The organism is Streptomyces sp. V4I23 (assembly GCF_030817975.1).
GTDB lineage: Bacteria > Actinomycetota > Actinomycetes > Streptomycetales > Streptomycetaceae > Streptomyces.
On sequence record NZ_JAUSZW010000004.1, the window covers coordinates 7,583,216 to 7,692,911 of the forward strand.

The 109,696-nt window shown below is 68.8% G+C and carries 109 protein-coding genes and 18 pseudogenes (2 of these 127 cut by a window edge); 64 read left to right on the forward strand and 63 right to left on the reverse strand.

Annotation, left to right across the window (positions count from 1 at the left end):
* A pseudogene (gene helR / locus QFZ82_RS36780) lies at positions 1-739 on the forward strand (RNA polymerase recycling motor ATPase HelR) (it extends 1,410 nt beyond the left edge of the window).
* Between the two features lie 354 nt (positions 740-1,093).
* Here helR and QFZ82_RS36790 read toward each other — a convergent pair.
* The 4 genes and pseudogenes from QFZ82_RS36790 to QFZ82_RS36805 form a co-directional block, all read right to left on the reverse strand.
* A pseudogene (locus QFZ82_RS36790) lies at positions 1,094-1,217 on the reverse strand (XRE family transcriptional regulator); the annotation flags it as partial.
* A gap of 41 nt (positions 1,218-1,258) precedes the next feature.
* Positions 1,259-1,444, reverse strand: a pseudogene (locus tag QFZ82_RS36795) (transcriptional regulator); the annotation flags it as partial.
* A 40-nt stretch (positions 1,445-1,484) separates the two neighbouring features.
* The gene (locus tag QFZ82_RS36800; RefSeq protein WP_307717257.1) at positions 1,485-1,838 is read right to left on the reverse strand and encodes a DUF6281 family protein; all 354 of its coding nucleotides are present in this window, start codon (positions 1,836-1,838) and stop codon (positions 1,485-1,487) included.
* A 64-nt stretch (positions 1,839-1,902) separates the two neighbouring features.
* Complete coding sequence (locus QFZ82_RS36805; RefSeq protein ID WP_373429462.1) at positions 1,903-2,904, reverse strand: peptidase M10; 1,002 nt, start codon at positions 2,902-2,904, stop codon at positions 1,903-1,905.
* 967 nt (positions 2,905-3,871) lie between these two features.
* On the opposite strand from QFZ82_RS36805, the gene QFZ82_RS36815 reads away from it, so the two are divergent.
* Positions 3,872-4,081 carry a zinc ribbon domain-containing protein gene (locus QFZ82_RS36815; protein ID WP_373429375.1) on the forward strand — a complete coding sequence of 70 codons (210 nt, stop codon included), beginning with the start codon at positions 3,872-3,874 and terminating at the stop codon, positions 4,079-4,081.
* A 74-nt stretch (positions 4,082-4,155) separates the two neighbouring features.
* On the opposite strand, the gene QFZ82_RS36820 is transcribed toward QFZ82_RS36815, so the two are convergent.
* A complete protein-coding gene (locus QFZ82_RS36820; RefSeq protein ID WP_307717259.1) occupies positions 4,156-4,761 on the reverse strand; it encodes a TetR/AcrR family transcriptional regulator in 606 nt (201 codons plus the stop codon).
* Between the two features lie 91 nt (positions 4,762-4,852).
* On the opposite strand from QFZ82_RS36820, the gene QFZ82_RS36825 reads away from it, so the two are divergent.
* The 3 genes from QFZ82_RS36825 (at position 4,853) to argG (ending at position 7,438) form a co-directional block, all read left to right on the forward strand.
* Complete coding sequence (locus QFZ82_RS36825) at positions 4,853-5,473, forward strand: DUF2867 domain-containing protein (RefSeq protein WP_307717260.1); 621 nt, start codon at positions 4,853-4,855, stop codon at positions 5,471-5,473.
* The gene (locus QFZ82_RS36830) at positions 5,470-5,925 is read left to right on the forward strand and encodes a DUF6463 family protein (protein WP_307717261.1); all 456 of its coding nucleotides are present in this window, start codon (positions 5,470-5,472) and stop codon (positions 5,923-5,925) included. The genes QFZ82_RS36825 and QFZ82_RS36830 overlap by 4 nt, the downstream gene beginning before the upstream one ends.
* Positions 5,926-5,992: 67 nt before the next feature.
* Positions 5,993-7,438, forward strand: a complete 1,446-nt coding sequence (gene argG, locus QFZ82_RS36835; RefSeq protein ID WP_307717262.1) for an argininosuccinate synthase — start codon at positions 5,993-5,995, stop codon at positions 7,436-7,438.
* A 151-nt stretch (positions 7,439-7,589) separates the two neighbouring features.
* On the opposite strand, the gene QFZ82_RS36840 is transcribed toward argG, so the two are convergent.
* Positions 7,590-8,243 carry a maleylpyruvate isomerase N-terminal domain-containing protein gene (locus QFZ82_RS36840; protein WP_307717263.1) on the reverse strand — a complete coding sequence of 218 codons (654 nt, stop codon included), beginning with the start codon at positions 8,241-8,243 and terminating at the stop codon, positions 7,590-7,592.
* An 88-nt stretch (positions 8,244-8,331) separates the two neighbouring features.
* Entirely contained in the window at positions 8,332-8,505 is a 174-nt protein-coding gene (locus tag QFZ82_RS36845) for a hypothetical protein (RefSeq protein WP_307717264.1), read from the reverse strand.
* Positions 8,506-8,793: 288 nt separating this feature from the next.
* Here QFZ82_RS36845 and ggt point away from each other — a divergent pair, with 288 nt between their 5' ends.
* Together ggt and QFZ82_RS36855 are read left to right on the forward strand one after the other, a co-directional pair.
* A complete protein-coding gene (gene ggt / locus QFZ82_RS36850) occupies positions 8,794-10,644 on the forward strand; it encodes a gamma-glutamyltransferase (protein ID WP_373429376.1) in 1,851 nt (616 codons plus the stop codon).
* A gap of 140 nt (positions 10,645-10,784) precedes the next feature.
* Entirely contained in the window at positions 10,785-11,120 is a 336-nt protein-coding gene (locus tag QFZ82_RS36855; protein WP_307717265.1) for a hypothetical protein, read from the forward strand.
* A 68-nt stretch (positions 11,121-11,188) separates the two neighbouring features.
* Here the strand turns inward: QFZ82_RS36855 and QFZ82_RS36860 are convergent, their stop codons facing one another.
* The 3 genes from QFZ82_RS36860 to QFZ82_RS36870 all read right to left on the reverse strand — a co-directional run bounded on the left by QFZ82_RS36860 (position 11,189) and on the right by QFZ82_RS36870 (position 14,027).
* On the reverse strand, positions 11,189-12,265 hold the full coding sequence (locus tag QFZ82_RS36860) for a TIGR03571 family LLM class oxidoreductase (RefSeq protein ID WP_307717266.1): 1,077 nt from the start codon (positions 12,263-12,265) through the stop codon (positions 11,189-11,191).
* Positions 12,266-12,353: 88 nt separating this feature from the next.
* A complete protein-coding gene (locus QFZ82_RS36865) occupies positions 12,354-12,785 on the reverse strand; it encodes a heme-binding protein (protein WP_307717267.1) in 432 nt (143 codons plus the stop codon).
* Between the two features lie 33 nt (positions 12,786-12,818).
* Positions 12,819-14,027 carry an MFS transporter gene (locus QFZ82_RS36870; protein ID WP_307717268.1) on the reverse strand — a complete coding sequence of 403 codons (1,209 nt, stop codon included), beginning with the start codon at positions 14,025-14,027 and terminating at the stop codon, positions 12,819-12,821.
* 156 nt (positions 14,028-14,183) lie between these two features.
* On the opposite strand from QFZ82_RS36870, the pseudogene QFZ82_RS36875 reads away from it, so the two are divergent.
* From QFZ82_RS36875 to QFZ82_RS36890, 4 genes and pseudogenes are all read left to right on the forward strand, one after another.
* Positions 14,184-14,409, forward strand: a pseudogene (locus QFZ82_RS36875) (hypothetical protein); the annotation flags it as partial.
* Positions 14,410-14,661: 252 nt separating this feature from the next.
* A complete protein-coding gene (locus QFZ82_RS36880) occupies positions 14,662-15,309 on the forward strand; it encodes a bifunctional 2-polyprenyl-6-hydroxyphenol methylase/3-demethylubiquinol 3-O-methyltransferase UbiG (RefSeq protein ID WP_307717959.1) in 648 nt (215 codons plus the stop codon).
* A gap of 752 nt (positions 15,310-16,061) precedes the next feature.
* A complete protein-coding gene (locus QFZ82_RS36885) occupies positions 16,062-16,664 on the forward strand; it encodes a carbonic anhydrase (RefSeq protein WP_307717269.1) in 603 nt (200 codons plus the stop codon).
* Positions 16,665-16,792: 128 nt separating this feature from the next.
* Positions 16,793-18,247, forward strand: a complete 1,455-nt coding sequence (locus tag QFZ82_RS36890) for a SulP family inorganic anion transporter (protein WP_307717960.1) — start codon at positions 16,793-16,795, stop codon at positions 18,245-18,247.
* 357 nt (positions 18,248-18,604) lie between these two features.
* On the opposite strand, the gene QFZ82_RS36895 is transcribed toward QFZ82_RS36890, so the two are convergent.
* Positions 18,605-19,162 (reverse strand): TetR/AcrR family transcriptional regulator C-terminal domain-containing protein, encoded by a 558-nt coding sequence (locus tag QFZ82_RS36895; protein WP_307717270.1) that lies wholly within the window; start codon positions 19,160-19,162, stop codon positions 18,605-18,607.
* Between the two features lie 88 nt (positions 19,163-19,250).
* On the opposite strand from QFZ82_RS36895, the gene QFZ82_RS36900 reads away from it, so the two are divergent.
* Positions 19,251-19,409, forward strand: coding sequence for a hypothetical protein (locus QFZ82_RS36900; protein WP_307717271.1), 159 nt, complete (start codon positions 19,251-19,253; stop codon positions 19,407-19,409).
* Between the two features lie 77 nt (positions 19,410-19,486).
* Here the strand turns inward: QFZ82_RS36900 and QFZ82_RS36905 are convergent, their stop codons facing one another.
* Complete coding sequence (locus tag QFZ82_RS36905) at positions 19,487-21,256, reverse strand: sensor domain-containing diguanylate cyclase (RefSeq protein ID WP_307717272.1); 1,770 nt, start codon at positions 21,254-21,256, stop codon at positions 19,487-19,489.
* Positions 21,257-21,963: 707 nt separating this feature from the next.
* Between QFZ82_RS36905 and QFZ82_RS36910 the strand changes: the two genes are divergently transcribed.
* Positions 21,964-22,830 (forward strand): trans-aconitate 2-methyltransferase, encoded by an 867-nt coding sequence (locus QFZ82_RS36910; protein ID WP_373429377.1) that lies wholly within the window; start codon positions 21,964-21,966, stop codon positions 22,828-22,830.
* A 240-nt stretch (positions 22,831-23,070) separates the two neighbouring features.
* Here the strand turns inward: QFZ82_RS36910 and QFZ82_RS36915 are convergent, their stop codons facing one another.
* Genes QFZ82_RS36915 through QFZ82_RS36925 form a run of 3 tightly spaced genes read right to left on the reverse strand, consistent with a single transcriptional unit; the run spans position 23,071 to position 25,766 of the window.
* Positions 23,071-24,102, reverse strand: a complete 1,032-nt coding sequence (locus QFZ82_RS36915; RefSeq protein WP_307717274.1) for an NAD(P)/FAD-dependent oxidoreductase — start codon at positions 24,100-24,102, stop codon at positions 23,071-23,073.
* Positions 24,099-24,620, reverse strand: a complete 522-nt coding sequence (locus QFZ82_RS36920) for an isoprenylcysteine carboxyl methyltransferase family protein (protein WP_307717275.1) — start codon at positions 24,618-24,620, stop codon at positions 24,099-24,101. The genes QFZ82_RS36915 and QFZ82_RS36920 overlap by 4 nt, the downstream gene beginning before the upstream one ends.
* 9 nt (positions 24,621-24,629) lie before the next feature.
* Positions 24,630-25,766 (reverse strand): type III polyketide synthase, encoded by a 1,137-nt coding sequence (locus QFZ82_RS36925; protein ID WP_307717276.1) that lies wholly within the window; start codon positions 25,764-25,766, stop codon positions 24,630-24,632.
* 102 nt (positions 25,767-25,868) lie between these two features.
* Between QFZ82_RS36925 and QFZ82_RS36930 the strand changes: the two genes are divergently transcribed.
* A complete protein-coding gene (locus QFZ82_RS36930) occupies positions 25,869-26,672 on the forward strand; it encodes a UbiA family prenyltransferase (protein ID WP_307717277.1) in 804 nt (267 codons plus the stop codon).
* 42 nt (positions 26,673-26,714) lie between these two features.
* Here QFZ82_RS36930 and QFZ82_RS36935 read toward each other — a convergent pair whose 3' ends face one another.
* On the reverse strand, positions 26,715-27,089 hold the full coding sequence (locus QFZ82_RS36935) for a hypothetical protein (protein WP_307717278.1): 375 nt from the start codon (positions 27,087-27,089) through the stop codon (positions 26,715-26,717).
* A 463-nt stretch (positions 27,090-27,552) separates the two neighbouring features.
* Here QFZ82_RS36935 and ctaD point away from each other — a divergent pair, with 463 nt between their 5' ends.
* Both ctaD and QFZ82_RS36945 read left to right on the forward strand, forming a co-directional pair.
* Complete coding sequence (gene ctaD, locus QFZ82_RS36940; RefSeq protein ID WP_307717279.1) at positions 27,553-29,307, forward strand: cytochrome c oxidase subunit I; 1,755 nt, start codon at positions 27,553-27,555, stop codon at positions 29,305-29,307.
* Positions 29,304-29,666 (forward strand): hypothetical protein, encoded by a 363-nt coding sequence (locus QFZ82_RS36945; RefSeq protein WP_307717280.1) that lies wholly within the window; start codon positions 29,304-29,306, stop codon positions 29,664-29,666. The genes ctaD and QFZ82_RS36945 overlap by 4 nt, the downstream gene beginning before the upstream one ends.
* Positions 29,667-29,817: 151 nt before the next feature.
* Here the strand turns inward: QFZ82_RS36945 and katG are convergent, their stop codons facing one another.
* Positions 29,818-32,007, reverse strand: coding sequence for a catalase/peroxidase HPI (gene katG / locus QFZ82_RS36950; protein ID WP_307717961.1), 2,190 nt, complete (start codon positions 32,005-32,007; stop codon positions 29,818-29,820).
* Between the two features lie 537 nt (positions 32,008-32,544).
* Between katG and QFZ82_RS36955 the strand changes: the two genes are divergently transcribed.
* A complete protein-coding gene (locus tag QFZ82_RS36955) occupies positions 32,545-32,973 on the forward strand; it encodes a Fur family transcriptional regulator (protein ID WP_307717281.1) in 429 nt (142 codons plus the stop codon).
* Positions 32,974-33,093: 120 nt separating this feature from the next.
* On the opposite strand, the gene QFZ82_RS36960 is transcribed toward QFZ82_RS36955, so the two are convergent.
* From QFZ82_RS36960 to QFZ82_RS36970, 3 genes are all read right to left on the reverse strand, one after another.
* A complete protein-coding gene (locus QFZ82_RS36960) occupies positions 33,094-33,603 on the reverse strand; it encodes a DinB family protein (RefSeq protein ID WP_307717282.1) in 510 nt (169 codons plus the stop codon).
* 151 nt (positions 33,604-33,754) lie between these two features.
* A complete protein-coding gene (locus QFZ82_RS36965) occupies positions 33,755-34,120 on the reverse strand; it encodes a DUF4440 domain-containing protein (RefSeq protein ID WP_307717283.1) in 366 nt (121 codons plus the stop codon).
* A 30-nt stretch (positions 34,121-34,150) separates the two neighbouring features.
* Positions 34,151-34,276: a hypothetical protein gene (locus tag QFZ82_RS36970; protein WP_307717284.1), complete on the reverse strand. Its 126-nt coding sequence runs from the start codon at positions 34,274-34,276 to the stop codon at positions 34,151-34,153.
* Between the two features lie 35 nt (positions 34,277-34,311).
* On the opposite strand from QFZ82_RS36970, the gene QFZ82_RS36975 reads away from it, so the two are divergent.
* Together QFZ82_RS36975 and QFZ82_RS36980 are read left to right on the forward strand one after the other, a co-directional pair.
* Positions 34,312-34,842, forward strand: a complete 531-nt coding sequence (locus QFZ82_RS36975) for a hypothetical protein (RefSeq protein ID WP_307717285.1) — start codon at positions 34,312-34,314, stop codon at positions 34,840-34,842.
* Between the two features lie 283 nt (positions 34,843-35,125).
* A pseudogene (locus QFZ82_RS36980) lies at positions 35,126-35,334 on the forward strand (VOC family protein); the annotation flags it as partial.
* 538 nt (positions 35,335-35,872) lie between these two features.
* Here the strand turns inward: QFZ82_RS36980 and QFZ82_RS36985 are convergent.
* Positions 35,873-36,409 (reverse strand): hypothetical protein, encoded by a 537-nt coding sequence (locus QFZ82_RS36985; RefSeq protein WP_307717286.1) that lies wholly within the window; start codon positions 36,407-36,409, stop codon positions 35,873-35,875.
* On the opposite strand from QFZ82_RS36985, the gene QFZ82_RS39890 reads away from it, so the two are divergent.
* A complete protein-coding gene (locus QFZ82_RS39890; RefSeq protein WP_373429378.1) occupies positions 36,408-36,935 on the forward strand; it encodes an SDR family oxidoreductase in 528 nt (175 codons plus the stop codon). The genes QFZ82_RS36985 and QFZ82_RS39890 overlap by 2 nt on opposite strands.
* A gap of 108 nt (positions 36,936-37,043) precedes the next feature.
* Here QFZ82_RS39890 and QFZ82_RS36990 read toward each other — a convergent pair.
* Positions 37,044-37,915: pseudogene (locus QFZ82_RS36990) on the reverse strand (SpoIIE family protein phosphatase); the annotation flags it as partial.
* 159 nt (positions 37,916-38,074) lie between these two features.
* Positions 38,075-38,263: a hypothetical protein gene (locus QFZ82_RS36995; protein ID WP_307717287.1), complete on the reverse strand. Its 189-nt coding sequence runs from the start codon at positions 38,261-38,263 to the stop codon at positions 38,075-38,077.
* A gap of 750 nt (positions 38,264-39,013) precedes the next feature.
* Here QFZ82_RS36995 and QFZ82_RS37000 point away from each other — a divergent pair.
* The 4 genes from QFZ82_RS37000 (at position 39,014) to ptsP (ending at position 42,655) form a co-directional block, all read left to right on the forward strand.
* Complete coding sequence (locus tag QFZ82_RS37000; RefSeq protein ID WP_307717288.1) at positions 39,014-39,406, forward strand: J domain-containing protein; 393 nt, start codon at positions 39,014-39,016, stop codon at positions 39,404-39,406.
* A 124-nt stretch (positions 39,407-39,530) separates the two neighbouring features.
* Positions 39,531-40,028: a hypothetical protein gene (locus QFZ82_RS37005; protein ID WP_307717289.1), complete on the forward strand. Its 498-nt coding sequence runs from the start codon at positions 39,531-39,533 to the stop codon at positions 40,026-40,028.
* A 654-nt stretch (positions 40,029-40,682) separates the two neighbouring features.
* Positions 40,683-40,961, forward strand: coding sequence for an HPr family phosphocarrier protein (locus tag QFZ82_RS37010; protein ID WP_307717290.1), 279 nt, complete (start codon positions 40,683-40,685; stop codon positions 40,959-40,961).
* Positions 40,962-40,990: 29 nt separating this feature from the next.
* Positions 40,991-42,655 (forward strand): phosphoenolpyruvate--protein phosphotransferase, encoded by a 1,665-nt coding sequence (ptsP, locus tag QFZ82_RS37015; protein WP_373429463.1) that lies wholly within the window; start codon positions 40,991-40,993, stop codon positions 42,653-42,655.
* Between the two features lie 367 nt (positions 42,656-43,022).
* Here the strand turns inward: ptsP and QFZ82_RS37020 are convergent, their stop codons facing one another.
* Positions 43,023-44,144 (reverse strand): amidinotransferase, encoded by a 1,122-nt coding sequence (locus tag QFZ82_RS37020; RefSeq protein ID WP_307717962.1) that lies wholly within the window; start codon positions 44,142-44,144, stop codon positions 43,023-43,025.
* A gap of 362 nt (positions 44,145-44,506) precedes the next feature.
* Positions 44,507-45,321, reverse strand: a pseudogene (locus QFZ82_RS37025) (phosphotransferase family protein).
* Here QFZ82_RS37025 and QFZ82_RS37030 point away from each other — a divergent pair.
* Positions 45,262-45,909: a TOPRIM nucleotidyl transferase/hydrolase domain-containing protein gene (locus QFZ82_RS37030; RefSeq protein WP_307717963.1), complete on the forward strand. Its 648-nt coding sequence runs from the start codon at positions 45,262-45,264 to the stop codon at positions 45,907-45,909. The pseudogene QFZ82_RS37025 and the gene QFZ82_RS37030 sit on opposite strands and share 60 nt — an antisense overlap.
* 337 nt (positions 45,910-46,246) lie before the next feature.
* Here QFZ82_RS37030 and QFZ82_RS37035 read toward each other — a convergent pair whose 3' ends face one another.
* Positions 46,247-46,432, reverse strand: coding sequence for a hypothetical protein (locus QFZ82_RS37035; RefSeq protein ID WP_307718002.1), 186 nt, complete (start codon positions 46,430-46,432; stop codon positions 46,247-46,249).
* Here QFZ82_RS37035 and QFZ82_RS39895 point away from each other — a divergent pair.
* The 3 genes from QFZ82_RS39895 to QFZ82_RS37050 are packed head-to-tail and all read left to right on the forward strand — an operon-like array spanning position 46,341 to position 47,879.
* Positions 46,341-46,742: a carboxymuconolactone decarboxylase family protein gene (locus QFZ82_RS39895; RefSeq protein ID WP_373429464.1), complete on the forward strand. Its 402-nt coding sequence runs from the start codon at positions 46,341-46,343 to the stop codon at positions 46,740-46,742. The two genes, QFZ82_RS37035 and QFZ82_RS39895, sit on opposite strands and share 92 nt — an antisense overlap.
* Entirely contained in the window at positions 46,624-47,094 is a 471-nt protein-coding gene (locus QFZ82_RS37045) for a hypothetical protein (RefSeq protein WP_307717292.1), read from the forward strand. The genes QFZ82_RS39895 and QFZ82_RS37045 overlap by 119 nt, the downstream gene beginning before the upstream one ends.
* On the forward strand, positions 47,091-47,879 hold the full coding sequence (locus tag QFZ82_RS37050; RefSeq protein WP_307717293.1) for a class I SAM-dependent methyltransferase: 789 nt from the start codon (positions 47,091-47,093) through the stop codon (positions 47,877-47,879). Before QFZ82_RS37045 ends, QFZ82_RS37050 begins: the two co-directional genes overlap by 4 nt.
* An 80-nt stretch (positions 47,880-47,959) precedes the next feature.
* On the opposite strand, the gene QFZ82_RS37055 is transcribed toward QFZ82_RS37050, so the two are convergent.
* Positions 47,960-48,085: a hypothetical protein gene (locus QFZ82_RS37055; protein ID WP_307717294.1), complete on the reverse strand. Its 126-nt coding sequence runs from the start codon at positions 48,083-48,085 to the stop codon at positions 47,960-47,962.
* 29 nt (positions 48,086-48,114) lie between these two features.
* Between QFZ82_RS37055 and QFZ82_RS37060 the strand changes: the two genes are divergently transcribed.
* Positions 48,115-48,252: a hypothetical protein gene (locus tag QFZ82_RS37060; protein WP_307717295.1), complete on the forward strand. Its 138-nt coding sequence runs from the start codon at positions 48,115-48,117 to the stop codon at positions 48,250-48,252.
* An 87-nt stretch (positions 48,253-48,339) separates the two neighbouring features.
* On the opposite strand, the gene QFZ82_RS37065 is transcribed toward QFZ82_RS37060, so the two are convergent.
* From QFZ82_RS37065 to QFZ82_RS37075, 3 genes are all read right to left on the reverse strand, one after another.
* Positions 48,340-48,543: a cold-shock protein gene (locus QFZ82_RS37065; protein ID WP_256356487.1), complete on the reverse strand. Its 204-nt coding sequence runs from the start codon at positions 48,541-48,543 to the stop codon at positions 48,340-48,342.
* A 182-nt stretch (positions 48,544-48,725) separates the two neighbouring features.
* Positions 48,726-50,240: a glycerol kinase GlpK gene (glpK, locus tag QFZ82_RS37070; RefSeq protein ID WP_307717296.1), complete on the reverse strand. Its 1,515-nt coding sequence runs from the start codon at positions 50,238-50,240 to the stop codon at positions 48,726-48,728.
* Positions 50,241-50,281: 41 nt separating this feature from the next.
* A complete protein-coding gene (locus tag QFZ82_RS37075; protein ID WP_307717297.1) occupies positions 50,282-51,049 on the reverse strand; it encodes an IclR family transcriptional regulator in 768 nt (255 codons plus the stop codon).
* Positions 51,050-51,192: 143 nt separating this feature from the next.
* Here QFZ82_RS37075 and QFZ82_RS37080 point away from each other — a divergent pair, with 143 nt between their 5' ends.
* Positions 51,193-51,621, forward strand: a complete 429-nt coding sequence (locus QFZ82_RS37080; RefSeq protein ID WP_307717298.1) for an ATP-binding protein — start codon at positions 51,193-51,195, stop codon at positions 51,619-51,621.
* Between the two features lie 318 nt (positions 51,622-51,939).
* Here QFZ82_RS37080 and QFZ82_RS37085 read toward each other — a convergent pair whose 3' ends face one another.
* The 3 genes from QFZ82_RS37085 to QFZ82_RS37095 form a co-directional block, all read right to left on the reverse strand.
* On the reverse strand, positions 51,940-52,392 hold the full coding sequence (locus tag QFZ82_RS37085; RefSeq protein WP_307717299.1) for a DUF2785 domain-containing protein: 453 nt from the start codon (positions 52,390-52,392) through the stop codon (positions 51,940-51,942).
* On the reverse strand, positions 52,371-52,817 hold the full coding sequence (locus QFZ82_RS37090; RefSeq protein ID WP_307717300.1) for a hypothetical protein: 447 nt from the start codon (positions 52,815-52,817) through the stop codon (positions 52,371-52,373). The genes QFZ82_RS37085 and QFZ82_RS37090 overlap by 22 nt, the downstream gene beginning before the upstream one ends.
* A 63-nt stretch (positions 52,818-52,880) precedes the next feature.
* Entirely contained in the window at positions 52,881-53,501 is a 621-nt protein-coding gene (locus QFZ82_RS37095) for a hypothetical protein (RefSeq protein ID WP_307717301.1), read from the reverse strand.
* Between the two features lie 273 nt (positions 53,502-53,774).
* Between QFZ82_RS37095 and QFZ82_RS37100 the strand changes: the two genes are divergently transcribed.
* From QFZ82_RS37100 to QFZ82_RS37110, 3 genes are all read left to right on the forward strand, one after another.
* On the forward strand, positions 53,775-54,272 hold the full coding sequence (locus tag QFZ82_RS37100) for a hypothetical protein (RefSeq protein ID WP_307717302.1): 498 nt from the start codon (positions 53,775-53,777) through the stop codon (positions 54,270-54,272).
* Positions 54,273-54,945: 673 nt separating this feature from the next.
* Positions 54,946-55,791, forward strand: a complete 846-nt coding sequence (locus tag QFZ82_RS37105; RefSeq protein WP_307717303.1) for a class I SAM-dependent methyltransferase — start codon at positions 54,946-54,948, stop codon at positions 55,789-55,791.
* 31 nt (positions 55,792-55,822) lie between these two features.
* Entirely contained in the window at positions 55,823-55,999 is a 177-nt protein-coding gene (locus QFZ82_RS37110) for a hypothetical protein (protein ID WP_307717304.1), read from the forward strand.
* A gap of 277 nt (positions 56,000-56,276) precedes the next feature.
* On the opposite strand, the gene QFZ82_RS37115 is transcribed toward QFZ82_RS37110, so the two are convergent.
* Positions 56,277-57,296, reverse strand: a complete 1,020-nt coding sequence (locus tag QFZ82_RS37115; protein ID WP_307717305.1) for a hypothetical protein — start codon at positions 57,294-57,296, stop codon at positions 56,277-56,279.
* 247 nt (positions 57,297-57,543) lie between these two features.
* Here QFZ82_RS37115 and QFZ82_RS37120 point away from each other — a divergent pair, with 247 nt between their 5' ends.
* Complete coding sequence (locus tag QFZ82_RS37120; protein WP_307717306.1) at positions 57,544-58,059, forward strand: hypothetical protein; 516 nt, start codon at positions 57,544-57,546, stop codon at positions 58,057-58,059.
* 176 nt (positions 58,060-58,235) lie between these two features.
* Positions 58,236-58,766 carry a GNAT family N-acetyltransferase gene (locus QFZ82_RS37125; RefSeq protein WP_307717307.1) on the forward strand — a complete coding sequence of 177 codons (531 nt, stop codon included), beginning with the start codon at positions 58,236-58,238 and terminating at the stop codon, positions 58,764-58,766.
* 63 nt (positions 58,767-58,829) lie between these two features.
* Here the strand turns inward: QFZ82_RS37125 and QFZ82_RS37130 are convergent.
* The 3 genes and pseudogenes from QFZ82_RS37130 to QFZ82_RS37140 all read right to left on the reverse strand — a co-directional run.
* Positions 58,830-59,334: pseudogene (locus QFZ82_RS37130) on the reverse strand (IS5 family transposase); the annotation flags it as partial.
* A gap of 134 nt (positions 59,335-59,468) precedes the next feature.
* On the reverse strand, positions 59,469-60,389 hold the full coding sequence (locus QFZ82_RS37135; RefSeq protein WP_307717308.1) for a hypothetical protein: 921 nt from the start codon (positions 60,387-60,389) through the stop codon (positions 59,469-59,471).
* A 312-nt stretch (positions 60,390-60,701) separates the two neighbouring features.
* On the reverse strand, positions 60,702-62,435 hold the full coding sequence (locus QFZ82_RS37140) for an Ig-like domain repeat protein (RefSeq protein WP_307717309.1): 1,734 nt from the start codon (positions 62,433-62,435) through the stop codon (positions 60,702-60,704).
* Positions 62,436-62,734: 299 nt separating this feature from the next.
* Between QFZ82_RS37140 and QFZ82_RS37145 the strand changes: the two genes are divergently transcribed.
* Complete coding sequence (locus QFZ82_RS37145) at positions 62,735-63,205, forward strand: hypothetical protein (RefSeq protein ID WP_307717310.1); 471 nt, start codon at positions 62,735-62,737, stop codon at positions 63,203-63,205.
* 36 nt (positions 63,206-63,241) lie between these two features.
* Here the strand turns inward: QFZ82_RS37145 and QFZ82_RS37150 are convergent.
* The 7 genes and pseudogenes from QFZ82_RS37150 to QFZ82_RS37180 form a co-directional block, all read right to left on the reverse strand.
* Positions 63,242-63,492, reverse strand: a pseudogene (locus QFZ82_RS37150) (ATP-binding protein); the annotation flags it as partial.
* Complete coding sequence (locus tag QFZ82_RS37155; RefSeq protein WP_307718003.1) at positions 63,473-63,688, reverse strand: hypothetical protein; 216 nt, start codon at positions 63,686-63,688, stop codon at positions 63,473-63,475. The pseudogene QFZ82_RS37150 and the gene QFZ82_RS37155, both read right to left, overlap by 20 nt.
* Before the next feature lie 425 nt (positions 63,689-64,113).
* Positions 64,114-65,400 (reverse strand): aminotransferase class V-fold PLP-dependent enzyme, encoded by a 1,287-nt coding sequence (locus QFZ82_RS37160; protein WP_307717311.1) that lies wholly within the window; start codon positions 65,398-65,400, stop codon positions 64,114-64,116.
* Positions 65,401-65,635: 235 nt separating this feature from the next.
* Positions 65,636-66,025, reverse strand: coding sequence for a hypothetical protein (locus tag QFZ82_RS37165; RefSeq protein ID WP_307717312.1), 390 nt, complete (start codon positions 66,023-66,025; stop codon positions 65,636-65,638).
* A 289-nt stretch (positions 66,026-66,314) separates the two neighbouring features.
* Positions 66,315-66,548, reverse strand: a complete 234-nt coding sequence (locus QFZ82_RS37170; RefSeq protein ID WP_307717313.1) for a ferredoxin — start codon at positions 66,546-66,548, stop codon at positions 66,315-66,317.
* Positions 66,549-66,871: 323 nt separating this feature from the next.
* Entirely contained in the window at positions 66,872-67,531 is a 660-nt protein-coding gene (locus QFZ82_RS37175) for an NADPH-dependent FMN reductase (RefSeq protein WP_307717314.1), read from the reverse strand.
* A 132-nt stretch (positions 67,532-67,663) separates the two neighbouring features.
* The gene (locus QFZ82_RS37180) at positions 67,664-67,849 is read right to left on the reverse strand and encodes a hypothetical protein (RefSeq protein WP_307717315.1); all 186 of its coding nucleotides are present in this window, start codon (positions 67,847-67,849) and stop codon (positions 67,664-67,666) included.
* Positions 67,850-67,959: 110 nt separating this feature from the next.
* Here QFZ82_RS37180 and QFZ82_RS37185 point away from each other — a divergent pair.
* Positions 67,960-68,148, forward strand: a pseudogene (locus QFZ82_RS37185) (hypothetical protein); the annotation flags it as partial.
* A gap of 138 nt (positions 68,149-68,286) precedes the next feature.
* Here QFZ82_RS37185 and QFZ82_RS37190 read toward each other — a convergent pair.
* On the reverse strand, positions 68,287-68,799 hold the full coding sequence (locus tag QFZ82_RS37190) for a GNAT family N-acetyltransferase (RefSeq protein WP_307717316.1): 513 nt from the start codon (positions 68,797-68,799) through the stop codon (positions 68,287-68,289).
* Positions 68,800-69,817: 1,018 nt separating this feature from the next.
* On the opposite strand from QFZ82_RS37190, the gene QFZ82_RS37195 reads away from it, so the two are divergent.
* Entirely contained in the window at positions 69,818-70,351 is a 534-nt protein-coding gene (locus QFZ82_RS37195) for a GNAT family N-acetyltransferase (protein ID WP_307717317.1), read from the forward strand.
* A 72-nt stretch (positions 70,352-70,423) separates the two neighbouring features.
* On the opposite strand, the gene QFZ82_RS37200 is transcribed toward QFZ82_RS37195, so the two are convergent.
* Entirely contained in the window at positions 70,424-70,921 is a 498-nt protein-coding gene (locus QFZ82_RS37200) for a hypothetical protein (protein ID WP_307717318.1), read from the reverse strand.
* 99 nt (positions 70,922-71,020) lie between these two features.
* On the opposite strand from QFZ82_RS37200, the pseudogene QFZ82_RS37205 reads away from it, so the two are divergent.
* From QFZ82_RS37205 to QFZ82_RS37215, 3 genes and pseudogenes are all read left to right on the forward strand, one after another.
* Positions 71,021-71,542, forward strand: a pseudogene (locus QFZ82_RS37205) (transposase); the annotation flags it as partial.
* 536 nt (positions 71,543-72,078) lie between these two features.
* Entirely contained in the window at positions 72,079-73,860 is a 1,782-nt protein-coding gene (locus QFZ82_RS37210) for a reverse transcriptase/maturase family protein (protein ID WP_307717319.1), read from the forward strand.
* Between the two features lie 110 nt (positions 73,861-73,970).
* Positions 73,971-74,081: pseudogene (locus tag QFZ82_RS37215) on the forward strand (IS5/IS1182 family transposase); the annotation flags it as partial.
* Between the two features lie 18 nt (positions 74,082-74,099).
* Here the strand turns inward: QFZ82_RS37215 and QFZ82_RS37220 are convergent.
* The 4 genes from QFZ82_RS37220 to QFZ82_RS37235 all read right to left on the reverse strand — a co-directional run bounded on the left by QFZ82_RS37220 (position 74,100) and on the right by QFZ82_RS37235 (position 77,545).
* Positions 74,100-74,899 (reverse strand): IS5 family transposase gene (locus QFZ82_RS37220; protein WP_307717964.1). Its coding sequence is split into 2 segments (ribosomal slippage): positions 74,100-74,554 and positions 74,554-74,899, totalling 801 coding nucleotides; the frame shifts between segments, so codons are not numbered across the junction.
* Positions 74,900-75,103: 204 nt separating this feature from the next.
* Positions 75,104-75,664, reverse strand: coding sequence for a hypothetical protein (locus QFZ82_RS37225; RefSeq protein WP_307717320.1), 561 nt, complete (start codon positions 75,662-75,664; stop codon positions 75,104-75,106).
* Between the two features lie 97 nt (positions 75,665-75,761).
* Positions 75,762-76,190, reverse strand: coding sequence for a hypothetical protein (locus tag QFZ82_RS37230; protein ID WP_307717321.1), 429 nt, complete (start codon positions 76,188-76,190; stop codon positions 75,762-75,764).
* A 935-nt stretch (positions 76,191-77,125) separates the two neighbouring features.
* Positions 77,126-77,545, reverse strand: a complete 420-nt coding sequence (locus QFZ82_RS37235; protein ID WP_307717322.1) for a MarR family winged helix-turn-helix transcriptional regulator — start codon at positions 77,543-77,545, stop codon at positions 77,126-77,128.
* 92 nt (positions 77,546-77,637) lie between these two features.
* On the opposite strand from QFZ82_RS37235, the gene QFZ82_RS37240 reads away from it, so the two are divergent.
* Complete coding sequence (locus tag QFZ82_RS37240) at positions 77,638-78,459, forward strand: SDR family NAD(P)-dependent oxidoreductase (RefSeq protein ID WP_307717323.1); 822 nt, start codon at positions 77,638-77,640, stop codon at positions 78,457-78,459.
* A gap of 306 nt (positions 78,460-78,765) precedes the next feature.
* Here the strand turns inward: QFZ82_RS37240 and QFZ82_RS37245 are convergent, their stop codons facing one another.
* Entirely contained in the window at positions 78,766-79,041 is a 276-nt protein-coding gene (locus QFZ82_RS37245; RefSeq protein WP_373429379.1) for a hypothetical protein, read from the reverse strand.
* Positions 79,042-79,440: 399 nt separating this feature from the next.
* Here QFZ82_RS37245 and QFZ82_RS37250 point away from each other — a divergent pair, with 399 nt between their 5' ends.
* The 3 genes from QFZ82_RS37250 to QFZ82_RS37260 are packed head-to-tail and all read left to right on the forward strand — an operon-like array spanning position 79,441 to position 80,992.
* Positions 79,441-80,373, forward strand: coding sequence for an RNA polymerase sigma factor (locus QFZ82_RS37250; protein WP_307717324.1), 933 nt, complete (start codon positions 79,441-79,443; stop codon positions 80,371-80,373).
* The gene (locus tag QFZ82_RS37255) at positions 80,334-80,804 is read left to right on the forward strand and encodes a serine protease (protein ID WP_307717325.1); all 471 of its coding nucleotides are present in this window, start codon (positions 80,334-80,336) and stop codon (positions 80,802-80,804) included. Before QFZ82_RS37250 ends, QFZ82_RS37255 begins: the two co-directional genes overlap by 40 nt.
* Positions 80,801-80,992 (forward strand): hypothetical protein, encoded by a 192-nt coding sequence (locus QFZ82_RS37260; RefSeq protein WP_307717326.1) that lies wholly within the window; start codon positions 80,801-80,803, stop codon positions 80,990-80,992. The genes QFZ82_RS37255 and QFZ82_RS37260 overlap by 4 nt, the downstream gene beginning before the upstream one ends.
* Positions 80,993-81,465: 473 nt before the next feature.
* On the opposite strand, the pseudogene QFZ82_RS37265 reads toward QFZ82_RS37260, so the two are convergent.
* A pseudogene (locus QFZ82_RS37265) lies at positions 81,466-81,789 on the reverse strand (excinuclease ABC subunit UvrA); the annotation flags it as partial.
* An 11-nt stretch (positions 81,790-81,800) separates the two neighbouring features.
* Here QFZ82_RS37265 and QFZ82_RS37270 point away from each other — a divergent pair.
* A pseudogene (locus tag QFZ82_RS37270) lies at positions 81,801-82,064 on the forward strand (SulP family inorganic anion transporter); the annotation flags it as partial.
* 181 nt (positions 82,065-82,245) lie between these two features.
* On the opposite strand, the gene QFZ82_RS37275 reads toward QFZ82_RS37270, so the two are convergent.
* Positions 82,246-82,683: a hypothetical protein gene (locus QFZ82_RS37275; RefSeq protein WP_307717327.1), complete on the reverse strand. Its 438-nt coding sequence runs from the start codon at positions 82,681-82,683 to the stop codon at positions 82,246-82,248.
* A gap of 923 nt (positions 82,684-83,606) precedes the next feature.
* Between QFZ82_RS37275 and QFZ82_RS37280 the strand changes: the two genes are divergently transcribed.
* Entirely contained in the window at positions 83,607-84,062 is a 456-nt protein-coding gene (locus QFZ82_RS37280) for a VOC family protein (RefSeq protein ID WP_307717328.1), read from the forward strand.
* A 21-nt stretch (positions 84,063-84,083) separates the two neighbouring features.
* Here QFZ82_RS37280 and QFZ82_RS37285 read toward each other — a convergent pair.
* Positions 84,084-84,985: pseudogene (locus tag QFZ82_RS37285) on the reverse strand (IS5 family transposase).
* A gap of 214 nt (positions 84,986-85,199) precedes the next feature.
* Here QFZ82_RS37285 and QFZ82_RS37290 point away from each other — a divergent pair.
* Both QFZ82_RS37290 and QFZ82_RS37295 read left to right on the forward strand, forming a co-directional pair.
* Complete coding sequence (locus tag QFZ82_RS37290; protein ID WP_307717329.1) at positions 85,200-85,652, forward strand: hypothetical protein; 453 nt, start codon at positions 85,200-85,202, stop codon at positions 85,650-85,652.
* Between the two features lie 296 nt (positions 85,653-85,948).
* Complete coding sequence (locus QFZ82_RS37295; protein ID WP_307717330.1) at positions 85,949-86,692, forward strand: hypothetical protein; 744 nt, start codon at positions 85,949-85,951, stop codon at positions 86,690-86,692.
* Positions 86,693-86,743: 51 nt separating this feature from the next.
* Here QFZ82_RS37295 and QFZ82_RS37300 read toward each other — a convergent pair whose 3' ends face one another.
* From QFZ82_RS37300 to QFZ82_RS37315, 4 genes are all read right to left on the reverse strand, one after another.
* Positions 86,744-86,866, reverse strand: a complete 123-nt coding sequence (locus tag QFZ82_RS37300) for a hypothetical protein (protein WP_307717331.1) — start codon at positions 86,864-86,866, stop codon at positions 86,744-86,746.
* A gap of 304 nt (positions 86,867-87,170) precedes the next feature.
* Positions 87,171-87,791, reverse strand: a complete 621-nt coding sequence (locus tag QFZ82_RS37305) for an FAD-dependent oxidoreductase (RefSeq protein ID WP_307717332.1) — start codon at positions 87,789-87,791, stop codon at positions 87,171-87,173.
* Positions 87,788-88,585, reverse strand: coding sequence for an MIP/aquaporin family protein (locus tag QFZ82_RS37310; protein ID WP_307717333.1), 798 nt, complete (start codon positions 88,583-88,585; stop codon positions 87,788-87,790). Before QFZ82_RS37310 ends, QFZ82_RS37305 begins: the two co-directional genes overlap by 4 nt.
* Before the next feature lie 40 nt (positions 88,586-88,625).
* Entirely contained in the window at positions 88,626-88,940 is a 315-nt protein-coding gene (locus QFZ82_RS37315) for a helix-turn-helix transcriptional regulator (RefSeq protein ID WP_307717334.1), read from the reverse strand.
* A gap of 74 nt (positions 88,941-89,014) precedes the next feature.
* Between QFZ82_RS37315 and QFZ82_RS37320 the strand changes: the two genes are divergently transcribed.
* From QFZ82_RS37320 to QFZ82_RS37340, 4 genes and pseudogenes are all read left to right on the forward strand, one after another.
* Positions 89,015-89,245 (forward strand): hypothetical protein, encoded by a 231-nt coding sequence (locus QFZ82_RS37320; RefSeq protein WP_307717335.1) that lies wholly within the window; start codon positions 89,015-89,017, stop codon positions 89,243-89,245.
* A gap of 50 nt (positions 89,246-89,295) precedes the next feature.
* Positions 89,296-89,715 carry an arsenate reductase ArsC gene (locus QFZ82_RS37325; RefSeq protein WP_307717336.1) on the forward strand — a complete coding sequence of 140 codons (420 nt, stop codon included), beginning with the start codon at positions 89,296-89,298 and terminating at the stop codon, positions 89,713-89,715.
* 944 nt (positions 89,716-90,659) lie between these two features.
* Positions 90,660-90,989 (forward strand): annotated as a pseudogene (locus QFZ82_RS37335) (MerR family transcriptional regulator); the annotation flags it as partial.
* 61 nt (positions 90,990-91,050) lie between these two features.
* Entirely contained in the window at positions 91,051-92,172 is a 1,122-nt protein-coding gene (locus QFZ82_RS37340) for a hypothetical protein (protein ID WP_307717337.1), read from the forward strand.
* 150 nt (positions 92,173-92,322) lie between these two features.
* Here the strand turns inward: QFZ82_RS37340 and QFZ82_RS37345 are convergent, their stop codons facing one another.
* Positions 92,323-94,764: a polysaccharide lyase 8 family protein gene (locus QFZ82_RS37345; protein ID WP_307717338.1), complete on the reverse strand. Its 2,442-nt coding sequence runs from the start codon at positions 94,762-94,764 to the stop codon at positions 92,323-92,325.
* 458 nt (positions 94,765-95,222) lie between these two features.
* On the opposite strand from QFZ82_RS37345, the gene QFZ82_RS37350 reads away from it, so the two are divergent.
* The 4 genes and pseudogenes from QFZ82_RS37350 to QFZ82_RS37365 all read left to right on the forward strand — a co-directional run.
* Positions 95,223-95,978, forward strand: coding sequence for a heparin lyase I family protein (locus tag QFZ82_RS37350; protein ID WP_307717339.1), 756 nt, complete (start codon positions 95,223-95,225; stop codon positions 95,976-95,978).
* Between the two features lie 271 nt (positions 95,979-96,249).
* Positions 96,250-96,297, forward strand: a pseudogene (locus QFZ82_RS37355) (hypothetical protein); the annotation flags it as partial.
* A gap of 114 nt (positions 96,298-96,411) precedes the next feature.
* On the forward strand, positions 96,412-97,251 hold the full coding sequence (locus QFZ82_RS37360; RefSeq protein WP_307717965.1) for a LacI family DNA-binding transcriptional regulator: 840 nt from the start codon (positions 96,412-96,414) through the stop codon (positions 97,249-97,251).
* 172 nt (positions 97,252-97,423) lie between these two features.
* Positions 97,424-97,570, forward strand: a pseudogene (locus QFZ82_RS37365) (IS701 family transposase); the annotation flags it as partial.
* A 59-nt stretch (positions 97,571-97,629) separates the two neighbouring features.
* Here the strand turns inward: QFZ82_RS37365 and QFZ82_RS37370 are convergent.
* Positions 97,630-98,076: a hypothetical protein gene (locus QFZ82_RS37370; RefSeq protein WP_307717340.1), complete on the reverse strand. Its 447-nt coding sequence runs from the start codon at positions 98,074-98,076 to the stop codon at positions 97,630-97,632.
* Positions 98,077-98,571: 495 nt separating this feature from the next.
* Here QFZ82_RS37370 and QFZ82_RS37375 point away from each other — a divergent pair, with 495 nt between their 5' ends.
* The 5 genes from QFZ82_RS37375 to QFZ82_RS37395 all read left to right on the forward strand — a co-directional run bounded on the left by QFZ82_RS37375 (position 98,572) and on the right by QFZ82_RS37395 (position 103,872).
* On the forward strand, positions 98,572-98,952 hold the full coding sequence (locus QFZ82_RS37375; RefSeq protein ID WP_307717341.1) for a bifunctional 3-phenylpropionate/cinnamic acid dioxygenase ferredoxin subunit: 381 nt from the start codon (positions 98,572-98,574) through the stop codon (positions 98,950-98,952).
* Complete coding sequence (locus QFZ82_RS37380; protein ID WP_373429380.1) at positions 98,949-99,239, forward strand: oxidoreductase C-terminal domain-containing protein; 291 nt, start codon at positions 98,949-98,951, stop codon at positions 99,237-99,239. The genes QFZ82_RS37375 and QFZ82_RS37380 overlap by 4 nt, the downstream gene beginning before the upstream one ends.
* Positions 99,236-100,156, forward strand: coding sequence for a dihydropteroate synthase (gene folP / locus QFZ82_RS37385; RefSeq protein ID WP_307717342.1), 921 nt, complete (start codon positions 99,236-99,238; stop codon positions 100,154-100,156). Before QFZ82_RS37380 ends, folP begins: the two co-directional genes overlap by 4 nt.
* A gap of 192 nt (positions 100,157-100,348) precedes the next feature.
* Positions 100,349-101,470, forward strand: coding sequence for an aromatic ring-hydroxylating dioxygenase subunit alpha (locus tag QFZ82_RS37390; RefSeq protein WP_307717343.1), 1,122 nt, complete (start codon positions 100,349-100,351; stop codon positions 101,468-101,470).
* Between the two features lie 38 nt (positions 101,471-101,508).
* On the forward strand, positions 101,509-103,872 hold the full coding sequence (locus tag QFZ82_RS37395) for an FdhF/YdeP family oxidoreductase (RefSeq protein ID WP_307717344.1): 2,364 nt from the start codon (positions 101,509-101,511) through the stop codon (positions 103,870-103,872).
* Here QFZ82_RS37395 and QFZ82_RS37400 read toward each other — a convergent pair.
* The 3 genes from QFZ82_RS37400 to QFZ82_RS37410 form a co-directional block, all read right to left on the reverse strand.
* A complete protein-coding gene (locus QFZ82_RS37400) occupies positions 103,860-104,657 on the reverse strand; it encodes an IclR family transcriptional regulator (RefSeq protein ID WP_307717345.1) in 798 nt (265 codons plus the stop codon). The two genes, QFZ82_RS37395 and QFZ82_RS37400, sit on opposite strands and share 13 nt — an antisense overlap.
* Before the next feature lie 609 nt (positions 104,658-105,266).
* Complete coding sequence (gene purU / locus QFZ82_RS37405) at positions 105,267-106,139, reverse strand: formyltetrahydrofolate deformylase (protein ID WP_307717346.1); 873 nt, start codon at positions 106,137-106,139, stop codon at positions 105,267-105,269.
* Positions 106,140-106,478: 339 nt separating this feature from the next.
* Entirely contained in the window at positions 106,479-106,841 is a 363-nt protein-coding gene (locus tag QFZ82_RS37410; RefSeq protein WP_307717347.1) for a cupin domain-containing protein, read from the reverse strand.
* 499 nt (positions 106,842-107,340) lie between these two features.
* Between QFZ82_RS37410 and QFZ82_RS37415 the strand changes: the two genes are divergently transcribed.
* Together QFZ82_RS37415 and QFZ82_RS37420 are read left to right on the forward strand one after the other, a co-directional pair.
* Positions 107,341-108,753: an MFS transporter gene (locus QFZ82_RS37415; RefSeq protein ID WP_307717348.1), complete on the forward strand. Its 1,413-nt coding sequence runs from the start codon at positions 107,341-107,343 to the stop codon at positions 108,751-108,753.
* A 540-nt stretch (positions 108,754-109,293) separates the two neighbouring features.
* Positions 109,294-109,696, forward strand: partial view of an S-(hydroxymethyl)mycothiol dehydrogenase gene (locus QFZ82_RS37420; protein WP_307717349.1) — the 5' end (the start) only. The gene runs 686 nt beyond the window's last position; only the first 403 of its 1,089 coding nucleotides appear in the window; its start codon is at positions 109,294-109,296; the stop codon falls past the right edge of the window.

Here is a 109,696-nt window from a genome sequence, read left to right on the forward strand (position 1 = left end):
TGTCGCCGCCGAACGCGCGCGCATGGCCGATGTCATCGACAACGTGCTCGCGGCCGATGACGACGGTGAGGGTGCGGTGACGATGCTGCGCGGACGGGACCTGCAGGACAGCCTGATCGACGAAGGCACGCCGGCCGGCGCTGAACCGGACCTGCTCGCCGGCCCGTTCGCGCACGTCGTCGTGGACGAGGCTCAGGAACTGACCGACGCCGAGTGGCAGATGCTGCTGCTCCGCTGCCCGTCTCGGAGCTTCACCATCGGCGGGGACCGTGCCCAGGCCAGGCACGGGTTCACGGAGTCGTGGCAGGAACGGCTCGAACGGATCGGCCTCGACCGGATCGACGTGGCCTCCCTGAGCATCAACTACCGGACGCCGGAGGAAATCATGGCGCAAGCCGAGCCGGTCATCCGGGCCGTGCTCCCGGACGCCAATGTGCCGACCTCCATCCGCAGCAGCGGCGTCCCCGTCGTACACGGATCTGTTGCGGATCTGGACTCGATCCTCGACAGCTGGCTCGCTGCGCATGCCGACGGGATCGCCTGCGTCATCGGCGATCCCACGTTCCGGGCGACGCCCCGCGTCCAGTCGCTGACTCCGGAGCTGTCGAAGGGCCTCGAGTTCGACCTGGTCGTCCTCATCGACCCGGAGACGTTCGGCAAGGGGATCGAAGGAGCTGTCGACCGCTATGTCGCGATGACGCGGGCGACGCAGCAACTCGTCGTCCTCACGAACTCGTGACACCGGCCGGGACGACGTGACCACTGTCCGACGACCACGAGGACCGCCACTCGGGTCCCGGCATGGACGGACTTGCGCCGTTGACATGGAGCGCGCTCCAAGACCTAGTCTTCTGAGTCAGGAATTTTGTTCAGATGTATAGGCTTGTCTCATGGCTCGGACCGGGCGGCCGAAGGCCGAGTTAAGACTGTCGGATGAGGAACGGGCTGCACTCGAGGGGTGGGTGCGGCGTCGTTCCACGCCGCAGGCGTGGGCCTTGCGGTGCCGGATCATCCTGGCTTGCGCCGAGAGTGCCTCGAACAAGGATGTGGCGGCCCGGCTCGGTTCCACACCTCATGACAGCCCGTGCGCCTAGGCGGCGGCCTCGGTGCCCTTGAGTCGCTTGACCAGGTACTTCATCTGCGCCTGCGGACTTCGGGATCGGGCGGGTGAACGCGCCCTCCACCGCCTTGTCCAGGCTGTCCCCGAGCTTGTCCATCGGCTCCTACTCCCGGTCGTCGGCGGCCTTGCCGTCGTCCTTGTCTGGGTGCCCTCGTGCTTGACCATCCCGGGGCTCACCCCGAGCCGGAATCCGCCGGGCACCTGCTTGCCGTCCGGCGTGCGCGGCAGGAAGTCCAGCGGGCTGGGTCCGTCGGACGGGTAGACGACGCAGTCCGTGCCGATCGCGACCGGGTACAGGTCGGCGGCCGCCGCGACCTTCATCATGGTCATCCACACCACGGCCTGGTTGCATCATGCTAGGTACTCAGCTTGATCGGTCGATCAAGTCCTGTACTTCGTCCGGCAGTTTGCCGTCAGTTCTCACGGCGAGGAGCTTGAGGTCGTCGGGGGCCGAACCGGCTGCGATAGCGATGTCGGTGTCCAACCCCTTGACCTGGTAGGCCGTTATGGTTCCACTGTCGGAAACTGTCCCGCCTGTGTCGGCACACAACTCTAGGCGTGCCGTGCCCACTTTCGAGCCGGCGGTGAAGTCCACGGACCCCGCCTCAAGATAGCTCTGCCCCTTGAACGTCACGGCAAAGACACAGGACCCGCTCCCCTCGCCTTCAGTAGAGGACGAGGAGAGGCAGCCCGTCATGAAAGCGAGCGGGAACGTCATCGCGCAGGCTGTGACGGCACTCCGGATCCGTGTCCTTCGAGTCCTTACCATGGAGATCCCCTCGTCAGTACTTCTTGCGCAGCCCGAGTACATCCCCGTATCCGAGAGTACGCGCCTCTTCGCTGCAGAGGAACGATGAGGGGTACATGGTCAGTTCCGCATGGGTGATGTCGACCGGAACGTGGCCCAGACCGAAGACGTGTCCAGCCTCATGCGTGCCGACCGACCTGACGTCGTACTCGGCGAGGCAACCAACGGTGACGTCGTTGGTGAAGTCGAAATCGGTGGTGTTGAACCGAACGTCAGCCTCGAACAGGTCGTAGGTGACCGCCCAGTAAAAAGAGCAAGCGATTGCCACGGTGGTGCTGGGAAGGTCCCCTGCGTCCCAGGTGCTGCGATCATCGTACGCGGTACAGTTACCGGAACTGTCTATGTCTGCCTCATAGGTCGTAGTGCCCTGGTAGCTGGCCGAGGCGCCTACCTCGTCAGCGAGACCGCAGTCGTTGTAACTCCCCGTGATGTTGTTGATCGCGTCGGCGAACGAGGTGGCCGCTTGGCTCTGCGACATTCCTGCAGGCATGCCACCGTCCCCGACATACCAGTTGTACGTGCCCCACTCCGTCCACGACTCTGTGGAGTTTGCAGTGTCCGTACAGGCGGACAGGGCGGACGCGGACGTACCGGTGGTACCGGATTCGTCCGACGGAGTGCCTGTAGCGCCGGAATCCTTGCCGTAGGTGATGGTGCCGTCGGCTGCAACTGCAACCTGGAGCTCAGGCGTCTCGCCTGTGGTCGAAATGGCCGCCACGGAGACGCCCGTACCGGGCTCCGGGATGGCAACACCGACTCCGTCGGCCCTGAGGATCCGCCCGACAAGGCCGCACTTCGTCGCTGACGTCCCTTCCGGTACGTCGGTGACACTCAACTCCCGCGCCGTGGGGCATTCGGTGGCCATCTTGGTGTCAGCAGCAACCGCGTTTGTCGTGACGAACGCGAGTGCCAGCGCGAGGGTTGAGCTCGCCAGGAGGCGGGTTCTGCGCCGGGAGTGGGACTTCAATCTGGACACTGTCTCACTTGCATGCGTTATTCGCACACAACCCTCCCTTGTCGCCCATTCGTTCGAATGGCGAGGTGAAGGTAACACCCGTTCCTGAGACGCTGGTAGGGGCGAGGGGACGGCAAGTGTCTATGTGATGCTCTCCTTGGGTGCCAACCCCGGCTATCAGGGCTGCTGCAAACCTCAGTTGGTCAGGTGAACATCCCTGCCACGGCGTGAGAACGATGCTCACGAAGGCCGCTACGAAACGCATCGTCGATCCCAGGGCCTGCTCGCACGGAAGGACCCGACAACCACCAAGCGGGCTCGGCCTACGACAGGCTGTATGAGCGCCACCTGGCGTCGGACGATGTGGTCGTGCCCCCGGCGCCCCGCATCGTGGCCTACGTCGAAGCTCTCGTCGAGCAGTACCCGGACGACGTTGACCGCAGTGTCGTATGGGCGTCGTCACCGGTCATCGACGAGGCATCGGTCCGATCGTGTACCTGCCCATGTCCTATGGCAAGGCTGAGGAAGTGTCCGAGTGCGCCGCCTCGCTGGCTCGCGAGCATGGTCTCGTGCCACCAAGGGCCTGACCTGGGTCGCCCAACTCGACGCGGGATCCGGATGGCCGCCATAACGTGATCGAACGCCGGGGCGTCTCCGGCTTCGCCCGGTGTGAGCACGAAGCACAACGGGCGACATCGGCTGACGCCTTCGGCCGCACCGCCACCCAGGCGAGCGGCACCGCGATCGAGTACTTCGCCAACGACATGGTCCGTCGTCAAACTGCCGGTGCCCAGCGTCAGACCTGGGACCTGGACGCCACAGGGCGCCTCGCCTCCTGGACCAGCGACACCGTGCTCCAACTCACCAACACCCACGGCGACGTGAACGTCCAGCTCCCGCTGGACACCACCAAGAGCCCGACCGTCCTTCGCCACGACGAGTACGGCAGCCCGGTGACCGGCACCTGGCCCGCAGGGCCGGCGTGCCCGTGGTCTTCGTCGATCCGGCCTACACCTCGCAGCCATGCTCCGAGTGCGGCCACATCGACAGAAAGAACCGGGCAAGCCAGGCCCTCTTCACCTGCCGGAACTGCGGGGTCGTTGCCCACGCGGACCGGAACGCCTCCCACAACATCGCCCGTAAGGGCGAGGCCGTGTGGACTGCGGGCGTGAGTCACGCGTCCCTGCCACCCAGATAGGGGTGCCTGGACGGAGGAGCCCACCCAGCAGCCAGTTGGGCGCTACCTCCAAGCCCGGTCCTGTGGGGGCCGGGTCATGTTGACACCTCGGTCTGCTCGTCATCGCCCTGGTCCCGGTTCTCCGTGGTCTTCTGCGCGGACGGGCGCAAGAGGTGTTCTCCGGCGAGTTGGACCGCTTCGCGCCTGGTGTACCCGGGGTGGTCCGCGACGATGAAGTGGCGGCCGATGGCGAGCGCGAACGTCAGGATGCTGCGCGCCTCGATCTCGTCGGGGTCGGTGAGGAAGGCGCCGAACATCTTCCGCAGGAACTCCATGCGTTCGTTGTCGATGCGCCGCAGGCGTTTCGCTACGGACGGGTCGTGGCGGGCCCAGACCCGGACCGCGAGATCGATCCGGTGGAGGTCTTCCGAGAAGGTCAGTTGACCGGCGCGCCGGATCCTCTCGGCGGCGTCCCCGCCCTCGGCGTCGACCTGGGCGATGACCTCTCCGGTGCAGCGGCGTTCCCACTCGTCGAGCATCTCCGTGAGCAACGCGGGACGGCCGTCGAAGTACCCGTAGAAGCCGCCCTTCGTCACGCCCAGTTCGGCGGCGAGCGTCTCGACACGGACCGCGTCGGGTCCTCCACGGGCGAGTGCTGCGAGGCCCGCCTCGATCCAGCGGCCTCGTGGTGTGCGGGCCACGGCAGTGGGCCACCTCCATTGATCGCGTCGGAGTTGTACGTTACCGTACACACGGAAACTGTACGGTGCCGTATAAACGAGAGGCCCGCCTGTGCCACGACTCGCAGAGACCGCCTACACCGAGCAGCCGTGGCGCACTCACGAACTCACGGAAGACTTCTCCGTCGAGGACGTGTGGTCGTTCCGCACTCCCGGAGCCGGGCCCGACGACTTCCCGGCGATGCTGGCAGCGATGCGAGCGGCCGGCGGACCCGCGAAGCAGCCCTGGCCGGTGAGGCTCTTGTTCGCCGTTCGGTGGAAGCTCGGCGCTGTCCTCGGCTGGGATCGGCCATCGGCGGGCGTCGGTGAGCGGGTCGCCTCGCTCCGTGACCGCCTGCCCGGCGACCTCCGCGACGCCCCGCGCGGACCGGACGACGAGGGCATGCCCCTCACAGCGGTCTACGAGCTCGGCAGGGAATCCGCTCGGGAGCTGGCGAACAAGACCGTGCACACCGTGATGCATCTCGGCTGGGTCCAAGGAGCGAACGGCGATTACGAACTGCGGATGGCCGTCCTCGTCAAACCCAACGGACGGTTCGGGCGGCTCTACATGGCCGCCATCGCGCCTTTCCGGCACCTCATCGTGTACCCGTCCCTGACGCGGCAATGGGAACGAGCCTGGCGCGATCGCAACGATGTGAAGGCGACGTACGACGACGGGAGGTCGCGGTGAACTCCAGGAAGCGACTGCTCCGCTGGGCGAGCGGGATCATGCTCGTGTTGGGAGCGGGGCACCTGTCCCTGCTGGCGCTCGTCGCCCGGGAGGACGTCACCGGCTGGGCGGATCGGGGGATATGGGCAGCCGTCCCGCTCGACCTCTCGGGCGGGGGCGCCGATCAGACGGTGCAGTCACTCCAGAACGAGGTCGCCTTCTGGGCCGGCCCCGGGAGCTTCGCCGTGCCTCTGATTCTCTTGGGGTGCCTGATATGGCACCTCGCCGGACGCGGTGTGAGGGTGCCGGCCGGAATCGGCTGGGGCCTCGCGACGTGGTGTGCGGTGGGCGGCGTCCTCCTCGTGCCGTCCCCGTACTTCGCAGGGACCGTCGCCGGTGCGCTCATCGTCCTGGCGGCACGGAGGGAAGCCCGGTCGGAGGCGGCCCGGGACCAGGAGGCAGCCCAGGCCTGATCCGTGCGACTCCGCGTCCCGGACTACAGGCTTTGCATGATCATGCGAGATGGTGCATAATCTTCCTATGTCCAAGGTCCTCACCTCCCTGCCCGCCGGCGAGCGCGTCGGCATCGCCTTCTCGGGCGGCCTCGACACCTCGGTCGCGGTCGCGTGGATGCGCGACAAGGGCGCCGTCCCGTGCACCTACACCGCCGACATCGGCCAGTACGACGAGCCCGACATCGCCTCGGTGCCCGGCCGTGCGAAGACCTACGGCGCCGAGATCGCGCGCCTTGTCGACTGCCGCGCCGCGCTGGTCGAGGAGGGCCTGGCCGCACTCACCTGCGGGGCGTTCCACATCCGCTCGGGCGGGCGCGCCTACTTCAACACCACGCCGCTCGGCCGCGCCGTCACGGGCACCCTCCTGGTCCGGGCGATGCTCGAGGACGACGTACAGATCTGGGGCGACGGCTCGACCTTCAAGGGCAACGACATCGAGCGGTTCTACCGCTACGGACTGCTCGCCAATCCGAACCTGCGGATCTACAAGCCCTGGCTCGACGCGGACTTCGTGACCGAGCTCGGCGGCCGCAAGGAAATGTCGGAGTGGCTTCTCGCCCACGACCTGCCCTACCGCGACAGCACGGAGAAGGCGTACTCCACCGACGCCAACATCTGGGGCGCCACCCACGAGGCCAAGACCCTGGAGCACCTGGACACCGGCGTGGAGACCGTGGAGCCCATCATGGGCGTGCGGTTCTGGGACCCCTCGGTCGAGATCGCCACCGAGGACGTGACCATCGGCTTCGAGCAGGGCCGCCCGGTGACGATCAACGGCGAGAGCTTCGCCTCCCCTGTCGACCTGGTGACGGAGGCGAACGCCATCGGCGGCCGGCACGGCATGGGCATGTCGGACCAGATCGAGAACCGGATCATCGAGGCCAAGAGCCGCGGCATCTACGAGGCGCCCGGCATGGCCCTGCTGCACGCGGCGTACGAGCGCCTGGTCAACGCCATCCACAACGAGGACACCCTCGCCCAGTACCACAACGAGGGACGGCGCCTCGGCCGGCTGATGTACGAGGGCCGCTGGCTGGACCCGCAGGCGCTGATGGTCCGCGAGTCGCTGCAGCGCTGGGTCGGCGCTGCGGTCACCGGCGAGGTGACGCTGCGGCTGCGGCGCGGTGAGGACTACTCGATCCTCGACACCACGGGCCCGGCGTTCAGCTACCACCCGGACAAGCTGTCCATGGAGCGCACCGAGGACTCGGCGTTCGGACCGGTGGACCGGATCGGCCAGCTCACCATGCGCAACCTCGACATCGCCGACTCGCGCGCCAAGCTGGAGCAGTACGCCGGGATCGGCCTGATCGGCACCGCCCATCCCGCGATCGGCGCAGCCCAGGCGGCCGCGACCGGGCTGATCGGCACCCTGACGGAGGGCGGCGCGGAGGCCATCGCCTCCCGCGGAGAGGTCTCCGCCGAAGACGAGCTGCTGGACCGCGCCGCGATGGAGTCCGGCACTGACTGACCGAGACGTATGCACCACCCAAAAGGCCGGTTCGACGCCGTTGGCGCCGAACCGGCCTTTTGGGTATCCGGGCCCGAGGCGGCGGCCCCGACCCGAGCTCCGGCTCCGCGGGCTCGGTCAACGGAGCCGGACGGTCACGGCCGTGGCTCGTTCAGCCGAGCACGAGCGGGATCTTCGCGGCCGGCTCGCCCAGCGCGGCTTGCTCGGCGTCCGTCGGAGCGCGGCGTCCGGTCCCGACCAGCAGCGCGTCCTTGTCGGAGAAGGACGCGGGAATCGGTGCCCCGGCGATCTTCTCCAGCGAGGCGCGGGCCGCCGCGAGGGTCTCGGCGGGCGGTTCGGCGGCCGAGGGCAGGTGCGCGATCAGGTCGAGGTGGTGCAGCGTCCATTCCATGACGTACGCGGACAGGTAGTCGCCGGCGGTCAGTACGTCGTCGCGGGTGCTGACGCGGACACCCGGATCGGCGAGTTCGGCGGCGCGACGGGCGGCGGAACCGATGTCGTCGAAATGGAACTTGAGCCACCGCGGCTCGCCGTACGCGGCGGCCAGCCGGGGGATCAGCGCGTCGAGCGGGTCCTCGCCGGTCGGGGGCTCGACGAGCTTCCAGTAAGTGACCGAGTCCACGGTCGGTTCGGTTTCGGCCGGCGTGACCAGCGTGATCAGGACGTCCTGGGCGTCGATGACCAGGTGGCACACCAGGTCCCGCACGAGCCAGCCGGTACAGCCGGACGGTCGTTCCCAGTCCTCATCGGAGAGTTCGTCGACCGCTGTGCGCAACGCCGTCCAGGAGCGCGAGAAGAGATCCACTTCGGCAAGGCAGTGCCGTACCGGAACGCCGGGCAAGCGAATCCTGCCGCCGGCCCGGACGGCTCACTCTGCTGCAGAAGCTGATTCCTCAAGAACTGCTGACGATGAACCAGGCCGCGACCCCCAGCACCGCCAGGACGCCGCCGATCGAGACGATCCGGCCGACGCCCAGGTGCCAGGCGTCGGCGATCACGTTGCCGAGGATGCCGACGAGTGGCGCCCCGAAGACGATCAAAAGAATGCCGATCAGGTGGTTCATCATCCCTCACCCCCCTTGGGATCACCCGCGGTGATCCAGGAGCGTGATCGTAGACCTCTCGGGCCCCCCGCGGAGCCGGGGAGCAGTACGAGTTGTCCCGTACATCCGGCCTGTCCATCAGGCAGTTGTCGGGGGCCTCGGCGTCCAGTGCGGTGCCAGGGGTGTCACCGCACCGGCTACCGGTCGGAAACCTCAGATCTCACGCAAATCTTTCGGTACGTCGTTGCTGACGTGCCCGGACGCTGCCAGGGTTTCGACCATTCCTCTCAACGAAGGTCACCGGAGGCTCCCTTGGCTGTCCGTCGTGCCGTTGTCGCCGCCGCGTCCGCGGCGGCGCTCGTCTTCCCCGTCCTGATCCCCGGCAGTGCGACCGGGGCTCCCGCCGCCGCGCCGGCCACCGGCTCCGAGCCGCGGCCTCCCGCAAAGCAGGCCGTCGCCACCGGCAGCGGCGGTGCGGTCTCCAGCGTGAATCCGTACGCCTCCCAGGCCGGGTTGAACGTCTTGCGGCACGGTGGCAACGCGGTCGATGCCGCGGTGGCCACCGCGGCAGCGCTCGGCGTGGTCGAGCCGTACTCGGCGGGCATCGGAGGCGGCGGCTACTTCGTCTCCTACGACGCCGCGACGCGGAAGGTGCGCACCATCGACGGCCGGGAGACCGCCCCGGCCCGGATGCGCTCCGACTCCTTCGTCGACCCCGCGACCAAAAAGCCCATTCCGTTCCCCGAGGCGGTCAACTCGGGGCTCTCCGTGGGCGTTCCGGGCACGCCCGCCACGTGGGAGAAGGCGCTGAAGGAGTGGGGTACGGTCTCGCTGGCGTCCGCGCTGCGGCCGGCCACCCGCATCGCCGACGAAGGCTTCGTCGTCAACGAGGAGTTCCGCGCCCAGACGGCGATGAACGAGGACCGCTTCCGGGACTTCACCTCCACCGCCGAGCTGTTCCTGCCGAACGGGGAACTCCCCGTGGTCGGCTCCCGCTTCCGCAACCCCGACCTCGCCCGGACCTACCGCGAGCTCGCCCGCGAGGGCGTCGGCGCGCTGTACCACGGGGGCATCGGCCGCGACGTGGTGGCCACGGTCAAGAAGCCGCCGGTCGCCCCCGGCGCCGACCGCACGGTCCGCCCCGGGCTGATGGAGCTGGGCGACCTCGCCGACTACGAGACCGTACGCCGCGACCCGACCCGCACCGCGTACCGGGGGCTGGACGTCTACTCCATGGCGCCGTCCTCCTCCGGCGGGACCACCGTCGGCGAGGCGCTGAACATCCTGGAGAACTTCGACCTGTCGTCGGCCGACAGGGCCCAGGCGCTCCACCACTACGTGGAGGCCGGCCGGATCGCCTTCGCCGACCGCAACCGCTGGGTGGGCGACCCGGCATTCTCGAACGTGCCCACCCAGGAGCTGCTGTCCAAGGAGTTCGCCAAGGACCGCGCCTGCCTCATCCGCCCCGACGCCGTGCTGACCAGCCCGCTGGCGCCGGCCGACCCGCGCAGTCCGGGCTCGGGCTGCACGCGGGGCACCGGCAGCGAGGAGCCTTACGAGGGGCCCTCCACCACCCACCTGGTGACCGCGGACCGCTGGGGCAACGTCGTCTCGTACACCCTGACGATCGAGCAGACCGGTGGGTCGGCCATCACCGTGCCCGACCGGGGATTCCTGCTGAACAACGAGCTGACGGACTTCAACTTCACCCCCCTGGCCGAGGGGGTGCCGGACCCGAACCTTCCGGGCCCCGGCAAGCGCCCGCGCAGCAGCATGTCGCCCACGATCGTCCTGCATGACGGCAAGCCGATGCTCGCCGTCGGCTCACCCGGCGGGGCCACGATCATCACCACGGTGCTGCAGACCCTCGTCAACCGGCTCGACCTGGGCATGGGGCTGCCCCAGGCGGTCGCCGCGCCGCGCATCTCGCAGCGGAACCGGACGGCGACCGATGCCGAACCGGCCTTCCTCGACTCGCCCGAGCGCACGGCGCTGGAACGGCTGGGGCACCGATTCGTCATGGCCCCGAGCACCTTCACGCCCTCTCCGGAGATCGGGGCGGTGGCGGCGTTGGAGTTCCTGCCCGACGGCAGGCTCCAGGCGGTGGCCGAGCCGACGCGCCGCGGTGGCGGCTCGGCGATGGTGCTGCACCAGAACGACTGAGGCGGTGGCGGCGCCCGGTCCCGCCGAGCGCCGCCCATCGCGTGAGCATCAGGTCCGTGATGCCTGCGGCACGAGTGGATCTAGGCTGTCCCTGACCACGCGGGCGACATGCCCGCGTCAATCGAAGGGGAGTATCAGATATGCACGCACGCCGGATCCTGGGCGCGTCCGTAGTGTCCGCCGCCCTGGTCGGGACCACGCTTATCGCCGGCAGCCCCGCCGTGGCACGGACGAACGCGACCGCTGCGAGTTGCACGGCACTGGCCCTCGAGACCGTGGTGATACGTGACCGGACGAGCGTCAACGGCACGGCCCTCGCCCAGCTCAACAAGGGGGAGACCGCGCCGTCGCCCTGCCAGATGTACTACGGCGGCTCGTACACCAAGTGCGGTATCACCAGCTCGCGTTGGGTCAAGGTCACGAAGCACGGCGTCACCGGTTACGTGGTCGGTACCTGCGTGAAGCAGCCCGCCTGATCCGGGCGGCCGACCGGCTGGGCGGGCTCCGGGCACAGCGTCCGGGCCCGCCCTGCGGCGGACCGCCGTCACGTCTCGTTGCCTGCTCCTCCTGTGCGTCCGTTTCCCTGATCGGAACGTGCGCTTGCCGGCTCGTCGCGTGCCGGGGAGGCGGGTGAGGGGAAGTCCGGGAGGATCTGAGCGGCCAGTTCGTGCAGGACGTCCTCGACCGGGCGGTCACCTGGCCGGAGGTTGAACGAGACGTGCGCGACGCCGAGGTCGCCCATCTTCTTCAGGTGGTCGCGCAGGGCGTGGCGGCCCGTGCGCAGGCCGAGGCGGATCGCGGTGGCCGGTGTGTCGGGATCGGCGGTCAGGTCGAGCTGCATCGGGGTCAGGTACGGCTTGGGGGCGTCGGCGGTGAGCGTGCGCCACTCCTGGGTCTTGAGCCGGAGCGCGCCGAGAGGGCGGGGGTAGTTGAGGGAGGCGTCGGCGTTCTCGGCGATCCACTCGGAGGACTGCTGGGCGTGACCGGCGATGGCCAGCGGGATCGTGGCGCCGACCGGCTTGGGCAGTACGTCGAGCCGCCGGTCGTCCCCCGGACCGAGGGCGGGCAGTGCGAGCCCCTGCCCGTCGGGACGGGTCGTCCAGGCGGCGCGCAGGATCTCGACGCTCTCGCGGAACGTGAGTCCGCGCGCCTCGAAGTCCTCGCCGAACAACGGGTACTCGACGGGCCGGTCCCCGCTGGCCAGGCCCAGGACGAAACGGCCCCCGGACAGCACGTCCACGGTGGCGGCTGCCTTGGCGACGAGCAGCGGCTGCCGCAGGGGGAGTACGACGGCGGCGGTGCCGAGCACGGCCCGCTCGGTGACGGCGGCGAGGTGACCGAGGTGGGTGAAGGTCTCGAAGACCGAGCCGGCGTCGCCGAACTGCTCAGGGTCGTAGAGGGGTACGTCGCGCACCCACAGGGCGGCGAAGCCGAGTTCGTCGGCGAGCCGGGCGAGCCGAGTGTGGTCGGTGAGGTCGGGGACCCCGAAAGGGCGGCCGGCCGCGCGGTCGGCACGCAGGCGCGTGGTGCCCCAGTCGTTGTCGAGGGGGAGTTCGAGCCCGAGGGTCGGCCGGACATCGGGGGAGACCAGACGGTCCAGGGCTGTCGGGATCGCAGACATGAGAAGGACCCACCTTTCGGGCGTCGGGGAGGTGGAGGGGCTCACGCGGGCGGGTCGGGGGGAAGCCCCGCCCGCGTGAGGTGACGGGTCAGCCGAGGGCGGCGACGGCCGCGGTGGCGAAGGCGTGGTCCTGCTCGGGAGCGCCGCCGCCGACTCCGACGGCGCCGATGAGCGTGCCGTCGCGGTGGACGGGGATGCCGCCGGCGATGAACAGCAGCGGGCGGTCCAGTGCGGTGGTCAGGCTGTGGAAGGGGCCGTCGGGCTTGACCAGTTCGACGAGGTCGGCGGTGGGGGCGTCGAGCTGGAGGGCGGTGTAGGCCTTGCGCGTGCTGGTCTCACCGGAGATCAGCACCGCACGGTCGTCGCGGCGGAAGGCCAGCAGATGCCCGCCCGCGTCCAGCACGGTGACGCTGACGGTGACCCCGGCGGTCTCGGCGGCCCGGCGGGCCGCAGTGAGCAGGACCTCGGCGTCCTGGGTGGTCAGCGGGGTCACGGCGGTGGCGGTGGCAGTGGTGCTCATGGTCGTTCCTTTGTGCGGTGATGGAGGTGGGGGTCAGCGCGCGGCGGGCGCGGGGGAGGGCACCGCGGTCGGGACAGTGGTCGGCGCCTGTGCGGTGCGGGTGCGCTTGTTGAGGTATGCGGCCAGGAAGGCGAGCAGCAGGGCCGTGCCGGAGAGCAGGGCGCCGACCCAGTTCGGCGAGGTGTAGCCGAGGCCGCCGGCGATCACGATGCCGCCGAGCCAGGCGGCGAGCGCGTTGCCCAGGTTGAAGGCGCCGATGTTGGCGGCCGAGGCAAGCGTCGGAGCGGCAGAGGCCTGGTCGAGCACCCACTTCTGCAGCGGCGGGACGGTCGCGAACCCCAGGGCGCCGATCAGCGTCAGGGTGATCGCCGCGAGGGCCTTGTTGTGCGCGGTCGCGGTGAACACCAGCAGAGCGAGCGAGAGGGCACCCAGCGACACGAACAGCATGGGCATCAGGGCGCGGTCGGCGAACTTTCCGCCCAGCAGGTTGCCCAGGAACATGCCGATGCCGAACAGGACGAGGAGCCAGGTGACGGCGGCCTCGCTGTAGCCGGCGACCTCGGTCATCATCGGCGTGATGTACGTGATGGCCGCGAACACACCGCCGTACCCGAGGACGGTCATCGCCATGGCGAGCCAGACCTGGACGTTCTTGAAGGCGGCGAACTCGGTGCGGACGTTCTCGGTCTCGGGCTTGCCCTGCTCGGGTACGAGCTTGGCGACGCCGAGGAGGCCGATGATGCCGAGGGCGGCGACGAGGGTGAAGGTGACGCGCCAGCCGAGGGCCTGGCCGATGTAGGTGCCGCCCGGGACGCCGACGATGTTGGCGACGGTCAGGCCCATGAACATCAGGGAGATCGCGGAGGCCTTCCGCTCCGGGGCGACGAGGTCGGCGGCGACCACCGATCCGATGCCGAAGAATGCGCCGTGGGCGAGGGAGGCGACGACTCGGCCGATCAGCATGACGCCGAAGCCGGGCGCGAAGGCGGAGAGCGCGTTGCCGAGGATGAACAGGCCCATGAGGAACATGAGCATCTTCTTGCGGGACACCTTGGTCCCGAGCACGGTCAGCAGCGGGGCACCGAAGACGACACCGAGGGCGTAGCCGGTCACCAGCCAGCCGGCGGTGGGGATGGAGACACCGAAGTCGCCGGCGACCTGGGGCAGCACGCCCATGATCACGAATTCGGTGGTGCCGATCCCGAAGGCTCCGATGGCCAGGGCCAGCAGCGCGAGAGGCATGACGACGAACCTTCCAGAGATGGTTGCGCAGAGGTCTTACAGGCCACGACAATACTTGCAGACGCGTGATGAATGCAAGCGCGGGCTATCTCTGTAGGGAGGCTATTACTGTGTGCAAGTCAGGTGTGCCGACGAAGAAGGCCCTCGTGATCGCGACTGCCGCGACGCCCCGCAGCCCTGGCGCAGGGCTGGTGTGCCCTGTCGCTGCTGCACGGAAGGATCGAGACGCTCATCGAGCGGGCGCTGCGGGACGGCACGGCGCGCCGCCGGCCTGACGCTCCTCGAAGAGGCGCGGCCGACCCATGACGCCGCCCTGCGCGAGGCGCTCACCGAAACCGGCCGCGACACGCTGCTGCGGCCTCTCGTCGAGGTGGTGGAGGCGGCCTCTCCGCTGCCGGTACCTGAGCTGATTCCGCAGGGCCCGCTTGCGGGTGGTACCCGGGCCCGGACGGTCCCGGGCTGTCGCTCTTCCGACCGCAGCGCGCCCCATCTGGCCGCAGGGAACCCACAGTTCATCAGGATTACCGAGTCCGCGGTGGTGTCCGGACGGCCCACTTGTGCGAGGCTTTCATCAGCCTGCGCCGGAGGGAGACTCAGCGTGAGCAGTCCGGGCAATGAACCAGTTCGCGAGAGCATGCGTTTCGACCGCACCGGTCAGGCCGAGGCGTTCGACGCCATCGGCAACCGCTACGACGAGGTCTTCCCGCACAAGCAGGGCCAGATCGAGGCCTCCGAGTGGCTCGCCCGATCCCTTCCGGTCGGATCCCGTGTGCTGGATGTGGGGTGCGGCACCGGGATTCCGACCTCGCGACGACTCGCTCAGGCGGGCTTCGAGGTCGTCGGCATCGATCTTTCCGGCGTGATGGTCGACCTTGCCCGCCGAAACGTGCCCGCCGCGGTGTTCCATCAGGCGGACATCGCGGATCTGCGACCCTCGGGGCCCCTCGATCTCGGCCGCTTCGACGCGGTCACCGCCTTCTTCTCCCTGCTCATGCTGCCACGCGCCGAGATACCTCTGGCTCTGCGGACGATCCGTCATCTGCTGGCCCCGGGGGGCCTGTTCCTGCTGTCGATGGTGGAGGCCGACCTCGACGACTGCTCGATCTCCTTCATCGGAAACACGATCCGGGTCTCCGGTTACCCGCGTGTCGACCTGCACGAGGTGGTCGAAGGGGCGGGCTTCGAGATCGCCGAGGAGATCTGCTACGCCTACGCACCGGCGAGTTCGGACGCACCGCCCGAGGAACAGATCTTCCTGCGCTGCCGCGCACGAAGCGCGTAGTGCCCTCGAGTCTTGAACGGCGGGCACGGTAGGGCCTCTCCTGGGAGGGGTCGGCCGCCCTTGCGACACCAGACCCACTCGCCGTCGAGCTGCCCGGCCTTGTTGCGGCCCCTCGCCTTCACCGTGCCGTTCGTGAAAGAGAAGGGCCACGGCCTGTGTCGTTCGCCGTCTCGGTAGTCGCCCTCGGCTGACGCGTTCCGTCCTTGAAGCGTTCCGCCCGCACCGTGGAACCGGACGTGGGATCCGTAACACTCACGGGACGGTCTTTTCTGTGTCGCCGGACTCGAGCGGCGTCTCATCTGGGGTGACCCGCGGTAGCCCCGATGTGTCTCGCCTGTCAAGGAGCGTGACGCTCACAAATGTCTAACGAATCACAGACTTTTGGACCTCTGTGATGTCAGAGTGACTCAAGAGGCTGGAGTTACCGACCAGTTGGACCAATCGTGGGCCGAAACCGGGGAGGGACGTGACGCGGTGATGCGCTGCACCGAGCGCCAGAGAGACCGCCGGAAGGCAGACCCCTTACCGGAGTTGTCCCGAGTCACCCGCGTACCTGAAGTGCCCGAGCTATCGGAGCCACCGGACGACACCTCCGTCCCGGCTCCGGACCGTGCCCCCGGCACGGCCGGCCGTCCTGCCGGTGTTCCGCCTCCGAGTAATCCGTCGACCTCCGCACGGCCTCGACGAGTACCTGCGATCCGACATGACGACTCCCCACCGCGCGCCCAGGGCGCGCTGGAGGAACACCCCCCATGCACTTGCTCACGAACAATGCCCGCACATTCCGGCATAGGGCCGCCGCACGCGCCGAGGAGTTCGGCCGCCTCGCGGACGGCCAGTCCCCCCAAGCGCTCTTCATCACCTGCTCCGACTCCCGGGTGATCCCCTCACTGATCACCGGAGCCCGCCCAGGCGAGCTGTTCGAACTCCGCACGGCGGGCGGCATCATCCCCGAGCACGACCCCCTTCGGCATTCGAGCGAGGCGGCCACCGTCGAGTACGCCGTCGAAGTGCTCGGGGTCACGGACATCGTCGTCTGTGGCCACTCCCACTGCGGTGCCGTCGGGGCCATGGCGCGCCGCGAAGACCTCTCCGCCGTTCCGGCGGTCCGCGGCTGGCTGGAGAGCGCGTCACCGCCGCCCCTCTTCACCGACCCCTCGGCCCCCGCCGACCCGGCCGTCGCCGAAGCCGTCCAGCACCACGTGGTGCGGCAGCTCCGGCGGTTGCGCGACTACCCCTGTGTCGTCCGCCGGGCCGCAGAAGAGCGACTGAGGCTGCACGGCTGGTACTACGAGATAGACACCGGCTCCGTGCTCGTCCGCCGACCGCACGACGACGCGTTCCTTCCGCTGTGAGCACCGCCGACACCCGCGAACGCGGGCACCGTGAACACCGGAACAGCAATCGCGAGAACAGCGAACGCGGGAACCGCGGACGTCACCGACGGGCGCCGCAGCGCGCGGAGAGAACCTCCGCCTCGACGCTGCGGTCCGACCTCACTGCCTCCGTCGTCGTCTTCCTGGTCGCCCTGCCGCTGTGCGTGGGCGTTGCGGTGGCCTCTGGTGTCCCGGCGGAACTCGGCCTGGTCACCGGCATCGTCGGCGGTCTGGTGACCGGACTGCTCCCTGGGAGCAGCCTCCAGGTCAGCGGACCTGCCGCCGGTCTGACCGTGCTGGTCCTCGAAGCCGTCACCGAATTCGGTCTCGGGGCCCTGGGCGTGTTCGTCCTCGTCGCGGGCGTGCTGCAGTTGGTCATGGGAGTGCTGAAGTTCGGCCGCTGGTTCCGTGCCATCTCCATCGCCGTCGTGGAGGGAATGCTGGCGGGGATCGGTCTCGTACTGATCGCCGGCCAGCTCTACGCCATGGCCGACGCGAAGGCTCCCGGCTCAGGCCCGGCCAATCTCGCCGGCCTACCCGAACTGGTCGTCCGTACGGCCCGCTCGCCCGAGGCGCTGGCCGCGTTCGCTCTCGCGGCAGTGACCGTCGCACTGATGGCCCTGTGGAAGCATCTGCCGCCCAAGGTCCGCGTCGTCCCCGCACCGCTGGCTGCCGTCGTTCTGACCACCACTGCCGTGGCGCTGTTCCGGTTGCCCGTGAAGCGGGTGGACGTTCAGGGGCTGCTGGGCGCGATTCGGCCACCGTCCCTCGACGACCTCGGCGGCATCATGGATGCCGGAGTGGTCGGCGCGATCGGCACGGTCGTCGCCATCACGCTCATCGCGTCGGCGGAGAGCCTGTTCAGCGCCGCCGCCGTCGACCGCCTCCACAGCGGCCCGGGCACCCACTACGACAAGGAGCTGATGGCGCAGGGTGCGGGCAACGCCGTGTGCGGCGCCCTCGGGGCGCTGCCGATGACCGCGGTCATCGTGCGCAGCTCGGCCAATGTGCAGGCAGGCGCCCGGACCAAGGCGTCACGGGTGCTGCACGGCGTCTGGCTGCTGCTCTTCGCGGCGCTCCTGCCGGCGGCGCTCGGTCTCATACCCGTCGCCTCGCTCGCGGGCATCCTCGTCTTCTCCGGCTGGAAGCTCATCCCGTTGAAGGAGCTGGGGCCGCTGTGGCGCGAGCACCGCGGAGAGGCCCTGATCCTGGTGGCGACCGCAGTCGCCATCATCGCGACCAGCATGTTCGAGGGCGTGCTCGCCGGGTTGCTGCTCGCCGTCGCCAAGACGGCATGGGAAACGTCGCACGTCCACGTCGACGTGGAGGACGGCGTCGACCGTAACGAGCCCGTGCGGGTGGTCGTCTCCGGCAACGCTACGTTCCTCAGGCTGCCCCGGATCCTCGACACCCTCGAGAAGCTGCCGAAGGACCGGCACATCGAGCTCGACCTGCTCGGCCTGCGGCACTTGGACCACGCGTGCAGTACGGCCCTCTCCAACTGGGCCGACCGGCACAACAAGGAGGAAGGAGCCACCCGCGTGCTGATGCCCGCGGCCTGAGTGCTTCCCGGGCCCGGTCCGTACGGCTGCCGATCACCGGGCGGTCGTACGGACCGGACATACGAGCCCGGGGTCGCATGGAGCGGGCCGGTGCGGACCGCACCTGGAGACCGCCGCCGCGGTGCCTTCACCCCCTCACGCAACTCGCGGCACAGGCGCACGGCACCCGGTCAGTACGCGACGTGGCGGCGCGGTCAGCCTTTGACCGTCGTGCTCTCGACGCCGGGAGCCCTTTCTCCCACCAGTGTCCGTAGCGCTGGCAGACGGCTGGATCGCGGTCGGCCAGCAGCGCTGACAGCTGCTCTGTCTCCCTGATCAGACCTTGCCACGCGGCCTTGCCGAGCGTGTGGAAGGCGGTCAGTTCCAGCCCGTCGCCGACTGCGCGCCACACTCCGGCGACCTGCCCGTCGACGAGCAGGCAGGGCAGCGTGTGGAGCTGTGGTTCGCGCTGCGGCAGGAGTGAGGTCGCAAGGCGTGCACGCATCCGGTGACGGGTCGGACCCAGATCTCGCGCTGGCGTTCCAATCCGTCGAGAATCAGGTCGAGCCCGATGTCGAATTCCGCGGCGTACGCGTAGCCGGGTTTCAGGGCATGGTGGCCGATCATCTCGGTGAGGTGCGGGAACTCGTCGCGAGGCATCTGTTCCAGGATGGAGTCCGCCAGGTCCTCGATGCCGACGGACGACTCGAATGGCAGGCTGATCTCCTGCAGCGTGAATCCGTAGACGTAGCTGTCGAGCACGGAGAACGCGTGCGCCGCACCGGCGATGGTGAAGCCGCCCGACCGCAGGCAGCCGATCACGGCGTCGTGGTGGCGCAGCGTCGCGAGGCCGGGGTTGCTCCGCGAGTCCATCAGGCCGATCGCCCACGGGTGGCGGATCAGTGCGTCGCGTGTCGAAACCGCGCGCCGCCGCATCGCGGCCCGCCAGGGCGAGAGCCAGGGCCTGCCTGTGTGGAGCCGGCATGTCGGTGACCCTGTCCTCGCGAGCAACCTGACCTGTCGCGTGGACTTCGCCCTTTTCATGGTCGACGCGGTGGAGAACGACGCCCTGGTCCGGGAGGCCCCGGCCATCGTCGGCCGGCTGCTCGTCGTCGGCCCTCGCCCACGCCCGCACGGAGGTCGCGGCCTGACCACCTGGGACCGGACCTCAGGCACGGCCTGATCCGCCTGCGTCTCAGCCCTCCAGCATTCCGGGCAGTCGCCCACTGCCCGACACCTGCGAACGGCGCTCCGAACAACTCAGCTCACTGTGTGGGCCGTTGTCATAGCGGTGTCTTTGCAGACACAGGTGTTGGGGGCGGTGGAAGAGATCTCGCAGTTGATGCTGTGCGGCTGCGCGCCGTGCATGCGGATGCGGCCTTTTCCTGCGGCTTTGGCCTCGTACATGACCAGGTCGGCGTTGTGCAGGAGTTCATCCGGTGTGATCCCCGGAGTGGCTACCGCGATGCCGATGGAAGCCGATACCACCGCATCGGTGCTGCCGATGCGGTACGGCTTCGCCAGGGCCGACAAGATCCGCTCCGCTACTTCCCTGGCCCGGGAAGGGCATGCTCCTGCCTTTCCCTCCAACAGCGCGGCGAACTCGTCGCCGCCGAGGCGGGCGACCGTGTCCGCGGCCCGCACAGATGCCTGGAGCCGACGGGCAGCCTGGACGAGCAGACCATCACCTACCGCGTGACCGGCCGAGTCGTTGACGGCCTTGAAGCCGTCCAGGTCCAGGAAGATCACCGCGGGCGGCGTGGCGTCGGCGGCGCGCTTCTGCAGCGCATGTCTGACCCTGTCGGCGAACAACGCGCGGTTGGGCAGGCCCGTCAACACGTCGTGGAATGCGAGGTGCTCGAGCTGTGCCTGCAACATGACTCGCTCGGTGACATCGCGACTGTTGAAGATCAGCCCGTCGGCGTGGTGGCTGATCGTCGACTCGACGTGGCGCCATTGCCCATCCGCTGCCCGAACCCGAGACGACACGCAGCGGCCCGGCCCGCGAGTGCCTGACTCGGCTTCCTGCCGCAGGGTCTCGACAGCTTGCATCAGCAGCGCCACGTCGTCAGGGTGGCTGTACAGAGGCAGGCGGGCGCCTACGAGCTCCTCAGGGCAGTAGCCGAAGACCTCACGGACGGCGGGACTGATGTAGAGCACGCGACCATCCAGGCCGACGATGGTGATCACGTCGCTCGAGCCATCGACCAGCGTGCGGTAATGCGCCTCCCGGGCTGCGGCCTCTCGAGTGAGCTGCAGGTGGTCGGCGTGAGCAACGCCTTGCCGGGCGCTGAGCCCGAGAAGCACAGAACCTGCAAGGAGGAGCATCACAACATCGGGGCGGCCACCGGCCAGTGCGTGCGCAGCCATGGCGAGAGCGCAGACGACCACGGGTATGAAGGCCACGACCACCCCGGCGACAGGCATCTCCCGCCGGTCGGTTCCCACAATGCTGGCGCCGCCGGGCAGCCAGGGCGCGAGGGCCACGAGGAACAACCCGGCCATCGAGCAGGTCGCTGCGAGAGGAATCCCGAACCAGGCGCCTGGAGCGGGCCACAGAATGGGCAGCATGTCGCTCACGGCCAGAACGGCGAGGGCCACGGCCGCCAGAGTGACCGCTGCGCGCTCCCCGGGTTTCCGGCAGAAGCGCAAGGCGATCAGTAGCCCCAGGACGAGAATGTCTGTCGCCACGCGGGTGAAAGCCATCAGCGATCCCGGTACGTCACCGCCTTTGTCGACGCGATGCAACAGAAGCACCCAGCTCAGCGTGAACAGCGAGCCCGCGGTCATCCAGCCGTCCAGGAGCCGCCGTAACCAGATCAGGGTCGTGCCGCTGTCGGCGGCAGCCACGACCAGGCCGGCGACACCCAACCCCAGAGAAGCGGCGAGACCGGCGACTGCCAGCAGTTCGACCACGGATTGGAGAACGCCGGCAAACCGTCCCTGTGCTGTGGGTGGGTGACTGGCCAAAAGGTGGTGAAGACCGCCTGCTGCCACCGAAACCGCCAGCAGCGTCAGGCGCAGGCGCACCCTTCCCATGACGGTTCGGGCACGTGCGTAGAGCGAGAGTGCGGCTACCCCATGCGCGGCTGCCACTCCTACGCAGGCATCCAGCACCGCTGCCCCGGTGACGCACCCTCCCACGGCTGCAGCTGCCGCAGAGCCCACGCCCAGAGCCTCGCGCACCCCTGCCTCGTGCAGCCGGCCGATACGGGCGGCGTGGGTCGAACCGCCTCGACCGGCTAATCCTGGCATCATGCGAACCTCCCGGAGTGACCCGGCTCAGGAGGGCAGACACAAACCCCTTGCACATCAACCCCTCGCACATCTCGAGTGCGATAAAAGGGTAGGACGATCCTTCGCTCCATGTGCATGCCGTCTGGCGGCTTCACCTGAAATAACGACAGCGTCTGTGTGCCGCTGACGCGGCGGGAGCGAAATGGTAAGGAAGACCCTGCCGTTCCCGTCAGTCAGTGCCGTGGTGAATCGTTCCTGGAGGCGTTACCGCCACGAGAAGAGCATTTCGTCCCGGGCCGGTATTTGGTTCGACGTTATGTGCCGCGCCATTCCGGGTGATTGGCGGTGCGCGATGAGCCGTCGGCTCAGTGCTGCAACGGTGCTTTGTGTGACTGGTCACCAAGCCCCCGGCCGCCCCGTGCGTCTTCGGCAGCACCGCTGCGGAGGAGCCTGCGGCGCGCCTCTGCCGGTGGCGGGACGATGTGAGCAGGATCGGCCGCATGCGGACACACGAGCAGGAAAGCGAACCAGGCGGGGGACACAGCGCGCGTTACGGCGGGCGAGTGTTGAGGCCGGACCAGGAAGGCGAGGGCGAACGGATCGACCTCGGGGCCCTCGCCTATGACGAGGTGACACTGGCCCACCTGATGCGCCTGGGAGTGGGGCTGGAGCCGGGATGGCGGTGCCTCGACATCGGCGCAGGCACCGGGTCGGTGGCTCGGCTCCTGTTGGACGAGGCCGGCGTGGACGATGTCGTGGCCGTCGACCGCGACATCAGGTTCCTCGCCGCTCACCCCGTGCCCGGACTCACGGCTGTCGAGGCGGATGTCACCACCTCCGACCTGCCGCGCGGCAGCTTTCACCTGGTGCACGCACGGTTCGTGCTCATGCACCTGCCCGAGCGGGAACGGATGATCGCCAGACTCGCCTCACTCGTCGCCCCAGGTGGCGTTCTGGTCCTGGGCGACGCCATCGACCTGACCTCCGCAGACGCGCCCCCGACTCCCTACACCCGCGTGATGCAGGCGATGTGGCAGGGGCTCAAGGCGTCCATCGGGACGGACGTCTCCTGGGTCTGCGGCTATCCGCAGTTGCTGCGGGCCGTCGGCCTCACCTCCGTAGGCGCGGAAGTACATGTGCCCGCTCTGACGCCGGGCAGTGCCATCAGCCGCTTCTGGGCGGACACGTGGGACCGCGCCCGCGGGGCGATCACGGCCACCGGCATGGTGGACGATGCCGCGGTGGACGAGGCGATCCGCTATCTGGCGTCTCCCGACTGCGCGGACATCTCCGCCGGGTTGATCACGGCCTGGGGCCGCCGGCCGCCGCCGACGGAAGACCGGACGGAGGGCGAAAGCGAAAGTTGATCAACGGCTCACGGCCTGCGAAGGCACCCCGGCGCCGTGTCGCCCGGGCGCTCGGTCACCGCGACGGTCCGGTGCGAAACACCGCGCCCGCCCAGTCGGCGCGGAGCATGCATCGACCGGTCTGCACAGGGCCGCATCAGTGCGGAGGACGAGGGACTCGCCATCGCCCGGCCGGTGATACGGGTGACCGGGCGATTCCGGCCCCGCACCAACGGGCAGTGGTACGCGCAATCCCGCCTCTCATGCCAGTGCGTTCACTGCGGCAGCGAACACGCGAGGAAGACGCTCGGCCGTGGGCACGATGAGCGGTGCCAGTGCGGGCTTCTGCCGGGCGCGCAGCAGGAGTTCCGTCAGCAGCCGGTGGCGGCGGGTCGCCCGGTTCCAGTCGCTCTCGTAGCGGCCCGGCGTACCGCGGCGCAGATTGCCGACCAGGGCCTCGGCCCCGGCGAGAGCCAGGGAGATCCCCTCACCGGTCAGCGCGTCGATGTATCCGGCGGCGTCTCCCACGAGGAGCACCCGTCCGTGGAATCGGGTGCGGGCCCTCTGCCGCAGTGGTCCCGCGCCCCGCACCGCGGTGACGGCCGCCCCCGGGGGGAGGCGCTCGAGAAGGGCGGGAAACTTTTCCAGTTGGGCGTCGAAGGGGGCCCGTCGGGCCGTCAGCAGGGCGACGCCGACGAGGTCCGGGCCGAGCGGGGTGACGTACGCCTCCCCGTACCGTCCCCAGTGCACCTCGACGTGCGAGGACCACGGCGGCACGGCGAAGTGACGGCGCAGCCCGTATCTGGCAGCCCCTGGGGAAGGGACCTCCAGGCCCAGGGAGCGGCGCAGCGGCGAGTGCAGACCGTCCGCGGCGACCAGCCACCTGGCACGCAGACCCGTACCGGGCACCAGCACACCGGTGGCATCCTGCTGCACCGCCTCCACCCTCAGGGGAACCACGGGAACGCCTGCCTCGCGGACCGCGCGGTGCAGGACGCCGTGCAGGCTGGTGCGCCGCACACCGAGCCCGGAGCCGTGCCGGAACCGGGCCTGCGCCTGGCGGGGGCCCTGGACATAGCGGATGCCCTTGATCGGATGACCGGAGACGGCGAGGCCGAGCGCGGCAAGCGACCGCACGGCGCCGGGCATCAGGCCTTCACCGCAGGCCTTGTCGACCGGTACGCGGCGCGGCTCGGCCACAACGGTGTCGAGACCGGCGCGTGCCGCGTACAGGGCGGTCGCGAGACCGGCCGGACCCCCTCCGACGACGAGCAGGTCGTGACCGTCGATCATGCCGCCGCCACTGCCCGGCCGTCGAGGGCGGCGTTCTCACAGCGGATGCGGACCATGAGCAGCACGGCGTTGGCCACCGTGAACACCACCGCAGTCAGCCACGCCGAGTGCACCAGGGGCAGTGCGGTGATCTCCACGACGACGGCGACGTAGTTCGGGTGGCGCAGGAACCGGTACGGGCCGGCGTCGACCAGACGTGCCCCGGGAACCACGATGACGCGGGTGTTCCAGTACCGCCCCAGCGTCGTGATGCACCACCAGCGCAGGGACTGGGCCAGGAGGACCAGCGTCAGCATGGGCCATCCCAGGGCGGGCAGGAACGGCCGGTGGGCGAGCACGGGCTCGAGCAGACAGCAGGCCAGCAGACCGGTGTGCAGGACGACCATGACCGGGTAGTGACCGCGGCCGTACTCCACGCCGGAACGGGCGAGCGTCCACGCCGCGTTGCGCCGGGCCACGGCGAGTTCGGCGACGCGTTCGGCGGCGACGGCCAGGACGAGAAGCGTGTACCAGGACATGTGGACCACTCACCAGCACAGCAGGACGAGTTCGGAGCAGAACCCCGGGCCCATCGCCAGGACCAGTCCCCAGGTACCGGGCTCGGGCCGACGGGTCTCGCGGGTGTTCTGCAGGATGTGCAGGACGGAGGCCGACGACATGTTCCCCACCGTCGCGAGCGAGTGCCATGCCGTGTCCAGGGCGCCGTCGGGCAGGCCGAGGACGTCGGCCACGGCGGACAGCACCTTGGGGCCTCCGGGATGGCACACCCAGGTCCCGATGTCGTCGACGGTCAGGCCGTTGTGAGCCAGGAAGTCACGCAGATCGGCACCCAAGTGGCGGCGTACCATGCCGGGAACACCGGCACCGATCACGACACGGAATCCGCTGGCACCGATGTTCCAGCCGAGGAGCTGTTCGGTGTCCGGGTACAGATGGCTGCGTGTGGCGACCACCGTCGGCCCCGCCCCGTCCCGGCCGCGAGTGCCGCGGCCGTGTGCGACGACGGCGGCCGCGCCGTCACCGAACAGGGCGCCGGCGACGAGGTTCGCGGGGGAGTCGTCGCGCTGCTGGAGTGTCAGCGAGCACAGTTCGACAGTGAGCAGCACGGCGGTGTCATCCGGATGACCGCGAAGGTAGTCGTGCAGCCGGGCGAGGCCGGCGGCGCCTGCCACGCAGCCCAGGCCGAACACCGGGACTCTCTTGACGTCGGGCCGCAGTCCCACGCGTCCGGCGAGCCGGGCGTCGAGCGACGGGGCGGCGATGCCGGTGATCGAGGTGCACACCAGCAGATCGATGTCGCGCGGCGCGAGCCCTGCCTCATCGAGCGCGCCGGTGAGGGCCTGCTCGCCCAGATCGAGTCCGGTTGCCACCCAGGCGTCGTTGGACTTCCCGAAGTCGCCGAGGCCGGCGTACAGCTCGATCGGGAGGGCGAGGTGCCGTGTCCGCACCCCGGCGGACGCGTGCAGGCGGCGCAGGAGGGTGCGCTCGGCGCCGGGTGCGAGGCAGAGGTCGCCGATCAGCTCGGTGAGGTCGTCCTGGCTGTAGCGGTGAGGCGGCAGCGCGGTGCGGACGGCGAGGATCGTGGTGGCCGCACCGGTCGGGGTCGTACCGTCCGGCAGGGTGGTCGGTGAGGGGGCATCGTCGACGATCACAGGGACACGCATGTCGGTAATGCCTTCTCGTTTCGTGTGCCCGATTATCTTGCCTTTGTGTCTCTACACCCCGCCGAGGCCCTTCCGCGTACGACACACCGTCTCCCTCCGTTGTTGCGCGCCTGCCACCTGGAGCCGGCTCTGGCCGTCACGGCGATCGCGACCGCGCTGGCCGTGGCGGTCGGGCGCGGGGTGGCGGGTGCGGCGGCGGTGGCTGCGGCCGTGCTGGCCGGTCAGCTCTCGGTCGGCTGGTGCAACGACGCGGTCGACGCGCACCGCGACATACGCTGCGGCCGCCGCGACAAGCCCCTGGCCACCGGGGAACTGTCGCAGCGCGCGGTCGCCGTGGCGGCCGGCACGGCCCTGGCGCTGTGCGTGCCGCTGTCGCTGCTGAACGGCGCCGCGGCGGGGGCGGCGCATCTGGGCATGGTGGCCACCGGCTGGGCCTACAACCTGCGGCTGAAGCACACGGTGCTTTCACCGCTGCCCTATGCCGTCGCGTTCGGCTCTCTGCCGGCCTTCGTCACTCTCGGGCTGCCGATGCCGTCCTGGCCCGCCTGGTGGGCGGTGGCGGCTGGGGCGTTGCTGGGCGTGGGGGCACACGTCGTCAATGTGTTTCCGGACATCGAGGACGATCTTGCCGCCGGTGTTCGTGGGCTGCCGCAACGCCTGGGGCGAACGGTCTGCCGGTGGGTGAGCCCGTTCGTGATGCTGTCAGCCATGGCCGTGCTCGTGGTGGGTCCTCCCGGGCGAGCCGGGGCGGTCAGCTGGGTGCCGGCAGTCGCGGCGGGAGTCGTCGCCGTCGTGGGTACGGCTGTGCCGTCGGCGAACCGGAGCCGTTGGCCGTTCCGGGCCGCGATTGCGGTGGCGGGCATGGCCGTGGCACAACTCCTGCTCCGAGGAGGGGACATGGGCTGATCCAGGACGCGGCCGCAAGACCTCTCGGACGCGGCTGTTCACTCAGGCGCGCACCGTTCGGGCGGGCAGACGCCCGGTTCTCCACCAAGCCGTGAGCCACGCGATCTCTGTGGCGGCGTCGATCAGGTAGGTCGGGCGGATGCGTCCGAGGGGGACATAGACCAGGTCGATCACGAGCAGGGTGACGGCTGTGCCGACGCCGAGGCGCCGTGCGTGCCGCAGTCCCTCGGGCCCCGGGGAGACGCGCAGCATGCTCCAGCCGGCGGTTGCCAGGAGACCGCCGCACGTCTGCAGCAGCCACTCGTCCGTCTTGGGGCCGGAGACCCACTCGAAAGTCCGCAGCGACAACAGTGGCCAAACGCCACCGAGGACGTTGAACAGCCCGTGAGCACGGGCGAGGGCCAGTGGATCCACCACAAGACCTCCATCCAGGGCATCGATCAAGCCGCTGCTGCGCGGTTACGGGCGCGGGTACCCGAAGCGGTCCTCTCCACCCATCTGCGTCGCCCAGTGCCGCGACAGGTGAATGCGTAGGAATACGCTTCGCGAATCCCCGGGCCGGTACTTCCCGGCTTTCCCGCTGTCACGAGGCCGGTACCTCTGGTGCTCGCCCGATTTGCATGACAAAACGACCGGGATGAGTCCCTCCCGGATGCCTGCTGCTGAACGAGTGAATCCGGGGACCCCGCTCCTTGACGTACTGCGGCTCATGTTCAGAGATATCGCAGGTTGCGAAGCTCAAAGCGCCGTGCGCGGCGGAGGTGTCACTCGGCAGCCGGTATCGGGAATCGTTAGGTTGCCCCTTGAATGCCATCTGTAGGGCAGCGTGCTGGGTGTTGCTCGCTGGCTTGCCGTGTCGTATCTGACGAGTGGAGTTCGCGTGAGCCTGAACAAGGCGTCGCTGTTCGAGGACGAGGACGCGTATGAGAACGAGCTGCCCTTGCGGCGCAGGCAACCCGGCAATGTCGTCATCAGATGGCTGACCACCACCGACCACAAGACGATCGGCACGCTGTATCTGTCGACGTCCTTCATGTTCTTTCTGATCGGCGGCCTGATGGCGCTGCTGATGCGCGCCGAACTGGCCCGGCCCGGCACGCAGATCATGTCGAACGAGCAGTTCAACCAGGCGTTCACGATGCACGGCACGATCATGCTGCTGATGTTCGCGACGCCGCTGTTCGCCGGATTCGCAAACTGGATCATGCCGCTGCAGATCGGCGCGCCCGACGTGGCGTTCCCGCGGCTGAACATGTTCGCGTACTGGCTGTACCTCTTCGGCTCGCTGATCGCGGTGGCCGGCTTCCTCACCCCGCAGGGGGCGGCCGACTTCGGCTGGTTCGCCTATGCGCCCCTCAACAGCATCGAACGCTCGCCGGGCGTCGGGGCCGACCTGTGGATCATGGGTCTGGCCTTCTCCGGCTTCGGCACGATCCTCGGCTCGGTCAACTTCATCACCACGATCATCTGCATGCGTGCTCCCGGCATGACGATGTTCCGGATGCCGATCTTCACCTGGAACGTGCTGCTGACCGGTGTGCTGGTCCTGCTCGCCTTCCCGGTCCTGGCGGCCGCGCTGTTCGCCCTGGAGGCGGACCGTAAATTCGGCGCCCATGTCTTCGACGCCGACAACGGCGGCGCCCTGCTGTGGCAGCACCTCTTCTGGTTCTTCGGCCACCCCGAGGTGTACATCATCGCCCTGCCGTTCTTCGGCATCGTCACGGAGATCATCCCCGTCTTCTCCCGCAAACCGATCTTCGGTTACATCGGTCTGGTGGGCGCGACCATCGCGATCGCCGGTCTGTCCGTGACGGTGTGGGCGCACCACATGTACGTCACAGGCGGCGTGCTGTTGCCGTTCTTCGCCTTCATGACGTTCCTGATCGCGGTCCCGACCGGGGTGAAGTTCTTCAACTGGATCGGCACGTTGTGGAGAGGGGCGCTGTCGTTCGAGACACCGATGCTCTGGGCGATCGGCTTCCTGGTCACGTTCCTTTTCGGTGGTCTGACCGGGATCATTCTGGCTTCCCCGCCGATGGACTTCCACGTCTCCGACTCGTACTTCGTCGTCGCGCACTTCCACTACGTCGTCTTCGGCACCGTGGTCTTCGCGATGTTCGCCGGATTCCACTTCTGGTGGCCGAAGTTCACGGGCAAGATGCTGGACGAGCGGCTCGGCAAGATCACGTTCTGGACGCTGTTCATCGGCTTCCACGGCACGTTCCTGGTGCAGCACTGGCTGGGAGCCGAAGGGATGCCGCGCCGCTATCCGGACTACCTGTCCTCGGACGGCTTCACCGCGCTCAACACCGTGTCGACGATCAGCTCGTTCCTGCTCGGCCTGTCGATGCTGCCCTTCATGTACAACGTCTGGAAGACGGCGAAGTACGGCAAGCAGGTCCTGGTGGACGACCCGTGGGGCTTCGGCCGTTCGCTGGAGTGGGCCACGTCCTGCCCGCCGCCGCGGCACAACTTCCTCACGCTGCCGCGCATCCGCAGCGAATCTCCCGCCTTCGACCTGCACCATCCTGGAATCTCGCAGGTGGATCACCTGGAGAGCGCAGGCCGCCGGGACGTCGTCGAACCCGGACGAGGAGCCGCTCCGCCGCTCGGTGGAAACAAGGGAGACAAATGAGCCGGCCTGCGCAGAACCCGGACAGGGAGGCGGCCGCGGGTATCGCGGAGCTCGAGGGCTATTTGCTGGCGCAGAGCCATCTGCACGAAGCCCGCGTCGAGGCGGAGGTGTTCGCCGACCGGATGCCGTGGCTCACCACCGGCCAGCGCGAGGAAGTCGTCCGCCTCTACACCGAGAACCGAATCGCACTGTCCCGCCGCGTTCTGGCAGCCCTGGTGACACGGGCCGGCGAACTGCGCCAGGAGTACACGGAACGATACGAGTGCCTCAAGCAACGGGTGCTGTGCGGCAGCCTCGCCGCGCTTCTGGGCGTCGCGGTGCTGTGCCTGTTCACCTACTGCATCGTTCTGCAGGCATGACTCCGATTTCCTCGGGCAGGTCCCGGACCGCTTACGCTCCGCGCCCCGCACGGAGGGACGGTCGTGGCCGCGGGAAGGTGCCCGTCACCGCCCCGACCGGGTCCCGAGGACGTCCCGGTCGGCCGATGAGCGGCCGACCGGGACATCGGGCTCAGGCGAGGTCGAACCGGTCGAGGTTCATCACCTTGTCCCACGCTGCCACGAAGTCACGCACGAACGTCTCTCCCGCGTCCCGGCACGCGTAGACCTCCGAGACGGCTCGGAGCTGGGAGTTCGATCCGAAGACGAGGTCGACTGCGGTGGCGGTCCACTTGACCTCGCCCGTGGCGCGATCCCGGCCTTCGAACACGTTCTCGGATGAGGTCGACGCCTTCCATTCCGTACCCATGTCGAGCAGGTTGACGAAGAAGTCGTTGGTCAGTGTCTCCGGCCGGTGCGTGAAGACGCCGTGTGGGGATCGCTGGAAGCCGGTGTTCAGTGCCCGCATGCCGCCGATCAGAACCGTCATCTCGGGAGCGGTCAGGGTCAACAGGTTGGCGCGGTCCAGGAGGAGAGTCTCCGGCGACAGCTTCTCTCCCGCCCGGAGGTAGTTGCGGAACCCATCTGCCCTGGGCTCGAGCACGGCGAACGACTCCACGTCGGTCTGCTCCTGCGAGGCGTCCGTGCGCCCCGGTGCGAACGGGACCGTGATGTCGTGCCCGGCGTTCCTCGCGGCTTGCTCGACGGCCGCGCACCCGCCCAGGACGATCAGGTCGGCGAGGGAAACCTTCGTTCCGCCGGCCTGTGAGGCGTTGAAGTCCTGCTGGACCCGCTCGAGTGTCCGCAACACCTCGGCCACCTCGGGCAGGTCGTTGACCTCCCAGTCCTTTTGCGGCGCGAGGCGAATCCGTGCCCCGTTGGCCCCGCCACGCTTGTCGGTGCCGCGGAAGCTCGCCGCCGACGCCCAGGCGGTGGTGACCAGCTGGGGGATGGACAGTCCCGAGGCGAGGATCCTCTCCTTGAGGGCAGCGATGTCCTCGTCCGCGACCAGCTCGTGATCGACCTCGGGGACGGGATCCTGCCACAGCTGCGGCTCGGGAATCCACGGGCCGAGGTAACGCGAGACAGGTCCCATGTCGCGGTGCAACAGCTTGTACCACGCCTTGGCGAACGCTTCCGCGAGCTTCTCCGGGTTCTCGTGGAAGCTCTTGGTGATCGGCCCGTAGATCGGATCCAGTTTCAGCGAGAGGTCCGTCGTCAGCATCATGGGAGCGTGCCTCTTCGACGGATCATGAGCATCAGGCACGGTGCCCTGGGCCGACGGATCCGTGGGAGTCCACTGCTTCGCGCCTGCGGGGCTCGTCGTCAGCTCCCAGTCGTACTTGTACAGGTTGTCCAGGTACCCGTTGTCCCACCTGGTCGGCTCGGTAGTCCATGCGCCCTCGAGCCCGCTGGTGAGCGCGTCGGCGCCCTTGCCGGTGCCGTAAGTGTTCCGCCAGCCGATGCCCTGCTGCTCGACGGGGCAGGCCTCGGGTTCCGGACCGATGTACCCCGGATCGACCGCACCATGGCACTTGCCGAACGTGTGGCCGCCGACGATGAGCGCGACCGTCTCCTCGTCGTTCATCGCCATACGCCCGAAGGTCTCGCGAATGTCCCTGGCGGCAGCGATCGGATCCGGGTTGCCGTTGGGCCCCTCCGGATTGACGTAGATCAGTCCCATCTGCACAGCACCGAAAGGACCGGCGAGTTCCCTGTCGCCGCTGTAGCGCTCGTCTCCGAGCCATGTGTCCTCGGGCCCCCAGAAGATCTCCTCGGGTTCCCAGATGTCCTCTCGCCCGAAGCCGAACCCGAACGTCTTGAATCCCATCGATTCCATGGCGCAGTTTCCGGCGAATACCAGAAGATCGGCCCAGGAGATTTTCCGGCCGTACTTCTGCTTGACCGGCCAGAGCAAACGGCGCGCCTTGTCGAGGCTCGCGTTGTCCGGCCAACTGTTGAGGGGGGCGAAGCGCTGAGCGCCGCTGCCGCCACCGCCCCGGCCATCGGCGATGCGGTACGTTCCCGCGGCATGCCAGCTCATCCGGATGAAGAGCGGCCCGTAGTGCCCGTAGTCGGCAGGCCACCAGTCCTGCGACGTCGTCATCACCTCGAAGACGTCCTGCTTCAGCGCGTCGAGGTCGAGGGCCCTGAACTCTTCTGCGTAGTTGAAGTCCTCGCCCATCGGATTGGACAAGGGCGAGTGCTGGTGGAGGACCTGAAGGTCCAGCTGATTCGGCCACCAGTCCCGGTTCGTCCTGGGCCGAGTCGGCGTGGGGGTGGGGGAGGGGATTACCGGGTTCTCGCTTTCGCTGCCGGACACGTCCGTCCTTCTTCCTGTCTCGGTGTTCCGTCTGCTGGCTGCTGGCTGCTTGCTCTTGAGGTTGGTTGCTCTGCCGGTGGCGAGCACTGCGACCCGCGCTCGTGGTGCGCCATGGGGTCCGCCGACTGGAAACGGCTGCCGGACCCGCGGCAGTCGACGCGAGGCCGGCGGTCGGCAGAACCTTTCCTCACGCACGACGCCGATGATTGATCCTGTGTCGGCGTCCGTATGGTCGCGCACCGCAGACCGCACCACTAAGAGAACACGCAGGGCAACCCCGCGTAACAAGCACTCAGAGTTCAAAGTCGTGCGGGGCCCGGCCCATTGGTCGACGACTCTCCCGGCCTCTGAGGCATGCGAGAAAGGCCGACGCATTTCTGATCATGGTGATCACCCCGCTGACCGGAGAAGCGGAAACGGACAATTATATGCTGGCCTGGCACGTAATGGAGCGGTCGCCTCATCCGCTTTCGATCAGAACCCGGACATCTGCCGGTAAACTTCGGCCGTCCCACGAGCCTGAACAGGTGAACCGACATGAGTGACCTGCTGGAGCGACTGCGAGGGCGTTGCTGGCGGGTGACCTCCCAGCGGCGTGTCGTGGCGGAGGTCCTCGACGGCGACCATGTCCATCTCACGGCCTACGAGGTACTCGCCCGTGCGGTACGGCGGCTGCCGGAGATCTCCCGGGCGACCGTCTACAACACCCTGGGCGAGCTGGTCTCCCTCGGCGAGGTCATCGAGGTCTCCATGGACGGCCGCGCCAAGCGCTACGACCCCAACGCACACCGCCCGCACCAGCACCTGGTCTGTTCCGGTTGCGGCACCATCCGGGACGTCCACCCGACCGGCGATCCGCTGGCCGACCTCCCGCCCGAGGAACGGTTCGGCTTCACGGTCTCCGAGGCCGAGGTCACCTACCGCGGACTGTGCCCGTCCTGCGCGCCCGGTCTGCCGCACGTGTGATCTTGTTCGTTGGATCGTGGTTCGGACAGTCGCCCTGCGGCCGGGACGACGCCCGCGAGGGGAGCGCGGCACGAGGCCGTCTCGTTGTATCCCGAGCCGGAGTGCCGCCCGTGCAGCGCCTCAGCCGTGGTGTGCGCTGTCGCTGAGGACTTGCTCGCGGAGGATGTCCGCGTGGCCGCAGTGCTGTGCCAGTTCACGCAGCACGTGGAGGTAGACCCAGCGCAGGGGCAACGGACCTCGGCGGTTGCCCCGTACGAGGTCGTCCAGCGTCAGCACCGCCGTGGCCTCACGGGACGCCGCGCAGGCCTGCTCGTAGGCCCGCTGAACGGAGGCGATCGTGTCTCCGTCGTCGAGATCGAACGACTCGTCGGGTGAGTCGGGAATGCCGATCTCGGTGCGGGACCGGCACGTGATCGCCTCGTCGAACCAGACCTTCTCGACGAACGTGGCGTGCTTGACCAGGCCCAGGAGTGTGGTCTTGGACGGGACCAGCGACCGGCGCGCCTGCTTCTCGGTCAGCCCGTTCAAACTGTCGTGCAGCGCGGCTCGATGCTCATTGAGGAACGACTCGAACTGATCGCGGAGCGTTGCGTGGAAGACGGCCGGGTCCGTCGGCGACAGGAAATCCATGACCGCAACGATAGGGTGCTTGCCCCGTTGAGACCCCTGTGTTGGGCGGACCAGGAGGTGGAGACTTCCACGGCGGTCGCGCCATCGGGTGCGGGACCCGGACCAGCTGCCGCCCGGAGACCCGACGCCCTCATGGGGTGGCTGCCTTCGCTCAACAGGCCGAAGTGCCTTGGTGGAAGTACATGCGCCACCCAGTGTCCGTCAGACGCCACAGGGAACTTCGCCATGTTCGGCGTCCGCTGTTCTCAGCGAAGTACGTCAGGTGAACGACGCCCGGAGCAAGCAGGACTCCTGACATCTCGCTGACCTCGACCGGCGACTCAGGGTCCACCGAACCGGCACTCGTCACGGTGAGGATCGATGTCGCGTCCCACCGGCGGCCGGATGCCCCGAACTCGATGAAGTCCGGGTCCAGCAGCTCCGAGACGAGGACCGGCGAAGCGCGCACCTCAGGGTCGAGAAGGTGCAGCTCCGCCTCCATGGCGGCTTGAACAGCCCGCTCACTTTCATCTGCCATGCCGGCACCCTACGGAGGCCGCTCATCGCGTCACAGCGACTTCTTCCGTGCGGGTGCTGCCACAGCAGTGCGGAAGGCCTTGGCCAGGCCGGGGGCCGATCGGGCATCGGCGGTCAGCGCGTGGACGACGTGGCCGGCGGGAGTCTCGCCCGCCACGCGAGGCTGTCAGTCCTCGTCCATAGGATCACCACATGTCTGATGCCTTCACCGTCCTGTGGACCCATGACACGTGCCGTGCCCTGCGCAAGGAGGGTCGCGTGGGCGAGCGGCCGCCGGTCGCCTTCAGCGGCGTCCATTCCTCCCTGCCCGCCTGGTCGGGTGCCCGTGCAGGGGACGAGGTGTACGCGCTGCATGTCAACCGGTGCGTCGTGTTCGTGGTGAGCCGGATGCGGGTGATCGACATGGAGCGGCGCGACTGCTGCGGCGCCGGCCCCGCGACGTGGCAGGATCCGGCCTTTCCCGGGCACGGCGACTGGTCGATGCTCGGCGCCGACGGCTGCGGCGCCGCGGCGGTGCATGTGGACGCGACGCCCGTACGCTTCGACACGCCGATCCCCGGCGATCTTCTGTCGAGGCTTGAATGGCGTAATCGCCGAGGCCGGACGCGCAGTCTCAAATACATGGTGGACGGGCGTCTCGAACGCTCGGTCAGCCTTCAGGGGTTCTACCGTCTGACCTCCGAGTCCGCTGCCGAGTTGGCGGAGGTCGTCGCCAACGCCTGATCAACACGCTCCCGTGTCACGGCGGACAGCCGAGCATCGAAGTGGTCGGCGAGGACATCACCACTCCCGAGCAGTCCATCGCCGCGCCGACGACGATGAGGAGCGCGCCGTCACGTCCACCAGCGCGCCCGGCGCCCGCCGGCCGAAGACTTCCGCCGGGCCGGACTTCGATGTCCTGCGCGCCGTCCCGCCGTCCGTACCCGACTGAACCAACGGGCGGGCACAACATCGGCCTCCGCGAACCGTTGTGGCCGTGCAGGCCGGCGCCGGGAGGGTTCTGACCACCGAGCGACGCACCATCCTCGAGATGATGGCGAAAGGCACCTACGGCTGGATCCTGCTGGCCACCAAAGACCTCGACGGCACCTTCGAGCGGCTGCAGGCCGGCGACGCCGACGTCGTCCAAGAGCCGACCGAGCAGCCCTACGGCGTACGCGACTGCGCCGTCCGCGACCTGCGGGCAACCTGATCCGCATCCAGGAACTGCGCTGAGCAGCCCGGCGATCGCAGCCGTGAATGACAGGTGACGGGAGGCCGATCTCAGGCGCATCTCGACGAGGGGTCCTTGGCGCTCCGGCGCATCTCCATCGAGGAGTCCCGGTGGACGGCCTCGCGTCGGCCAGCAGTCCTTGGTGTGCGTACGTCGTGACGTCCTCGCCCAGCGGATTCGACTGCTGGGCGCGGCGACCGCAGCCATGCCGGCAGTCCCTGTGCCGTGACTCGCATCGGTGCTGCTGCGCGGCACTCACAGGGGCCCCGCCCGGTCGTGGCACTGCCGGGCCGCGGCCGGGGAGTCGCCATGGACGGCGTCGACCGGTGCGGCCTGGCCGGACCCGTCGGCCGGAGCAGGTCAACAGACGTGAAACGTCGGTGACGTTGTCCGATACGTTGATCTCGGTGACGAGTCGGTCCCGGTCGAGGTCCCTGATCAGGACCTCGAACGTCCCCTCGTCAGCAGAGCGAACCGTCCGTCGGGGGAGAGACCGACGTCCTCGTAGCGCTCGTTGCTCGACGGCCCCGAGACGGTTCCTCAGCGCCGTCGACTCGCCCCCGCCCCGCGGCGCCGGTGGTAGGAGACGGTGACGGCGGCGAGCAGGGGGCCCCAGAGGACCAGGGGTTGGTAGAGGATGCCGACGATGAGGTTGCCGATGTCGGTCATGTCATCGTGCGGGTACGTCCACCACCACGGGATGTTGGCCCACATGGCGGTCAGAGCCATCGCACCGAGCGCGGCGGGGACGACGGCGGCCATCGGGCGGACCGCGCGCCCGCCGATGACGGGTATCCACCGGGGGACGATCTCGCCCCATGGTTTCACCAGGCCGACGGTCAGGAAGGCGAGCAGTTCGCAGACGATACTGAGCGTCAGCATCCAGACCTTCGTGCCCAGCGACTGGAATTGCGTGAAGCCTTCGTGGGTGTAGCCGGCCGGACAGCCGAGGACCAGGGCGATGCGCCACAGCCCGCTGGGCAGTACGACGAGTGTGGTCAGATGTGCCGCCCACACCGCCCAGCGGGGCGGAAGTGTTCGGATGCCGGCCGGTGCGTCTTTTTCCTGAGTGCGCATGCGGCTCACTGTGCCGCGCTGGCCACCGTATTCCGTCAGCCTGTACGCCCGACCTGGGTGGTTCCGGGGGACGGTGCTTGGACGGGAGACTCCGCCGTGCGGCTGGCGCCCCGTCCTCCTACAGGTGTCGCAGGGCCGGCACGGTCTCGTCGGGCACCGGTTCGCCGGACTGCGGAAGGCCGCTCGCGTGGTGCAGCGGTACGACTGGGTGGTCCGGGGTCACCGCCGCCGTGCCCCACCCCAGCACCGGCGGAGTGGTGTCACCGTCAACTCCGTGCTATCCGGCCCCACCCACACCGAAGGCATCGAGGAGTACATCACGGCCCTCATCCCCGAGGCGGAGTCTTTCGTCGCTGCGCAGCGCGAGTTCATCGCCCGCTTCCGCCCGACGTCCCTGATCCAGCGGCCGATCCAGCCCTCCGAGGTCGCCGACCTCATCCTCTTCACCAGCTCCGACCGGGCCTCGGCCACTACAGGCGCGGCACTGAAGGTCGAAGGAAGCACCCTCACTTCCCTCACCCCGTGACGCGCAACGGGACACCCGGCGGGGCCGTCCCCCGGCCCCGCCAGGGGGCGTTGCGGCACAGGGAATCGCCCGGCTCGAGCGGCCGGGGTGCGGTGACCGGCGAGGTCGCAAGCGGAGGATGACCAGGGCAGTGTCATCGGTGTTGCCGGCCGGTGGAAGGAGTTCTGCCAGCAGGGTGTCGGCGAGTGTGTCGGCATCGGCTTGCCCGTGGCGGGTGAGGCAGTCGGCGAGCCGCTGAAGGCCGGTGTCGATGGCTTCGCGGCGGCGTTCGATGAGTCCGTCGGTGTAGAGGACGAGCGTGGCGCCCTCGGTAAAGGTGGTTTCGGGGTGCTGCTGTGACAGTCGATGACAGCATGGACAGCGGTGGTGGACTCGGCGCCGTCGAGGTCTCGGGCGTAGAGGCCGAGCCTGTCGAGTGCGGCCGCCGGGCCGTCGGCCACGCGTACGGCTGCGCTGAGTGCACTGCGGAGCTGTCCCATGACGCCGGCCGCGTGCAGGCCGTGGCCGACGACGTCGCCGACGGCGACCGCGATGCGGTCCTCGGGCAGTTCGGCCAGGTCGTACCAGTCGCCGCACACGTTCAGGGAGCCGACCGCGGGCCGGTAGCGCACCGCTGCCCTGCGGTGGCCGAGCGGTCTGGGCGCGGGCAGCATCGCGGCCTGCAAGATCAGGGCGACTTCACGTTCGCGGGCGGGGGCCTCGACGTCGTAACGCTGCAACGCCATGGCGTCGGGCTCTCCGGTGGCCGCCACGCGCAGCAGCGACGCCTGAAGGTTGCGCATGCCGGTCGCATGGGGGTCGTTGGGGTTGTCGGGGAAGACATCGAAAAGGTAGCGGCCGACCACTTGGTCACGGGTGCGCCCCGACATCTGCAGCAACCTGTCGTTGGCATCCGCGTACACCAGGTCAGTGGTGAGCAGGGCCACCGCGCCCGGCAGCGCCTGGAAGACCGCCTCGTAATCGATCCGTGGTTGCTTCACGACGACTTTCGTCTCCTTGCATGCCTCGGACCAGGCAAAGCCGCCACAGGCCGCCCGGCTAAAAGATGCCCGACGCAGGAGCACTTGTCTCCGGCCGCCCGTGCACCTATCGCGGAACACGGGCAGCCGGCGCCCCTGCCCTGGGGCGAAGTGAAGCGTTCAGGGAAGCAGCTCGTCGAGAGCGGCACGGCCTTTCTCCGCAAGGCGGCGCTGCGCCCATTCCAGGTTCTTCGGCGTGATCTCACGGCCCGAGGCGAGAACCACGTCCTCTGCGGTCACCTCTCCCTCGGAGCCGGCATGGAGATGGCTGTCGGGCGTCACTCCGCCCCAGGTGGTGTCGGCATTCATGGTGCCTCCCTGGTCCGTTCCAGGCGTCCTCTGCGGTCTCCGTCGCAGACAGGTACGCCAGGCCCATACTCATGCTCGCCCGCGAGGGCCATATGGGCCAACGGGGCTGATGACCGAGCAATGCAGCCGGACGCCGGGCGATCGTCGGGTGGTCCGATTCGCTCCGGCTGCACGCGCGCAGTGGCGCCGAGAAGCGGGCGCCATGCCGCTCCGGCCGGTGTCCGGCCGCGTCAAGGATCTTCACCAGCACCGACCGAAAATGCACCAGCTCACACGAGGCGCAGCGGTCCCTCGTCGTTGCGCACGCCATGCAATGCCACGACCGTGCGTCCGGATCGAGTCGGCCCTTGTGAATTTCGATGTCGCCGGTTATATAAATGACATCGAAAAGAGCGGACCGCGACGGCGATGTGACATGAGGAGGGATGATCCGGTGCTGCTGCGTAGCGAGTCATTCCGTGAGGTCACACAGCTCAGCGAAATGCTCAACCGAGTCCATGCCTTCATGAAGCACCGGGCACGGTACATTCCGCGGCCGCACAGCACGGAGGCGTGGACGGACGTGGAACATGACCACCGGGTCCCCGCCGGTTTCGGCAGTCCAGTGCCCGGCCTCGGATAGGACCGAGAGCGGGATTCTCGGACAGGGATCGAGAGCGGGATTTCCGTTCGTGTATCCCGAGCTCGGGAAGGCCAAGCCACCTATAGGCGGATAAGGATGTGCGGCCTTTCCTGTGGGAGGTGAGGGCAGTGCCGACACAGGGACCCGAGAGTCACTATGCGGTGCTGGGGGTGTCGCCGGCAGCGTCGGCGGAGCAGATCACGACCGCGTTCCGAAGCCTCGTGCGGACACTGCACCCTGATGCCCGTCCCGGTGATCTCCCGGGCAGCAGGGAGCGGTTGGATCTTGTGCTGGCGGCGTACGACGTCCTGCGTGATCCACAGCGGCGCGCGGCGTACGACGCGGCGCGCACCGCCACGGCGCCTCGCCCCGTGCGTGCAGGACCGCCGCGCTTCGAGCGGGAGGAACCGGCGGCGTACGCCTATCAGGTGGTGGTGGTCATCGGTCCCCAGCCGTGGCCCCCGCTGCGGGGCGCCACCGTGCGGGCGGGGCCCGTCCGGGTGCAGCCGCTCACCGGGTAGATCTCGCTCCCGTCGGTCGGGGGTTCGACCTACGGGGCGCGTGACGCCCACCGTGCTCCGCCATGCGTCGGCGCGGCACTCGTCGTGAGGGAAGCAGTCGTCGGGAATCCGTGCGAGGGAGGCCATGATGGCGCGGGTGGTGGTGGAGAGCGGCGATCTCGTCGTCCGGCTGTCCTGGTGGGAGAAGGCTGCCGCACGCCGGCGGGAGGTGCGGGTCCCCGTCTCGGCACTGCGGTTTGTGTACATCGAGCCCGACTGGTGGCGGGCGCTGCGGGGGGAGTGCGGCACGGGCGCCTGGGTGCCCGCGCGGCTGTGCGTCGGTATCCGGCACCACCCCGCGGGGCAGGACTTCGTCGCGATCAGGACCGAGGGGCCGGTGCTGTGCATCGAGCTGCGCCGCTGGGCGCCTTTCAGCCGCCTGGCGCTCTCCGACCCCCGCCCCGAGGAGACGGCGAACATGCTGCGCCCCCTTGTGCCTCGGGATCTGCTTCGTCCCGTGCAGGGGCCCGTGCAGCCGGGAGCCTTCCCACCTTCGGAGGCGGGCAGGACACCTCCGTCGGGGCAGCGGGCTGCCCGGATTCGGCTCGCCGGTAGGCGACGGCACCGCTCGGTTGATCACTGAGGTCATGACACACCCTGGCGCTGCCTGCTGGGTCGCCAACCGCGCCTGCCGGCACCGAAACTCCCGTGAGCGGCCGGGTTCAGTGTCGGACCCCAGTCGGCGTCTCCCGGGCCGCGGGGGGCCGGCCGCGGAGCCGCAGGACGTGTGATGCGTTGGGGCGACAGTCTCCGGCGTGTCGACGCGCGTCTTCCGGGCCGGGGTACGTCGGTGGAAGCGGTCCTGCGTGCGCGACGCGTCGAGGACGCTCCAGGAGGATGCCCGGATGTGTCTGCTTGCTGTCCGGTCATCTGGCTTCGATCAAGGTGCCACGCACTTTCATGCCCGTATCTATTTACTTCGCCGCGCGGGAGTGCGTAACATCCATGAAAACCACAGGTTCGGTCACGGAAACGGATCCAAAACAACATGCACTTGGTGGCGCCGGCAGATGGCGGAGCCGTTCTGCGCGGTCGCACGGCGGCTTCGTCGTTCCGTGCGGCACCCGGTCGCCGTCTGCCGAGCCGAACACTCCCGCAGCTACCCGAAGTGGACGAGTCCCTCGGCGCTGCCGGGCAACAAACCAGGTCATCCCGGGTACAACGCCGTGCCCTCCCGTTGACCCGACGCACCTCACCGGACACCCCGTCCCCGCAACCTCTTGTAGGAGGGCCACCCATGCCTCAGCGCACAGTCGTCATCGGTTCGCGCTCCGGACTGCACGCCCGCCCGGCGTCCCTCTTCGTCCAGGCCGCATCCCGACAGCCGGTCAAGGTGACCGTGGGCCGGGAGGGACAGCCTCCGGTCGACGCGCGCAGCCTGCTGTCCGTGCTCGCCCTCGGAGCCGAGCACGGCGACCTTCTCGTCCTGGCCGCAGAAGGCGACGGCGCCGACGCCGCGATCGACGAGCTGGCCGCGCTCGTCGGCTCCGACCTCGACGCCAAGGAGCAGCAGTGACGCGAGCGGCCGACGTGACGCCCGTGCTGATGCGCGGCATCCGTGTCGGAGGCGGCACCGCCTGTGGACCGGTCTCCCGCATGGCGCCCCCGCCCGCCCTGCCCGAACCGCGCCGGGTCGAGTCGGCCGACGCTCCCGCAGAGGCCGCCGCGGCCCGCGCCGCTCTGGCCGATGTCGCGGCAGACCTCGAGCGGCGCGCCGCGTCCGTGGCCGGTGAGGCGGCCGAGGTCCTGTCCGCGCAGGCGATGATGGCGTCGGACCCGTCCCTCGCCGACCGAATGGAGTCGCTGGTCTGCGAAGGCAGAGATGCAGCCCATGCGCTGGACGCCGCGTTCCAGGGGTTCCGGGCTTCGCTGCTGGCGGCCGGCGGCTATTTCGCCGAACGGGCTGCCGACCTTGACGACCTGCGCAACCGCGCGGTGGCACGAGTCCTCGGGCTGCCCATGCCGGGCCTCCCCGACCCCGGCCATCCTCACGTCCTGGTCGCCGACGACCTCGCGCCTGCCGATACCGCCCTCCTCGACCCGGCGCAGGTTCTCGCCCTCGTCACCGAGCAGGGTGGGCCGACCAGCCACACAGCCATCCTGGCCAAGATCCTCGGGCTGCCCGCCGTTGTCGGCTGCGCAGATGCCGCCGCGCTCACGGACGGACGGCTGGTGCTGGTGGACGGCGCCGCCGGGACGGTGGTGGCGGACCCGGAACCGGACGCTGTTGCCGAGGCGACCGCGCGAGAGGAACACCGCCGGCGCAACGCGGCACGTGTCAGCGGGCCGGGCCGTACGGCGGACGGTCATGCGGTGAAGCTGCTGGTGAACCTGGGCGCCCTCTCCGAACTTCCAGCGGCCGCGGAGGCCGACAGCGAGGGCGTGGGGCTCTTCCGTACGGAGTTCCTCTACCTGGACCGCGCCCAGGCGCCCACCGCGGAGGAACAGACCCTTGCCTACCGCAAGGTCTTCGAAGCGTTCGCCGGGCGCCGTGTCGTCGTACGCACGCTGGACGCCGGAGCCGACAAGCCGCTGCCGTTCGTCACCGCTCCCGACGAGCCCAACCCGGCGCTGGGCGTCCGCGGACTGCGCACCGCGCGCCGCGATCCCCAGCTGCTGGCGGCGCAGCTGGCCGCCATCGCCGCGGCGGCCGAGGACACCACGGCCGATGTATGGGTCATGGCGCCCATGGTGTCCCTGCCGGCCGAAGCGGCGGATTTCACCGCCCTGGCCAGGTCGCATGGACTGCGCACGGTCGGTGCCATGGTGGAGGTGCCCGCGGCAGCCCTGCGCGCCCGGACCCTTGCGCGGAGCTGCGACTTCTTCAGCATCGGCACCAACGACCTGGCCCAGTACGCCTTCGCTGCCGACCGCATGCTCGGCAGTCTGGCCGAGTTCCTCGACCCGTGGCAGCCCGCCCTGCTCGACCTGGTGCGCAGCACTGCCGAGGCGGGTGCCGCGAACGGCCGTCCCGTCGGGGTGTGCGGGGAGGCGGCATCCGATCCGCTGCTGGCCCTGGTTCTGGTCGGACTGGGCGTCACCAGCCTGTCGGCTGCCCCCGGCTGCCTGGCCGACGTCCGCGCGGCGCTGGCGGCCCACAGCCTCGACGAGTGCCGTCGCCTTGCCTCGATCGCCCTCGAGGCAGCAGATGCACAGGAGGCGTGCGCAGCGGTGCGGGCGTCCGTATCCGCCGCTCATGGCACGGCGTGAGTCCGCTGTCGCAGCCGTGCGTCGGCGATCGGTCCTCGTCGTGTCAGGCAGCAGGCCGCACACGAGGATCGTGGCGCCATCGATGCGGCTGGAGCGGTAGGGCGCGGTCGGCCTCCGTGCCCTCCCCGACGGGGAAGGCGTGAGCTGGGTCGCAAGATTCGGTCCTGGGTTGTCCGGGCGCGGCACGGAGTCTGTGTCCGGACGGCCGGGATCTGTGAGCGACGGGAGTGTCGCTCTTCCCGTCAGGCCGCCCCGTGTGCACCACGGAGGCGCGCGCTTCCACGGAGGTCGGCGCCCCCATGGGCGCAGCCGAATGCCGAAACGGGACAGCGACGCGGGGAGGTCGGGCTTGCGGGCAGTGGTCTGATCAATCGAAATACGATTCGAGCGTGCCGCGACGCCGGATATCGAGCGTTGCGCAGTGGAATGATCCGCCGAACGGCGCGTAGTGCATCAGGTCGCACGGGATCGGCTCGAACCCCCACTTCTCCAGCGCGCGCAGCATATTGGTGTGGTGGCGCTCGGCGATCACCCGTTTTTCGTCGATTATGAGAACGTTCATGCTGAGCCATTTGCCGCACATCGAGGTGATCTTGAGCATGCGCTCGTCGATCCGGTCGGGCTCCGGGGCGATCAGGATGTCCCACGAGCTCAGGACGTCGGGCAGGCGGTCGACGTCGATGTAATCAGGATTGACGAGTGCTTTGCCAGGCGAGAGCAGCGAGAGCGTCGTGTCGATGTGCATGGGCGTGCGGCAGCGGCTCTCGATCTCATGGATGCGATACCCGGGTCCGAGATGCCGGCGCAGCCAGTCGATGCCCATGCGGTTGGTGACATTGCTCCGCGTAACGAACAGGTCGCGTCCCGCGCGCACGAAATCCGCCGCGTCGAACACCGGCTCGAACTCGGTGAGGATGTAGCGCATGGGCTCGCCGACCTCGGGGATACGGAAATCCGCCTCGAACAGTGCGTCGGTGAGCTGCGGCTTCGGTGCCGCCGTCCAGCGCGCGCCGCGCCGGAAGTATTCCTTGAGGATCGCGCGATACGAGTGGGTCTCGAAATACCGGCACGGCCATGCCATCGGGGTCTCGATGATCTCGTCGCCGACCACGAGCATGCTGTCACGCGGACAGGTGTTGCAAAAACCGCGCGACGTCCAGTCGGGGGTGCCGAAGCGTTGCCTGTGGTCGACCGCGTCCGGGCGCCTGACCGTGATGCCGAGCGACTGAAGGAGGCTGACGAACTGGTCGAGCTCTTGCTGCGCCCGCTCGATCAGCATGCGCGGATATTTGAAGCCGGCGGCAAGCCCCTGCAACCGCGCCGCCCATGGTGGGATGTTGCAGCCCACGACCGGATGCTTGGAGGGAATCGTCGCGCCGTCGAGGCGCCCGACAATGATCTCCTCCAGCGGATCCCACTCGTTGTGTGAATTGACCGGTGAAACCAATGGTTCCGCAGGGGTAGATGCCGTGGCTGATGACGCCGACATCACGTGTGGTCCGGCCGAGGTATGGGCATCGTCGTCTGCCGTCGTCGGAATCCCGGGCCTGCGCGCTACCGCCATGGTCAACCGCTTTCACTCGCGGAAGTCGGTAGCTCACTATATCCAAACTGCCTTGGTCAAAAGCGTGTCCCAGCAGCTGGATGAGACCGATCGGGCGATCCCTGCCACCAGCACGCTGAGGTCCCGCAAAGTGCGACTGGTCGAGAACCGGGGCCTCGGCTCGGTAGCCGGCGCTTACATGACCAGTTCAACGCGGCTGCTGGCCGCTTCCGCCGGCCGGAGTTGCTGTTGCCGGCGTCGGACGTGGCGGAACGGCTCCGGCATCCGGTCCACCGGGGGCCGGTTCCTCAGCCGTACTGGCTGAAGAGCGCCTGAAGATACTCCTCCAGGCGCTGGGCCAGAATGGCCGGTGTCAGGTCGACTCGGCCGAGTTCCCGCCACGGCGCGGCGACCTTCTCAGCGTCCGGGGCGAAGGCGAGGGCGTCCAGTAGCCGCCAGTACAGGTGATCGGCCGGGTCGCCGCTGAGCGTGCCGCCGGCTGCGACGTAGTGATCCGCCAACCGCAGCCGGCGGGCACGCCGTGCAGCAGGGCCATCGCGGTGGAGCAGTGGGCCACGTCCAGGTCGGCAGGGCCCCAGGAGGTTTCGACCCAGTCGACGATCCCGGTGATCACCAGGTGGGCTCCGTGTCCGGCGAACAGCACGTTGCCGGGATGGAAGTCACGGTGCAGGAAGCAAGACCGGTGGACAGGAGACTCACGACGGATGGTGTCCACAGCGCGCCGCCACAGCTCTGGCCGCGCGGTGCCCTCAGGAATCTGCACCCGCTCGGGACTCGTCCACGCCTGATACGTACGCGGCCGGGCCCGTTCCGGCACATTCAGCCCGTGGATGGCGACCAACTGCCGGGCGAGAAGCTGACTCTGTCGCTCGAGGTCGTCGTCCAACCGCACGCTTCCCGGCAGCAGAGACATCAGCAGCGAAGGGTGGCATCGTCCGCACGGTGCCCCGTCTTCGGCGGCCGAGCCGTTCGTGCCCTCGGAAAAACATGCGTGCGTACGGGATCTCGGCCGTGCCAGGATGGCGTCGGGAAGCGAGGTCTCGTGGACGAGTTGACGCGATTCCGCCTGGCGCTGGTCGCGTGGGCGGGCGGCGGAGCGGATGCGGCCGCCGCGGTGGCGCGGGAACTGGCCGGCGGTGTGCGGACGATCGTGCTCGTCGAGGGGAGCAGTGATCAGGTCGCGCTCGAAGCGCTGGCCACGCGCTACGGCCGCGACCTCGGCGCGGAGGGCGTCGCGGCAGTACCGCTCGCAGGCGCGACGAACATCGGGCGCTTCCTGGACGTGTGCGGTCCTGCGGGGCTCGACCTCCCGCTGGCCGGCCTCTGCGACATCGGCGAGGAGCGGCATTTCCGGCGTCATCTGGAGCGGGTCGGGCTCGGGGCGGGTCTTACGCACGCCGGACTGGAGACACTCGGGTTCCACGTGTGCGTTGCCGACCTGGAGGACGAGCTGATCCGCGCTCTCGGGGCCGAGGCCGTGCAGCAGGTGATCGAGGCCCAGGGCGAGATGCGCCCCTTCCACACCTTCCAGGGCCAGCCGGCACAGCGGGAACGGCCCGTGGAGCACCAACTGCGGCGCTTCATGGGCACGCACAGCGGTCGCAAGGCGCTCTACGCGCAAGCGCTGGTCACGCACCTGGACCTCGAACACGTTCCCCGGCCGCTGGAGCGCCTCCTCGCGCACGTCTGACACGGCAGTCATGCGCATCAATGTGCCACCGGCGACGCCACCGCACATATCGACGCTTGCGGGCTCCGGCGTCAAGGGCCTCTTGGTGATCGGGTCCGACTGCACCGAGGAGGTCAATCCGTTCATCCTCCGACGGGTATCAATGGCCAGGCCCCGTGGCGGGCCGCCCAGTTGGAGGCGGCAGAGAGGGCGGCTGCCACGATCTGCCGGGTGCACGGTTGAACACCGTCGACACGTCGTGCGCCCGCCTGCAGCCTGCCGGATGAGGGCGGCAGCCTCGTTTCACGGCCGGTGCGACGGCTTGCTGGGTGCCGGGAAAAGTTCTTCGGGATGGCCGTCACATCTGCGCGCGCCAGTGCGTCAGTGCTGTGAAGACGCCAACCAGGCCGATGCGAAGGAGAACAGCCATGACGCACACCTCCGTCTCCCGGATGCCGAACCCGGCCGAGTTCGTGCCTGAGCTGAACGACGTCAGCGCCGCCCTCTTCCGGGCGACGGGCAACCGCTCGGTGCCTCGCACCACGATGAACCTTGTCCACCTCCGCGCGGGACAGATCGTCGGCAACACCTACCTGACCATCCTGAACACCGGCTTCCTGCGCAAGGCCGGGGAGTCCGAGGAGCGCATCACCGCCGTCTCCTCCTGGCAGGACGCCCCGTACTTCACCGACGCCGAGCGCGCAGGACTACCTCGACTACGTCACCAACCGCGTCATGCCCGACGCCGGGATCCGCGAGGCCCTGGAGAAGCTGTGGTCAGCCTCCGCGTTCATGGGAACGAGCACGACCGAGGAGAAGCTGCGCGCGACCGCCGAGGCGCTGGGCTGCGGTGAGGGCACCTCCCGTGCCGAAGGCTACGGGGGAGCGTGTTGCATCGGCCTTCCAGCGGCGGTGAAGAACCTGAACGACAAGGCATTCATGATCGTCGTGCAGGACTTCCAGGACCCCTACACCCTCAACGTCAAGCAGCTCATGAAGTGCTGCGTCGAGGAGATCACCCCCGACGGACGGCTCATCCCGTTCTGCGCCTACAACTCCGTCGGCTACCGCGAACAGGTCCGCGCGCAGATGTCGGGCGTGCCGGTCGTGGACGTGGTGCCCAACGCGCTGCCGCTCGCCGACCGGCTCACCACGACGCCGCACGGCTCCAAGGCCGTCCGCACCGAGGTAGGGGAGGGGGCGTGAACGGCGACGAGGTCAAAGCCTGCTGTGCCGACGCCTACGCGAAGGACGTCGTCGCCCTGCTGCTCGGCGACTCCCACCACCCCGGCGGCACCGCCCTGACCCGCCGCCTCGCCGACCAGCTCACCCTGACACCCGGTGCCCGGGTTCTGGACGTGGCCTCCGGGCGGGGCACCACCGCACTCCTGCTCGCCGACGCCTACCAGGTGCGGGTGGACGGGGTGGACTACTCACCGGCCAACACCGCCCTCGCCCAGGGCGCGGCTCAGGCGGCCGGACGTGCCGAGCAGGCCGTCTTCACCACCGGCGACGCCGAACACCTGCCCTACCCAGATGGAACGTTCGACGCGGTGGTGTGCGAGTGCGCCCTGTGCACCTTCCCCGACAAGCACCAGGCCGCCGCCGAATTCGCCCGGGTCCTGGGGCCTGGCTGCCGGGTGGGCATCACCGACGTCGTCGCCGACCCCGACCGCCTCCCACCGGAGTTGACCGGCCTCGCAGCCCGGATCGCATGCATCGCCGACGCCCGCCCCCTGGAGGAGTACGCCGCCGTCCTGGCCGCCGCCGGACTGCGCACCCTGTCCACCGAACTCCACGATGCGGCCCTGCTCCGCATGATCGACCAGATCGAGGCCCGGCTGAACCTGCTGCGCATCACGGCCCCGGCCTGCCTCGCCGACTCCGGTGTGGACCTCACGGCGGCCCCGGCCGTCCTGGCCTCAGCCCGTGCCGCCGTCGCGGACGGCGCACTCGGCTACGCGCTGTTGACCGCCGTGAAATCACTCTGACGGCCCACCAGGCTACCCCCGGGTACGCAAGCGGCCTCACACACCTGTCCCCGCCCTCGGTCCTAGCGTCAGCCACGAGATCAGGACATCGGCACAAGGAGGACGATCATCATGGCCACCACCGTGCCCGTATCGCCGAAAGCCGCCGCGATCCCCGTCCACGCCGTGCGGGGCGCCGCGGCCGAGCTGGTCGGCGGCATCGGCATGGGCATCTGGATGTCGGTGTTCCGGGCCCATGACGGACACCGCGATGATCACCATGGTCGCCGGGCTCCTCGGCTCCGCCAACGCCTTCGCCGGCTGGCTGATCCACCTCGCCCGGGGCCGCATCACCGTCCTCAATGCCGACCGGCTCGCCGACCACGCCGGCTGACGTCACCGAACCGTAAGCACCCACAACCCCCGGCACGTGCGGGCGCCCCGCGTCGGTTGATCGCGGGGCGCCGGCGCGGGGCAGGGGTCAGGCGGGGGTGACGTTTTCGGCCTGGGGGCCCTTCGGCCCTTGGACGACCTCGAACTGCACTTTCTGCCCCTCGGTGAGCTCGCGGAATCCGGTCGTGGCGATGGCCGAGTAGTGGACGAATACGTCCGGGCCGCCGCTGTCCTGGGCGATGAAGCCGAAGCCCTTCTCCGGGTTGAACCACTTCACCGTGCCGGTAGCCATCGTGCTTGTTCTCCTTCGTGCGGACACGGGACAAGACCCGCGTCGGGCGTGCGAAGCGATCGTCACGGCTGCCAGGCGTTCTGAGCGGCCGACACGCCCACACGCATGAGTGATCGTTTCGTCTGGCCGGCGAGCAGCAGCGGCCCGGGACGGCGGGCCGGTCGAACGCCGGACGGAGGGTGTCATGACCGCCTCGGCGGCTGGATCCACCCCAGGGACCGCTCGACGGCTCGTTGCCAGCAGTCGTATTCGCGCTCCCGCCGTTCGGAATCCATGGCCGGCAGCCACTGGGCGGCCCGGTGCCAGTTGCGGCGCAGGACCTCCATGTCCGGCCAGTAGCCGGCCGCGAGGCCGGCGGCGTAGGCGGCGCCGAGCGAGACCGTCTCGGCGACCATGGGCCGTACCACGGGAACGTCGAGCACGTCGGCGAGGAACTGCATGAGCAGGTTGTCGGAGGTCATGCCGCCGTCCACCTTGAGCTGCTTCAGGGCGAGCGCGGAATCGGCGTTCATGGCGTCGACGACCTCCCGTGTCTGCCAGCCGGTGGCCTCCAGGACGGCTCGGGCCAAGTGGCCCTTCGTGATGTACGAGGTGAGGCCGACGATGACGCCGCGGGCGTCGCTTCTCCAATGGGGTGCGAACAGACCGGAGAACGCGGGGACGATGTAGCAGCCGCCGTTGTCCTCGACGGTGCGTGCCAGGGTCTCGATCTCGGGTGCGGTGCTGATCAGACCCAGTCGGTCGCGGAACCACTGGACCAGCGAGCCGGTGACGGCGATCGGCCCCTCCAGGGCGTAGACCGCCGGCTGCTCAGCGATCTTGTATGCGACGGTGGTGAGGAGCCCGTGCCGGGACCGGACGACGTCGGAGCCGGTGTTCATCAGCAGGAAGCTGCCGGTCCCGTAGGTGCACTTCGCCTCGCCTGGCGAGAAGCAGGTCTGCCCGAACAAGGCCGCCTGCTGATCGCCGAGGGCGGCCGTGATCCGGATCCCCGGGAGCACGGAGCGGGCCTCGCCGTAGCACTCGGCCGAGGGACGGATCTCCGGCAGCATCTGACGCGGGACTCCGAAGAACTCCATGAGCTCGCCGTCCCAGGTCAGCTTCCGCATGTCGATGAGCATGGTGCGGCTGGCGTTGGTGGCGTCGGTGATGTGCAGGCCGCCGGCCGTTCCACCCGTGAGGTTCCAGATCAGCCAGCTCTCCATCGTGCCGAACAGCACCTCGCCGTCCCTGGCACGCTGCTCCAGCTCGTCGACGTGATCGAACAACCAGCGGATCCGGGGCGCGGAGAAGTAGGTCGAGGGAGGCAGGCAGCAGCGTTCGAGGAAGAACTCGTCCCCGGGCCGGTTTCTCAGCTCGTCGACGAGCGGAGCGGTGCGGGTGTCCTGCCAGACGATGGCCTTCCCCAGCGGCGCACCGGTCCGCCGGTCCCAGAGCACGGTCGTCTCCCGCTGGTTGGCTATCCCGATGGCGGCGATCTGCCCGGCCTCCACGCCGGCGTGGGACAGTGCCTCGGGCACCACCCGCTGCAGGTTGCGCCAGATCTCGACAGCATCGTGCTCGACCCATCCGGGCTGGGGAAAGTACTGGCGATGCTCTCGCTGGGCGACCGACACCAGCCGCCCGCTGTGGTCGAACAGGATGCACCGAGTGGAGGTGGTGCCCTGGTCGATGGACATCACATACCGTGCAACCATGATCGGGCCTGCCTTCCGATGTTTCGCGGAGCCGCAGGTGCCTACCAGCGGGCCGCGCCCAGGTCTCTGGAGATCGCCCGTGCGGCCTCCCGGAGCAAGGTGATCAGCGCCGATTGGGGCCGTCCTCCCGTGTCGCAGATCCGCTCGACCGGGCCGGATACGCCGAGCGCGCCCACCACGAGACCGCCGTGCCCCCGGATCGGCGTGGCGATTCCTGCGTCACCCATGCTCATTTCCTGCACCTCGGAGCCCCAGCCGAGCTCTCGGATCTCCCCCAGCGCCCGGTTGAGGTCCTCGGGGAGCACCAGGGTGTGCCGGGTGTAGGCCTCCAGTCCGGCCTTCAGCAACGGCTCGACGGGCGCGGCCCCGAAGGCCAGCAGGACCTTGCCGAGCGAGGAGGCGTGAAGCGGCAGCAGCGCACCCACGTCCAGGGTCTGGAGGGTGTCGTCCGGCCGGAAGACGTGGTGGACGATGAGCACCTTCCCCTCCAGGGGTGTGCCCAGGCGGACGGCCTCCCCGCTGCGGGCGGCCAGGGCGTCGGCCCAGTTGAGGGAGCGCGACCGCAACTCGTTGACGTCGAGGTAGCTGGTACCGAGATGGAGCAGAGCCGCTCCGAGCTGGTATTTTCCCGTGGCCGCGTCCTGCTCCACGAAATCCACGTGCTGCAGGGTGCGCAGAATGCCATGGGCGGTGCCTTTGGCCAGTCCGAGCGAGGACGCCACCTCACCCAGTCCCAGCCTGCGGGGACCGGTGGCGAGCAGACGCAGGATCGCCGCCGCCCGTTCTATGGACTGGACCGGGCCGACCATAGAACGATCATAGTCCGAGTCTTCGACTCAGGACCTCCGTTCGGCAATGCCGACCTCCGTTCATTGACCGACCGTCCCTCCCTCCCTAGCGTTTTTCATCACGCCCGGCGACCTGCCGGCAGCGCTCCCGGAGGAGGAGGGCCATGACAGTGGCACAGCTCAGTGCAGAGCTTCCCGAAGACGTCACGTACGTCTTTCCGCTGCCACACGCCCCCAGGGCCGCCTCGGTCGTGCGTCGGGGCGTGCGCGCGGTCCTCACCGACTGGCACCTGTCCGCGGACGTCGCCGAGGACGTACTTCTGCTGGCCTCGGAGCTGCTCACCAATGCGATCATCCACGCCCTGCCCCCGGCGACGCTGCGGATGTCGCAGGTCCTGGTGGACGGGCTCAAAGCCGTACACGTCGAGGTGACGGACGCGGGACCTGCGGCTCCGGCCGACCCGTCGGCATCCGGGCTCGACCCGGACGAGCACGGCCGAGGCATCGGAATCGTCATGGCGCTGTCGGCCAGGCATGGCGTGCGAGAGTGTGCCGACGGGACCAGTTGGTGGGCAGACGTGGTCGTGAGATGAAATGACGAAGACACGACAGGCTCTGCCAGAGACACAAGGCGCCATCGCTGACAGTTTCGCCATCGAGGGTATGGGCCACACCTTGCCCACGGCACTGAACGACTGCCTGGCCGACGAGATCCTGCACCGCACGGGGCTGGACCCGCGCAGGATAGGCATCCAAGGGAACGGTGTCCGGGGTTCTGTCGCTGTCTCATGACCTGCCGGACGGAATCCGCCTCACGGGTTCGGGCCGAACCGTAAACCCGACGGACAGTGTGCCCGCCGGACTGCGTCGCGCAGTGCCGGCTGACCTTGGCCGGCGTGAGGGGCGGCGGCTCAAGCGTGCTCGAACACCGGGGCCATCACCTCGGCCAGACGCCGCTTGAGAGCGTCGTGGTGCGGGAGCACCACCGGTGCCGCGTCGCGTGACCGCCGTACGCCGAGGTCGGCCAGGAGATACAGCGTGCGCAACGTGCGCAGGCAGTTGGCGGCGTACGCGGGCAGCGGGCCGGAGGGGAGGCCTCCGAAGCCGTTCTCGACGGTGTCCAGCCAGGCGAGGGCCTGGCGCTCGTCGACTTCGGGGCGGGTCAGGACGAGCGCCATCGCCTGCGCAAGGCGGTCGTCCTCCTGTTGCGCGAAAACGTAGTCGTTCCTGGCCAAGAGGCGTTCCGCTGCCACGGAGATCATGTCCGCGGGCCGCACGGCCGCGTGGGTGCCGAAGCTGCCCAGCAGGTCGGCGCCAGCCAGATCACCGTCCGCAGTAACCGCTACTCGGTGCCGGTCAGGCAAGCCGGCTGACGAGACACGGCCGCAGAGACCGTTGCCTGCTGCCGATTGAGCACCTCCAAGACGCGGTCGCGGAGAAGCTCGTACTCCTGCCGGAGCCTGCGCCATTCGGTCACGGGCGGGCGGGCAATCGCGATGCCTCCGGTGACGATCTCCTCCGGCCCGAACTGCTCGCGGGTGAGGTCGATCTCAATGCCCATGCCCAGGCGGTTCCACCAGTGGTAGTCCACACGCTCTCCGTTGACGTGGACCTCTCCCCGGATCAACTCACCTCCCAGCAGGTCATTGAGCACCATGGCGGTCACCCCGCACTGATCCCGGGCCGGATTGTCCTTGGTCCAGCGCGATCGGAACTCGGGCGTGCACGTCTCGGCGCTCCAACTGCTGCGAACGGCTCGTTCGATGTCGGTGAGATGCAGCGGTGTCATGCCGGGTGATTCTGCCAGGAGGCACTGACAACGGATCAGCCCCTTCCGCCACTCCCTGCCTCATCAGCAGTCAACGGTGGTGTACCTCGTCGCGGGCTCAGTGCCGGTGCCGGCGTCCTTCGCAGGGATCTTCCACAGGGCGACCCCACCGTACTGGTCCTCGATGATGATCAACCCGCCCTGCGAGGGCACGTTGAAGTCGGTGATGGCCTTGTACTCCTGGTTGGGCTCGGTCTCGGCATAGGGCGTGTAGCCGTCGATGCAGCCCTGCCACGGGGCGTCCGAGTAACCCGCTGTCTCGGCGCTGTCCCCGTTCTTCTCCCACCTGATGAAGTTGTCGGTGACGTCCCCGAGCCGACCGCCGGTCTCGGACGTCATGGTGAAGGAAGCGGCCAAGGCGTACTTGCCGGGCAGTGAAAGTGTCTTGTCCTTGGCGAAGGCGTCCCGGTAGGCAACACCGGTGAGGGTCACCTGCATGGTGCGCCCCGTGTCATCGCGAAGGGTCACCGTGTCACCGATCGTCCGCGCCGAATCCCCATCGTCGTCCGCGGGGTGTTCTACGCTCCGCGTATCCGTCGACTTGGGCGCACCTTGGCCGACGGGCTGCTCGGCCTCGGCTCCGCATGCCGAGATAGCCACGGCTATGGCCAGTACGACCGCGGCGGTTGTCTTCTTCGTGGACATCGGTGAGTCATCCCCCTCTACCTACGTGGTGGGGGGCCCGGAAAAGCACCTGTCGGCTCCCCCTCCACCCGACACCGTGTCGCTCGCACGTTACCAAGCGTTGCCTGACGTCCTTGCCACGGTCCCTGATGGGCCGTCACGTCGGGTGCCGGGAGGGGCATAGCTGTGTCCCTAGGTGACGCGCAGAGAGTGGGGACGGGATCTGTGTGAACGCTCCGGTATGTTCTTCCGGACTCGCGGGCGGGCGAGTTTCCCTGGCCGAAGAGGGCGACCATGGTTGATGAACGGCTCGACGCCGAGTGGGTCCGTGGCTGGTGTGAGCAGGCGGATGCGGCGCTCGCGGAGCTGATGCAGTCGTTCCAGGTGCGGCACGGCTTCGCACCCGGCAGGAACGTGGTCGTGCTCGGTGCGGAGGAGAGCCACAAGGCGACGGCCGCGCTCGTGGAACTGACGCCGATTCCCTCGGACCTGACCACGATGTACTGGGTGATCGACGAGGTCTCCCTGCCCGATGTGGACAGCGGCTACTTCATCCACCCGGCCTCAACAGTCGCAGGCCACTTCCGCGAGTACGGGGCCGTCCAGATCGACGGGGAGGAGCCCGCCCTGGTCTTCGCCGGCGACGGCGGCGGCCATCTGTTCGCGCTCGCAGGTTCCGGGCGGGTCTGGCGGTCCACCACCGCCTCGTGGTCCGGTCAGTTCGACCTTGCCACAGCCACCCTTCAAGAGTTCCTTGAAGGGCTTGCTCGACGGATCAACAGTCAGCTCTGACCACCAGCAGAAAGGGAGCTGAATCACGACCGGGTGAGGTTTCGGACTCTCAGAAGCCGGAACGGCGCGCGTCCGTACGGCCGTCGCCCGGGCCCTGCTGCCCTGGCACGCTGCCCGAATCCACCCATTGCGGCCGCGGCCCCGAGGTATGGAACCGTGCCGGGTACAACGGAAGGCGTGGTGCCGCCGACCGAAGCGGGCGAAGCCCTGCTCCCGGACCTGATCGCACTGTTCACCGCCCTCACTGCGACGAGCGCGCCCGGCGCTGTCCCGCTCACACCGCCGATCGAGCCCTGGCAGGCCGATACGTGGGTAGATTCCGTCGCCACACCAGACCCACGCCGGGGTATGGACAGCCGAAACCGTCGGCTGCCCAGAGTGCGGAGGCGAGGACGGTCCGTGGACCGTGACCTGCGACTGGCGTCGGGCCACGTTGGGCTGCCCCTGCGGGGAGGTGAGTCGCGAGCACGGTCTCTCCCTCTCCGAGATCTGGCTCGTGCTGCCGGAGACCTGACTGAGCATCCGAGTCAGTGCGTGTCACGGGCGGCCCCTGGGTTCGGACACCCACGGCGTCGCCGTCGTCGAAACCGTCGGCCGCTCGGCCCAACGAGTGACACTCTGAGCAGCGACTTGGCCGGACGGGTCAACCAGAGCGCGAAGGTGGTGGGCGGACGTGGCGTCGGCCGACTGGGAGTGGGACGACACCTTGTTCTCGGGTGCTGCCGCCTACTATCAGCGCGGGCGGCTTCCCTACGCTCCCGGGCTGGCGGACGTGCTCGCCGCGGTTCTGAAGCTCGACGGGCGTGGACGCCTCATCGACGTGGGATGCGGACCCGGCACCCTTGCCTTGAGCCTGGCGCACTTGTTCAGCGAGATCGTCGGCGTGGATCCGGACAGCGGGATGATCGCCGAAGCCAAGCGTGGAGCCGCCGAGCGTTCGGTGACCGGGAAGGTGCAGTGGGTGCAGGCCCGGGCCGAGGATCTGCCCGCGGGTCTTGGAACGTTCACCGTCGCGACCTTCGGTCAGTCCTTCCACTGGATGGATCGCGACCTCGTGGCGGCAACCACCAGGGACATGCTCCAGCCCGGCGGGGCGCTGGCGCACATCTCGGACGTGAAGACGGAGACCCGAACCGTCGACGGTCTGCCGCATCCAGCGGTGCCCTACGCGGCGATCGAGGAACTGGTCCGGCACTACCTCGGACCGGTCCGACGAGCCGGCCGGGGTGTGTTGCCGCAGGGGACACCCGGCGGCGAGGCCGCAGTGCTCGTCCGTGCGGGGTTCTCCGGTCCCCAGCGCCATGTCGTTCCCGGCGGACAGCCGTTGGAACGCACGGCTGCCGACGTCGTTGCGGGGGTGTTCTCGATGTCGTTCTCGGCTCCGCATCTGTTCGGCCCGCGCCGCCAGGAATTCGAGGCAGACCTGCGTCGGCTGCTGCGGGAGGTCTCCGCGTCGGGCCGGTTCTCCGAACGTCGGCCGAGCACCGAGGTCTTCGTCTGGTGGAAAGACCCCCGCTGAGCCGGCACCCCTGCCGGCCACCGTTGACCACATGGCTGTCGAGGATGCCGAGCGTCAGCTCGGGGTGCGTCTGCCGTCCTCGTTGCCGGAGAACTTGCGGCTGCAGAACGGTGGCCGGGTGGCGTTTGACTGGGACCGCTTTCCCGACCGGGGTGCCGAGTTCGCGCTCGCCGACGGCTGCAAGGGTTCCAAGCGCCCCAAGTCCTGAGGTCGCCGGACGATCTTCGGCACCCGGACAAGTCCCTGCGCCCCGCGCACGCGGCGCCCAATGCGGTCAGCGCACGCGACAGCCAAGGAGGAGAACGTGATGAGCGAGGACCATCTGGCTCGTGACCCGCGGCGAGGACCCAGGCGCTACGCCGTGCACGGACGAGGAGGCTGCGCGGGCCTCCGCCGAAGCTCAGTGTCTGGCGGCGGGCACCCTGATGACACAGCCGCCCCGATCCCTGTCAAGGCACCGGGAGGCGATCATTCGCATGGGACGCTCAGCCCGCCTGCGGAAAGCCCGCCGCAGGCCCCGCCGTGCCGGAGCCGAACCGGGCGTTGAGCGCGTCGATGGCCTGCTCGGCGCGCAACCGGTGCTCCCGGCCGACGTCGAAGGAGAGCTGCTCGGCGACGGTGGCCGCGTCCACCAGCTGATCGCAGCGCAGGGCGACCGCCCGCACCCGGGCACGCTGCAGCCCCAGGGACCGGTACACCTCGTACGCCGCGTCGCGCAGATCGTCGGTGTGCGCGGACGGCCCGCCGGGCAGCTGGCGGCCGCGGTGCAGCTCGGTGCGGTCGGCGAAGGTCACGGTCAGCGTCACGGCCTTCGCCGCCTGCCGGCGTCTGCGCAGCCGCTCGCCGAGCTCGACCGCCAGCGACAGCAGCGCGGAACGCACCAGATCCGGCGCCAGCGTGTCAGTCGGGAAGCGGCGCTGCGCGGCCGCGCTGTGCGGCAGCTCGGCCGGCACCACCTGGCGACGGTCGATACCGCGGGCCCGCTCGCTCAGCAGCCGGCCCGCCTTCCCGCCCAGGACCCGCTGCACCGTCGACTCCGGCAGATTCGCCAGCAGCCCGATCGTGTGCACCCCGTACGTCATCAGCGTCCGCTCCTGGGCGCTGCCGATTCCGTGCAGCTCGCCGACCGGCCGCGGGTGAAGGAACGCCGCGACCGCCTCGGGACTGGAACCGACCGCACGCACGCCGCCCTGCGTCGGCTCCCGGGACGCCATCGCCGCGATCGTCCAGTTGGGCCCCACCCCGATCGCCACGGGCAAGCCGTACCGCGCCAGTGCCCGCGTCCGGATCATCAGGGCCAACTCCGCCGGATCGCGTTCGAAATACCGGATGCTGCCGGAGACGTCCGCCACGGCAGCCGACGGAGGCAAGGCCTGCACCACCGGCGTCACACCCGCTACCAGGCCGAGCAGCAGCCGGTACAGCTCGGGATCGACATCTCTCGGGCAGCGCAGATGAAGAATCGGCGAACCGGCCCCCACGGCCTGATCCTGCTGCTCGTCCATGGCGACACCTCTCACCCCCCACCGTACTCGAACAAGAATCGAACGACATCGGGAGACTGCTGCCCATCCATCCGCCCCCGCCGGACGTCCCACGACCGCTGTGACTGAGCGTTTCAGTTGGCCGCTGAGCGTTCTAGTCGGCCCGTGTGGGCAGGGCGGGCGGGCTCGACGGCGGACCGCCGGGCGACGTCGGACGGCTGCGGCACCTGTCGGCCCGGGTGTCGTACCCCGCTCCTATGCTCACTCGATGACTTACGAAGGCACACACCCCACCGTTCTCGTGCAGGTGGGGGACCGGCACGCAGAAATCGACGAGCAGCTCGCACCCACGATCCAGGCGATCTGGGAGTGCGGATTCGAAACCTTCACCTGCTGTCAGGACGTCGGCGAGAGCAACGCCGGCTGGCCGGAGAAGCTGCCGCACATGGCGGAGTGGGTGAAGTCCAGGCGCGGCTGGATGCTCATCGACTTCCCGGTCGACAGCGGCCTCGACTTCCTCTCGGCCGTGGCGAACGCCGGCCCGCGCGACGCGTTCTACGTCCGGATGACGCACTGGGCGGCTCCGGACGCCTGGCATGTGAACGTCAAGCCGATGGACGTGGCCATGTTCCGGGAGGAAGCAGCTTCGAGCTTTCGTCTGCGGCTGCTCCAGGTGAGCTTCCCGGCATACGATCTCCCAGAACTGACCCGGCGCCTGCGCGAGCACGCCTCAGGCCGTTCGGTGGCGCCCGCCCCCACCGACTGGAGCACCGTCGGCCGGTAGGCCGCCTCCTTCCGCTGAGCAGTTGGCGGCGCCGGGTGCGGTGCACGCGACATCAAGGGCCGCCGCGCGGAGGGCTGGGGCGCCATGCGGCCGAGGCCAGCCGCCCGGACTCGAAAGCCTTCCCCATCCCGATGTCAGAGCCCCCTGAGATGCTCCTTGTCATGAGGCAAGCGAGCATGCCCGACCTCGCCCAGATCACCGACGTCCAGGAGGTCGCTCCCGAACTCCGACGCCAGCTGATCGACTGCTGGATCGCGGTGACCAACTCAGGCGGCGCCGCCGGTTTCCCCTTCCCACCCGTCCGAGACGACCACGTCGCGCCAGTCACGGACAAACTCCTCGGCCGTCTCGACCCGCAACGCAGCCGACTCATAACCGCCAGATTCGACGACGTTCTTGCCGGATGGGTTGTCCTCAACCGTGATCCCTATCAGCTCGTCGGGCACTGGGGCACGGTCCACCACCTTCAGACCCATCCAGAGTTCCGTGGACGTGGTGTCGGATCCGCTCTCATGCGAGAGCTGCGGAAGATCGCCCGCGACGAACTGGGGCTCGAACAGCTCCATCTCGCGGCCCGGGGAGGAGAGGGGCTGGAGGACTTCTACAGCCGGCTCGGATGGCGTGAGGTCGGCCGCTGGCCCGCGGCCCTCCGCCTCGCGCCCGACGACTCCCGGGACGAGATCCTGATGCTCCTTGACTCCCTCTGATTTCCGGGGCATCGGAGAGTTGCAGGAACCGACTTCACCAGGCCCTGAGGCTTGTCCTCTCGGTCATCTACGAACCCAGATGAGGATGGCTGCGAGGTGGAGTGCGGCCTGGTAAGCGATGGCGAGCTTGTCCGTTCGCACGGCCGGGCCGCGTTACTGCTTGAGCCGGTTGATGCGTCGCTCGACCGCGTTGCGCTGTTTGTATGCCTCGGCATCGAAAGCGGGCGGGCGACCGCCGGCGCCGCCATGCCGTAGGCGGTGACCGACCTGGTCGGCGGGTTGCGGGATGACCGTCCGAATGCCGCGTCGGCGGAGTCGGCAACGGATCGCGCGGGACGAATATGCGCTCCGCCCAGACGGCCTGCGGTCGAGTTCTCGGTCTCCCACGTCCGCTTCGCGGAACCCGGATCCTTGCGATGACTGTTTCCAAGGCTGGTGCGTCACCGGCCTGGCCGGCAGTGATGTGGAGGGCCACGGGCCGTGCATGGCTGTCGCCGGCGAGATGGACCTTGGTGCTCAAGCCACCGCGGGAGCATCCGAGCGCATGATCGTCAGGTTCGGACCGGTCCGGCATCCTTTTCCCTCGTAGGCCTGCGATGCCCCGAGGTGCAGTCGCGCATGCGGGGCAAGCGCCCTGTCTCGATGCGCTTCCAGGAGCCCGAGACCGACGGCCGGATCGAACGGGACGACAACGAGAGGGTGTCAGACGGTCCGTTCGGCACCGTAGTAGCCGTGTTGCATCCGGAACCGCATGGCGTCGGTGCCGTCCGCCCGGATGTGCTCGATGAGCAGGGACCTCAGCGGCTCCGGCAGCTGTCTGCCCTGTGCCCGGGTCCATTCGAGAGCGGAGAACAGCTCGGCGGCGCCGTCGAGCTGGTCCGGACTGAGAGGGGACACGGCACACGCGGCGAGGACGAGGCCCGGGTCCTCGGTCAGGAGTTGGCGGAGCACCGCCATGTCGTACCACTGCAGCCCACCGCTCGACCTCCGGGCGGATATGCCGGCCCAGGCCGGCAGGAGCCGGATCCGTTCCCTGCTGTCGGGATACTGCTGCCGGGCGAGAGCGCCGAGCCGCTCGCCGGCGTGCTGACTGCCACGTGACCAGGCGTCATAGTCCCGCGCAGGCGGGCGGGCCACGTCCGCTGCGGCCTGGCCCAGACCGTCCGGCGCGGCCCGTATCCAGCGCATCCGGCGCCGCTCCTCCTCGGTCTCTTCCTTGGCCAGTTCCTCCTGCACCCTCCGCGATCCGGTCAGCCCTCGCTCCGCCAGCCATGCGGTGAGCGCCGGTCCGTCCCGCAGGTCGGCGTCGCAGTCGCCCATCCCGCGCAGACCGGCTTGGTGGTGCAGCGTCCAGCGGGCGATCGGATCTCCCTGCGTGCCGTACACGGTGATCGTCGGCCAGCCGGAGCAGCGGCACATGTCGCCGGTGCCGCCGTCCACGATGGCCAGACGTTGCGCCAGTTCGCCGATCTCGGCACCGGTCACGGTGAGGCGCGGGAGGTCGACGGAGTCGGCCTCGGAGGGGGACGCCTCGACGATGACGACACGCGAGGCGCGGTCCAGCACCTCCCGCAGTCGAGCCGTCGTCGGCCGGTCCTCGCCCGCTCTCTCTTCGTAGCTCACGGCAGTGACGATACGGCAGCTCACCTCGCAGGCAGCGGGCGCCGGCCGGTCCCCGTGCGGCCCCCCGCGCGGCTCCGAACGGGCCGATCCGGCCTGATCCTAAGACTCAATTGAGGCATTGGACCTCGACGGGTACGAGCCGGTGCCTGAGGTCCAGGGGCTTACCGACCTGGCGGGAGGCCCATGACCGGCAGGCAGCACCGGCCGGCCCTGGGATGATTCGGGGCGGCCGGCACTTGTGGACCGGGGCCACCATCGCAGCAGCACGTGCCGTGCCCGGGAGCGTCCGGGCACGGCACCCGTGCGTGCGGATCAGCGCGTGACGTACACCGTCGCCGAGGCATTGCTGCCGGTGTGCAGGTCGTCGCCCTCGTACGACACCGTGTAGGTCACGTCCCGCCGTGCGCGCGGCATGTCGTTGACCGTGAACGTGCCGTCGGCCGCCACCGGGACGGACGAGAGCGAGCCCGTGCCCAGCCGGTCGGTGCGCCGGACGGCGAGCGTGACGCCGGCGGGGAGGGCGCGGCCCTGCGCGGTCAGCTTGCCCGTGATCTCCACGCCCCCGCTCATGGAAGCCTCCTGCGGGGCCGTCAGCGCGATCGACGTCGGCGCCTTGGCCACGTCGACGGTGATCGAGACGTCCTCGGCCGGGCGGTGCGTGATGTCGCCGAGGAACGACAGCGTGTAGGTGGCACTGCCGACGGCGTCCGGCACGTCGAGGACCGTGAACGTGCCGTCCGCAGCCACCTCCGCGGCGGCGAGCGCACGGGTGCCGTCGGCGGTGGTGCGTACGGCGGTCACCTTGGCCGGCTCGGCCGGTGCGGGACCGTCCAGTTCGAGGCGGCCGCGGATGCCGACCGGTTCGCCGACGACGGCCTGGGCCGGCGTGTGCGTCAGCGCCCCGCTGAAGCGGGAGTCGTACTGCGCGGCGGGCGGCTGGATGACGTGCAGCCAGAAGGCGTTGCCGTACGCGTTGGTGGTGAGGGCGAACAGCCGGGAGCCGTCCTTCGACCATTCGAGGCCGCGGTTCACGACACGGTTGCCGTCGAGTTCGCCCTCGTAGGCGAACTCCGTCGCCGTCGTGCCGTTCGCCGGGTCCGCGGGCTGGATCAGCAGATCGGGCGTGCTGCCGGCGGCGGAGGCGCCGCGCGCCACATACTTCCCGTCGCCGCTGAACGCGACGGCCGTCGAGGTGGCGCCCGCCGGCAGGGGTTGGTAGACACCGGCATCCGTGAGGTCGCCCGAGTTGAGCAGGCGGGTGCCGTACGCGGCGTCGGCGACGGCGAGGTGCTTGCCGTCCGCGCTGACCGCGATGTCCTTCGGGTCCAGGCCGCCCTTGCCCTCGGCGTCCGCGAAGCGGCGGGCATCACCGCGCACGGGGGTGGGACCGGAGGTGTCGAAGGACGTGAGGAACGGGTCGGTGGCGTTCGGGCCCTTCGCCTGGCCCATGAACAGCCGGTTCGGGGCTCCGCCACCGGTGGCGAGCAGGATCTTGCCCACCGCGTTCCAGCCGGTGCGCGCAAGGAGGCCGTCGGTGATCGAGTCCAGATCGGTCTGGCTCTTGTCGCAGTGGTAGTCGCTGTACGCCGGGGTGGTCGTGTGCCAGCTCTTGGTGCCGGTGACGGCGAGTTCGCGCCCGCAGTCGTCCGTGTACGCGCCGGTGCGGCCGGTCTCCTGCAGCGTCTGGGTGTCGTAGGCGACGACATGGCTGCGCTGGCCCACGTACAGCGTGCCGGCGTCCTCGCTCAGCGCCAGGCCGGAGGCGCGTGACGTGGTGTAGAACGTACCGACCTTCTGGCCCTGGAAGTTGTACGCGACGACCGTGCCGCCGTAGTGCGCGTACCCCGCCCTGTCGGAGACGAAGACGCGCTCGTGGACCGAGTCGACCACCAAGTCCGAGAACGAGGAGATCGGCAGCTTGGCGACCACGTCGGACGCCTCCGCCGCGTGTGCGGCCGGTGCCGCGACGACAAGGCCTCCACCGCCGATGACAGTGGCCGCCACCATGGCGGCGAGACGTCGTCCCGTGTACTGAAACGTGCTCAACTATGCCCCCCCACAGGCTCAGTTCATGTCCATCGTCGAACATGAAGATCCTATGGAACATGTGAGCGAGCTGTGGACACAAGACGCCGCACCCGGATTTCGCAAAGAGTTCGGCTCCCGGAGTCCGAGGGGGATGCGGGGCCGTTCACACGTGACGGGTCGTTCGTGCTCCCCACTGGTCAGGGCGGATGCCGGGGCGCCCCGCCACGCAGGGCTCGGCGGGTCAGCTGAGGCGGGCCGCACCTCGTGCTTGCCGCGGTGTGGGTGGCGTGTCCGTGCCACAGGTTAGGGTCGGCCGCGTGAGCGACTACTACGACTTGTTTCTAGCGGTGGATCTCGCTCCGGAGGTTCCCGAGCCGGTGCTGCAGGAGCTTCGGTGGCACCTGGGGCTGACCGACTCCGAGCCCGACGTGCATGCCGCTACTGACTGGGCGGTGAGGGAAGGGCCCTGGCAGGTGTTCGGTGGTGGCGAAGCCAGCTACGGCTTTGATGGTGCCGACGCTGCTGTGTTGGTTCAGGCCGCGGACCGGGTGAATGTGGACGGCCGTGCCCCGTGGGCCCTGACCTTGCGGTCCTGCGTCCACGAGGACGATTTCGGGATCGTGATGGACGTGGTGGCCTGGCTGCTGCGGCAAGCCACCACCGACGGGTGGGTCGGGCTGGTGAGGAGCTCAGCCACGGAGACCAGCCACCACATCATCCGCCATCCCGGCGGGTTCGAACTGATCGAAATGCGTCCGGCGGGGAAATGGGCTCAAGTGTCCTGGTAGCCGTTCGCCCCGTGGAGAGAACGAGTTCAAAGGACTTCAGCCGGCCTCGGCGGGTGCTTCGGCTCGTGCCCGGGTGCTGGCCAGGCGGTAGGAGTCGGTACCGGTTTCGATGATGGTGCCGTTGAACGTCCAACGGTCCAGGATGGCCGCGCCAAGACGGGGGCCGTGAAGGTCTTGGTCCAACCACCGAACGACTCGCTCGACATGGGGGACTTGCCGGCGCCGGAGTCGCCGATCAGGCGGAGCGGCTGACTCTTTTTGATCCATTCACAACTGGCGAGGGTGTAGAAGTCCGGCTCGGCGACTACCTCCGGGCCTGGCTTCGGCGAGTGCCGTGGTAACGGTGCTGACCATCCACCCGGCCTGCTCCTCTGTGACGTCATCAGGCTTCAGCGGTTCGCCGGCGTTCGTGTAGTCGACGTACAGACCGCGGAACTTCACCACGTTGGTCCGGGAACTGAACTCGATCACGTCCTCCAGCATCTGTTCCAGGGTGGTCGGCACCTCATCGGCGACGTGAAGGCCGCCGCCGCGATGTCTGTCGCAGGCGGAAGCTCGTTGCCGCACTGCGTTGCCAGGCCCCATGTGGCCGCAGTTCGCGTCTTTCGGCCAGCATCTTTCGCTGTGGCTGGATCGGGTGCATGCTGTGCGCACCCCGTCCGGTGCTGCGCCGGATGGGGGCCAGTCCTCCCGGCTTCCCACGGGAGGGAAGTCGCATGTCAGCCACCAGCTAATGGATCACGGCGGCGCGACCACGATCTATCTGGACCGATGTTGGCTGTTCCGCTGTTCCAACCGCCGGGCCGGGCAGCGGATGGTGCCGACCGCCGCCACTCAGGCCTGTGGTGGCCGGTGGCTGGGGTCGACTTCCCTGAAGGCGGCAAGGCGACGGCGTCCGAGAACGGTTTTCAGCGGGTGAGGTCAGCCAGGCTGTTCAGTGCGGTGTCGATCTCGGCCGGAGTGTTGATAACGGCGGTACCGATCCGGGTGTAGGTCGAGGTGGACAGCCGCACGCGGTGGGTGGCGGCGTGGTCGACGACCTGTTGATGGGTGTGTCCGGCCACGCTGAAACAGGTGATGCCCGCTGACAGCTCCGCGTCGGCAGGGGTGTACACGGTGACCCCGGGGATGCGGCTCAGTCCTTGCTTCACCCGCGCCGACAGCTCTGTGATGCGGGCGGCAACGCGTGCTCGGCCCAGCTGCTCATGCAGGGCTACCGCCACCGGCAGGGCGAAGGCATGCTCGAAGGCCAGAAACCCGCCGGGCGACAAGGGCGCTGCTCCCCCGCCCCTGATGAAGCTCACGAACGTGGGCCGCAGCTGGTCGAGGACGTCCGGCGCCACCCAGACCAGCCCCGTTCCCCTTGGACCGAACAACCATTTGTGCGTTCCGGCGATCACCACGTCCGCGCCCAGGCCGACGGCATCCTCGTCGATCGCCGCCAGCCCGTGCACGCCGTCGACGACCAGCAGGCACCGGTCGGCAGGGCTGCGGCCTTCATTGGCTCGGCGCACCACCTCGGCCACCGCACGCACCGGCATCCGAAGCCCCGTGCTCGACTGCACCCAGGTGACCCCCACGACTCTGGTGTTCGGGCGTATCGCCTCGCCGACTGCCGCTGCGATGCCTTCCGCCGTCGCGGTGGCCGGATCGGCGAACCAGGAGGCCAGCCGTAGCGTGTTGCCATGCTTGTCGGCGGCCAGCCGGGCGGCGATGCGATGGGAGATGTGGTCGTGCTCGGTCAACAGGAACTCCTGTCCCGGACGGGTCACGACGCCGTTGTAGAAGAGGCCCAGCCCGATGCTCGTGCTCGCCGTCATCGCGATGTCCTCGGCCCGGCCTCCTAGATAGGCCGCGAGTGCCTGGCGTACCCGGGGCCATCCGGTAGGACCATCGGGCAGCGCCAGCCCCGTGGGCACCGCGAGAGGATTGGCGTCGACCTGAGCCCTCAAATGATCCACCGCATCCCGCACCACCTTTGGATGCGAGGCCAGATAGAACAACGCAAGGTTCACCCATCCAGGCTCCAGGCGAAACTGCGCCCGCAAGGCGTCCCAGTCCACGCGCCCGTCGATCGTGGTGACCGGACGCTCCTGCGGTGTGTTCACCCTTGCCGCGCCGGAGCTGGGCACGAGGGTGACCGCCACCGCTCCCGCAGATCTCGCCAGCAGACCGCGCCGACTCGTCATCGACATCCAGCACCCCTTTGCACCGCGACCGGCGGAGCGGTGGCGGAATAGCTGTCCGGTGCCCTTCTGGTGACGAGGTTACGCAATGTGGCCGCGGGTGCCGACAGCACCATTACCCAAACGGCCTCCTTCGAGATGCCGCACAGTACAGGCCACCCGAAGAGACCAGCAGTCTTTCCTGGAGAAGCACTCCGTCCCTTCCTCCTCGCCGGTAGGGCGTCGTGCCATGGCCCGTTGACATCTACAGCAGTGCAAAGCCACGCGTCGATCGCTGCCCTGTTGCCCCGGAGGCAAGTTTCTCCAGCTTGCGGAGGCTCCGGACCGCACTGGCACGCCTGACCGCATCCTTGTGAGAGCTGCGAATCTCCGAGTCCAGCAGCGCCAGAGCTGATTGGACGTCGTCGGGCGCGACGATTTCCGCTTCGGCATGGGCGAGGCGGTACGCATGGAAGGTCTGCTTCGCCGCTTCCGCAGTATCCGCTGCCCCGGTCGTGTGAAGGTCCTCGTTGACCTCCTGAGCTTCGCTGGCCGCCCGCAGGTACGCTGACAGGACCCTCCACCGCAGGTCTCTCATCGACTGGCGCCACGCCGCGCCGGCCGAGGTGTCCGCTGCCAATATCTCCGTCTGCACGAGCGGCATCATCGCCGACAACGGCGCGCACCACGCCTCTATTCGGCCGCTCCGAGCAAAGCGGAAGGGGCGGCGTGCCTGCCGCCTGTGCCCGCCGTACGCTGGCAGTGCTCGGGGCTGCACTGGAGGTCTCGTCATGCCACGCCCCATCTGGTCCGGCGCCATCCCGTTCGTACGTGTCACGATCGGAGGCGCCGAAGCCGACCGGCAGGTCGTCGACCTCATGGCCGCCCTGAACGCCTCGGTGAAAGCCGGCCAACAAGACGACCAGGCAGAAGCCGCGCGCGTCCTAGCCCTCCGGAGGGAACACGGCCTCGCCCGTCCCTGCCAGCCGCAACGAGATCGCCTCGACAGGACAGTTCTCCGCCGCCCCCATCAGTTCTTCCGACGCCGGCGTCTCCTGCTCCACCGGATGTGATTGCCGCGCCGAGTCCAGCCGGAATTCCTCGGGCAACGCTGCCACGCACATCGCCGACCCGATACACACCTCACGGTCGACGTCCACTTGCCACCGCTCACCCATCAGTTCAGTTCCCTTTCCATCGCGCGGGCAGGTCCTGTGCTCCAGAACGATCAGAGCGCATGGCAGTCACGACAGGCCTAGTCCAGACCGGCCTCGGGTCGGCAGATCTGGCACGGCTTTATGTCCGACTACCCGCGTGCGACCGACGCTTCGGGACCGCAGGAAAGCGGAGCGCCAGGAGGCGCTGAAGGTAGTCACGTGGTCGCACAGGCACGGGGACAGTACACGGTATGTGACCTTCGAGTCGGGTCAAGGTTTCGCCGTCGCCCGCGCCGCCGATTTGGCTTGGTTCATCACCACCCTGCGCCAAAATTACTCCCAGGCTAGTCCTCCGCTCGTTGGGTGACGGGTGCCTCAGTGCGGTCGCCTGGGAACTCGTACCACCGGCGCTGTAGGCAGACGTACCGAACATCGGCTTCGACCAGGCGGAGGAAGGCCGCGACGGTCTCGGCAAGGCGCTCCTGCAGGCCGGAGTCGGTGAGCATGCCGTCCTCGGTGAAGCCCCGGTGAGCCTTGGCAAGGCTGAACATGTCCGGAAAGACGCGGGTGCCGAGGTGTTCCAGGGGAACCCTCAGCGCCCATAGCCCGCGGTTGCCGCCGACCAGGGACGGGGATGCGGAGACGAGCAGCGCGTGCTTGGTCTTGAACGGCTGGGGTTGGACGCGGGAGACCCAGTCGATTGTGTTCTTCAGGACCCCGGGCATGGAGGCGTTGTACTCGGGGGAGGAGATCACGAATGCGTCGCATTGCTCGAGCCGGTCGCGCAGCGCGAGAGCGCCCTCCGGCAGCCCTGCGGAAGCCTCTACATCGCCGTCGTACGGGGGCATGTCGAAGTCGCGCATGGTGGCGAGGTCGGCGGTGACGCCGTTGTCGGCGATCATGCGGGCCACGAGGGAGGCGAGGCGGGCGTTGGTGGACTCGGCCCGCAGGGCGGCGCCGAAGACGAGCACACGCAGGGGACCGGGGTGGGCGTCCGTGGGCATGGGCGATGTCCTTCCGGCGTGAGGTTCGCCCAGCCAGGGCGCTGCGGACCAGTGTGGTCCGCACAGGGTTGCCGCGCGACAGGGATGGGCCTTCCGGGTACCACAATCGGTGCCCGGCCCGCCGCCGCACACTCACGGGGTGGGCGTTTTCTCCGTTTCCACGTCCAAAGCCCAGCAGCTCCGGATGAGCCCGCAGTCGGCCACCGCGCCTGTTCCGACCCTCAACCCCTCGACGAGCACGCCGCCGAATCGGTCCGCGCGTACGCGGCCGACCAGCGCGCCAAGGTCGACGTCCTCGCCCGCGCTGCTGGAGGACATCGCCGCCAACGGCTACCCGGCCCCGGAGTCCGGCGTGCTGAGGGAGGGCTGCCCAGACCGCAGGCGTCAAGAAGCTCAACCACCCGCTCGTCGGCGAACTCACCCTCGACTGGAAAATTCTCGCCCGTGCAACCGACCCCGACCAACAACTCGTCGTCTGGACCGCCGAACCCGGCACACCCAGCCACGAAGCACTGGCCTTCCTCGCTTCCTGGGCCGCCACTCGTCCACCCGTTGGCGCACCGGAGGAACACTCCGACAATCCCGCCAGACCACACCAGCGCCACAACGGCCACTGAGTTCCGCACGCCATGCCCTGCTGAGGCCTTCCCCTGGTCCTCTCGTGGGGCTGACTCAGGAAGGACGCGCCAGTCATTCGGACGTCCGCCTGAGCGTCCGAATTGGCGAACGGTGCCAACTCGGCCGCGCAGTCACAGCTACAGCGGGACATGGATGTCGAGTACGGGTCCGACGGCGCGAGGAGGTGGTGCGTCCAGGCTCTCCAGGACATGGAGCATCGGTACGTTCTGCGCAGCGACCGCCGCCGTCAAGGTGTGGTGGCCCGCCCGGCGGGCCACTTCGGCCGCGTGTGCGGCCAGGGCGGTGCCCAACCCTTTGGACTGCCAGGCGTCCTCGACCAGCACGGCGAGTTCACCCACCCCTTGCCGGTCCGTGCGCATGACGTTGGTCATGGCGATGATGTGGTCCGTGCGCTGGGCCGGGGTGGTCACCAACGTGGTGCCGCGCCCGGGGTCGGACAGCAGTCGCCATCCTGCGGGAGAGAGCTGGGGTTTGCCGGCGTGGTAGCGCAGGGCCCGGCTGCTCGGCGAGCAGCGGCGGTGCAGTGCCTGGATCGGTTCAAGATCCGCGGGGGTCACTTCGCGGGTCCGGGTGGCGGTACCGTCGGTCAACGTGATCGGGTGCGAGGTGTCTCGGCCGACGTCGGGCATGCAATGGTCTCCTGACAATGGCATACGTGACGGGCGTGCGGGCGGACCCCTCTGGGCGGATGTCCGCTTCGGCACACGAGCAGTCTTTTGCCACTCCCCGCCCAACTCAAGGGGGGTTTACGCCAAAGCGATTACGCTTCGCACTTAGTGCATCACTCAACGGAGTCAGGCGGTCCAGGGGGATCGCAGTCGACTGTCACCGCTCCTCCATGGCGGTGCCGTCGCCGACCGTCCGTTGCGGCGGGGACGCGTGGAGCCCGGCAGGCCGTGGGGCCGGCGGGGCGTCTCCGACCGCACCGCAAACGTCAGGGTGTCGAAGTCCGCATCCATCAGGCGCTCCACAGTGGCAGCGACTGGGTGACCGTGCTCTGGGCAGGCCCCACGGTGGGGGAGTCACTGATCAACGGGCAATGCGATCCTATGTGGACGACGCGGCGACGGGATCCGGGTAGAGCTCTGCGAGACGTGCAGACTCCAGCGGAGGTGAACAGAGGTGTGTTCGGGTCGAGTCGTTCGCCCGCGTGGTGCTCAGTTGCCTTCAGCGCGCCCTGCTGCATGGCGCCTATGCGCGGAGGTGCGTCTGTTGCAGAGCACCGACACCGACGTGGCGGCCCAGGCGGCTCGGCTCGGCAAGCGACCCGACCCCATCCCGCTGGACCCGCCTCCTGGACTGTGCTGCAACGCTGCCTGGCTCACCGCGAGGCATGGCCGACGGTCAACACGCACGTGATGGTCACCAAAGGAACCAAGGCCGGGCGAAGCGGCCTCAACCGCCCATAGGTCCCATGTTCTTGACGATTAATGATCCGCAGCACCCGACTCGTCGACCTGGTGAACACACGGATCCCAAGCTCGTCGGCCACCGCCTTCGGCATGGGTCCCGAAGCCACCCTGATCCGTCTCGCTGACCACATGGATCCCGGACGCCTGCCAGCCTTGCCGAAAACCTCTCGCGCAACACCCAACCGAAGGTGAGGATCGACAACCGGTGTCCGGCGCTCAGCGAAGGGGAACCAACATGGTGGGTCGGGTGGAATTGCAGCAGATGGACGAGGGGAGCCTCGAAGGACTCCTCGCTGTGGCCGTCGACGACGCAGCACCCGAGGAGGTCATGCCTCCCGTGGCCGGTCCACCAGGGTGGACGCCTGAACGGCAAGAAGCCTTCCGGGCCTGGCACCGCGCTCGACGCCCTGGACTTGGCGGCCCACTCCGAGAGTCCACCTTTGCGATCACCCGCCGTGGGAAAATCGTGGGCGCAGCCCGCCTGGCTGTCCGCGACAGCCACGAAGTCCTCGAAGCGGGCATGTGGCTTGCCCGTTCCCAACGCGGCCGCGGAGTAGGTACCGCCGCACTCCGCATGCTGCTCGACGAAGCTGCCAGGGCCGGTGCACGGGCCGTAGTTGCGGACAGCAAAGCTCACAACACAGCGGCACTCGCAGCGTTGCGCCGCAATGGCGCCACGCTCACCACAAGCCAGGAAACCGCCGATGTCCACGCTGAGTTGATGCCGAGGATGATGCCGTCGCCTCCAACTTCCACCGCGAACCCGTGAAGATTCGACAGCACCTTGCCCGGGTTCACCGGAACCGCTGACGTTTGCTGCTGTTGGTGTCAGTTGATGACGTCAGCGGGAGTCGCTGTGCTTGACAGCGGCGGTCCCGTGCTGCAGCCCGCGCCATGCAGTCCGCAACCCTTCCAATTCATGACGCGGGAAGGCACCGTGCCACTCCAGCTGGTAGCCGTCTTCGCCAAGCTCGTAGGCGACTCGGTCGAATGCGCGGACGGCTGCGCGGCAGAGTGTGTCGAGCGATTGGCGGCTGGCCCAGAGGACGACTCCCGAATCGGCCGGCGCTTGATAGCCGTCAGCCATCACGACCCGAACGTCGACCTCGGAGCCGTCGCTGCGGAGGAACCACCGATAGACCTCCGGCTCGGCATCGAACTCGGCCTCGGTCTGGGTGTCCGTGAGGGCCAGGCGTACGAGTGCATGGAGGAAGTGCGCGGCCGCGTCCGTGCCTGCCGAGTATGAGGCGGTGATGTCGACTTGTGCATGCTCGTCCGCAGCTGAAACGAGCGCCCAGCCGCCGCCCTGCAGCGTCCAGGTCAAAGCCAGCGACGCCATGAGTCCCCGTACCGATCAGCAAGCCCACCACACCTTAAGAACCCCTAACAGAAGCTGTGTTGGTTGTGACTGTCGACTTGTCCGATCGTTGGTCTGCGCGTGGGGAAGAGGGAGTCGCGTCCGTGGATCGTCTCGGACGAGTTGTGGTCGTTGATCGAGCTGTTGCTTCCGAAGCCGGGTCCGAAGCTGGTCGCGGGAAGACCGCGGGTGCCTGACCGGCAGGCTCTGTGCGGGATCCTGTTCGTGCTGCACACCGGGATCCAGTGGGAGTACCTGCCCCAGGAGCTCGGCTTCGGGTCTGGGATGACGTGCTGGCGGCGGCTTGCCGCGTGGAACGAGGCCGGTGTGTGGGACCGGCTGCATGCCGTGCTGCTGACGAAGCTGCGAGCGGCCAAGCAGTTGGACTGGTCCCGGGCGGTGATCGACTCCTCCCAAATATTCCCGCGATCCCCTCGCCGGACGCCCACGAAGGAGGCCCGAGACACTGCTCGGAGACCGCGGCTACGACCACGACAAGTACCGCGCCTGGTCAGGGCTCAAGGCATCCGGCCGGTGATCGCCCGCCGCGGCGTCCCACACGGATCCGGCCTCGGCGTCCACCGCTGGGTCGTCGAGCGCACCATGTGCGCCACGAGGCGCTCTGTTTGTATCCCCGGCTCAGCCGGGAGGAACTCGGAAGGAGGTTCCTGGGCCCGATGACTTACCTGGATCCGAAAGGCGAAGGGGACAAAAGCATGTCAGAAAACCAGTGACCGGGCTCAGTTGTCGGAGACGGTGTGCTGGGTGGCCCGCGCGATATGGCGAAGACTGGATTGTTTGAAGCCCAATCTCCAGAAGATGCAAGTTCCCATCCGCCGGAAAGGCATCTGAAACCGGTGCCGTGCTCTGCTCTGGCTTCGATTGTGTGGCCGGAGCAACTTCCGGAGCACGGAGCGATACCCAGCGAGGACATTCAAGGAGATGAGTGGGACGCCTGTGTCGCGCTAGAACGTACAGACAGAGACGAACGTGGGATCGCCTACGGGACGCGAGTCCTATGGCGACGGAGGCCCCGTAGTAGTCGCCGGAGTCACGCCCGGCCAGGGAGGACGGGAAAGCCGTTCACAGGGCGAAGGGGGCCAGGTGATTCGGACACTCGAATCCGGGAGGTATGCGGAATGCAAAGCGCCAAAACGGTGCTGGGTGTCCTGCGTGAACGCGGCAGGCGCGGCCTGCCGTGCAATGAACTGTATAGGCAACTGTTCAACCCGCAGTTGTATCTGCTGGCCTACGGGCGCATTTACGCCAACCACGGCGCGATGACGCCCGGGGTCACGTCGGAAACCGTGGACGGTATGTCACAGCGGAAGATCGGCCGGATCATTGAAGCGATGCGTCACGAGCGTTACCGCTTCAAGCCGGTCCGACGCATCCATATCCCGAAGAAGAACGGGAAGACGCGCCCGCTGGGGCTGCCGACCTGGTCGGACAAGCTCGTTGGAGAAGTGGTCCGCCCGTTATTAGAGGCGTACTACGAGCCAACGTTCTCCGACCGCTCACATGGATTTCGTCCCCGCCGAGGCTGCCACACCGCGTTGCGGGAGGTGGACCACACCTGGACCGGGACATCCTGGTTCATCGAAGGGGACATCGCCGACTGCTTCGGCAGCCTGGACCACCAGGTCCTGCTGTCGATCCTCGGCGAAAAGATCCATGACCAGCGGTTTCTACGGCTGGTGCGCAACATGCTGACAGCCGGATACCTGGAGGACTGGAGATGGGGCACCACGCTCTCCGGAGCGCCGCAAGGCGGAGTGGCCTCCCCAATCCTGTCCAACATCTACCTGCACAAGTTGGATGAGTTTGTAGAAACGGTTCTGATTCCGGAGTACACCCGAGGAGACCGCCGGGCCCGAAACCCGGCTTACCTGGAGTTGCAGAATCTGCTGGCGAAAGCCCGCCGGCGCGGCGATCGGGCCCAGGCCCGTGCGTTGCGTCAGCGGATGGTCAGCCTGCCGAGCGCGGATCCCAATGATCCGGCATATCGCAGGCTGCGCTACATACGCTACGCGGACGATCACCTCCTCGGTTTCACCGGACCGAAAGCCGAGGCCGAGCAGATCAAACAACGCCTGGCCCAGTTCCTGCGTGACAAACTCAAGCTGGAACTGTCCCAGGAAAAGACGCTGATCACCCATGCCCGCACCCGGGCAGCTAGGTTTCTCGGCTATGAGATCACGACCCAGCACAACGACACGAAGAAAACCGGCCGTTACCGTCGGGTCAACGGTCAGATAGCACTCCGTGTTCCACGGGACGTGATCAAAGCCAAGTGCGCCCCCTATATCGCCCGCGGGAAACCCGCGAAGAAGACGGCCCTGACCAACAGCAGCGATCACGCGATCGTGGCGACCTTCGGGACCATCTACCGGGGCGTCGTCCAGTACTACCTGCTCGCCGGAGACGTCTTCCGGCTGCACCGGCTGCAATGGGTCATGGAGACCTCCATGCTCAAAACTCTCGCAGCCAAGCACCGTTCGTCAGTGTCGAAGATGGCCGCCAAGCACAAGACCAGAATCGACACCCCCAACGGGCCCCGAGTGTGCTTCGAGGCCCGTATCGAGCGGAAGAACAGGAAACCACTGGTGGCACGGTTCGGCGGGATTCCCCTCCAACGGCAGCGGGCGGCAGAACTCGCCGATCGCGAGCCGGTACGGGTGGACTATCCGCAGAAGGAACTCATCGCGAGACTCCTCGCGGACACCTGCGAGATCTGCGGAAGCAAGGGCAACGTGCAAGTGCACCACGTCCGCGCTCTCGCCGACCTCGCACATTCCGGATGGCAGCCTTCCGACTGGGCGCGCGTCATGCTCCACCGGCGACGCAAAACCGTCGTGGCCTGCGACACCTGCCACGACCGTATCCACTCAGAAAGGCCAGCCAGACCACTCACGCAGTAGTCACTGGAGAGCCGGATGACCGGGAAACCGTCATGTCCGGTTCGGCGGGAGGCCGCGCGGAACAGGACTCGCCCCCACGGCAAGCACCTCGCCGCGCGGCCGACCCAACCGCCTGGCTCTACGGCTTCCGCCGCCTCCGCATCAGGTGGGAAGGGCGCGACGACATCCATGAACCCTTACTCGGCCTCATCACCCACCGCCACGTCCAACGCCTTTGTTAGGACCTCTAAGACGTCATCTCATTTGGCGAGTCTGCGGTAGCAGATGAGTGTGCAGGCGATGCTGGTGAAGGCGAGGAAGTGCTCGGCCTTGCGCTCGTAGCGTCGGTGGAGGCGGCGACAGCCGGCGAGCCAGGCCATGGTGCGCTCGATGGTCCAGCGGTGGCGGCCCAGCCGCTGCGACGTCTCGACCCCCTTGCGGGCGACGCGGTGCCTGATACCGCGCCCGCGTAACCATCGCCGCAGGTGGGAGTAGTCGTATCCCTTGTCGGCGTGGAGCTTTCCCGGCCTGCGTCGTCGGCTTCCTCGGCGGGAGCGGATCGGCGGTATGCCCTTCACCAGAGGGATCAATGCCTGGCTGTCGTGCAGGTTCGCCCCCGAGATTCCGACGGACAGAGGCAGACCGGTCCGCTCGGTGATCAAGTGGATCTTCGACCCGTACTTGCCCCGGTCGACAGGATTCGGACCTGTCAGGCCCCCCTTTTCATGGCCCGCATGTTCACCGAGTCGATCGCGCAGCGGGACCAGTCCAGCTCGCCGCGGGAGCCGAGCTCATCGAGGACCAGCCGGTGGAGCTTGGCCCACACCCTGGCTTTCGTCCACTCGGCAAATCGCCGGTGAACTGTCGCCCCTGACGGCCCGAACGAAGCCGTGGGCAACTGCTGCCAGGTGCAGCCTGACGTGGCCACGAACACGATCGCAGCCAGCACCTCCCGGTCACCATGCCGACGTCGGCCACCACCCTGAGGTCGCGAAGGAGCCTCCGGGACCACCCGCTGGAACAACTCCCACAACTCGTCCGGTACCAGCCGCTCAACGATCCCCACCACGACCGGCAGACTACCGAACCAGCCAAATGAGATGACGTCTAAGAGGGTATGTCGCAACTGTACCCGCCTCCGACGTACCAGGCTGGTGGGCAGGCGGCCGGCGGACTGCCGACCGGGAGGCGGGGGGAGGGGCGGCCCCTGGGCCCTGGCCGGAGGCCAGCCAGCGGCCTGCCGGGCCCGGTGGATCGGCTGGGGTCAGCAGGCAGGCAGGAGCTTCGTTCCCGCCACCCGAAAGACCTGTGAGGCTTCGCCGATGCTCACACCGTCGATCTCGGCCTCAAACCTGAGTTCTAAGTAGGGGCCTAAGTCTTCCAGCCCGTTTGGCGAGAACTGCACGTTGACGAGCTCGCCGCCCGCCTGTTCCAGTCCCCTGGACGACACGCGGATTCCGGCCCAGCCGTGTTCTCCCTCTTCCCATTTCTTGACCACGTGCCTGCCCCACTGCGAGCCCTGAACGTTCAAAGACGTCACGCGCAGTCCCGCCCTTCCCCAGGCCGTGCGGGGCCACATGCAGCGGCAGACGCGTCGGCTGCGGTGGAGACGGTCGTGCCGGTGCGCACGTATCGCAAAGGTGACCTCGGGGATGCCCCGGCGATCCGCGGGCTCGTAGTGCACATGGACATCGGCCCCTGCGGCCCTGCCAGTGGCGTACATGCGGATCGTGTGCCCCAGGACGCTTGACAGCTTCAACACGGCTTCGCGTACTCCTTCATTGATCGGTTCACCCGCCGAAGGGGACCAGATCAGGCTGATCACCCCTCAAATGAAACCTCAGGAATCACTGGCCGCCGGATTTGGCATGGCGAAAGTTGGCTTATACAGGTGCCGCTTACCGGCATCGCGCTCCGGCTCGTCACCGATCCGAGGCTGTGTGCGCAAGGATCTCGTGACCAGCATTGATGCCCTGGACGCGTCGCCGCAGGGCCGGGACGACGGGGACGGACTGGGTGAGTGCTGCTGCAGTGCGAGTGCGCATCGAGCCCGGATTGGGGCGGCCTCCATGGGTGTGCCGGACGCCCAGGAGGTCGTAGGACCGGGCTCGTTTCGCCGCAGTGATTGGGGAGAGCTGGGCTTCCGGAGCCATCCGCCACGTCCTGGCCGGATCGGCGGCCAGCACGTCCGCGCGCCAGGAGCCGTCCGACGCGCGGACCTCCGGCTCGGTGTGGGCGCCTGCATCCCGCGCGGCGTCGGCTGGTTCGAGCGTGAGCAAGTGGTGCGCCTCCCAGGCGCCCTGGCGAGTGATCTCGCAGTGCGGGGCGTGCGGGGCGTAGGCACTCGGCACAGACGATCGGGCGCGACCCCGCTCGGCGTGTACGGCCCGGAACGCCATGGCTGCCCCAAGGTCGGTGGTCGACGCCGTAGCGCTGCGGCGAGCACTGATCAGTCGAGGCCGCTGAATGTGGGACGGGAGGCCGGAAGCCGGCAACTCGGCCGGCTGACGATGTGGCTGGAGGGCGGCCAGGTCCGGCGGCCCCCCCAGGAGCAGGACGAGAGCATACGGCGGCGTGGGGCTGATGAGGCGGAGCACGATGATCGGCACCACGACCTTGCGGACCACGGCGACCGCAGCTGTGATCAGAGCGGCTGCGACAGCCAGACCTGAGACACCGTTCATGAGCTTCTGCTGGGGTCGGACGGTCGGTCGACCGGCGGCGCTCGATCAGCGCTTCGCCGTCAGGGATCGCCACCAGGGGCTCGTGCTCGCCGCCGGCGCGGGAGCCGGGGCGGGCCGTCGGCTCGGCCGGCGGTGCGGCGGGTGGGAGCGGCTGAGCTGCCGAGCCGGCGCTTGTGGCGCGCCGGGCTCCATGCCCAGCGATCGTGGCGGGGTGAAGCGTACGGGCAGAGTGGCGGGCCGACGCGTGAGCCAGTCCGCGGTGATCCCGATTTCGGACTCGCCAACCATCAGATGCATGTCCTGGAGCGGGCTCATCGGTTCGTCGATGCCGGTGTCCGCGATGGCGCGGCCGATGTCTCCACCGGGGCATTCGTGGGGGCCAGACCCTGCCGCAGGTCTTCGGCGATGTCGGCCATGGGGGCCGGGTTCTCCGTGGCGACGTCGATGTCCTGGCTGAGCCGGTCCACCAACTTTTGGGGGGCGGGCTCGGTGGTGTGGGCCTTGGGGGACTGGTCTGCGCCGTCGGCGAAGTCCGGTCAAGCTTGATGTTCGCCGCCGAGGGGCCTCGTGAGCTGGGGGATCGCGACGACACCGGGCCGCAGTCAGGCCTCCAGCATCAGTTGCAGCAGCTGGCGCAAGGATTTGCGCTGCTCGGTGCTGAGCCGGCCCAGCGGGGCGCCTGCGAAGGGCATGCGGGCGCGGAGGTCGGCGATGACGGCGCGACCGGCCGCGGTGGCGGCGACGAGCTTGACGCGGCGGTCGCCCGGGTCGGGGCGGCGCTCGACCAGGCCGCGACGCTCCAGACGGTCGATGATCGCGGTGACGTTGGACGGCTCCGCGTGCAGGTGTTCGGCGATGTGGCGCATCGGGAGCGGGTCCTCGGTGGCGAGCAGGGCCTTGGCCTGGAGGGGGGTCAACTCGTGCGCGGTGGCGGCGGCCTCGGATTCCTGTGCGTAGCGGCGGTTGACGGCAGCGAAGAGGCCGACGACCTCCCTGGTCAGCTCGTCCGATGACTTGGGCATGAGACGAGTTTACCGACGTTCTTGACAACTTGAATATCACTGTCCATAGTTATGAACAAGCTTAGTTATGATTTATAAGTAAAGGAGTGAAGATGAGCATCAAGACCGTCCTGATCACTGGCACCTCCTCCGGCATCGGCCTAGCCGCCGCAGTCGCCGCTGCGCAGAGCGGCTGGCACGTCGTCGCCACCATGCGCGACACCACCAAGGCCGGCCCGCTACTGGCGGCGGCGGAGGCGGCCGGGGTGAGCGTCGAGGTCCGCGCGCTGGACGTGACCGACCCGGCCTCTGTCGCAGCCTGCCTGGTCGGCCTCGACCGTCTGGACGCGCTGGTCAACAACGCCGGCGCCGGCCACCTAGGCACGCTTGAGCAGGAGGGTGTCGAGGACGTGCGCGCCGTCATGGAGGTGAACTTCTTCGGCGTCCTGCACGTCACCAAGGCGGCGCTGCCCATGCTGCGTGCGAGCAAGGGCCGCGTGGTGACCGTGACCAGCGTCGGCGGCGTGGTCGGCCAGCCGTTCAACGAGGCGTACTGCGCGGCCAAGTTCGCGGTCGAGGGCTTCATGGAGTCGCTCGCCCCGGTCGCGGCGACGGTCGGAGTGGCCGTCAGCGTGGTCGAGCCGGGCGCGGTGGCCAGCGAGTTCGTCAGCAACGTGGCCGGCCGCGACACCGTGGTGGAACATGCAGGCCCGTATGCGCCCGCGCTGGCCGCCTATTTGGCCCGCACCCGCGACGCCTTCGCCGCCGCGCAGACGCCGCAGGGCGCGGCGGCACCGATCGTCGAGTTGCTGGAGGCCGAGCAGCCGGCCTTCCGGGTACAGACCTCGGACGCCGCGCGCGCGTTCACCGCCGCGAAGCTCACGGACGGCGACGGCTCGGCCGTGCAGGCCCTGACCAGCGCATGGCTCTCCTAGCTTTGCTCAGCCTTCGCCTGGCCTGGGTGAACCCCCCGCGGTACCGCCGGGTTACTTGCTCCCGGGTTCCGAGCTTGTCTGTCTGACAAATGATCACCGCCCGGGCCCCCTCGTGATCCTGGTGAATGGCCTTGCTGCGTGGTGCCGAGCCAGCGATGCTGGGCCGGTGCCAGGACAGCGGAAGAGGAAACGCCAGCAGCAGGCTGCGATTCACGCCAGCCCCTGCGCGGGTCACTGGCAGGTGACCCAGGACGAGTCGGAGGGGCAGTGCGACGCTGGTAACGCTCGAGCAGCCTGGGTATTTCCTCACGGAAGGAGTGACGGCAGCCGCGCGTGGAGCACACCAGACGGCGCACGCGCACCCGGACCACCACACGCCGCTTTCCACGGCACGTCGGCCACCGTCCGCTCGTGACAGCCATGCACCCGCGCCGATCCGGCTCCGCAGCCCGGGCAGGCGGCCACCCCGTCCGGTGTCCGCGCCAGCACCATGATCCGCCCGCCCTCGACGACTACATGCTCGATGACCAGCGGCGAAACCCAGAAAACAACCACGTCTACAAGCTCGTTGACATCCCGCATGTCATGTCAATGACACCAACCACGCCCCCGTCACCACCAAAGTTGCGACAAGGCATGGAACTTGACCCACCGTTAACGAGAAGGGTCGATCAATAATTGACCGCTTGGGGTCCGCGATGACGAACGGGCAGCGATCCGCGGCGGAACCTTCTTCCAGCGCGAGCTCCGCTCGGACCTCGTAGGCGGAGGGCGCGGGGCAGGAGTGGGCAGCCGGCACGGAGTCGACGCGTTCGTATACTGCGCCGGACACATGAGTCCGGTCAGGGGGCGCCTGAAGGCGTCGGTTCCTGACCGCGGCGACGAGAGAGGCATGCGCTTGCCCACGAGGCACCCCGGGAACTCCGGCCGGCCCGGTATACCCGTTGGCCCGGTACGGGAGCGGCGGATGAGTGGCAGGACATGTGGAGCCACCGCGAACAGCTGCTGAGAGTGGCACGAAAGCGGTCCGCCAGCATCGAGGACGCCGAGGACGCGGTGCACGAGGCGATGGTCCGCGCGGCGGAACATCCGAACATGGACCGCGAGCGACTGGGCGCCTGGCTGACGTCGGTCACCATCCGGTTGTGCGCCGACCGGTACCGGCAGCTGAGCCGGGACACCCGCGTGGCCTTGTGTCACCCGATGCCGGCCGGCCTCTGGCCGGTGTCTCCCGAGGGCACCGTGTGCGAGCTGGCCGAGGCGAAGTGGCTCGCGCTCAAGAGCGTGGAGCTGCCAGGCCGCCAAGCAGAGGCCTTTCGGCTCAGGGCGGAGAACCTGGACGTCGAGCAGGTCGCCCAACGGATGAGCCTGACTTACAAAGCCGTCAAGTCTCCGGCGGACCCTGCGAGCGGTGCTGGCCGGGACGCTGGCCCTCGCCGTGGGCCTGTGGCGGCGGCGTCCAGGCGTCGAAGGGGGTGCGCCGGCCGCTGTCTTGGCCTCCACGGCGGCGACACTGGTGATCACGGGACTGGTTTTGGGGTCACCCTTCAGGGGCGACGGAGCGGCCTCGCCACCGCCCGCGGCACCACCCATCTCCCCCTCGGTCGCCCGCCCCGCTCCGTGCGACGATTCGCGCAGCCCCTCCCTGCCGAACGAGCACACCACCGCGTCCGTCGAGGCGGTCACAACGCTTGTCCCCTTCCGGCCGTCAATGCGGCCGGCGCCCCATCGGCGTACGGACAGCGGCCCGACGCGGGTGGCCGCTCCTGCCCGGAGCCGGAGCCGTTGTCGCTGCCCGCCGTCCCGGTCCCGCCGTCCCGGTCCCGCGGCTCCCGGAACCGCCGGCTGTGCCGGCCCTGTCACCTCCTCCCGTCATGGCACCCAAGGGCACGTACAACTGCAGCGCCTCCGTGATCGTGTCCAACACCAAGAACGCGGTGTGGACGGCTGTCCACTGCCTCCACGGCGGCAAGGGCGGCGCCTTCTACAAGAACTTCGTGTTCCTGCCCGGCTACAACGGAGTCACTCAGTACCACTGGTGGATCCAGGACCGGGTCATGGTCCCGACCAAGTGGGTCAACTACTGCGACCACTACTCCTCGGACCTGGGCGCCATCATCGTCGAGAAGGACCTCGCGCTCGGCAATCTCCAGGACTTCGTCGGTGGTTACGGATACAACTTCAGCGACGGGCCCGAGCACACCGATGTGCACTCCTTCGGCTACCCGTTCGACGGATACAACCGTCCCGACTCCGACTTCAACGGCGGCGAGTACATGACGTACTGCCGGGGCAACACCGTGGACTGCGGCCCTTTGGCCTCCTGGACGAGCGACTGCGGATGAACTGCGACATGGTCCATGGCTCCAGTGGCGGCCCGCTGGTCACGGGCGTGGCCGGCGGCAACATCCGAATCGTGGGCGTCAACAGCCACCGCAACGTCGACAGCAACGGCAGCTGGTCGAACAACTACCTGTTCTCCTCCGAGCACGCCTCCGAAGTGAGGTCGCTGATCTACAAGATCAACAACTGACGCCCACGGGCGCGACAGCGGCGGGCGCCCACCACCACCCGGTGAGCGCCCGCCGCCCGATTCGCGGCCGTCCGCCGGTCTCAGTCGGCCTGCAGTCGAGCTCAGTCGTCCTCGACCCCGAGTGGGCCCATCGGCTTGGACTCGCGCACCGCCTCGCGGACTCGTTCCTCCGTCCAGTAGTCCTGTTGCTTGCGGCTCTCCTCCTCGGTCGCTCCGCGCTCCACGACCGTGCCGTCGTCCTTGACGACGCCGCGCTCGTCGCCGACCTGGCCGCTGACGGCGAAGGCCGCGGTGGCCACCGCCACGGCCCCGGCCACCGCCACGCCCGCGGCCACGCCAACCGCCCACGGTGACACCGACTTGGCGTGCGGCCGTCTCTCCGGCCGCGCTCGTGTGCCTCCCATCGTGTGTGCTCCTCTCGATGGGCGGATTGTGCCAGCCGCACCGGGCGCGCAGGCACCGGGCGGCTCCTCGCCGACGTAGTCCGCGAGGTGTTCGCCGGTGAGGGTGGAGCGGGCGGCGACGAGGTCGGCGGAGGTGCCTCGAAGACGATCTGCCCGCCGTCGTGGCCCGCGCCCGGGGCCGAGGTCGGTGATCCAGTCGGCGTGCGCCATGACCGCCGGGTGGTGCTCGACGACGATGACCGACTTGCCGGAGTCGACGAGCTGGTCGAGCAGGCCGGGCAACTGCTCGACGTCGGCAAGGTGGAGGCCGACGGCCGGCTCCTGGAGGATGTAGACGCTGCCCTTCTCGGCCATGTGGGTCGCCAGTCCACCGCGCAAGCGTGTGACCGGCTGCACCCGCCCTGGGTAGCAGCCTGCTGGTCTCCGGGTCGGCCGTGCTGACCGTGTTGGTCTTCGAGGCGGTCAGTGAGTTCGGGCTGCCAGCGCTCGGCGTGATCGTGCTGGCCGCCGGGCTGCTCCAGCTCGCCATGGGCGCCGTCAAGCTCGGGCGCTGGTTCCGGGCGATATCCGTCTCGGTCGTCGAGGGCATGCTGGCCGGTATCGGTCTGATGATCGCCGCTGGTCAGCTGTACGCAGCAGCCGGGCTGAAGTCGGCGACGCCCGCGGTGCTGTTGCAGCCGTGGGGGCGGATCGGGAGGAACTGACGGTGTCCGCTGCCCGCGTGCGGGCCCGAGTGGTTTCGCGCTTATTGGGCGACAGCCGATGCGGCACTCGGGCCGCCGCTTTCATCCTCCGTCGACGAGCACCGGCCTCTGACGGAGGCGAATGAACGTCACGACCGCAGAGGCGTCAGAGGGTGGCGATGTCTACGCTGATGTCTCCGTCGACGCGGACGGCGACGTCGAGGTCCGCGGCGACGACGAGGCGCTTTTTGAGGGTGGCTTCGATCCTGGACTCGATCTCAGCGGCGATGGCAGCCTCGAGTGCGGCGTCGGCCTCTACGTTCGCGTTGGTGACGACGGTCAGCCGGATGTCGACGCTGCCGCCCAGGCCGGCCCGCGCGACGGCGGCGACCGTGACGTCCACGTCGAGGTTCTTCTCGAGAACGGCTTCCACGTCAGCCGCGATGGCCGCTTCGAGTGGTGAGACGACCCGGTGCTCGGCCGAAGCGGCGGCAGGCGACGCGATGGCCGCGGCCGCGGCGGTGGAGGACGCGCCCAGCGTGAGGGCGAGAGCGGCGACGGGTACGACTGAGGCCTTGAAGGCTTTACGGCCAATGAGTGACATGCTGTGAACCTTTCGTGAGCGAGGAACGCCGTGGGTGCCTGCCGGTCGGACAGACCGGCCTATGGATTCCCTCACTTGCGGTTCGCACCACCCGTTATGGCGTGAATACGCTGAATAGGGTGAACGTGCCGAACGCCCTGAACACGCGGGAGGCCTGAGCGGTCTGAACGGCAGGCCGGCACGTCGCAGGTCCGGCACGTCGGGTCGTCGGCGCAGGATCGGGCTGGCCGGCGTCGGTTTGGGCACCTGGTTATGGAACGTCAAGGTCCTCAGCAGCAACACCAGCAGCTTCTCCTCCGTCGCCAAGGGGCTCTACTGGGTGGCCCGCAAGGCAAAAGCCGCCAACATCCGGGTCGCCAACAAAGGGCGAGTGGACCGTCACGGTGTCCGTGAGCGGGACCGACCACGCGGCCGTCCGCGAGACGTCCACGGCCGGCCTGACCGGTAACCGGCGCGACGAGATCCTGGCAGACGCTCAGAAGGGCATCCCGCGTCTCCGGCACCGTCCGCGCCGCCGCCGACACCCCTGAGCGGGGGCGCAAGGCGTGGCAGCGGGTCCGCCGCAAGGGCACCTGCTTGCCGAAGCCCGCCACCGGCTGCTGTTCCTGGGAGTTGGGGGACGTGGCAGCCCCCCCGAGATCGGCAGACCCCAGCCGGCTGGCGCCGCGGCGCACCCGGGGCCTACGGGCCGGCTATGGCAGGTGGACGCTGCGGGTGACTTCCGCGGTTCCGCCCAGGCGGATGAGCGGGCCCGACGGGCTGTGCTGTGTGGTGGCGGTGATCGTGGCCGGCCTGCCCAGTGTGTCGCCCATGTCGACGGTGATGTGGGTGATGTTCTGACCAGCCAGGTGGACTGCGAGACAGGCAGTAGGCACTGTTGCGAAAGTGGATCGTCTGTCAGACCTGCCTGGGATGCTCCGAGCATGGAGATGACAGTGCAGCTTACGATCGACTGCTCCGATGCGCAGAGAATGGTGACTTTCTGGGCCGAGGCCCTGGGCTACGTGCCTGAGCCTCCGCCTGGCGGGCACGCCACGTGGCGTGCTTACTGGGCGGCGGTGGGGGTGCCCGAGGCAGAGTTGCCGGCCGGTGCCGGGGATATACCGGAGTCGATCATTGATCCTGCTGGACGTGGACCGAGGGTGTGGTTCCAGCAGGTTCCGGAGCCGAAGGTCGCCAAGAACCGGTGGCACTTCGACCTGAAGGTCGGTGGGGGCCGTGACGTCCCACTGGGCGTCCGCACACAGCGGGTCAAGGCTACGGTGGAACGGCTGGTCAAAGCTGGTGCCACCATGCTGCGGATCAAGGATGAGCCGGACACGGGGCTCTACGCCGCCGCCATGCAGGACCCCGAGGGCAACGAATTCGACGTCGTCTGAGGGCCGTTGCGACGGTGCTGGTCACAGCCACTCGTTCACGGCTGCGACCAGCACCGTCGCCTCGTAGCGGACGGAGAGCTTGTCGTGCCTCGTGGCCACTGCCCTGTGCCTTTTAAGCCGGTTGATCCCGCACTCGACCGCATGGCGCTCGCGGTAATCCACCGCATCGAAACGCGGCGGTCGGCCGCCACGGGAGCCGAGCTTCCTGCGGTTGCGGGCCTGGTCAGCCTTGTATGGGATGGTGCAGCGGATTCCACGGCGGCGCAGGGAGGCGCGGTTCTTGCGGGAGGAGTACGCCCGATCGGCGCGTACTCGATCGGGGCGGACGCGTGGCCGGCCCGGTCCGATGCGGGGTACGCGGACATTCTCCAGCACGGGCTCGAATTGCGGTGAGTCGCCGCGCTGCCCGGCCGTCACCACGATCGACATGGGCTTTTGGCCCTGCTCGACAGCCACGTGCAGCTTGGTGGTGAACCCGCCACGTGAGCGTCCCAGTCCGTGATCACAGGGCTCGGCCAGCACTCCGCCCGGTGGTTCCATCTGTAGGTCCCCCCGCTTCCTGGCCCCTGCAGCATGCTGATGGGCGCGACACACTGTGGAATCGGCGCTCAGGTCCCACGTGATCCCGCCCTTCGCGTCGGCCTGGGACTGAAGTCGGGTGAGGAACCGGTGCCAGGTGCGGTCTCGTTGCCATCGGCGGAACAGATCGTAGATCCGGCCCCACGGACCAGATCGTAGATCCGGCCCCACGGACCGTACTCGACGGGCACATCCCGCCAAGGAACTCCTGTCCGAACCCGGAACCGTCTGCCGTCGATCAGCTGCCGCCGGGGCCAGATGGGCGGCCGTCCCGCTTTCGCGCCCTTGGGCAATAACGGCTCCAACACCGCCCACTGTGCATCCGTGAGATCTCCCCGCGCCATGAACCACGATCATTCATCACTCAAGATCCACTTTCGATACACGCCCTGAGTGGTGGGTCCCCCGGTGGCGTCGTAGCGTCGATACAGGAGCAGCCGTTCGAAGGGGGTCGGGAGCGCCTGTCGGGATGCGCTGCGAGGTGCGGGGCGCGCTGGGCGGTAGAGGTGCGTGAGGGCGTTGGCCAGGTGGCTCGGGGAGAGACGGCTGGGAGCAGACATGCCGAGACGAAAGCTGAGCACCGCGGCCGTGATCTTTGCCGCGACGTCGCTCGCGGTAGGCCTTGTGCCGGCAACCGCCTCGGCGTCCCCCTCCATGCCGGTACAGCCCGGTGACCAGGTCGTGGTCGTGGACTGCTTCATGAAGGCGCAGGTGCGCCCGAGCGAGTTCCTGATCGCCTGCGGGGACGGCAACAGTGGGCTGACCGAACTCAAGTGGTCGTCGTGGGGGCCGACGTCCGCCGTAGCCACCGGGGTGAACGTGGTCAACGACTGCAAGCCCTACTGCGCCGCGGGCACGTTCCACTCGTATCCCGTGAACGTCAGGTTCGAACGCCCGGAGGCGTGGGGGAAGAACCCCGATCAGCAGCGGTACGGGCAGCTCCACCTCAGCTTCCCCGGCAGCAGGCCCGAGCACATGCCGCCCGAGGTGACGTACAAGCTGTGGGACTGACGGACGGCGAGGTGCGTTCCTGACGCGGGGCCGGTCTGCGCGGTCGGATCCGTGCCGCCGCGCGACGCGTAGCCGCCGGGACGATGCGCGTGGAGGTGTAGGACGAGGGGCTCGTGGGGTTCGTCGGCGGATCGAGGCACTGCCGCCCGATGTAGTCAGGTGCGGCCATCAGTCTGCTGTTCGGATCGGGCCCGGGTGGTGGCGAGGCGGTAGACACCTGATGGGTGTGGGATTCAGGCGGTGGGTGTGGTCGGGCTCTGGAATGATCTGTCGACGCTTGAAGGAAGGGGCGGGCAGTGGTGGACAAGGGGCCGGACCGAGAAATCACCGAACCGACCGTACTGGCCGACGTGCGTGTCGGGGACGTGCTGCGGGTGGTGTGCGAGCCAGTCCATGCACGGGTCTCCAGTGATTCGCCGTACTACGTCTTCGTCCGCTGGCCCTGGGGGGAGGTTGATCCGGATTCGCGGTTCCGCTGGAACGGCGAACGGGCCTTCCCTCGTAGAGCAGACCACTGCGAATGGGACATGGAACTCTTCCGCCTGGAGCCGGAACCGGCCGGGCTCGCCGTCGGGGACGTCTGTCTGGTCGGAATCCCCGAGACGACGGTCCATGTGCTGTCTGTCGAGCACTTCCAACCGCCCCAGGACCGGGGATGGCTGCCCAGGCCGACCCGGAGCCTCTACGTGATGCGCCGCGGACAGTCCTTTGATCCAGAGCTCGAGGACCAGGGCTGCGTCCTCTACCCGGGCGGCCACGAGCCGATGGAGCTGGAGCTGCTGTTCCGGCCTTATGCGTTCCTGGAGATCGGCGACGAGATTGTCGACGCGAGGGGCGACGCATGGCGCTTCGAACACCCCTGGAACTGGTACTCCTTCAGCGGACAGACCGGGAGGCCGAGGTGGCCGCTGACCCTTCTGGCGCGGCGAGGGCAGCCAGTCGAAGCGAAGACTGTGGTCGCTGAGACGGTCAGCGGTTCGCACGAGGCCGAGGAGGCCCGGTGGCGCAGCATGACAGGCGCCGAGCCGGTCATGCCCTGACCCACGTTGACATCGCCCCGCAGCTATGGGGCCGATGTGGACCGACCGGCCTCAGGCAGCGGCAACGAGTTGAGTGGGGAAGGCCAGGGCCTCGTCGAACGGGATGTGCTTCTGCAGGCAGTGGTAGAGCTGGCCGGCCGGGACGGCGCCGGGCGGGGTCGTCGACCGGTACACCGCCGCTTGAATCGAGCGGCCCCCGCCAGCGCTTCGGAGACGCCCTCGATCGCGCCGAGCGCGGCCGCGGGGGCACCGGGAGTCGAGGTCAACAGGGACGGCAGCAGCACGGTGGGGATCTCATGGCCGACATCGGCGAGGGAAGCTCGCTGTGCTGATGCCTCGCACCCTGGGGGCAGCCAGCGCCGGGGGCTGGTGCTTCGGGGTGCTCGCAGGCAGGACGGTCGTCGCCACAAGTCTTCACCGGCCGACCGACGATCGGGCAGTGGACAAACCACGATCGTCACCGCCCCTGCTACGTCGATCAGTCCGCAAGAAGGGCCGCGACCTCGCGTGCCGCGTCCCGTGCCGGGCGGCCGACGCCGATCAGGGTGGCGGAGGCGGGACCGGTCCAGTCGCCGTACCCGACCAGGTGCAGGCGGGGCTCGGCCACGGCGCGGGTGCCGTCGGTGGCGATGCGGCCGCGCGCCCCCCTCAGCCCCAGCGGGGCGAGGTGGGCGAGGGCAGGCCGGAAGCCGGTACACCAGATGACGGTGTCCGCCTCGGCTTGGGTGCCATCGGCCCACTTCACGCCCGTCGCGGTCAGCTGGGTGAACATCGGCTTTGCCTGCAGCAGGCCGGCGTCGCGGGCTTCGCGTACGGGCGGTACGGCGACGATGTTGCCGAGCGAGGCGACGCCGCCGGTGTCGGTGCGGCCTGCGTCGAGGGCGCGGCGGCGTGCGGTCGCGACGTCGAAGAGGACGCGGCCGTCGATGTCGTCGGCGAGGTACCGGGGCAGCGAGTCCCAGGTGTGCTGCCAGGCGCCGCCGGGCGCGGACTCGGTGTCGAGGACGACGAAGTCCAGGGCCTGGCGGCGCAGGTGGTAGCCGGTGGCGAGCCCTGCTTGGCCGCCGCCGACCACCACCACGTCGGTGTGCTGCGTCATGCTGCGGGCGTCTGTGCGTCCGACTTGCTGCGCATGAAGACGACCGCGACCAGGGCCAGCCCCACGACCGCGCCGACCAGCTGCATGGCGATGAACGCCGGGACGGAGGCGGGGGCGATGCCCGCGAAGGTGTCCGTGAAGGCGCGGCCGATCGTGACCGCCGGGTTCGCGAAGGAGGTGGAGGAGGTGAACCAGTAGGCCGCACCGATGTAGGAGGCGACCGCGACGGGTGCGAAGCGGAGCCGGTCGGTGCGGGCCAGGCCGAAGATCAGCAGGATGAGGCCGGCGGTGGCCACCACCTCGCCGAGGAGCAGGTTCCCCGCCGAGCGGTCGTGCGTGGACCACTTCACCAGCGGCTCGCCGAACATCGAGGCCGCCAGGACCGCGCCCGCGATCGCGCCGAGGACCTGCGACGGCACGTATACCGCCAGTTCCCGCGCGGTCACCCCCGCGCCGCCGCGGCGGGCAGTCCACCACTCGGCCAAGGTGACTGCGGGATTGAAATGCGCGCCGGAGACGGGGCCGAACAGGGCGATCAGAACGCCGAGCCCGAAGACCGTGGCGGTGGAGTTGGCCAGCAGTTGCAGCGCGACGTCGTCGGTGAGCTGGGTGGCCTGGATGCCCGACCCGACGACGACCGCCACGAGGGCGGCGGTTCCGACGAGCTCGGCGGCGGCGCGGGCGACCAGCGGGGTGCGGGGCGGGGTGGCGCCGGGCGCGGGCTGCGGCGAGGTGTCGGCGGCTATGGCGTCGGCGGCTATGGCGTCGCTCGCGGCGGGCTCGGTGGCGGTCAAGACAGGGTCTCCTCGGACAGGGTGGCGTGGGGGAGAGGCTTTAGGGGCAGGACCGCTTGAGGTTCGCTTCGGCGGTGGTGCGGGCGGTGGCGGCCAGGTCGGCGAACTGGCCCGCGAGGGATTCGATGACCTCCGGGCGCAGCCGGTAGTAGATGTACCGTCCGCACGGTTCCGTCTCCACGACCCCGGCCTCGCGCAGCACCTTCAGGTGGTTGGAGAGGTTCGTCTGCCTGGCGCCGGTCTCCTCGACCAGGTGCGTGGTGCAGAGCGTCTCCCGCGCGAGCAGGGTCACGATCCGGAGCCTGAGCGGATCGGCCAGGACCCGGATCAGATCAGTGTCGACTGACGTCATCATGGGCTGATACTGTCACATCACCCGGAGCTGACACCAGCCTGGGCTGACTCTTCTGAAGCCAGGGGGTTCTCTCCATGACCGCGTGCCCGCACCCGGTCCTCCCCGACGAACGCCTCGCCGTGCGCGACCACGGCCGGTACTCCCTGGACTGCGAGGATGCCTGCCCCGTCGTGCCCGGCCGCCGCTACCCGGACTGGCCCGTTGCCGACCCCGACGACGCACCGATCGCCGTCGTGCACTCCATCCGCGACGACATCGACGCCCGCATCACCGACCTGCTGGACACCCTGCCGCCCAGCTCCTGAAGTTTCCCGTCCCCCGCACTCCGCTCATCCCTGCCATGAAGGAAGAACCGATGACCACCGCTCCGCTCGCCTCCGTGCTCTTCGTCTGCGTCCACAACGCCGGCCGCTCCCAGATGGCCGCCGGGTTCCTGAGCCACCTCGCCGGCGACCGCATCGAGGTCCGCTCCGCGGGTTCCATCCCGGGGGACCAGGTCAACCCGGCCGCGGTCGAAGCGATGAAGGAGGTCGGCGTCGACATCTCCGCCGCCACGCCGAAGATCCTCACCACCGAGGCGGTCCAGGCGTCCGACTACGTCATCACCATGGGCTGCGGCGACGCCTGCCCGATCTTCCTCGGCAAGAAGTACCTTGACTGGGCGCTCGAGGACCCGGCAGGCAAGGGCGTCGAGGCTGTCCGCCCGATCCGTGACGAGATCAAGACCCGCATCGAGGCCCTGATCGCCGAGATCGACGCGCAGCAGGAGGCGTGAGCCGGTGACCGACCCGATCGCCGCCGATGACGATGACGTACGCAACGTCATCCTCATCGGCTCCGGCCCGTCGGGTACACCGCCGCCCTCTACGCCGCCCGCGTCCGGCTGAAGCCGGTGCTGTTCGGAGGCCTTGTCCCCGATGAGCGCGCGGCGGGCGGCGTGCCGGGGACTTGGTGCCGTGGTCGCGCAGGACGCGCACCTCGCCGCCGCCGGTGCGACGATGACCGGCACCTCGCCGGCGGGCCCGCACAGATGCGGTTCGACTGTCTCGCGTCAAGTTTTTGGCTCAGTGATCTCGGTTTGAAAGTTGGGGATGCAGGCTCGGGTCGTTGTAGACCTCGATCGGCCGGTGGCCGGACAGGGTCTCGTGGGGTCGGATGTGGTTGAACACATGCCGGTAGTGCTCGGCCTCCGGGGGCGAGCATGGTGAGGTCCTCGATCTCCAGGCGGTAGAGGTGCCCTACTTCAGCGAGCCGAAGGCGCGCTCGCGTACGCCGTTCTGGCCGGGGCTCTTGGCCTGGGTGCGGATGTGCAGCAACTCGGGGCGGGTAGCGATGAAGCGGGCGAACGCGGCGCCTTTGAAGGCTCCGCCATTGTCGGTGACCAGCTTGATGCGCCGGTTTTTGCCGGTGTCGGGATCGGCGGGCAGCAGCTCGGCCAGCGGACGTCCGCCGAGAACTCGCGCAGAGCGGCGGCGCGATCGGCTTCGGCGCTGCGCAGGGTGCGGAAGAGCTCCTCCATCCTGTGGTGGTCCCGCAGAATGAGCTCGACGACATCGGTGGTCGCTGACGACATATCGGCTCCTCGACTCGCTGGGGTGGTCGCCCGCTCGCGTACCCGCCTCCGCACACGTCAGACGTGCCGGAACGGGCACCGGCCGGGCGCCACCGACCGCCTGTCGCACCGGGGCGCTCGAGTCTCCAGCGGCTGGACGGTCCAGGATCTCGCCCAGGGACGACGAACGCCCCGACCTGCTCACTCTCGGCCGGCTCGCGCACCGCACCGGACTTCCGGTGTGCACCCTGCGCTTCTGGTCCGACGAAGGAGCGGTGCCGCCCGTGGCCCGCTCCGCAACCGGCCACCGGCTGTACGACGCCGGGTCGGTGGCCCGCGTCGAGCTGGTCCGCACCCTGCGGGAGCCGGGCCTCGGGCTCGACGTTGACCCGCGCCTGTATGGCCGCATGCACACCTTCAGCATCGAACTGCCCGATGACCCCGCACCGGAGCAGGTCGACGCCTGGATCGAACCGGCCGAGCTGGTGCGGGACCCGGTTTCCGAGCGTGGCCATTGTCGTACCGCTCATTGTCAGACCCACGCGCCACGCTTGATCTATGCGAACACTCTTCAGCGACGAAGTGCACGTGGCCTACGGGCAGATCTACGTCTGCAGCGACGACATCCACTCCCTCGAAGATTCTTTCGCCGGGCAGCGGGCCGGGCTGTGCGGCGGGGCGGTGCCGGGCCATCTCTTTCTGCTGACTGGAACGCACACCGGCTCCGTCCCGATCACCGTTGAGCTGCACGCGACGGAGCCGCCCCTGGACGCCGACCTCTGGGAGGACATCGTCGAGGTATCGTTCCGGCCCGTATCGAACAGAGTCCAGCTCGTGGAGTGGGACAGCGGCTGGTATCCGATCCCCCTCTCCGAGACCTCGTACCGGGTCCGGTACCACTGCCGGGGCATGGACGGGGCGCACAACGCCGCAGGCGATGTGGGCGAACCAGCAGTGGATGAGTATCTGCTGCGATTCTGGCCGAGCCCGCCGGCCCGGGACCGCGTGGTCAAGGAGACCAGCCAAGCCGCCGCCTACTGGCACGAGTTCGCGCGCGAGCAGCCCCCGGGCCCCGACCCCGAGGAGCGAGCCGAGGCCGAGCGCCAGGCCCGTGAGGAGGAGGAGCACTCGGAACTGCAACAGGAGATGGACGCGTGGGGCGGGCGCCTGCCCAGCGACCGACTGCGGGATGTCCAGGGCAAGCTCCGGGGATTCCAGGGCTGTCCGAAGGGCCTCGTGGGCCTTGATGCCGCACTCGTGCACGCGATCGACGCCTTGAGTCCCGAGGAACAGCGCGCGCTCGCCCGCTGGGCAGCGCACCGCGCGTGTGTGACAGCAGGGCTCAGCGAAATCGACTGGGTGGCGCGCGGGCTGGCGGAGCTCGACCGGGGCGAGCCCTACTCACCGCCGCTGGACGACCCGCGACGGCTGCGGGACGCCGCGTTCTCCGACGCACGCGTCCCACACTCCCACGACGGAACCCCCGGCTTGCCCCAGGTCGCCGCCTTCGCCGCTCTCTTCGATGCTGCCGCCCCCGACCCCCTCAAGGCGGCGCTGGACGCCCTCCTCGCCGCGGCGGTCACCCATGGCAGCGCCTGCCCCCACCTCTTCGCGGAGGTCCGCCGCACCTTCCCAGCGACGGCCATCGCGCCGGGGGCGGAGAGGAGCGACCGCCAGTAGCGTCACCACGTGCTGACCTTCCGTATCGCACCCCGAGCGCAGCACAGTGCCCGGCTGGCCGGCTGAGACTGAGGTGAGACTGAGGATGGAAAACGCTCACTGACGGCCGTGCCGTCATGTCCCGTGAACATCTGCCCGTTCAGGGCCGGTTCAGGCGGTTCGGACGGTGACCCTTTGGGTGGCGCCGGCTTCGGTGGTGAGGTCGCCGAAGGTGAGGGTGAGGGTCGATCCCGGGGTGGCTCCTGTGACCGGACCCGGCTTGGAGACGACGGCCGTGACCTCGCGCGACCAGGTCAAGGTGAGTTCGCTGAGGGTCCGGGTCGGGTCGGAGACACAGATGACGGCGGTTCCGTCGCCGTTCTCCCGGATCATCACCGAGCAGGGCGCGCTGGCGGTGAGCTTGCCGACCGTGCCGGCCGACCAGAAGTTGACGCCGGTGAAACCGAGGGAGGGGACCTGGACGCCGTGGGCCTTGGCGGTGTTGGCCAGTATCTTGAGCCGGCCCTGGGCGGCCGCTGCGTAGGACGCGGTGCGGGGGGCGCTGGCACCGGGCAACAGCACGTAGGCATACGCGCCGTCCGTGGGGTTCGTGCCGTGGTCGACGTACAGCGTGAGGTAGCGGTCGGCGAACGACGTGGTGGAGGAGCCGGTCCTGATGTCGCTCCACCGGCCGGTGCGCTCTTCGCGCAATCCATTGATTTTTCCGCCGTCCGGGAAGACGTATCCACCGTGGCCGGCGATGTGGGCCCAGCCGGGATTGCGGAGCGTCTCAGACCAGCCGATGTCGTCGGGCTTGCGGTGGCCGTCCACGGTGAGGGCGTTGGTGCCCGTCGAGCCCAAACGGCGGTTCTCCACAATGGTGTTGACCGTCTCGCCAAGGCTGGCAGTGATGCCGGAGCCGAGACAGACGATGCCCTCGTCGAGGAAGAACCACGACTTGCGGGCCTCCATGGTGGAGGACAGGCCCTTGAGGTGCTGGCCCACCGCGGCGTAGGTCCCGTCGGTCGTGCCGCCGACCCACTTCACCGCAGGACGTTCAGCGGCCCACTGGCCTCCTTCGCCGTCGGCGAGCTTCTTCTGCGAGGCGGTCGTGCCGGGCAACCGGTTGGGGTCGACAGTCGGCCAGAAGCCCTCCGAGTACTGCTCGTTGGCGAAGTCGTCGCCCCACCAGGCGAGCCAGCCGGATCCGGTGTGGTAGCCGCGCAGGTTCTCGCCGTTCCCCCACTCGTAGTACGAGATCCGGTCCGAAGCCATGGACAGGCATGCAGCCCAGCCTTTACGGCGGTGCACGGCACGGTCCTGGGAGGGAAAGAGACGGTGCTCGATCGGCTCGGGCAACGGCTGGAGCGACGCGTCGTCCGCGACGCTCTGCAGCTGAGCCAGTTTGTAAACACTCAGCATCCTGTTGGCGTTCGGGGCACTGAAGTACGCCCGCCTGATCCAGCCCTTGGCCATGGCTCGCCATCGGGCGTTCTGCTCGGGGGGCGCGGCCTGGCCGAGTGCGATGATGGACGCGATGATCGAGTGTCCGCGCAGGTGGTCGTCGTTGGCACCGTTCGGATCGCCGGGCGGCAGCCCCCGGGCGATGGCGCGACCCGAGGCTGCGTCCATGCACAGACCGTTGTACAGGAACGGCGCCCAGGCATGCTCGACCGCGTTGAAGTAGTTCTGCCGGGCCGGATCGGTGATCTCCCAGGATGAGTCTGCCAGGAGAGCGAACAGAAGGCTGAGGCCGGTGAAGAGGTCGGCACCATAGGAACCGGCGTAGGGAACCCATGTGTGCTGGATGAAGGATCCGTCGCGGTAAAGTCCGTCGCCGGTCGTCACGTACGGGAAGACCGGGGACAGGGCGTTCGCCGCGACGGCCAGGCGGGATGAGTTGTCGCCTACCACTCCGCTGAGCGCGATGGTGCGGCACAAATCGACACGATTGGCGCCGGTGGAGGTACCGGTGTACTGCCTCACGGCATCGTCCGGTACGAAGTGGTCGACAGCGGAGGTCAGCGCGGAGAGCAGTTCGGGGCTGAGGTGGTCGTGGAGGATGATCGCGGCGTCGAGGAGCGCGTGCGGGCCGCCAATCTGCCAGTTGTACCAGTTGCCGTAGCGGGGCTGGCGCGAGTTGTAGACATCGTCGATCACGTGCTGAATGCCCGCGACGACCTCTTGGGCGAAGGCGTCGTCACCGGTCAGGCCTGTCCCGGGCTGGGCATAGGCCTCCGCCAGGGAGCGCAACCGCTGAAAGGTCGCCTGTATCTGCGCCGAGAACGTGTAGGACTGAGTGTCGGTGTCCGGGTCCGGGTCGAGCCAGACCATCGACGGCCACAGCGAGCCGTGCACCGGCTTCATGGTGGCCCGCCAGGATGCGGCGTTCTTACCCAGCTGTGCGAGCTTGGACTTGAAGGGTTCCGCGGTCGGGCTGAAACCGGAACCCAGAATCAGTCGCCGCCACTTGGCGCGCAAAGCATCGAACTCTCCCGCGGTGTCAGCAGTGCCGGACAGCGGCGCAGCCGAGGCAGGAACCCCGAGACAGAGTGCGAAGGCACTGCCGCCCGCTGCCTGCACAAAGACGCGCCGAGACCAAGGTTCTGCCATGACGTCTCCAGAGGTGTTGTGAAGCCCCGAGTCCCCCTCGGAAGAGCCGCCACAGGGCGTCAATGAGCGAAGACGTGGGGTAGCGAGTGCTCTTGTCTAGCACGTTTCGATCGGAACGCTCAAGAGTCACGCAGATTGCGATCGAATGATCAAATCGATCGGTCGGGTAAGTCGGGTGTGGTAGTCAGGGCCGGCCGGAGCGGTACCGGGCCAACTCGCCGCCCTCGTTGGCCGGACCGCGGCGAGCGGCCGCATGCTTCGCATCTTTGCGTCCTGCGGGAGGGGGCGCCTCAGCTCAGCCCGTTGCGTACCTGCAGCGCTCGCGAGCGATCGGCGACGTATCGAATGAGCAAAAGTCGATCTGTCTTGATTGAATTATTGAATGATCTAGTGGGGGCTGCTAGAAACCGGAGTCCGGGCAGCTGCCCGCAGCTCCGCATCAAGGTCTTGGAGGCCTCATGTCCAGGCACGGCCGCAAGAAGCTGAGCAAGCCCCTGCTCGTCGCATCCGCCGCAGCGACTGCCGCTGCAACGGCTCTGCTCTTCTCCTCGTCGGCGCAAGCCGCCGTCGTGTGGGACGGTGACGCCTCGCAGGGCACCACGGTGTTCGGCAACGTCGAGTGCGAGTCGCCCGGCAGCCTGGTCACCGTCGCGCAGGACGACGGCCACGGCACTGTGTTCCGCTACACGAAGTCGGTGGGGACCTACCGTTGCGAGTCCCGCGGGGTCAGAGTCGATGGTTCGCGCTACGCGTTCGCAGACAACGAGACGTACTGGTTCGGCTGGGAGCAGAAGTTCTCCGTCGTGCCGACCAGCACCGACTGGGTCCCCTGGCAGTGGAAGTCGTATCCCGATGCAGAACAGAATTACCCCCTGCTCATGACCGTGGGCAACGGCAAGGTCAACCTCGTCTACGTCGGACCGAACGGCGCGAGCTGGCGCTACATCTGGTCCAAGTCGGTCGAAGCCTGGGACTGGAACCGGGTGGCCATCGGGATTCACACCTCCGGCTCGGCGTCCTCCGGTTGGGTCGAGCTGTACTACAACGGCGCCAAGCAGACCTTCACCAACGGATCCACCCGCTTCACCGGTCGCACCTGGGACTCCGCCAACGAACCCAAGTGGGGCGCCTACGACCGCGGCAACACCACCACCGAGATTGTCAATCGGGTCGACAGCCTGAAGTTCGGAACCACCTACGGTGACGTGGACTGAAGACCGAGCCACGCCCACACGGGAATTGCACCAGGCGAGGACGCCCATCACGCGCTCCCGGCACCCGGGGCGCCCGCCTGTCACAGGATTGATCAGGTGACCAAATTGTGATCGAATACGTCTGTAATGCAAGGTACTGCTTCCATCGGCGCTCCGTAGGCGGAAACGCGCGCCCCAGGGCGCCTGATCAAGAGGAGACCTGGTGGCTGCTTCGGCGCAGGAACGACGCACACGCATCCTCGACGTCGTGCGCGAGGCAGGGGTCATCCGTGTGGTCGAGCTCGCCGAGCGCCTCGGTATCCCCGCCGTAACCGTCCGGCGTGACGTTGCGGCGCTCGCAGACGACGGCAGGGTGGAGCGGACTCACGGAGCGGTGTCTCTCCCCGTCGGCTCAGCAGGCGGGCGATCCGGAGCACAAGGGCGCGTTCTCGGCATGCTCGTGCCGGGTGTCGGGTCGTACTTCGACGAGGTGGTGGCCGGTGCGAGTGCCGCTGCCACTGCGGCCGGGGCCAGGGTGATCCTGGGCATCGCGCCGTACGGGGCGAACAGCGATCGCGCGCAGGTCGACCGGCTGCTGGAGTCGGATGTCGACGGACTGCTCCTCACGCCCCACTGGACGCCCGGGGAAGGACTCGGGGGCAGCGAGTGGCTGGTCGACCTCCCCGTCCCCGCCGTGCTGGTGGAGCGCCGGGCCGCACCCGAGGCGTCGGCGGCGCAGCTGGACGCGGTGTGTTCAAATCACCGGCACGGGGTGCTTTTGGCCCTGCGCCGGCTCTCAGAGCTCGGCCACGGGTCGGTCCTTCTCGCCGCCCGCTCCGACACCCGCACCGCACACGAGGTCCGCGCCGGGTACACGGCCGCGGCGCACCACCTCGGGCTGGCGGAGTTGCCGGTGATCGATGTGGACAGCCCGTCGACCATCAGCTCGCCAGAGAGCGTGCACGACCTGACCGCGCGGATCGCCGAAGCCGCGCGCTCGGGTGTACGCGCCGTCCTCGTCCACAACGACCAGGACGCAATTCAGCTGCCGCCACTGCTGCGCATGCACGGCCTCAGCGTGCCCGAGGACATCGCGCTCCTCGCCTACGACGACGTCTACGCTGCACTCTGCGACCCCCCGTTGACAGCGGTGGCCCCGCCCAAGAGGGCGGTCGGCACCGAGGCCCTCAACCTGCTGCTCAGACGGCTCGGCGCGGGAGATGAACTGCCTGTGCACCAGATCGAGCTGCTGCCCACGCTCAAGATCCGAAAATCCTGCGGCAACCCGGTCTGAATCTCCCCGTTCGATGCGTCAGTGGCCGCCGTCCTCGCGGACGGCGGCCACTGTGTTGCCGGGTATTGGGGGTCAGGCAGGCCCTTGATCAGGGCGGGCGTCCGGCCAGGGTGTCTGGCTCGGCCCCGGGCCGCTACCGTGTGACGATGCGGATCAGTTCCGCCGGGTGCATTCGTGCGGTGACGGCGCCCATGGCCCGCGCGTGTATGACTGGGCCCGCGTCGAAGTCCGCCCCCGGCACCGTCCCGACCGGCAGCACTGGGTCATCGCCCGCCGCAGCGTCCGTCGGCCCGAGGAGATCGCCCTCTACATCGCCTACTGACCCGTCGGCGCCACGCTGGACGAGCTGATCCGCATCGCCTGCAACCGGTGGCCCGGTCAGGTGGCGGGCAGCGGTTGGTTCCCGTACGGGTGCAGGCGGTCGGTGAGGAAGGCGAGGATCTCGTCGCGGGCCCGGACCGTGGGGTGGCCGGCATCGTCGACGAGATGGGCGGTGACGACGCTGTGCGGGGTGCGGACCAGATCGGCGAAGAAGGGCGGCGGGGCCGGGTTGGCGGCGCTGTCCGGGAGGACACGCCCGTCGAAGGAGTCGCCGAGCAGCGATCGGTAGGCGGCGAAGCGCTGCCGTGCACCAGCGGTCGCCCTCGAAGCGGTAGGCGAGGACGGTGAGTCCGTCGCGGTCGAGCCGGTCGCGCACCGCGCGCGTCCGCCGCGTCGAGTTCGAGTCCGCCGGGGTCGTCGAGCGGCAGCGACGGGTGGTTGACCACCGGGGCGATCACCGCCGGCTCCAGGGCCATGGTGAGGGCGAAGTTGCCGGTGAAGCACAGGCCGATCGCACCCACCCCCGGCCCACCGCACGCGGTGTGGGCCTGGCACGCCAGGCCGCGCAGCCAGGCCGTCACCGGGCTGGTGCCGCCCCCGGCGAAGGATCATCGTCTCCTCGGGATGCCGCCCGGGTCGTTCGTGTGGAGACGCGTCCTGCGGTGCCGCCGATGAGCAGGCGGCTGCCCATTATTTCCTCTTTGGTCCTGGGGGCCAGGCGTATGCCGTGAGGCATGCGGCCGACGCGCTTTCGGCGGCGCTGCCGGTCGGCGTAGTGGCGAGGCCCGGTGGTGCATCGACGTCCGGTGCGCCCGGGTCGCGGTCGGTGGCGGCCGTTTTGTGATCCGGCCGGTGGCGCGTGCGGCAGTTCCCCGGCAGCGGGTGAGCTGCGGGAGACCTCTGTGATGCCCCCATCGACTCCTTGACAAGGGGTAGTGGCGACCTCAGACTGGCGTTGCACTTTACGCAATCCGTTTCGTAATACGCACTGAGGTGGTCATGATGATTCCTGCGTGCCGCGTCGCCGATCTGCCGCGAGGCGAGGCGTTCCGGATCGAGTCCGACCCGCCCGTCGCCGTGTTCCACACCGAGGACGGCGAGTTCTACGCGATCGACGACACGTGCACCCATCAGGACGCCTCGCTCTCCGACGGCTGGCTGGAGGGGTGCGAGGTCGAATGCCCCCTGCACGCTTCGAAGTTCAACCTGCGCACCGGAAGCGTGGACGCCCCGCCGGCCCGGCTCCCCGTGCGCACCCACCAGGTCCTGGTCGAGGACGGCATGATCTACGTCAAGCTCTCCGACGCCCCGCCGAACCTTCCGCCCTCCTGTGTCGCCGCACGGCTCGGAGCGGTCCCGGTCGCCGGAGGCGCTGCGTGAAGAGCGTGGCCGTCGTCGGCGCCTCGCTGGCCGGACTGTCGGCCGCCCGGGCCCTGCGCGCACAGGGTTTTGACCAGTACGGCGTGCGCATCCAGTTCGCCGGGTACGCGGCCGGAGCCGACAGCGTGACCGTCGAGGAGGGTGCCGCGGACGAAGGCAGCTTCCTCGCCGTCTACCGGCGGGCAGAGCGCCCGGTCGCCGTGCTCGGCGTGAACCGGACCCGCCCGTTCATGCGCTGGCGCCGTCAGCTGGCCGCGGCCGCGGCGCAGAGGGACGGATCCCCGTGACCGCCACGGCCCACGCCGTCGTGCCCGCGCGCCCGGGAATTCCGGAACGGCACCCCGACGGGCTTCCGCGGCCGGGCCGGACCCTGGTCATGGGCGTCGTGAACGTCACGCCGGACTCGTTCTCCGACGGCGGGCTGTCGTTCGCTCCGCAAACGGCGCTCGCGCACGGACTCGCGCTGCTCGAGCAAGGCGCGGACATCGTGGACGTGGGCGGCGAGTCGACCCGCCCCGGCGCGGTCCGCCCGCCCGTCGAGGAGGAGCTGCGGCGCGTCGTGCCCGTCGTGCGGGAACTCGCCGCGGCAGGCGGGACCGTCAGCGTCGACACCATGCGGGCGGAGGTCGCCGCCCGCGCTCTCGATGCGGGTGCACGGCTGGTCAACGACGTCTCGGGCGGCCTCGCCGACCCCGGGATGCTGCCGCTGATGGCGCGGTCCGGCATGCCGTACGCGGTGATGCACTGGCGCGGCCACGCAGCCGGCATGCAGGCGAACGCCGTATACGGCGACGTCGTCACCGACGTGGTCGACGAGCTGCGCCTGAGGGTCGAGGCAGCGTTGCAGGCGGGGATCGGGCCCGGGTGCCTGATCGTCGACCCCGGTCTGGGCTTCGCCAAGACGCCCGAGCACAACTGGGAGCTGCTGGGCCGTCTCGGGGAGGTCGGCGCGCTGGGTTGCCCCCTTCTCGTGGGCGCGTCACGCAAGTCGTTCCTGGGGCGCCTGCTGACGGACCCGGCGACGGGCCAGGTGCGCCCGCCGCGGTCGCGGGATGCCGCGACCGCGGCCGTTTCCGTGCTCGCCGCCGCGCAGGGCGTCTGGTGCCTGCGCGTGCACGATGTGGCCTCGACGCTCGACGCGGTGCGGGTGACCGTCCGCTGGGGCGTCGAGGCGGCGGCCCCGGCGCAGGCGTTGCTGTGCTGAGGACCCGGTGTCCGGCCGGCATCGCAGGCCCCGCACGCCTTTGGCCGGTCTCTTGACACCGCCGCCGTCACACCAGATTCTTTGTTTCGCAATACGCCACCTGTCTCTTATTGAGAAACGCGCCGTCGTGAACCGTCTCTGACGGCCCACCCCCGCCGTGTGCGCGTCTGACCTCTTTTCGAAGGTGACACGATGACCATCACGAATCTGCCGCCCAGCCTGATTGCCACGCTGGCCGGTGAGTACTACACCGATCCTGGGGTTTTCGCTCGGGAGCAGGAGCGGGTTTTCGAGGCCATGTGGTTCTGTGTGGCCCGTGCCGCCGATCTGGCCAAGCCGGGTGCTTTCCGCACCTTTCAGGTGGGGCGGGAGAGTGTGCTGGTCTCCCGTTCCCGGGACGGTTCGGTGAGGGCGTTCTTGAACATCTGCCGGCACCGTGGGGCGAAGTTGTGCACGGAGGAGTCGGGTGAGGTGAAGCGGGCGTTCCAGTGCCCGTATCACGCCTGGACCTATGGTCTGGACGGCAAGCTGGTGGCGGCGCCGAATCTGACGTCGATGCCGGACGTCGACCGGACCGGGTACGGCCTGGTCAATGTCCATGTGCGGGAGTGGCTGGGGTATGTGTGGGTGTGCCTGGCCGAGACGCCGCCGTCGTTCGAGGCGGATGTGCAGGGTGCGGTGGTCGAGCGGTTGGGGGATCTCGAGTCGATCGAGCGCTACGGGATCGATGATCTGCAGGTGGGCCGGCGGATCACGTATGACGTGCAGGCCAACTGGAAGCTGATCATCGAGAATTTCATGGAGTGCTATCACTGCGCGACCATTCATCCCGAACTCACCGAGGTGCTGCCGGAGTTCGCGGACGGTTATGCGGCGCAGTACTACGTCGGGCACGGGGCCGAGTTCGGTGAGGAGGTCAAGGGGTTCACGGTCGACGGCTCGGAGGGTCTGGAGCGTATTCCGGGTGTCGCGGAGGAGCAGGACCGCCGTTATTACGCGATCACGGTGCGGCCGCAGGTGTTCATCAATCTGGTGCCGGACCATGTGATCTTCCACCGGATGTATCCGATGGCGCCCGGCCGCACGATCGTGGAGTGCGACTGGCTGTATCTGCCGCATGTGGTGGAGAGCGGCAAGGACGTGGAGCGTTCGGTGGAGTTGTTCCACCGGGTCAACCAGCAGGACTTCGACGCGTGTGAGCGCACGCAGCCGGCGATGAGCTCGAGGGCGTATGCCAAGGGCGGTGTCCTGGTGCCCAGCGAGCACCACATCGGCGAATTCCACACCTGGCTGCAGGCCCGCCTGAGCGCATGACAGCAGTCCCACCGGCACATCGGACGAGAGAGGCAGTCATGGCACGCAAGGCGCCGCGCGTGGACCCCGGCGAGGACGCACTGGAAGTGACCGAGCCGAAGCGCTGGGCCGCCGGGATCCCCGCGGTGACCCATGCGCTGCGCATGGGGTACGACCAGATGGGCGTGCGGCGCACCGCACTGACCCTGCTGAAGGTCAACCAGAAGGACGGCTTCGACTGCCCCGGTTGCGCCTGGCCGGAGGGCGATCACCGCAGCAGGGCCGAGTTCTGCGAGAACGGCGCCAAGGCGGTCGCCGAGGAGGCCACCGTCCGCCGGGTGACGCGGGAGTTCTTCGCCGCGCACCCGGTGGGCGAACTCGCGGGCCGCAGCGACTACTGGCTGGGCCAGCAGGGCCGCCTCACCGAGCCGATGTACAAGCCGGCCGACTCCGACACGTACGTGCCGGTCACCTGGGAGACGGCGTTCGACATCATCGCCCAGCAGCTCAAGGCGCTGCGAAGCCCCGACGAGGCCGCCTTCTACACCTCGGGGCGGACCTCCAACGAGGCCGCCTACCTCTACCAGCTCCTCGTACGGCAATTCGGCACCAACAACCTGCCGGACTGCTCGAACATGTGCCACGAATCGAGCGGCTCGGCGCTCACCGAGACGATCGGGGTGGGCAAGGGCAGCGTCCACCTCGACGATCTGTACCGTGCCGACCTGATCTTCGTCGTCGGGCAGAATCCCGGCACCAACCACCCGCGCATGCTGTCCGCGCTGGAGAAGGCCAAGCAGCGCGGTGCACGCATCGTCGCGGTGAACCCACTGCCCGAGGCCGGACTGCTGCGCTTCAAGAACCCGCAGAACGCCCGCGGAGTCGCAGGAGGCGGCACACCCCTCGCGGACCGGTTCCTGCAGATCCGGCTCGGCGGCGACCAGGCGCTCTTCCAGGCGCTGTCGCGGCTGCTGCTGGAGGCCGAGGACGCAGAGCCCGGCACGGTCCTCGACCACGACTTCATCACCGCGCACACCGACGGCTTCGAGGCCTACGCCGCACACCTGCGCACACTCGACTGGGACGACGTCGCCGAGGCGACCGGACTCGCCCGCGAAGCCATCGAGGAGACCGCACGCGACGTCCTGTCCGCCCGGTCGATCGTGGTGTGCTGGGCCATGGGCCTCACCCAGCACAAGCACTCCGTGCCCACCATCCGCGAGGTGGTGGACTTCCTGCTGCTGCGCGGCAACATCGGCCGCCCCGGCGCCGGAGTGTGCCCCGTACGGGGCCACTCCAACGTCCAGGGCGACCGGACCATGGGCATCTACGAGAAGCCGGCGCCGGAATTCCTCGACGCGCTGCACAAGGAATTCGGATTCGACCCGCCCCGCCACCACGGTCTCGACGCCGTGGAGACGATCCGGGCGATGGGCACCGGGGACGTGAAGGTGTTCTTCGCCATGGGCGGCAACTTCGTCTCCGCCGCCCCCGACACGGCCGCCACAGAGCGCGCCCTGCGTGGCTGCCGGCTGACCGTGCAGGTCTCCACCAAGCTCAACCGCTCCCACGCCGTCTGCGGCCGACAGGCCCTCATCCTCCCTGTCCTCGGCCGCACCGAACGCGACCGGGGACCGGACGGGAAGGACCGGTTCGTCACCGTCGAGGACTCCATGGGGATGGTGCACGCCTCACGCGGCGGGCTGCCACCCGCCTCCCCGCACCTGCTCTCCGAGCCGGCCGTCGTCTGCGGGCTGGCACGCGCCCTGTTCGGGCCGGACGACGACGTGCCGTGGGCGGCCTTCGGGGCCGACTACGACACCGTCCGCGACAGCATCGCCCGCGTCCTGCCCGACTTCGCCGGTTTCAACACCCGGGTCCGCCACCCCGGAGGCTTCACCCTGCCGCACGGCCCCCGCGACGAGCGGCACTTCCCCACCCGCACGGGCAAGGCCAACTTCACGGTCAACCCGCTGGAAGTGCTGCGCGTCCCGCCCGGCCGCCTGCTGCTGCAGACACTGCGCAGCCACGACCAGTACAACACCACGATCTACGGCCTCGACGACCGCTACCGCGGCATCCACCAGGGACGCAGAGTGGTGTTCGTCCACCCCGACGACCTCGCCGAGCGCGGGATCACCGACGGGGACCCGGTGGACCTCGTCAGCGAGTGGCAGGACGGCCCGGAGCGGCGGGCACAGGACTTCCGCACCGTCGCCTACGACACGCCCCGCGGCTGCTGCGCGGCCTACTTCCCCGAGGCCAATGTGCTCGTCCCGCTCGACTCGGTGGCCGACATCTCCAACACGCCGACGTCCAAGAGCATCGTGGTCCGGCTCGAGCCGCGTGCGGCAGGGCGCACCGGCGAGGGGCAGGCGGCGCCGCTCGGCCCCCTCGGCCCGGGCGGGACTCAGCCGATGTAGCCCATGCGGCGGCTGATCTCCTCGGCGCCTTCGAGCAGCACGGGTGCGAGCTCGTGCATCCGTTCCTCGGTGAAGCGGTACTCGGGGCCGGAGGCGCTGAGGGCGGCGATGACTTCGCCGTCGCGGGACCGGATCGGCGCCGCCATGGCGTGCAGCCCGATCTCGAATTCCTCCAGCGACACCGCGTAACCGCGCTCCCGTGCCTCGGTGAGGGCCTTCTCCAGCTTGGTCCTGGCGGTGATGGTGCGCGGCGTCAGCTTCTGCATCCCCGACCCCGCGACCACTGCGGCCCGCTCCTTCGTCGGCAGGTGAGCCAGCAGGATCTTGCCGCTGGAGGTGGCGTGCACCGGAGTGAGCTGCCCGACCCAGTTGTGCGTGCCGACCGCGCCCGGGCCACGCACCTGGTCGAGGTTGACCGCGTAGTGCTCCTGCAGGACGGCGATGTTGACGGTCTCACCGATCTCCTCGGCGAGCCGCTCGCACACCGGCCGGCCCTGCTGGGTGAGGTCGAGACGGCCCGTGACCGCGCCCGCCAGGCGCACGATCCCGAAGCCGAGCCGGTACTTGCCCCTCTCGGCCGCCTGCTCGACCAGACCACGCGCCTCCAGCGCCCCGAGCAGACGGAACGCGGTCGACTTGTGCACGTCGATCTCGGCGGCGACCTCGCTCACGCCCGCCTCGCCGCGCTGGGCGAGGATCTCCAGGACGCTGACGGCGCGGTCGACGGACTGCACGCCGCCCGCCGCGGGACCTGCTGTTTCGCCATCTGCGGTATGGTTGCTCATAGCGCAACTATACGCACTGGTCTCCATGGATCCCTCAGGACGGCGGCCTGTGCAGCCACATCAGCGGCCCGAGCACGGATAAGCCGGTATACCAGTACCCGGCCACGTCCTCAAGGTATTCGGCGCCCACGAGGCGGGCGCGAGCGGACCGACGCACCAGGCTCTGCCCGACCCTGGCGAGCACGCCGCCGGCCGATGCGAAGCGCGCACGGTCCCACGGGACCGTGCGCGTCCTGTGCCGGGCACGTCGCCACCGGCTCGGCCAGGAGTTCGAAGGCGCTGTGCGCGGTCCGCACCGGGGCACGTGCCCGCCGGATCCACCGGACGGCAGCTCCTGCGCCTCCGCCCCGGGGGCCCGGCCGGTCATCACGCCGCTGCCGCAGGCTCACCCCGACGCCGGAGCCGGCCGGCCGCCTTGCCGGACACCTCTGTCGCGCGCCCCCCGATCCGGCTGCCCGCACGGCCGCCCGCGAGGCGCACCCCGCGCGACCGGACCCTGCGCTGCCGCGCGGCTGAGCGAGGCGGCCACCCGCAGGCGCACGCGCCGGCGCCCTGCCTGCGCGCGTGGGCCCTTGGCGGCCAAAAGGAGTCGCAACGCGGCCGGCACGGTCAGCGGAACACGACCGTGCGGTTGCCGTTGACCAGCACGCGGCTCTCACTGTGCCACTCCACGGCGCGGGCGAGCACCTGGGCCTCGACATCGCGGCCCATGGTGACCAACTCGTGCGGGGCGCGCGAGTGGTCCACGCGGACCACGTCCTGTTCGATGATCGGGCCCTCGTCGAGGTCCGACGTGACGTAGTGCGCCGTGGCACCGACGAGCTTGACGCCGCGCTCATGCGCCTGGACGTAGGGCCGCGCGCCCTTGAAGCTCGGCAGGAACGAGTGGTGGATGTTGATCGCCCGGCCGTCGAGCTGCTTGCACAGGTCGTCGGAGAGGATCTGCATGTAGCGGGCGAGGACGACGAGGTCGATGTCGAGCTCGCTCACGAGCTGCAGCAGCCGCGCCTCCGCCTCGCCCTTCGTCTGCGGGGTCACCGGGATGTGGTGGAACGGGATCCCGTAGTTCTGTGCCAGCGGCTCGAAGTCGCGGTGGTTGGAGACGATCGCCGGGACCTCGATGTTGAGCGTGCCCGTGGACCTGCGGAAGAGCAGGTCGTTCAGGCAGTGGCCGAACTTCGACACCATGATCAGTGTGCGGGTCGGGGTCGCCGCGTGGTGCAGCTGCCAGGCGATCCGGTACGCCTCGGCCACCGGGCCGAAACCGGTGCGCAGTTCGCTCAGGGAGATGTCCGGGTCGGAGACATCGAAGTGCACCCGCATGAAGAAGCGGTTCTGCAGTCGGTCGTCGAACTGCTGGCTCTCCAGGATGTTGCCGGAGTGGCCGACGAGAAAGGTGGTCACGGCGTGGACGAGACCGGCCCGGTCAGGGCACGAAAGGGTGAGGACGAACTCGCTGCCGGACTGCGGTCGAGGGGACATGGCATCCTCCGTTGGTGCGTATTACACAACAGGATGGGTGATACGCAACATCGTCCAGGGTGGACGGCCGGCTGGTCAAGGGCCGGCGGGCAACTGTCGCGCTTGGCGGGGCAGTCTTTTGCGACACCCGTCACCCATGGGTCGCAAGTTGCGCGATGTGCAATATGTTGCACATATTGAATTGAAGGTTCTGTTCGGCTTCCGGCCGTCGAGCCGCTTGCCGAAGTACCCGTCCGCCTGGCGGAAGTTGTCGGGGCGGCAAGGAGCGGCTCGTGCAGCGCTCCGGACATGCCGCGAGCCTGCGCCCGAGGTCGAGGGCAGGCTCGCGGCGGACGAGGTCTACGTGTAGATGACGAAGACCTTGCGCAGCGTCTCGTGGATCGTCCACGTGCCCTGCCAGCCGATGGGGAACACCGCTGTGGTCCCAGGGCAGACCTCGGTCGTCGCCCCGCCCTTCTCTTCGCACGTCATGCGCCCGGACAGCACGTGGATGACTTCCCCGCGGTCGGAGAAGTCCCGTGCCGACTCTCCGGGTTCGCACTCCCACGTCCCGCTGACGATCCTGCCGTCGTCCGAGGCGAAGATCCGCCGGCTGCGGGTCGGCATGGGCCCGCCGAGCGGCGTGGCTGTCGGCGGGGCCAGGTCCTTCTTGTCCTCGAGCTCGTCGGAGGACAGCGATCCGGCGTTCAAGCTGATGGTCATGCCCGTTTCCTTCTCTGTTGTGGGAGCGACCGGCACCCGCCGATCGCGCGCCCCCAAGGCGGCGCAGGCCGCCATTCGTCTTACGCGACGGGTGATGGGCGTTCGGTCGGCGGTGCCGCCGGCGGGAGGGACGGCGGGTGCCGGTCCGGCCGGGGCTGCGGACGCGCGCAGCGGTCCGGCGAAGTCCGCTCGTCTGCGGAGTCATACCGGACGCTGTTGCAACATATAGAACGTCCATCTCCATGCGCAACGCCCGTTGGCTGTGCTGTCACGAACGGCCGCCGGGCGTGAGGGGGCCGAGGTCGTCGCCGGAGGGGCGAGGAAGTTACAAGAGCTTCGGCAACTCGTCTTGACGCAGACACACGATCGACGTTCCGTTGCGTATGCAGGAACAAGTTTTTCTGAGCGCAACATTGCTCACGTGTGATCCGTCACCCGCGAGGTCGCCGCCCCGGTGTGGGGGTCACGCAGTCCACCGTCCCCCATCCCGGGAGTTCAGATGTCCATCCGTGCCATCGACGAGGCGCCACTGAACAGGTTCCATCGGAAACTGACCTGGGCCTGCGCCGGCGGCCCCTTCCTGGACGGCTACCTGCTCAGCATCATCGGCGTCGCGCTGGTCGGCATGAGCAGCGAGCTGCACCTGACCGTGGGGGACGTGGGTCTCATCGGTGCCGCCGCCCTCGTCGGCATCTTCGTCGGAGGCCTGTTCGGCGGAGCCGTCACCGACAAACTCGGCCGCGAGGCGATGTACACCATCGACCTGGCGATTCTGGTCGGCGCATCGGTGCTGTCGGTGTTCGCCACCGAAACCTGGCAGTTCGTCCTGCTGCGCTTCGTCCTCGGCACAGCCATCGGAGCGGACTACCCGATCGCGACGTCCCTGCTGGCCGAGTGGGTGCCGGGCCGGCACCGGGGCCGGCTGCTCGGCGTCCTCATCCTCGCCTGGTACGTCGGTGCCGCGGCCGCCTACGTGGCCGGCTACGTCATGGCCGAGATCGGCGGCACCGGTACCTGGCGGTGGATGCTCGCCTCCGGTGCCGTGCTGAGCGCCGTGATCCTGCTGATGCGCATCGGTACGCCCGAGTCGCCACTGTGGCTGGTGAACAAGGGCCGCACCGCCGATGCCCAGGACTCGATCAAGAAAGCCCTCGGCCGCACCGTCCCGATCGAGGAGCTGCTCGCGGCCTCGGCTGCCGAACAGGCGGTGGAGCAGAACCGGTTCCGCGACCTGTTCCAGGGCGTCTATCTGCGGCGGACGCTCTTCTGCGGGCTGTTCTACATGTGTCAGATCACGCCGATGTTCGCCCTGTACACCTTCGGCCCCGCCATCCTCGGCTCCTTCGGCCTGGGGGAGGGCAACGCCAGCAACCTCGGCTCGGCGCTGATCAGCGTCGTGTTCGTGCTGGGCTGCATCCCCGCGCTGCGCCTGGTGGACCGGATCGGACGCCGCCCCGTCATCATCTGGTCGTTCGCCCTGATGGCGGTCCCGCTCGCGGTGCTCGGCGGCGGCCACTCGCTCCCCATCACGGTGGTCATCCTGTGCTTCTGCGCCTACGCCCTCCTCTCTGGTGGTCCCACGGTGCTGGAGTGGACCTATCCCAACGAGCTGTTCCCCACCGGCATCCGGGCCACCGCGGGCGGCGTGGCCACCTCGATCAGTCGCATCGGCGCCGCCGCGGGCACCTTCCTGCTGCCGATCTCCCTCAGCGAGCTCGGCATCGGCACGACCATGCTGATCGGTGCCGGCATCACCCTGGTGGGCTGGGCGGTGTCCCTTGCGTGGGCCGAGGAGACGCGGGGCCGCACGCTGGCGGAGACCAGTGCCCTGCCCGCCCGCTCCCGGCAGCCCTCGACTGCCGACAGGGAGCGCGCCGCCGGTCTGAGGGAGGGCGACCTCGAACGATCCTGACGACGCAAGCGCCGAACGGCGCGACACGCAGCCGTCCGGCCCCTCGGGGGCCGGGCGGCCGCGTGCCCCAGGGGCGATGCGCCGTGGACCGCCCGGCGCTGCCCCCCTTTCCGGCCTCCTGTCCGATCATCGCGGAGGCGGCCCTGCCTCGTGGCCCGTTGAACGGTCGCGGGGCGCCGTCGTTTCCGCGGCCGCGGGCGGGCGGCCACAGGTGCTTCCGGCAGCAGGACAAGTTCGCCCGGCCAACCCCCTTGACAGTGGTCGCCCAGCAGGCAGACTGTTTCTTATAGCGAAGTAAGACGCGTAATGCGCAACAACGCGGGCGGTCGGGGCTCGGCCCTCCCAGGCTCCGAGCACGTCGGTCCGGCGCCGGTTGCCACGTCGGTCCGTACATCGCCCGCTGATCGTGCGGGCCCCACGAACAGCGACGTTCACCCTCTCCCTCGTCCATCGCCCCGGCGGAGCGATGTGACGCCCCGCCACCCAGCACATCCGGCCGAACCTCGCATTCGGCCGACTCCCTCAGCGAGGAGATCGACAGTGACACACGAGGTACGCGCCGTCGTCGCCCGGAAGAAGGGCGCCCCGGTCTCGGTGGAGACCGTCCTGGTTCCCGACCCCGGCCCGGGCGAGGCGCTGGTGCAGGTGCAGGCCTGCGGCGTCTGCCACACCGACCTGCACTACCGGGAGGGCGGGATCGCCGACGAGTTCCCCTTCCTGCTCGGCCATGAGGCCGCGGGCGTGGTCGAGGCGGTCGGTGAGGACGTCACCGACGTCGCACCCGGCGACTTCGTTGTGCTCAACTGGCGGGCGGTCTGCGGCGGCCTGTGCCGGGCCTGCAGCAAGGGCAAGCCCTGGTACTGCTTCTCCACCCACAACGCCACCCAGCCGATGACGCTGGCCGACGGCACCCCGCTGTCCCCGGCCCTGGGCATCGGCGCGT

What these genes read in the sequence shown, in the direction of transcription:
- QFZ82_RS37200 (WP_307717318.1), bottom strand. Translation starts at nt 70,921, where the DNA reads ATGGCGTCGCTGGCTTTGACCTGGACGCTGCAGGGCGGCGGCTGGGCG.
- QFZ82_RS36995 (WP_307717287.1), bottom strand. Translation starts at nt 38,263, where the DNA reads ATGAATGCCGACACCACCTGGGGCGGAGTGACGCCCGACAGCCATCTC.
- ptsP (WP_373429463.1), top strand. Translation starts at nt 40,991, where the DNA reads ATGCGCGGCATCCGTGTCGGAGGCGGCACCGCCTGTGGACCGGTCTCC.
- QFZ82_RS37360 (WP_307717965.1), top strand. Translation starts at nt 96,412, where the DNA reads ATGCTCGTGCCGGGTGTCGGGTCGTACTTCGACGAGGTGGTGGCCGGT.
- QFZ82_RS39890 (WP_373429378.1), top strand. Translation starts at nt 36,408, where the DNA reads ATGCGGCTCACTGTGCCGCGCTGGCCACCGTATTCCGTCAGCCTGTAC.
- QFZ82_RS36910 (WP_373429377.1), top strand. Translation starts at nt 21,964, where the DNA reads ATGCGGACACACGAGCAGGAAAGCGAACCAGGCGGGGGACACAGCGCG.
- QFZ82_RS37280 (WP_307717328.1), top strand. Translation starts at nt 83,607, where the DNA reads ATGGAGATGACAGTGCAGCTTACGATCGACTGCTCCGATGCGCAGAGA.
- QFZ82_RS37400 (WP_307717345.1), bottom strand. Translation starts at nt 104,657, where the DNA reads ATGAGCAACCATACCGCAGATGGCGAAACAGCAGGTCCCGCGGCGGGC.
- QFZ82_RS36860 (WP_307717266.1), bottom strand. Translation starts at nt 12,265, where the DNA reads ATGTCTGCGATCCCGACAGCCCTGGACCGTCTGGTCTCCCCCGATGTC.
- QFZ82_RS37305 (WP_307717332.1), bottom strand. Translation starts at nt 87,791, where the DNA reads ATGACGCAGCACACCGACGTGGTGGTGGTCGGCGGCGGCCAAGCAGGG.
- QFZ82_RS37375 (WP_307717341.1), top strand. Translation starts at nt 98,572, where the DNA reads ATGATGATTCCTGCGTGCCGCGTCGCCGATCTGCCGCGAGGCGAGGCG.
- QFZ82_RS36975 (WP_307717285.1), top strand. Translation starts at nt 34,312, where the DNA reads ATGTCTGATGCCTTCACCGTCCTGTGGACCCATGACACGTGCCGTGCC.
- QFZ82_RS37155 (WP_307718003.1), bottom strand. Translation starts at nt 63,688, where the DNA reads ATGCTGGAGGACGTGATCGAGTTCAGTTCCCGGACCAACGTGGTGAAG.
- QFZ82_RS37175 (WP_307717314.1), bottom strand. Translation starts at nt 67,531, where the DNA reads ATGCCCACGGACGCCCACCCCGGTCCCCTGCGTGTGCTCGTCTTCGGC.
- QFZ82_RS37055 (WP_307717294.1), bottom strand. Translation starts at nt 48,085, where the DNA reads ATGCCGATGCCGCCGACCAGCTCGGCCGCGGCGCCCCGCACGGCGTGG.
- QFZ82_RS36885 (WP_307717269.1), top strand. Translation starts at nt 16,062, where the DNA reads ATGCACTTGCTCACGAACAATGCCCGCACATTCCGGCATAGGGCCGCC.
- QFZ82_RS37320 (WP_307717335.1), top strand. Translation starts at nt 89,015, where the DNA reads ATGACCGCGTGCCCGCACCCGGTCCTCCCCGACGAACGCCTCGCCGTG.
- QFZ82_RS36865 (WP_307717267.1), bottom strand. Translation starts at nt 12,785, where the DNA reads ATGAGCACCACTGCCACCGCCACCGCCGTGACCCCGCTGACCACCCAG.
- QFZ82_RS37345 (WP_307717338.1), bottom strand. Translation starts at nt 94,764, where the DNA reads ATGGCAGAACCTTGGTCTCGGCGCGTCTTTGTGCAGGCAGCGGGCGGC.
- QFZ82_RS37255 (WP_307717325.1), top strand. Translation starts at nt 80,334, where the DNA reads ATGGCACCCAAGGGCACGTACAACTGCAGCGCCTCCGTGATCGTGTCC.
- QFZ82_RS37350 (WP_307717339.1), top strand. Translation starts at nt 95,223, where the DNA reads ATGTCCAGGCACGGCCGCAAGAAGCTGAGCAAGCCCCTGCTCGTCGCA.
- QFZ82_RS36880 (WP_307717959.1), top strand. Translation starts at nt 14,662, where the DNA reads ATGCGTTTCGACCGCACCGGTCAGGCCGAGGCGTTCGACGCCATCGGC.
- QFZ82_RS36845 (WP_307717264.1), bottom strand. Translation starts at nt 8,505, where the DNA reads ATGATGAACCACCTGATCGGCATTCTTTTGATCGTCTTCGGGGCGCCA.
- QFZ82_RS37235 (WP_307717322.1), bottom strand. Translation starts at nt 77,545, where the DNA reads ATGCCCAAGTCATCGGACGAGCTGACCAGGGAGGTCGTCGGCCTCTTC.
- purU (WP_307717346.1), bottom strand. Translation starts at nt 106,139, where the DNA reads ATGTCCCCTCGACCGCAGTCCGGCAGCGAGTTCGTCCTCACCCTTTCG.
- QFZ82_RS37325 (WP_307717336.1), top strand. Translation starts at nt 89,296, where the DNA reads ATGACCACCGCTCCGCTCGCCTCCGTGCTCTTCGTCTGCGTCCACAAC.
- QFZ82_RS37120 (WP_307717306.1), top strand. Translation starts at nt 57,544, where the DNA reads ATGACTTACGAAGGCACACACCCCACCGTTCTCGTGCAGGTGGGGGAC.
- QFZ82_RS37090 (WP_307717300.1), bottom strand. Translation starts at nt 52,817, where the DNA reads ATGACACCGCTGCATCTCACCGACATCGAACGAGCCGTTCGCAGCAGT.
- QFZ82_RS37115 (WP_307717305.1), bottom strand. Translation starts at nt 57,296, where the DNA reads ATGGACGAGCAGCAGGATCAGGCCGTGGGGGCCGGTTCGCCGATTCTT.
- QFZ82_RS37095 (WP_307717301.1), bottom strand. Translation starts at nt 53,501, where the DNA reads ATGTCCACGAAGAAGACAACCGCCGCGGTCGTACTGGCCATAGCCGTG.
- QFZ82_RS37020 (WP_307717962.1), bottom strand. Translation starts at nt 44,144, where the DNA reads ATGTCGGCGTCATCAGCCACGGCATCTACCCCTGCGGAACCATTGGTT.
- QFZ82_RS37045 (WP_307717292.1), top strand. Translation starts at nt 46,624, where the DNA reads ATGCCCGACGCCGGGATCCGCGAGGCCCTGGAGAAGCTGTGGTCAGCC.
- QFZ82_RS36895 (WP_307717270.1), bottom strand. Translation starts at nt 19,162, where the DNA reads ATGCGGCGGCGCGCGGTTTCGACACGCGACGCACTGATCCGCCACCCG.
- QFZ82_RS36965 (WP_307717283.1), bottom strand. Translation starts at nt 34,120, where the DNA reads ATGGCAGATGAAAGTGAGCGGGCTGTTCAAGCCGCCATGGAGGCGGAG.
- QFZ82_RS37260 (WP_307717326.1), top strand. Translation starts at nt 80,801, where the DNA reads ATGAACTGCGACATGGTCCATGGCTCCAGTGGCGGCCCGCTGGTCACG.
- QFZ82_RS39895 (WP_373429464.1), top strand. Translation starts at nt 46,341, where the DNA reads ATGCCGAACCCGGCCGAGTTCGTGCCTGAGCTGAACGACGTCAGCGCC.
- QFZ82_RS37010 (WP_307717290.1), top strand. Translation starts at nt 40,683, where the DNA reads ATGCCTCAGCGCACAGTCGTCATCGGTTCGCGCTCCGGACTGCACGCC.
- QFZ82_RS37410 (WP_307717347.1), bottom strand. Translation starts at nt 106,841, where the DNA reads ATGACCATCAGCTTGAACGCCGGATCGCTGTCCTCCGACGAGCTCGAG.
- QFZ82_RS36870 (WP_307717268.1), bottom strand. Translation starts at nt 14,027, where the DNA reads ATGCCTCTCGCGCTGCTGGCCCTGGCCATCGGAGCCTTCGGGATCGGC.
- QFZ82_RS37075 (WP_307717297.1), bottom strand. Translation starts at nt 51,049, where the DNA reads ATGGTCGGCCCGGTCCAGTCCATAGAACGGGCGGCGGCGATCCTGCGT.
- QFZ82_RS37390 (WP_307717343.1), top strand. Translation starts at nt 100,349, where the DNA reads ATGACCATCACGAATCTGCCGCCCAGCCTGATTGCCACGCTGGCCGGT.
- QFZ82_RS37125 (WP_307717307.1), top strand. Translation starts at nt 58,236, where the DNA reads ATGCCCGACCTCGCCCAGATCACCGACGTCCAGGAGGTCGCTCCCGAA.
- QFZ82_RS36960 (WP_307717282.1), bottom strand. Translation starts at nt 33,603, where the DNA reads ATGGATTTCCTGTCGCCGACGGACCCGGCCGTCTTCCACGCAACGCTC.
- QFZ82_RS37005 (WP_307717289.1), top strand. Translation starts at nt 39,531, where the DNA reads ATGATGGCGCGGGTGGTGGTGGAGAGCGGCGATCTCGTCGTCCGGCTG.
- QFZ82_RS37180 (WP_307717315.1), bottom strand. Translation starts at nt 67,849, where the DNA reads ATGTCCTCCAGCAGCGCGGGCGAGGACGTCGACCTTGGCGCGCTGGTC.
- QFZ82_RS36925 (WP_307717276.1), bottom strand. Translation starts at nt 25,766, where the DNA reads ATGCGTGTCCCTGTGATCGTCGACGATGCCCCCTCACCGACCACCCTG.
- QFZ82_RS37315 (WP_307717334.1), bottom strand. Translation starts at nt 88,940, where the DNA reads ATGATGACGTCAGTCGACACTGATCTGATCCGGGTCCTGGCCGATCCG.
- QFZ82_RS37415 (WP_307717348.1), top strand. Translation starts at nt 107,341, where the DNA reads ATGTCCATCCGTGCCATCGACGAGGCGCCACTGAACAGGTTCCATCGG.
- QFZ82_RS37250 (WP_307717324.1), top strand. Translation starts at nt 79,441, where the DNA reads ATGTGGAGCCACCGCGAACAGCTGCTGAGAGTGGCACGAAAGCGGTCC.
- QFZ82_RS37395 (WP_307717344.1), top strand. Translation starts at nt 101,509, where the DNA reads ATGGCACGCAAGGCGCCGCGCGTGGACCCCGGCGAGGACGCACTGGAA.
- QFZ82_RS36855 (WP_307717265.1), top strand. Translation starts at nt 10,785, where the DNA reads ATGCACGCACGCCGGATCCTGGGCGCGTCCGTAGTGTCCGCCGCCCTG.
- QFZ82_RS37100 (WP_307717302.1), top strand. Translation starts at nt 53,775, where the DNA reads ATGGTTGATGAACGGCTCGACGCCGAGTGGGTCCGTGGCTGGTGTGAG.
- QFZ82_RS36915 (WP_307717274.1), bottom strand. Translation starts at nt 24,102, where the DNA reads ATGATCGACGGTCACGACCTGCTCGTCGTCGGAGGGGGTCCGGCCGGT.
- QFZ82_RS36945 (WP_307717280.1), top strand. Translation starts at nt 29,304, where the DNA reads ATGAGCCGGCCTGCGCAGAACCCGGACAGGGAGGCGGCCGCGGGTATC.
- QFZ82_RS37340 (WP_307717337.1), top strand. Translation starts at nt 91,051, where the DNA reads ATGCGAACACTCTTCAGCGACGAAGTGCACGTGGCCTACGGGCAGATC.
- QFZ82_RS36800 (WP_307717257.1), bottom strand. Translation starts at nt 1,838, where the DNA reads ATGACGTTCCCGCTCGCTTTCATGACGGGCTGCCTCTCCTCGTCCTCT.
- QFZ82_RS36955 (WP_307717281.1), top strand. Translation starts at nt 32,545, where the DNA reads ATGAGTGACCTGCTGGAGCGACTGCGAGGGCGTTGCTGGCGGGTGACC.
- QFZ82_RS37245 (WP_373429379.1), bottom strand. Translation starts at nt 79,041, where the DNA reads ATGCGGGATGTCAACGAGCTTGTAGACGTGGTTGTTTTCTGGGTTTCG.
- QFZ82_RS36920 (WP_307717275.1), bottom strand. Translation starts at nt 24,620, where the DNA reads ATGTCCTGGTACACGCTTCTCGTCCTGGCCGTCGCCGCCGAACGCGTC.
- QFZ82_RS37195 (WP_307717317.1), top strand. Translation starts at nt 69,818, where the DNA reads ATGGTGGGTCGGGTGGAATTGCAGCAGATGGACGAGGGGAGCCTCGAA.
- QFZ82_RS37080 (WP_307717298.1), top strand. Translation starts at nt 51,193, where the DNA reads ATGACAGTGGCACAGCTCAGTGCAGAGCTTCCCGAAGACGTCACGTAC.
- QFZ82_RS37290 (WP_307717329.1), top strand. Translation starts at nt 85,200, where the DNA reads ATGCCGAGACGAAAGCTGAGCACCGCGGCCGTGATCTTTGCCGCGACG.
- QFZ82_RS37110 (WP_307717304.1), top strand. Translation starts at nt 55,823, where the DNA reads ATGGCTGTCGAGGATGCCGAGCGTCAGCTCGGGGTGCGTCTGCCGTCC.
- argG (WP_307717262.1), top strand. Translation starts at nt 5,993, where the DNA reads ATGTCCAAGGTCCTCACCTCCCTGCCCGCCGGCGAGCGCGTCGGCATC.
- QFZ82_RS37065 (WP_256356487.1), bottom strand. Translation starts at nt 48,543, where the DNA reads ATGGCTACCGGCACGGTGAAGTGGTTCAACCCGGAGAAGGGCTTCGGC.
- glpK (WP_307717296.1), bottom strand. Translation starts at nt 50,240, where the DNA reads ATGGTTGCACGGTATGTGATGTCCATCGACCAGGGCACCACCTCCACT.
- QFZ82_RS37060 (WP_307717295.1), top strand. Translation starts at nt 48,115, where the DNA reads ATGACGGACACCGCGATGATCACCATGGTCGCCGGGCTCCTCGGCTCC.
- QFZ82_RS37275 (WP_307717327.1), bottom strand. Translation starts at nt 82,683, where the DNA reads ATGTCACTCATTGGCCGTAAAGCCTTCAAGGCCTCAGTCGTACCCGTC.
- QFZ82_RS37170 (WP_307717313.1), bottom strand. Translation starts at nt 66,548, where the DNA reads ATGGGTGAGCGGTGGCAAGTGGACGTCGACCGTGAGGTGTGTATCGGG.
- QFZ82_RS37190 (WP_307717316.1), bottom strand. Translation starts at nt 68,799, where the DNA reads ATGCCCGACGTCGGCCGAGACACCTCGCACCCGATCACGTTGACCGAC.
- QFZ82_RS36985 (WP_307717286.1), bottom strand. Translation starts at nt 36,409, where the DNA reads ATGCGCACTCAGGAAAAAGACGCACCGGCCGGCATCCGAACACTTCCG.
- QFZ82_RS37210 (WP_307717319.1), top strand. Translation starts at nt 72,079, where the DNA reads ATGCAAAGCGCCAAAACGGTGCTGGGTGTCCTGCGTGAACGCGGCAGG.
- QFZ82_RS37240 (WP_307717323.1), top strand. Translation starts at nt 77,638, where the DNA reads ATGAGCATCAAGACCGTCCTGATCACTGGCACCTCCTCCGGCATCGGC.
- QFZ82_RS37160 (WP_307717311.1), bottom strand. Translation starts at nt 65,400, where the DNA reads ATGTCGATGACGAGTCGGCGCGGTCTGCTGGCGAGATCTGCGGGAGCG.